Source organism: Pseudarthrobacter adonitolis (assembly GCF_055412845.1).
In genome coordinates this window covers 56483-169045 of sequence record NZ_JBVAYW010000007.1, presented here as the reverse complement: position 1 = coordinate 169045, position 112563 = coordinate 56483, and the positions used below count along the sequence as shown (strand labels likewise).

Here is a 112563-nt window from a genome sequence, read left to right as displayed (position 1 = left end):
CGCCAGGTTCTTCGTGGCCGCAGTGGACAGTGACCGGCTGTACTTCCCGTCCCAGTCCCGTGAGCTGGCTGACGCGCTCCCGGGCGACGTGGACGTCCACGTCATTGAGGCTCCGATCGGCCACGACGGCTTCCTGACCGAGATCGGCCAGCTCGGCGCCCAGCTCCGGAACACGTTCCTGGTCTAAGCGCGAGGGGACACTTGAGGCCCTGCCTTTAAGTGCGAGAGGACACTTGAGCCCTCGGAGTCGGGGCCACAAGTGTCCGTTCGCGCTGTTAGGAGATCAGCCGTTCATGATGTCGGAGCGGCGCTTCATGTAATCCTCCATGGCCAGCTCACCGTTGCTGTACTGCTGGTCAAGTTCGGCCAGTTTCCGGGCACGGTATCCCTGCGGGCCCGACGGCGGCAGGGGAATGGCGGGGGCGGCAGGCTGCTGCGGTGCTTCCGCGCGCTGATCCGGCACCGGCTGACCGTTGGGTTGCGGCTGACCGTACGGCGGGAACTGCTGGTCTGCAGAAGGAATCGGCTGCATGGGTGGCAGCGGCTGGCTCGGCGGCAGGGGCTGCGGGCTCATGATCTGGCGGAAGCCGCCACTCATGTAATCCTGCTGCGTGTAGCCGTCACGGGGCTGTTTGTTCTGCGGTCCGGGGTACTGTTCGCTCCCCGGGTACTGCGCGCCGCCTGGAAACTGCTCGGGGTAGCGTCCGGTAAAGCTCTGCTCCTGGTTCCGTTTGTTGACGGATTTCCGGTACATCCGCATCGCCATCGGTATCACGAACGACAGAATGATGATCCAGAAAAACAAGCTGTTCACGGTGTAGCGCCTCTCATATGTGTCCTTCCAGCTTAACCCCGGAGCCCACTCGCACGGCCGGGATCCCCAGGAAGGCCCCATGCCGGTCCACGGCGTCCTGCCGGGAACGCCGGAGCGCTGCCACCCAGATAGTGCCGTGTTGCTGAATAGCCCATCACGTATTCGTCGTAGCACTGGATCAAGTCGATCCGAGGCCCGGCGGCAGACGTGGCATTGCTGCCGTCCGTACCGGCGTCGAAATAATGCACGACGCCGTCAATCACCGACGTTGCCAGCGTTTCGGGAGCTGCCGCCAGGGACTGTTGAAGGCCGAGCCGCACGTCGGACATGGTGAGCCCGGACCAATCGGCGCAGTCCTTGACCATGGCCGGGCCACGGCTGGTGAAGTAGCGCCGGACCAGCTCGCTGAGGCTGTTCCCGGGTCAGGTGGTGCCCGCCCGGACGGCTTCGGCCAGGACCTGCCCGCTCCGGTCAGCGGCGGCCGCATCAATCCCCGTCCGCCGGTACATGCCCCCGTTGCCCTGGTGAAGCCGCGGCGCGGACAAGGCCGTCAGCCAGCGAAGATCCTCCCGGTGCACAAAATGCCAGGTGGGCCGCAGGATATGGGTGCGCAGGATGCGCCCATCTGACACCGCCTGCTCCACGTCCATGGCAGTGGGCACGTGAGCGGCGGCAGGTGCACGATCAGGCGGGGCCTCGGAGGCAGCTCCAAGACCGTCGGTCCGTTGCGCCGGGCTCCAGCGGGCGTAGGGGAACTCCTGCGCCTGGACAGCCAGCAGGTGCCGGACGGCGTCCGCCGGGGAGCCCAGGCCGGGACCGCGCAGCCGTTGGGCGTGAAGCCGCCGCCGCACCACCTCATCAGGATCCGTGCCTGTCCGCGTGAGCTGTCCTTGGGTCACGGCGGCCCGCCGCTAGCGCCGGGCGTTGGTGGTGCCCAGCGGCCCCTCACCGGAACCCAACGGAACACCCGGGCCGAACACAGGGCCCGGCGTCGGGCGTTTTGCGGTGATTCCGTCGCCTGAGGAGCGGTGGCGCAACCGCCGCACCGCCCAGGGGACAAAGTACTCGCGGGCCCACACCAGGTCTTCGGAGCGGGCCGCCCGCCACGTGCGGGCGGGCACCGGCTTGGGCAGGAGCGGCTCGAGAGTGTGGTTCACGTTAAGCGATTCCAGCACCATGGCGGCGATGGTGTGGTGTCCCAACGGCGAAAAATGCAAGCGGTCCTCGTCCCACATCTGCGGATCATTCAGCTGCTTGAGCGACCACATGTCGGCGATGATGGCATCGTGGCGGGCGGCCACGGTGCGCAGGTTCTCGTTGTAGATCGCCACCTTGCTACGGATCCGTCCCAGGACCGAAGATCCGGTGTCCGGACCGTTGAACAGCACCACGGTGGCGCCGCCCATGGCCAGGATCTGGACCACCGAATCAAGTTTTTCGGCGAGGGCATCGGGGTCTCCGCCGGGCCTGATGAGATCGTTGCCGCCGGCGGAAAGGGTTATGAGGTCCGGCTTGAGCGCCAGGCACGGAGCGAGCTGCTGGTCCACGATCTGCTGCAGGAGCCGGCCGCGGACGGCAAGGTTGGCATAAGCGAAGTCCGCCTGGCCCCGGCCCAGTTCCTCGGCCACGCGGTCCGCCCAGCCGCGGAAGCCGCCGGGACTCGTTGGTTCCGGGTCGCCGATGCCCTCGGTGAACGAATCTCCCATCGCTACATAGCGGCCCCAGGGGTGGGCTGCCGTGGCTGTGGGCGGGCTCTGCATAGCTCTTGCGTCATTCACGGTCCTATCCTGCCTCCTCCCTCTCAAGCTACGCCACCGTAGGTAGCTACCGCCGGGTAACTGTCAGAATGGAACCATGACTGACGCCCAAGTATTTCCCGCCCCTGTTGTTCTGTGGTCCCGGCCGGAGGACCAGCGCTCCGGAAAGCCGCTGCTGGTACTGCTGCACGGCTACGGCGCCAACGAACAGGACCTCCTGAGCCTGGCGGATATGCTTCCCGAAGACTTTGTTGTTGCCTCACTCCGGGCGCCACTGGCCACGGGCCCGGGCTTTATGTGGTTCCCCCTGACGGCCTCCATCGAATACACGCTCGACGCCGTCAAGGCTGCAGCCGGTTACGTGCAGGACTGGATCGACACCGTCAAAGCCGACCACCCGACGGTGACGCTGCTCGGCTTTTCCATGGGAATGGCGATGGCCACCACGCTGCTCCGGCAGCGCCCCGCTGACTATGCCGCCGTCGTCGGGCTTTCCGGCTTTGTGGTCAACGCGGACGGGGACCCCACCTTCAAGGACGGCGAACTGGACGGCACAGTGCCGCTCTTCTGGGGCCGGGACCAGCAGGACCCCGTGATCACCCCCGACAGGATCGACTACACCATGGGCTGGGTGCGTGGGCACGTCAAGCTCACCAAGGTGCTCTACACAGGCATGTGGCACGGCATCAACCAGCAGGAAATCGGGCACGTCTCCGAGTTCCTGACGCACGAGGTGCTGAACAAATAAACGTACGACGGCGACCGGCGGCACAGTGCCGCCGGCCGCCTATGTTGTACTCGCCGAGTGACGCCTGCCAAATCACGCTTCCGGGGCCACGACCTGCACGGTCTGCCCGTTGACGGTGACGGTGTCGCCGTTGTGCAGCTGGCGCCCGCGGCGGTCGTCGATCGCGCCGTTGACCTTGACGAGTCCGTTCTTGATCAGCTCAGCGGCTTCCACGCCGTCTTCTACCAGGCTGGCGAGCTTCAGGAGCTGGCCAAGACGGATCATGCTGTCGCGGATGGGGATCTCTTGAATGTCCTGGTTGCTCATACAAGTAATGATGCCTGACGTAAGGTGAATCCAATGACCCACACCCCACGCCTGCCGCGGTTCGCGGGGCTCCCGCTGGCCGTCGGCGCGGGACTGGCCATTCCCGTCCAGGGCCGGATCAACGGCGCCCTCGGCGTCCGGCTCAACGACGGCATTGCCGCGGCCGTGGTGGGCTTCAGCGCCGGCCTGGTGGTGATGATCCTGATCTCCCTGATCCTGCCCAGCGGCCGCGCCGGTCTCGCCAGGATCCTGCCGGCGGTCCGGACGCGGGCGTTCCCGCCCGCGTACGTGCTGGCCGGTGGAATCGGTGCCCTATTTGTCTTCGCGCAGTCCTTCACCGTGGGCATCCTGGGCGTGGCACTGTTTACCGTCGCCGCCGTGACCGGGCAGACGCTGAGCGGCCTGCTGGTGGACCGGCTGGGCATCGGGCCTGCCGGCAAGCGGGCTGTGACTCCCATGCGGGTCATCGGGTGCGTGCTGACGGTTGCCGCCGTCGCATGGGCGGTTTCGCCGCGACTGGCCGGCTCGCCGGGCTCCCCGGGCGCTCCTGCGGAGGGAGCAGGTGGGCTGGAGGCCGTGGCTCTTCCGTTGATCCTCCCTGTCCTGGCCGGCTTCCTGATGAGTTTCCAACAGGCCATGAACGGGACGGCAACGGTCCACTACGGTTCGCCGATTGCCGCCACGCTGGTGAACTTCGTCGCCGGCTCGGTGTTCCTGTGGATTGCCTTGGCCATCAAGGTGGCCGTTGTTGGGCCGGGCAATCCGTTGCCAGCCGAGTGGTGGTACTACCTGGGCGGGCCCATGGGCTGCGTGTTCATCGGCCTGGGTGCGCTGCTGGTCCGCAGCCTGGGAGTGCTGGTGACCGGGCTCGGCATGATCGCCGGACAGCTCCTTGGCTCCCTGGGACTGGACCTTCTGGTGCCGGCCCCGGGAAGCATCGTGGCCCCGGCCACCGTCCTGGGCACACTGCTGACGCTGGCCGCCATCATCCTGGCCACACTGCCGTGGCCGCGGGGCGCCTTCCGGAGGCAGCGGCCGGTAGGCTAGGACACGCAGTTCTCTGCATCCTGTTCCTTCGCCCGCCCCGCCCGCACCCAGCGGTGATGCACCCACGTGCAGCGGGGTCAGATACCCGCGGACCGCACCCAGCGGCCCTGTAGAAATTGGAGTCCACCATGGCAGCAAAATCCGTACTCGACCAGGTCATTTCCCTTTCCAAGCGAAGGGGTTTTGTGTTCCAGGCCGGTGAAATCTACGGAGGCTCCCGCTCTGCCTGGGACTACGGACCCCTCGGCGCCGAGCTGAAGGAAAACATCAAGCGCCAGTGGTGGCAGTCCATGGTCCGCGGCCGCGAGGACGTGGTGGGCCTGGATTCCTCCGTCATCCTGCCCCGCCAGGTATGGGAAGCCTCCGGCCACGTCGACGTCTTCTCCGACCCGCTCGTTGAATGCCTTTCCTGCCACAAGCGCTACCGTGCTGACCACCTCGAGGAAGAGTACGAGGAAAAGAAGGGCCGCCCCGCCGAGAACGGCCTGAAGGACATTGCCTGCGTCAACTGCGGTACCCGCGGCGAATGGACCGAACCCCAGGAATTCTCCGGCCTGCTCAAGACGTTCCTCGGCCCGGTGGCCAGCGAGGAAGGCATGCACTACCTGCGCCCGGAAACGGCCCAGGGCATTTTTGTGAACTTCAGCAACGTACTCACCACGTCCCGCAAGAAGCCGCCGTTCGGCATCGGCCAGATCGGCAAGTCCTTCCGCAACGAGATCACACCCGGCAACTTCATCTTCCGCACCCGTGAGTTCGAGCAGATGGAAATGGAGTTCTTCGTTGAGCCCGGCACGGACGAAGAGTGGCACCAGTACTGGATGAAAGAGCGCATGTCCTGGTACACCGGCCTGGGCATCCGGGAAGAGAACCTGCGCTTCTTCGAACACCCGCTGGAAAAGCTGAGCCACTACTCCAAGGGCACCACGGACATCGAATACCGTTTCGGCTTCCAGGGCTCCGAATGGGGCGAGCTCGAAGGCATCGCCAACCGCACCGACTTCGACCTTTCCACGCACTCCAAGGCTTCCGGCCAGGACCTGAGCTACTTCAACCAGGCCACCAACGAGCGCTACACCCCGTACGTGATCGAGCCGGCTGCCGGCCTGACCCGTTCCTTCATGGCGTTCCTGGTCGATGCGTACACCGAAGACGAGGCACCCAACGCCAAGGGCGGCGTCGACGTCCGTACCGTCCTGCGCCTTGACCCGCGCCTGGCTCCCGTCAAGGCTGCGGTGCTGCCGCTGAGCCGCAACGAGGACCTCTCGCCGAAGGCCAAGGACCTGGGCGCGCAGCTGCGCAAGAACTGGAACATCGACTTCGACGACGCCGGCGCGATCGGCCGCCGCTACCGCCGCCAGGATGAGATCGGCACTCCGTTCTGCATCACCGTGGACTTCGACACCCTCGAGGACCAGGCCGTGACCATCCGTGAACGCGACACCATGAGCCAGGAACGCGTCTCGCTGGACAAGGTGGAAGGCTACCTGGCCGCCCGCCTGATAGGCGCCTGAGATGGCCATCGAATACCGCGAATGGCGTGAGGGCGATGACCTGACGCTGCTGGAAATCTGGGGCGGCCCGGAGACCGAACAGGCCCGGCAGTTCCGCGGTGCCCTGACCGTCTCCTCGGCCGGCACGGACGGCACCCTGTGGCGGCGCTGCATCGTGGCCGAGGACGTCATTGACGGCGTCGGCATTCCGGTGGCAGCGGGCGTGGTCTACGAGGCCTCGCTGCATCCGGAGCGGCAGTGGACCTACATCGAGGTGGCGCGCGATCACCGCCGCGCCGGCATCGGTGCCACGCTCCTGACCATGCTGCGCCGCGAAGCCGAGCAGGCGCCGTCGGGCGTTACCAGGCTCCGCGCGAAGGTGCAGCCGGGCACTCCCGGCGCCGCGTTCGCCGAGGCGTTCGGGCTCGCGCCCATCCAGCGTTCCCGGCTGGTGGTGGTGGAGCCGGGCGCCCTGAAGCTGCCCGTGTTCCCCGCGAAGAACGACGGCGGCGGGCCGGCCAACGATGAAAACGCCGGTTCCGACATCGTGATGGACCTCGCCACCGGCTCCGTCGAGCTGACCGACGTCGTGGGGCGGTACTACACGTCCATCCACGGCTGGGATTCGCCGGGCGTGCTGTCGGTGGGGCAGGTGCAGAAGCTGTTCCTGGATGATCTCACCGGCGCCCACGGTGCGCTTGTGCTGCGTGCAGAGCCCGGATCCGCCTTTGGCGCCGGGGTTTCCCCCAGCAAGAAGGGCCGGATCCGCGCGTTTGCAGTGAGCTATGCGGAGGCAGCACAGGACCCGACGGCGGACGCGTCGGCCCAGGGCGCGAAGGCCACGGATGTTTTTGTGGGCCACGAACCCGCTCTGGAGGCCGACGACGCCGCGGCCGCGGTCCGTGACCTGCTCTCGCTCCTCGCGTACCAGCACCCGGTCATGCTGGAACTGGACGATTCGATGACAGCGCTGCGCGCCGCCGTCGAGCCTCTGCTGGAATCCGGCACAGCGCGCCAGGCCGGCGCCGACACGCTGGTTGTCTCGGACTGACACCTCATCCCCAATTAGGTGTAGCTAAGTGTCGTTTTGGACCCCCAATACGACACTTAGCGCCACCCAGTTTTGGGGGAGGTCACTGGCGTTTGGGCGGCCACGGGATGAAGCCGCTGGTTGCTTCAACATATTCGCGGTAGCCGGGCCGCCCGGACATCGCCTTTTCCGTCAGGGGCTTCCCGGTCTTCCCGGCCAGCGTCCACACCATCAGTGCCGGTGACAGGATGGTCAGGACGCCCGGCCAGGAGTCTGCGGCGATAAGGAATAGCCCCGTCCAGATAGCCGCGTCGCCGAAATAGTTGGGATGCCGGGTGTACCGCCACAAACCCGTATCGAGCACCGTGCCGCGGCGGGACGGATCCTTCTTGAACCGGGCCAGTTGCCAGTCGCCCACGGTCTCAAACACAAAGCCCGTGACCCACAGCAGGATGCCGAGCACGGCCACCCATCCCACAGCGCCGGTGGCGAACATCCCCACCTGCAGCGTCAGGGACACAAAGAACATGACCACGCCCTGCGGCAGGTAGACACGGCGGAGCGCATAGGCGTTCCTGGATCCGGGCGCCGGGTCCAGCAGGAGTTTGTAGCGCGGGTCTTCGTGTCCGTCGCGCGCCCGCCAGCCAATATGGACTCCGAGCCGCAATCCCCATATGGCCGTCAGGAGAAGCAACAAGACCCGGCGGGTGTCATCGCCCGATCCGGCTGACAGGAACCAGGCCACCGCGGCCACCGCGACGAAGCCTGGGCCCCAGGCGACGTCCATCACCGAGTGCCGGCCCTGCCGGACGGCCACACCAAACGTCAGCGCCAGGACCGCCACGACGGCCAGTGCTGTCCAGGGGAGCGACGCCGCGAACGCCGGCCAGGGAAACGGGCTCACAGGGTCATCTCAGCGGAAGACCCGGGCACCAGCTCAGCCAGCGTGCGCGAGGCCTGGTGCGTGAACCCGGATCGCTCGGCGAAAGCCTTCATAACGAATCCTGTGGCCAACGCGTGCCACAGCCGGCCGCGGCGGAACATAAAATGCCCGGCACCGCGCAGCGAAACATACTGCATGGACGCTGCCGCACCAGTGGCGCGGCGCGCGAACGTCACGGACTGGGACGGGCTGGTCATGTGGTCTCGCGTGCCGTGGACAATCAGGACCTTGCGTCCGGTGAGCGGTGTGGCGCGCGTCTCCGGGCTGAGCCAAGGGGCCAGTGCCACCACGGCGTCCACCTGCGGATCGTCCGCGGCACTCACTGCGGTGAGGCCGCCCATGGAGTGCCCCACCAGATACACGGGAACTCCAGGGTGCTGCGCACTGATTTGTTGGAGCGCCCAGCGGGCATCCTGAAGCGCGGACCTGTCCGGCCCATTCCAGCCACGCACGCTGTTCCGCAGGGACCACACCGCCAGCCCGTGGTCCTTCCCGGCGCGGTGTAGGTGGCGGGCGAACGTGACCATGCGCAGCGGGCTCAGATGGCGGGCCTCCACGGGCTCATAGCTGTGGGCCTTGCCCCCGTGCAGGACCAGTGCCACGCCCCGCGTTGTTCCGGAGGCCGCCAGCACAGTGAGCGCCGCCTCCCGCCTCGCTGCAGGTTCGTTGGTGTGGAATTCAGTCCTGCGGTCCGTCACGCGTGGTTCCTCCCGGTTGCTGCCATTTACCAACCCTAAGGCGCCGGACGTAGAGTTCAAGGTATGAGGTTCAACTGCTGATGGGCTCCGGCCACACCCACGTTTCAACAGATCATTCGGAGCCGACGGCCCAGGCGATTGCTGCCCGGCGGAAGGCGAACCGCATTTTGGCCGCCGTGCTGGTGCCGCTGACGCTCCTGACCCTGGCGGGCATGGCCATGCTGTGGCCGTCCGGGTCCAAGGACGGGATCTCCCTCGCCAGCCCCTATTCGGCCGCGCCCGGCGTCACGTTCGATACCGGCAAGATCCAGAGCGTCGTCGAAGAAAGCTGCGTGCAGGGCTCCACAGCCGCCGGCCAATCCCCAGACACCAGCGGCCAGCCCGCCCCCGCCGGCTCCGAGTGCATGTTTGCCTTTACGGAACCGGACCAGGGCGGCAGCCCCGTCAAAGTAGTGATCAATCCGGATGTGGCACAATCACACGGCGTCAAGCCGGGCGACCAAATCAGGTACCTGAACCTTTCCAACGCCCAGGGCGCCGCGGCGTCGCAGGGGTCCCCGGCGTACATCTTCGTTGACTTCGTCCGGACCCTGCCCATCGTGATGCTGGCGCTCCTCTACGCCCTGGTGGTCATCGCGGTGGCGCGCTGGCGTGGACTCCGGGCACTCCTGGGCCTGGTGGGCGCGTATTTCGTCCTTGCAAGCTTTATGCTGCCCGGGCTGGTGGAGGGAAAACCTCCGCTGCTGCTGGCGCTGGTGGGGTCAACGGTGATCATGATCGGCGTCCTGTATTTTGCGCACGGCTTCTCCGCGCGTACGTCCACGGCGCTGCTGGGCACCATGTTCGGCCTGGCCATCACGGCGCTGCTGGCGGCCTGGGCCACCGACGCCGCCAACCTGGCCGGGGTGGGCAGCCATGACGCCACCACCCTCATCAATACCTCGGCCAACATCTCCATTTCCGGGGTGATACTGTGCGGCCTGATCATCTCGGGGCTCGGTGTCCTGAACGACGTCACCATCACGCAGTCGTCCGCCGTCTGGGAACTCTACGAGTTGGCTCCCGGCACCAGCGCCCGCAAGCTCTTCACCTCCGCCATGCGGATCGGCCGAGACCACATCGCCTCCACGGTCTACACCATCGCGTTCGCCTACGCCGGCGCAGCCCTGCCCATCCTGATCATTGTGATGCTGTACAACCGGCCGCTGGGGGACACCCTGACCAGCGCGGAGCTTTCCGAGGAAGTCATCCGCACGCTCGTCGGCTCCATTGGCCTGGTCCTCGCCATCCCGGTGACCACCCTGATCGCCGTGCTGGTGGTCAAGGCCACCGGCGTCCGGGCGCCGGGGCAGCCGGTCATCGGCGTCCCGGACGAAGAAGATCGCCGCCGCCCCGACGGTACCTCGGGTGGCGCCTCCGTCAACGCGGACGACGTCGGCGATACCGGCGCGCTCGCAGCGGCCGCCTTTGAGCGGCGGTCGCGGCAGTCCACGGAACATTCCGCCGATCCCGCCACCACGCGGAGGGGGCGCCGGGCAGACCGCGGCTGAACGGCGGCTGGCCGCCCGGCGCTTCCAGACAGTTCCAAAAGGGCGTGGCCCGCCGATTTGCCCGTCTTTGCGACAATGGACAAGTGACTGTTACCGCAACGCCTCCCGCCCCCAAGCTGGAACTCCCGCCCCTGAAGCTGGGCTCCATCACGGTGGACACCCCCGTGATCCTGGCTCCGATGGCAGGCATCACCAACTCTGCCTTTCGTCGTTTGTGCCGTGAATACGGCGGCGGCCTATACGTGGCGGAGATGGTCACCTCGCGTGCCCTCGTTGAACGCACACCCGAATCACTGCGCATCATCTCGCACGATGACGACGAAAAAGTCCGCTCCGTCCAGCTGTACGGTGTGGACCCCGTTACGGTGGGCCAGGCAGTGCGCATGCTTGTCGAAGAGGACCGTGCGGACCACATTGACCTGAACTTCGGCTGCCCCGTTCCCAAAGTGACCCGGCGCGGCGGCGGCTCCGCCCTGCCCTGGAAGATCGACCTCTTCACCTCGATCGTCCAGACCGCTGTCAAGGAAGCGTCCAAGGGCAATGTCCCGCTCACCATCAAGATGCGCAAGGGCATCGACGATGACCACCTGACGTACCTCGACGCCGGCCGGATCGCCCGCGATGCCGGGGTGGCCGCCGTCGCGCTTCACGGCCGCACCGCGGCGCAGTTCTACTCCGGCCAGGCGGACTGGACCGCGATCGCCCGCCTGCGCGAAGCCCTGCCGGACATTCCCGTCCTGGGCAACGGCGATATCTGGTCCGCGGAGGACGCTGTCCGCATGGTCCGGGAAACCGGCGTGGACGGTGTGGTGGTGGGCCGCGGCTGCCAGGGACGCCCGTGGCTGTTCGGTGACCTCATGGCGGCCTTCGAAGGAAGCGACAAACGCTACACACCGGACGTGCGCAAAGTGGCCGACAGCGTCTACCGGCACGCCGAACTGATGGTCGAAACCTTCGACGATGAAGGCAAGGCCCTGCGCGAGATCCGCAAGCACATCGCCTGGTACTTCAAGGGCTACGTGGTGGGCGGCGAACTGCGGACCAGGCTGGCCCTGGTGACCAGCCTCGAAATCCTCCGCGAGACCCTGGACCAGCTGGACCTTGACTCGCCGTACCCCGGGGCGGATGCCGAAGGCCCGCGCGGGAGGGCAGGATCGCCCAAGAAGCCGGCCCTGCCCAAGGACTGGCTGGAATCCCGTGCCTTGAACGCCGCTCAGTCCCAGGACATTTCGGCCGCGGAGGTGGATGTTTCCGGTGGCTGAGACGCGCACTACGGCACAGGCCCTGCCCGGCTACGAGGCCCACGATTCCGCCCGCTGGGTGGAGGAACCGCCCAAAAACAACTACCGTTCCGACTTTGAGCGGGACCGCGCCCGGGTGCTGCACTCCTCGGCCCTGCGCCGCCTCGGCGCGAAAACGCAGGTGGTGGCACCGGATACAGATGACTTCGTCCGTACCCGACTGACCCACAGCCTCGAAGTTGCCCAGGTTGGCCGGGAACTGGGGCGCGCCCTGGGCTGTGACCCTGATGTGGTGGACACCGCCTGCCTGAGCCATGACCTGGGGCACCCGCCGTTCGGCCACAACGGCGAGTCCGCCCTGAACGAGGTGGCACATGCCATCGGCGGCTTCGAAGGCAATGCCCAGACCCTCCGGCTCCTCACCCGGCTGGAGCCCAAGGTCCTGGCGACCGACGGGCGCCCGGCCGGCCTGAACCTCACGAGGGCCAGCCTGGATGCGGCGGCGAAGTACCCCTGGTCCGCGCTGAACGCGCCGGTGATCCACGGCCAGCGCACCAGCAAGTTCGGCGCCTACGAGGACGATCTGCCCATCTTCAACTGGATCAGGGAGGGTGCGCCGGAACGCCGCTCGTGCCTGGAGGCGCAGGTCATGGACCTGGCCGACGACATTTCGTATTCCGTGCACGATGTCGAGGACGCGATCGTGGCCGGGCATTTCCAGCTGCGCTGGATGGACAACCCGGACCACCGAGCCCGTGTGGTGGGCTACGCCAAGCAGTGGTACCTCCCGCACAACGACCCCGCCGCGATCGACGCTGCCCTGGCCCGGTTGGAAGCCACCGACGTCTGGGTCCGCGAGGCCGATGGCAGCCGCAAATCCATGGCCGCCCTGAAGAACATGACCAGCCAGCTGATCGGCCGGTTCTGCCAGAGCGCCCTGGAGACCACCCGCACCGTCTACGGCCCGGAAAACCTCACCCGGTACAGCGCCGAGCTCATGGTCCCGGACGAGACCGTCATGGAGATCGCGGTGATGAAGGGCCTGGCCACCACGTTTGTAATGACCACCGAACACCGCCAGCCTATCTACGAGCGCCAACGCGAGGTGCTGCACGCGCTGGTCACCGCCCTGAACGCCACGGGGGACCGCCACCTGGAGCCGATGTTCGCGGCCGACTGGCGGGACGCGCCCGACGACGGCGCACGGCTCAGGGTAGTCATCGACCAGGTGGCGTCGCTGACAGACGGTTCGGCGCTGGCAATGTACGAGCGGCTCGTGGGGAGCCTGCCGTCGCTGTGGTGACAAACGCCGTACGACGCGAATGGCGACCGTGCCCCCGGGCTAGGATGGCTCTGTGGCTGGCCTGATCAAACGTGAAGACATAGACGAAGTACGCCAGCGCACGGACATCAAGGAAGTGGTTGACGGCTACGTCACGCTCAAGGGTGCCGGGCTGGGAACCTACAAGGGCTTGTGCCCCTTCCACGACGAGCGGTCACCGTCGTTCACCGTGCGCCCCCAGGTGGGCAGGTACCACTGCTTCGGGTGCGGCGAAGACGGGGACGTTATCGCCTTCGTGCAGAAACAGGACCACACCTCATTCCATGAGGCAGTGGAAAAGCTGGCCGCCCGCATCGGGTACGAACTGCGCTACGAAGACGGCGGCACCGGCCCCAGCCGTGAGGAAGTGGGCAAGCGCCAGCGCCTCCTGGACGCCCACAAAATCGCCGATGAGTTCTTCCGCGCCCAACTGCTGACGCCCGGCGCCGCCGAAGGCCGGAACTTCCTGTTCGGCCGCGGCTTTGACCGCGCCGCCTCGGAGCAGTTCGGGGTGGGCTACGCGCCGCAGGGCTGGGACGCGCTCCTGAAGCACCTCCGCGGCCGTGGCTTCACGGACCAGGAGCTCAAGCTGACCGGGATGTTCTCCGAAGGCAACCGGGGCATCTACGACCGGTTCCGTGGCAGGCTCATCTGGCCCATCCGCGACATCGCCGGCGACACCATCGGCTTCGGCGCTCGCAAGCTGTATGAGGACGACCAGGGCCCCAAATACCTCAACACGCCCGAAACCACGCTGTACAAGAAGTCCCAGGTGCTTTACGGGATCGACCTCGCCAAGCGCAGTATCGCCAAAGACCGCCAGCTCGTGGTGGTGGAGGGATACACGGACGTGATGGCCTGCCACCTCGCGGGAATCCCGACGGCGGTGGCCACCTGTGGCACGGCGTTCGGCACCGAGCACATTAAGATCGCCCGCCGCTTGCTGTCCGACGACGGCACCGGGGGAGAGGTCATCTTCACCTTTGACGGTGATGCCGCCGGGCAGAAGGCGGCACTGCGTGCCTTCGAGGAAGACCAGCGCTTTACCGCCCAGACCTATGTTGCCGTGGAGCCTACCGGCGCCGACCCCTGCGACCTGCGGCAAAGCAGGGGCGACGCCGCCGTGCACGCCCTAGTGCAGTCACGGCGGCCCTTGTTCGAATTTGCCATCCGCACCACACTGAAGCAGTTCAATCTGGACACCGTGGAAGGGCGTGTGCAGGGCCTGAAGGCCTCGGTGCCAGTAGTGGCCGCCATTCGCGACGCTTCCACGCGAATGGGCTACTGCCAAGCACTCACGGGCTGGTTGGGCATGCCGGACCCGAATGAAGTCCTGCGCATGGTCAGCGCCGCGGTAAAGCGGGGTGACCAGGGACGGCTGACTGCCACGGGCGGTGCCCACACGTCGGTGTTCACGCCGCAGGCGGGCGGACCCGGCGTGGCTGCCGGGCCGACGTCGGGCGCTGTTCCTTCCTACCAGCGGCCCGACCCCCGGGACCCCGTGGCCTCCATGGAGCGGCAGGCGCTGGAGGTGGCGCTGCAGGAGTCCGCCCTCCTGGGCGGCGGCATCTGGGAGCGCTTCGCGGCCGCACGCTTCGTCACCCCGGCGTTCCAGGCTGTCCACGACGCCATGCGCGCCTCAGGTCCCGGACTGATCGGCGAGCCCCTGCGCTGGGTGGAGCAGGTGATGCACGAAGTCCCGGAACCTCTGCGTCCGCTGGTGTCCGAACTTGCCGTGGTACCGCTGCCCGCGAGCACCGCCGAAGCCGTCCAAAAGTACTGCAAGGACATTCTGTCGCGGCTGTTCGAGCTCCAGATCACGCGGGTGAAGGCGGACAAGATGGGCCAGCTGCAGCGGCTGGATCCGGCAGCGGATCCTGAGGCGTTCCAGCGGCTCAACCGGGAACTGATGATGCTCGAAATGGAACGCCGGGCGCTGCGCTCGGACGCCTGAAACGCGCCGATTTCACTCCCTGCGGGGATTTTGCTAGGCTGGTAGCCGCTTCATTCCTCCTTAGCTCAATTGGCAGAGCATTCGACTGTTAATCGAAGGGTTGCTGGTTCAAGTCCAGCAGGAGGAGCGCACAATCCCCGTTCCGGGTCTCCGGAACGGGGATTTTTTTATACCCGGGGAGGGTATTTGGGGCTGCGCTGCTGCCGATTTCCCATTCCCGGGAAACCTTTGCTAAGGTCATACCTGCTTCATTCCTCCTTAGCTCAATTGGCAGAGCATTCGACTGTTAATCGAAGGGTTGCTGGTTCAAGTCCAGCAGGAGGAGCAAACAACAAAAGATCCCCGTCCTCTCTGTGAGGGCGGGGATCTTTTGCTTTCAGACAAAGTCCATTTCCACCTGCAGGAAGCGCTCAGCTTCGGCAATGGCCGCGTGGAAGGCGTCCTGCTCAGTGGGGTACTTGCGGGGCTCGCGCGGATGCCACTCATGGGGTGCTGAGTGCACCCGCGCGAAGCCGGAGCCCGGCGGTGCGTAGAAGATGCCGAAACGCTGCACGGGCCACTCAGGCGAGGTCTCCGGGGCCACCAGGAGGGCGGCGTTGAAGGCGGCGTTGAACCACTGCGCGATGGGCCGCCGTCGGTCGTCCGTGAAGAGTCCGGCAGCATAGAGGGCCGCGGACTGCTGGCCGGTTTGGGCACACAGACGGTCCCACCACATGGGCAATATGACTGAGTCGCAACGTTGCCATGTGGCCGGAAGCGGCGCGGAGAACTGCCAGCTGGGCACGGGTTTATTTTATCGTGGGAATGCTCCCGGGCGGCAGGGGTGGGCTCCCTCCTCAGCTAGGCCGGGAATTGGCGCCAGGTCCCTGCAGCTAGGGGCGGTTCCAGGGGCCCGGGTTGACCCGGTACAGCAGGGCAGCGCCTGCCAGCGCACCGAGGATGATGCCAATGGCGCCACTGCCGAACACGCGCCCAAGAAAGTAACCGGCGACGGCGCCCAGCACCGCCCCGAGGAACAGTCCCCGGGGGTTGCGGTGCGGCTTGCGCTTCATGCGTTTCATCAATGGATCGATTGCATTCAGTGGATCGACGGCACGGTACGCGGCCTGACGACCAGCCAGAGGCCCGCTATCGCCAGCAGTATGCACGCGGCCTGCACGGCGCCCATGGGGGTGGAGCTGGTGATGCCCAGCCACCCCACCACCGGTGAAACCAGGCCGGCCATCAGGAAGGTCGCGGCACCCAGGAGGGACGCGGCCGTCCCGGCCTGTGCGCCGTGGCTGCTCAAAGCAAGCACCTGCACGCAGGGAAACGTAAAGCCTGCGCCCATGATGTAGAACCACAGCGGAACCATCACGCCCCAGAGCCCCAGTCCAGCCTGGTCCAAGACCACGATCAGCAGGGCCATAAGGAACATCCAGGCTGTGGAACAGGCAAGGATCCACTGCGGCGGGACAGTGCGGATGAGCCTGGAGCTGATCTGGACGCCGGCCACAATGCCCAGGGAATTGATGCCGAACAGCAGGCCGTATTCCTGCGGCGAGAACCCGAAGATGTCCTGGAACAGGAACGGCGACGCGGACAGGTAGGTGAAGAGGCCGGCGAAGTTCATGCCGCCCACCACCAGCAGGCCCACGAAGATCCGGTCCGTGAAGAGAACCTTGTAGCGCTGGCCGGCGGTCATGCCGGTCAGGCCACGCTTCTCCGGTGGCAAAGTTTCGCGGACCAGGAAGAGGGCCGCGATGATGACCAGGGTGCCGTAGCCGGCCAGGAACACGAAGATACCCGGCCAGGGCATCACTAGGAGCAGCTGCGATCCGATCACCGGGGCCAGGATCGGCGCCAGTCCGTTCACCAGGGCCATGCGCGAGAACATCCGGACCATGGCATAGCCGGAGAACAAGTCCCGCACCATTGCCATGGCCACCACGCCGCCGCCTGCAGCCCCCACACCCATGAGGACGCGGAAGAGGCCCAGCGTGGAGATGTCGGTGGACAGGGCTGCTCCCACGGAGGAGGCGATGTGCAGGGCGGTGGCCAGGATCAGCGGGAGCCGCCGGCCGAACTTGTCGCTGAACGGGCCCACCACCAGCTGGCCGAGCGCAAAGCCCACGGTGGTGCCGGCCAGGGTCAGCTGGACCTGGGCTTCGGTGACCCCCAGGCTCGCTTCCAGCGCCGGGAAGGCAGGCAGGTACAGGTCGATCGTGAAGGGACCCAACGCCGTGAGGGCACCGAGGAGGAGGATGTACAACAGTTTCCGGCGGCGGGTCAGCGAATCGCCCGGATTCGAGTGAATGGTCACGGAGATCAATCCTAGGCCCGGAAGTTCCATCTTTCCGGGGGTTCCAGGCGCGCCGTGCGGCCAACCCGGAAGTTTGCCCTGAACCTGAATGATAGTTTTGGGGGGCGGGACCGTGCTGCCGCGGGCTCCCACAGCACACGGAAGCCAAATCGACCAGGCAGCAGACTACGCAACAAGTTAGGCGGGAACCGATGAGCGGACGTCACACCGGGCGCACCAGCCAGGGACTGCGGATCACCGCGCTGCCCAGGACGCTGAAACTACTTTTTCGCCTGGCCCCTCGCCAACTCAGCGACGAAATCGCCTTCGCGAAGATCGAGCTCAAGCGCAAGGGCATCCAGGTAGGCGTCGCCGCCGCCTTCTTCGCCGTTGCGCTTGTTTTTGTGGCATTCCTGGTGGTTGGCCTGATCGTGGCCGCCATTATGGGCCTGGCCACCATCATGCCGGCGTGGCTGGCCGCGCTGCTCGTCTGCGCCCTGTTCCTGGTCATCGCCCTCATCGGTGCCCTGATCGGCCTCCGCAAATTCAAGCAGGCCATGCCCCTGCTGCCTGCAGAGACCATCCGCGGGATCAAACACGATCTCGGCGTCGCCAAGGAAGGCTCTGACTTCAACTCCGCGCTGCTCGATCCGGCCAGCCCGGAGGCCAAGGCCGCCAAGACGGCCAAGGACGAAGCTGCCGCGAAGGCCAAGGCCGAGAAGGAAGCCAAAGCCGCGGCGCACAAGCAGGAATTCCCGCGCGCGTCCGAGCCTGAGCTTCACCGCCGTCTGGAACAGCGCCGTCGCCATCTGGCCCAGGTCCGCGACGAACTCGATACAGAGCTCGACATCAAGCCGCAGGCCATGTTCCTGCTGGGCGCTGCCAAGGAAAAACTAGGGGAGGGCAAAGCCGCCGTTGAACACGGCGCGGCCGCGGCCACCCAAAAGTTCGCTTCCTTCTCCGGATCCACGGACGGCGCCGGCCTCCGCTGGAAGCCGCTTGCCGCCCTGGCAGCCTCAGCAACGATCTTCGTGGTGCTCCTGCGCAGGCTGCTGCGGAAGCCCTAGCAACACAACACGTCACACTGGGCTCTAAGGAAAGGGGGGGACGGATTGAGGTTCATCGGCGCTGGCGCGCGACCCGGCCGCCCCCAGACTGACCACGACCGCGTGTTCACCATCCCCAACGCCCTGACAGTGCTGCGCTTTATGGGCGTGCCGCTTTTTGTCTGGCTAGTCCTGGCCCAGAAGGAGTATGGGATCGCCGTTGTGGTTCTGGTGGTCATGGCGGGAACCGACTGGATCGATGGCTACGTGGCCCGCCGCTTCGACCAGGCGTCCAAGCTGGGCCGGGTCATGGATCCGCTGGCTGACCGGCTGGCCCTGATCGCGGTGGCAATCACCCTGGTGATTGCCGGCGTCGTCCATTGGCTGTACCTGGCCGCACTCCTGGTGCCTGACGCTGTGCTCCTGGTGCTGACCCTCTCCTACTTCCGAGGCCATCCGGACCTGCCGGTGAGCCGTGTGGGCAAAGTCCGCACCGGACTCCTGCTTCTGGGCACACCCCTGCTGGTCCTGTCGCGACTGGACACCCCGTTTGCCGGGCCGCTGTACATCGCGGCATGGATCGTGCTGGGACTTGGGCTCGCCGGTCACTGGATTGCCGCGTACAACTATTTCTGGGCCATTCTGCGGAAGGGCCGTCAACAGTCCCATCACGACGGCGGCAGCGCCTGATGGTGTGGGTGGCGGTTCTGCTGGCGGTGCTCGGGGCATTCTTCCTTGCCTTGGGAGCGCAGAGGCAGGGGAGTGCCGTCAAAGCCGACACCGGTGGGCTGGCGCTGAGTTCAAACGGCTTCCTCCGCCTGCTCCGCAACCCGCGGTGGGTGCTGGGACTTCTTCTGCTGTGCGTCGGGATGGGAATGAACGCGGTGGCACTGGTCTCCGCGCCGCTGACAGTGGTGCAGCCGATCGGCGCCATTGCGCTGGTCATTACCACCGTGGTGAACGCCCGTGACCAGGACATCACCATCAACCGGGCCACCATGGTGTCCATCGCGGCCTGCGTGACCGGCTCCGCACTCTTTGTCCTCCTCGCCGTCAACGTGACGCAGGAGAACCACCATGTGAGCCAGGAGGACGAACTCACCATTGTGCTGCTGCTGGTATTGGCGGTCGGCGTGTTCGGTACCCTGGCGGTCATGTTCCGGCACCGGATGAGCGCGTTTGTCTACATCCTTGGCGCCGGCGTTCTGTTCGGCTTTGTCGCGGTATTGACACGCATCATCGGCAAGCACCTGCTGGATCCGAACGGGCTGGCACTGCTCAATGTCCAGTGGTATTCGGTGGTGGCCATCGCGGCGGCCGGCGGCCTGGGTTCCTGGTTTGTACAGAGCGCCTACTCGGGCGGCCCGCCGGACCTGGTCATCGCCGGGCTGACGGTCATCGACCCGATCGTGGGCATTGCCATCGGCATCGTGATCCTGGGCGAGCTGCGCCCTGACGTCCACGCCGTGATGGCGATTGCCATGGCTACGGCTGCTTCGCTTGCTATCGTGGGGGTGATCGCCCTTTCCAGGCACCATCCCGAGGTCACCAAGCGCAGGAAAGATGCGCGGAAGGCGGCGGGCAGGGCGTCCCACTAGCTTGTTTACCCAACTAGCGCACTTTCATTGCCAGCCGATTCTAAGAGGCCCCGGGCTACCGTGCCGGCGGCCAACCGGTGCTGCCAGCGACAGCTGCCCGTACCGTGACCTTCAGGAGCTCCTCACGTGACAACGCCCTCTGACCAGCCTCCCCTGACCATCCTGATTGCCGCGGATACGTATCCGCCCCACATCAATGGGGCCGCCCAGTTCAGCTACCGTCTAGCCAACGGTATGACCGGACGCGGCCACCACGTGCATGTGCTGGCCTGCCGTGCAGACAACGGCGCGAGCTTCACCGAGTTCCGCTCCGAGGCCACCGTGCACCGGCTCCGATCCCACGGGGTCTTCACCCACGAATACTTCCGCATCTGCTTCCCCTGGGAGATCAAGAAGGAGATCAGCCTCCTCTTCGACCGGGTGAAGCCTGACGTGGTGCACATCCAGAGCCATTACATGATTGGCGAGCACGTCCTGTACGAAGCTGTGAAGCGGGGCATCAGGATTGTGGCCACCAACCACTTCATGCCGGAAAACCTGAACCCGTTCCTGCCGTTCCCGCAGTGGTTCAAGGACATCATCGGCAAGATCTCCTGGAAGGACATGGGCAAGGTCATGGGCCAGGCTGACGTCGTCACCACGCCCACACCCCTGGCCGCCAAGGCCATGCACCAGCACGCCTTCCTGCGCAAGGTACTGCCGCTCTCCAACGGCATTGACGCCGCCGCCTATGAACTGGAGCCCGGCGAAGTGATTGAGCCGCACGCCCATCCAACAGTGGTGTTCGTGGGGCGCCTGGCCGAGGAAAAGCACGTGGATGTGCTGATAAATGCTGTGTCCAAGACGCCTGCGGAACTCAACGTCCACCTGGAAATTGTGGGCGGCGGCGAAGTCCGCTCCGCTCTTGAAGCGCAGGCGGAACGGCTCGGACTGGGGGAGCGGGTGAAATTCCTGGGACTGGCCAGCGACGAAGACCTCCGGGAGGCCTACATCAAGGCGGACCTGTTCTGCATGCCGGGGACCGCTGAGCTTCAGTCCCTGGTGACTCTTGAAGCCATGTCTGCCTCCACGCCCGTCCTGTTGGCGGATGCCATGGCCCTGCCGCACCTGGTGCGCGACGGCGAGAACGGCTACTTGTTCACGCCCAACGACAGCGATGACCTCGCAGCCAAGATCACGCGGATCCTCCAGTTGCCAGCCGAGGAACGGGCAGCAATGTGCCAGGCCAGCCGGCGGATGGTGGAGCCGCACAGCATCGAGGGCACGCTGCAGACCTTCGAGGACCTCTACCGGGGTGCAAGCTACGACGACAAAGCGGTCTGACGGCGGTATCACAGTGGCACGCTCCAGCCTGGCCCGGGCGTGGCGTCCTGACTGCGTGGTCTTGATGCCCGCCACTGTTTGCTAGAGTGTTTTTGCCCTGTTGAAGCCGAAGTCCTCCGCGGACCACGCCGGCAGGGGCAGGGGGCTATAGCTCAGCTGGTTAGAGCGCGGGACTCATAATCCTAAGGTCCTCGGTTCAAGTCCGAGTAGCCCTACCCAAGCAATAGACCACCGTGAAACCGCGGCTGACGAAAGATCGTCGGCCGCGGTTTCTTTCGTTTTCCCGCAATCTACGGTAAGTTACTGACCAGTAACTTACCGCTGCCGCTGAGTCCCGGCCTGTTCTGCCATGGCTGGCCCGTCCGCGCTGCTGATCTTTGCGAGGGAACCAATGTCCAAAGCCTCTGTTGACATCAACAACCTTCCGTACGCCGACGGCGACTTCTTCGCCTTCGAGCAGCTTCTCACCGGCAAGGAGCAGGACCGGCTGGCCGAGATCCGGGGTTTCCTTGCCCGCGAAGTCCGGCCGATTGCCGTCGATTGCTGGAACCGCGGCGAGTTCCCCATGGAGCTCATTCCCAAGCTGGCCGAAATCGACCTGGTGAGCCCCGTGCGGCGCCAGGGCTACTCGAACCTTTTTGCCGGCCTGGTCCATGCCGAGGCCACGCGCGCCGATACCTCCATATCCACATTCCTGGGCGTCCACGACGGACTCTTCACCGGCTCCATCGAGGCGCTTGCCTCGCAGGAGCAGCAGGAAGCCTGGCTCCCGGATATCTATTCTCTGAAGAAGATCGGCGCTTTCGGGCTAACCGAACCATTGGGCGGTTCGGACGTCGCCGGCGGCACGCGCACCACGGCACGGCGCGACGGCGATACCTGGATCCTCAACGGCGCCAAGCGCTGGATCGGCAACGCCACATTCTCGGATTGGGTGGTCATCTACGCCCGGGACCTCGCCGACAACCAGGTCAAGGGCTTCCTCGTGGATACGGCCCTGCCCGGCTTCAGCGCCACCAAGATTGAAAACAAGATCTCCCTCCGGACCGTCCAGAACGCAGACATCGTCCTGGAGAACGTGGTGGTTCCGGACTTCTTCAAGCTGGCGGGCGCCAACAGCTTCCGCGACACCAACAAGGTCTTGAAAGTTACGCGGCTGTCCGTCGGCTGGCAGGCAGTCGGCCAGCAGCTGGCAGCGTTTGACGTGGCCCGCCGCTACGCCGTGGAACGCCACCAGTTCGGCCGTCCGCTGGCGTCGTTCCAGCTCGTCCAAAGCCAGCTGGTGCAGATCCTGGGGAATGCCGTCAGCTCGATGGGCATGATGGTCCGGCTTTCCCAGCTCGAGGATGCCGGCCAGGCCAAGGACGAACAGTCCGCCCTGGCCAAGGCATTCACCACCGCCCGGATGCGCGAGAGCGTGGCGATCGGCCGCAGCCTCCTCGGCGGCAACGGCATCGTGACGGACTTCGAGATGGCCAAGATCTTTGCAGACGCCGAAGCCATCTACTCGTATGAGGGAACCCACGAGATCAACACCCTCGTGACCGGCCGCGCCATCACCGGGATCTCTGCCATCGTCTAGTGGCGTCGGCCTTAGGCGGCACTCGTCAGCCGTCAGTGGTCAGCGTCAACCTTCAGCGGTCGGCCATCGTCCAGCCTCAGGGGCAACAGGATGGATGGACGGAGGTCCGTGACGAATTCCAGCGGATTGACGTAGGCGTCCCCCCGCCTGACGCCCCAATGGACGCACGCAATGGCGCCGCAGTGCCCGGGTTGCAGCGTTCCGATCGTTTCGCCCTTCGCCACCACGGTTCCGGCCGTGAGTGGGCTTTCGACCGGCTCAAAACTGCTGCGGAGACCGCCCCCGTGATCGATGGTGACCACGGGGCGGTCCACCACCACTCCCACAAAACTGACGGTGCCGGACTCCGGTGAGGTGACCGTGACGCCGTCGTGCGTCGCTTCAAGGTCCACGCCGCGGTGCCCGCTCATCCACGGCTTGTCCGGCGGGTCGAAGGCGCGCAGCACCGCCGGACTGGGGGAGAGCGGCCACTCCCAGGAGGCGCGCGGCGCTGTGTCCGCCGGAGCCGCCGCCCCCGGGAGCAGAAGCACGGCGGCGAGGACAAGTATTGCTTTCATAAACCCAGCTTTACGCGCCGGATTCCTCATGGGGAGTGCCCACTTTGGCCATGTGGAAAACGCCCGCCGAAGGCCCCGGGTTTGTCCTGCGGATATTGGCTCCTGTAGTACACTTGATGGAGCAGTTTGCTGTGCCCTCAACGCTTGCGTCAGCACGCCTCATTCAGGAATGCGGGGGAGCAGCAGCTGACTACGCGTATCCAGCCCTCCAATTCTGAAGCCCCGGCTTTGTATGAGGAGGATTGTGTCTCTTGCGGTCAGGGCCTCGCGGTCCTGATGAGAGTCGCAATGGATGCCAGGAGCACGGCCCGTCTTGGGCCACGCTAAATAACCGTCAACTATTGGCAGGGTAAGAGAGCCTGAAAAGGTTCTCTCATGAATGACCTGCCGGAAGGAGCGCCGGCATGCCCGTCGTAACTATGCGCCAGCTGCTTGACAGCGGCGTCCACTTTGGACACCAGACCCGCCGTTGGAACCCGAAGATGAAGCGATTCATCTTCACGGAGCGCAACGGCATCTACATCATTGACCTTCAGCAGTCGCTGTCCTACATCGACCGCGCCTACGAGTTCGTAAAGGCCACCGTTGCACACGGCGGCACCGTACTCTTCGTCGGCACCAAGAAGCAGGCTCAGGAATCCATCGCTGAGCAGGCTACCCGCGTTGGACAGCCTTACGTGAACCAGCGCTGGCTCGGCGGTATGCTGACCAACTTCCAGACCGTTTCCAAGCGCATCCAGCGCATGAAGGAACTGGAAGAGATCGACTTCGACGACGTCGCCGGTTCCGCGTACACCAAGAAGGAACTGCTGCTCCTTCGCCGTGAACTCACCAAGCTGGAAACCAACCTCGGCGGTATCCGCAACCTGACCAAGGCGCCTTCCGTGCTCTGGATCGTGGACACCAAGAAGGAACACCTGGCCGTTGACGAAGCCAAGAAGCTGAACATCCCGGTGGTGGCCATCCTGGACACCAACTGCGATCCTGACGAAGTCGACTTCCCGATCCCGGGCAACGACGACGCCATCCGCTCCGTGAACCTGCTGACCCGCGTTGTCGCCGACGCAGTTGCTGAGGGCCTCATCGCCCGCCACAACCGCGCCACGGGCACCACGGAAGCTCCGGAAGAGCCGCTGGCTGAGTGGGAGCGCGAACTCCTCGAAGGCAGCAAGACTGAAGAAGCCCCTGCCGCTGAAGCTGCTCCGGCTGCTGAAGAAGCTGCCGCTCCGGCAGCCGAAGAAGCTGCTCCGGTTGCCGAGGAAGCTCCGGCTGCTGCCGAAGCTCCCGCCGCTGACGCTGACAAGTAAAACAAACAAATCCGGATTCTCCGGCGCTGCCCGCAGCGCCGGAGCACCTGACAGGATGGCGGCTCACCCGGTGAGCCGCTGTCCTGTCGGTCCGTACACCACATACATTTTCTAGACAGAGGGGTTCCCATGGCGAACTACACTGCCGCCGATATCAAGGCTCTGCGCGAGCGCACCGGCGCCGGCATGATGGATGTCAAGAAGGCTCTTGACGAAGCCAACGGTGACGCCGAAAAGGCCATCGAGATCATCCGCATCAAGGGCCTCAAGGGCGCTACCAAGCGCGAAGGCCGCTCCACCGCTGAAGGCCTGGTGGCCGCCAAGGTCAGCAACGGCGTCGGCGTCATGATCGAGGTCAACTGCGAGACCGACTTCGTCGCCAAGGCTGACAAGTTCATCCAGCTGGCCGACAAGGTCCTGGCCGTGGCTGTGGAGTCCGGCGCTGCCGACCTCGACACCCTCCTGGCCATCGAGGTTGACGGCAAGCCGCTGTCCGAGGTTGTCGTCGAAGAGGGCGCAATCCTCGGCGAAAAGGTTGTTGTCCGCAAGCTCTCCCGCATTGTGGGCGGCACTGTCGACGCCTACCTGCACAAGACGTCAAAGGATCTCCCGGCCCAGGTCGGCGTCCTGTTCGCTGTTGACGGTGAAGGCGAAGCCGCTGCCACCGCCGCACACGACATTGCAGTGCACATCGCAGCGATGTCCCCGAACTACCTGACCCGTGAAGACGTTCCGTCCGACCTGGTCGAGTCCGAGCGTCGCATCGCCGAAGAGACCGCCAAGGCTGAAGGCAAGCCCGAGGCTGCAATGACCAAGATTGTGGAAGGCCGCGTAACGGGCTTCTACAAGGGTGAGGTTCTGGTTGACCAGGCTTTTGCCAAGGACGCCAAGAAGTCTGTGGCGCAGGTCCTCGAAGAGGCTGGCGTCAAGGGCACGTCCTTCGCACGTTTCCGCGTCGGCTCCTAGCCGAATCCGCAAGGGGGTGGCCACTTCGGTGGCCGCCCCTTTTGCATGCACCGGCTAAACGTCCGATGAGACCTTTGGCCACCCGGCACGATAACCTTTTTCAGAGTTCACCAACGGGAAGGCACCCATGGAAGCCGTCAATTCTTCAAGCCAGCCAGAGAAAAGCAGGCGCCGCGTCCTCCTGAAGTTGTCCGGCGAGGTCTTCGGCGGCGGCAAGCTGGGCGTTGATCCCGACACCGTTCGAGACGTCGCCAAGCAGATCGCCGCCGCAGTTCCGGACGTCGAGGTCGCAATCGTCGTCGGCGGAGGCAACTTCTTCCGCGGCGCCGAACTGTCCCAGAGCGGCATGGACCGCTCGCGCGCCGACTACATGGGCATGCTCGGAACCGTCATGAACTGCCTGGCGCTGCAGGACTTCCTGGAGCAGGCCGGCGTGGAAACCCGCGTGCAGAGCGCCATCACCATGGGCCAGGTCGCCGAGGCGTACATTCCCCGCCGGGCCATCCGCCACATGGAAAAGGGCCGCGTGGTCATCTTCGGCGCCGGTGCCGGCCTGCCTTACTTCTCCACGGACACCGTGGCCGCCCAGCGCGCCCTGGAAGTCCACGCGGACGTCGTCCTGATGGCCAAGAGCGGCGTGGACGCCGTCTACACCGCGGATCCGAAGAAGGACCCCACTGCCGAGAAGCTGGACACCCTGAGCTACGACGACGCCCTGCGCCGCGACATCAGGGTCATGGACCAGACCGCCATGACAATGTGCAAGGACAACAACCTGTCCATGGTGGTTTTCGGGATGGAAGGCGAAGGGAACGTCACGCGCGCCATCCTGGGCGAAAAGCTCGGTACCCTGGTGACCCCGTAGCTGCAGCTAGGATGATCTGAGCACCGTTCCATGCCCGCGGCCGGGCAGGAATGGAACCAGGAACACTGAACCAAGATTGTGCAGGGAGCCGGTATCCGGACTGCACTGATTTCTGAGGAGAGACCGTGATCGAAGAAACCTTGCTCGAAGCCGAAGAGAAGATGGACAAGGCAGTAGAGGTAGCCAAGGAAGACTTCGCCTCGATCCGCACCGGACGGGCAAACCCGGGCCTTTACAACAAGGTCCTGGTGGACTACTACGGTTCGCCCACCCCGCTGCAGCAGCTCGCTTCCTTCGCCATTCCGGACGCGCGCACCATCCTCATCACGCCGTTCGACAAAACCGCACTGCGGGACATCGAGCGGGCCCTGAGCGACTCCGAGGTGGGCGCCAACCCTTCAAATGACGGCAACGTCATCAGGATCACCATTCCGGACCTGACCCAGGAACGCCGCAAGGAATACGTCAAGATCGTCAAGACTAAGGGCGAGGACGCGAAGATCTCCATCCGCAACATCCGGCGGAAGGCCAAGGAAACGCTGGACAAGCTCGTCAAGGACGGCGAAGCCGGCGAGGACGAAGGCAGCCGCGCCGAAAAGGAACTGGATGCCCTGACCAAATCGCATGTGGACGGCATCGACGAGCTGCTCAAGCGCAAGGAAACTGAGCTGCTCGAAGTCTGATGAGCCAGGCAGAGCAAGCCCCCGCACCAAGGGCGCGCACCAGGGGGAAGCAGTTGCGGAGCAATCCGACGCCCAAGGCCGGCCGGAATCTTCCGGCAGCCATTGTGGTGGGTCTGGCCATGCTGATCGGCGTGCTGGGCGGGCTGGTCCTCCTCCCGCTCGGATTCGTCGCTGTTACCACCGGGTTCGCGGTCTTTGGAGTCTGGGAAATCTTCCGCGCCCTGGAGGCGAACGGGACCAGGATGCCCATCGTCCCGATCATGGTGGGTACAGTCGCGATGCCGTTTGCCGCTTATTTTGGCGGTCTTGAGAGTCTTCTGTTCGCCATGCTCCTGAGTTGCGTGGCAGTTTTCCTCTGGCGTTCGGTGGAGAACCCCGCAGGATCAGCGAACAGCATCTTTGCCGGCGTGTTCACCCTGGGGTGGGTGCCGTTCTTCATCAGCTTCGCTGCCCTGCCGCTGCACGCCGTCGGAGTCGCCACTCCGATGGGTCTCTGGCCGGGCGGGACCGTACCGCCCGGGGCCTGGCAGGTGGCCGTTATGCTCCTGCTGGTGGTCTCGAACGACACCTTCGGCTACCTCGTGGGCGCGTCGCTGGGCAAACACCCCATGGCCCCGAAGATCAGCCCCAAGAAATCATGGGAAGGCTTCGCTGGCAGCATTGCTGGGGCCATGCTGATCGGAATCCTTGCCAGTATTTTCCTGCTGAACAAACCCTGGTGGGTGGGTGTGATCCTCGCCGTGGGCGTTGTCGCAGCGTCCACCGCAGGAGACCTGGCCGAGTCGATGGTTAAGCGTGAACTAGGGATCAAGGATATGAGCAGCATCCTGCCCGGACATGGGGGCGTCATGGACCGCCTGGACTCCATCGTCTTCGCCTGTCCCGTGGCATTTGTGCTGTTCGCACTGGTTGCGGGCGTCTGACACGACCTTAACGGCCCCCCTCCGCCGGAGCACCGGCAGCGCCAATAGACTGGTGCGTAACCTGACCCAGCTGAAGAGCAACAAAGGAACAACAGTGGCATTGGACTTTCAACGGAAAATTCCCGCGTCGTTTGAGCGCGTGCGGGGCAACGAATTCGGGTACAACGCCAAGCAGGTGGACCAGTTCCTCCAGCGGGCCAGGGTGGCACTCGAGACGCCGAAGGCCGCCATCCACGCCGTCACCAGCGCCGACGTCCGGAGCGTCTCCTTTGACCCGGTCAAGGGCGGCTACGCCGCCGCGGTCGTCGACGCAGCACTGGACCGGCTCGAAGACGCCTTCGCCCGCCGCGAACGGGACGAACTGATCGCTGCCAAGGGCGAGGATGCCTGGCTGCGGGAGATCGGCAGCCTCTCCGGGATCCTCCGGGGCCGCCTGCACCGGCCCGACGGTGAGCGCTTCCGGCGCCCGTCCAAAAAGAAGGCCCGCAGTTACAACATCCTGGACGTGGACAATCTTTGCTACGACCTGATCGGCTACCTCGAAGAGGACAAGCCGCTCAGCGTGGACAACGTCCGCCGTGTGGTCTTCCGCCCCGCCGTGGGCATGGACGGCTACGAGGAGGCCCAGGTTGATGCCTTCCTGGACCGCGTGGTTGAACTCATGGCGGCCATCGACTGACGCCATTGGCTGACTCGCGTCAGTCCCCGCCCGGTGGTGTGGGGGAGAGCGGAGCGAACGTCTGGTCCATGCCGGGCTCGTCGTCGTGCCGGCCGGCCAGCACGTACTTGGCAATGCCGGGATCCAGGTCCACGTACGCTGCCCTCAGCCGGTTCATGGCCAACACGTACATCTGGTCCTCCAGGGCCACGTTCCGGACGCGGACCTGTGTCAGGAGGCCGATCAGCAGGTTGGTGGACAGAACGATCATCGCCAGCATGGCAAAAAGGTGGCAGAGAACCTGGTGGCCTGGCCCACGAGCGCAAGGCTCACCAGGCTGGCGGAGGTGAACATCAGGAACATACTGATGCGGGTCAGCACTTCCCCTTGCGTGGTGCCGCGGGATGCAAGCAGACTCCAATGCTTGGTGGCGAGCAACTGCGCCCGGACCGCTCGTGCGGTGCAGGCTCAGCGTTCGGTGGCCAAGGGCCGTTCTGGTGTGTGCAGCCGGGTCATCACCCGCGCCATGGTCCGCGGAATCCGATGTTTTGTCGCCCGGGATACGATCACTGTCACGGCGAAGGCGGCGGGAACGGTCCACGCCGCCGGCTGGGCCAGCCAGAACGGCGTGCCGGTGGCGCCCAGGACGGTTCCCCACACCATGGCACCACCGCAGAGGACGCCGCCGGTCACCATGCCGGCGATGGCGCCGGCGTCGGTGAGCCCGCGCCACCAGATGCCCAGCAGGAGCACCGGGCACACGGTGGAGGCGGTAAACGCGAACACCAGTCCCACACTGCCGGCCAGCGCCAGGGAATCAGTCGTCACGGCAAATCCCAGCGGGACCACAGCGGAGATGACGGCGGCGAGCCGGAATCCCCGCACACCGCCGCCCAGCACGTCCTGGCTGATCACGCCGGCCAGCGAGACCACCAGGCCGGAGGTGGTGGACAGGAACGCGGCAAAGGCTCCGGCCACCACCAACGCTGAGAGCAGGTCGCCGGCAGTTCCACCGATCAGCTGCCCCGGCAGCAGGAGGACCACCGCGTCCGCCTGCCCTGACCGGGCGAGTTCGGGCGCGAACATCCGCCCCACCAGCCCGTAGGCGGTGGGAAACAGGTAAAACACCGAGAGTAGCCCGAGCACGATTAGGGTGGTCCGCCGTGCCGAGTGTCCGTCCGGGTTCGTGTAGAAGCGGACCAGGACGTGGGGGAGTCCCAGCGTGCCGAACAGCAGCGCCACGAGCAGCGAGATGTTCTGGTACGGCCCGGCCGGGGCCAGTCCGGTGGGATTCACGACGGCGGGGTCCACTGCGGCACTCCCGTCACCGGCGAGCGTGAACACGATGAACAGGACCGGCACGGCAAGGGCGGTGAGCTTCAGCCAGAACTGGAAGGCCTGGACAAAGGTAATGGAGCGCATGCCGCCGGCAACAACGGTGAGGGACACCACAACCACCACGGCCGCGGAACCCACCCAGGCCGGCAGCCCCGTGGTGATCCGGATGGTCAACGCCGCACCGTGGAGTTGCGGCACAATGTACAACCAGCCCACCACAACCACCATCACGCTGGTCACGCGGCGGACTGACCGCGAATCCAGCCTGGCCTCGGTGAAGTCCGGGATCGTGTAGGCACCGGACCGGCGCAGCGGTGCGGCCACAAACAGCAGCAGCATCAGGTAGCCGGCGGTGTAGCCCACGGGAAACCACAGCGCGTCGGTACCGGACAGCAGAATCAGCCCGGCGACGCCTAGGAAACTCGCTGCCGAGAGGTACTCTCCGCCGATGGCCGAGGCGTTCCACCACGGCCTGACGGTCCGGGAAGCCACATAGAAATCGCCGGTGGTCCGGGAAATCCGCAGACCGTAGAACCCAATGGCAGCTGTTGCCAGCGAAACAACTACAAGAGCCATCACACCCACTGCGGGATTCATCAGGTCATCACTTGTCCCCGGCCAGGTCCCGGTAGCGGGCCTCGTTCCGTGCGGCGGCCCGGATAAAAAGCCAGGCGCTGAGGCCGATCACGGGATAGATGCCGGCACCCAGCAGGATCCAGTCGCACGGGACACCCGCAATCCGGGTCTCGGCCAAGCCCGGCACGGCTGCCAGCAGCAACGGGAACGCACACAGGATCAGCATGAATCCGATGGCCACCACCAGGGCCAGCCGCAGCTGGGAACGGATCAGGGACCGGACGAAGACCTGTCCCACCTCTGATTCTTCCGCCGCCTCGCGCGACTCCCCGGCCGGCCGGGGTGCCGAGCGCGGAGCGGTGACGCGGACCCGGGTCATGCTTGCGGCCGGATGCGGGTGGCTTCCAGCTTTTCCCTGACCAGGGGAAGGTGGCGGCGGCTGATGGGAAGGCCCGCGCCGGCCACCGAAACGCTGGGCTTGTCCGCCGCCAGCTTCATGGACTGCACATGCTTTAGCGCCACGAGGTAGGACCGGTGCGTCCGGATAAACCCGGCCTCCGCCCACTGCTGCTCCAGATCCGCCAGCGGCACCCGGATGAGGTAGCTGGCATCCGCGGTGTGCAGCCGGGCGTAGTCTCCCTGCGCCTGGACGTATGTGACGTCGTCGCGCCTGATCATCCTGGTGGTGCCGCCCTGGTCAACGGTGATCATCTCAGGAGCGGCGCCGCCGCCCTCGCGCAACAGCTCGCTGATCCGGCCTACCGACCGGGCGAGCCGCTCGGCCCGGACGGGCTTCAGCAGGTAGTCCACGGCGGCCAGTTCGAAAGCTTCCAGGGCGCAGTCCTCGTCCGCGGTAACAAACACCACCGCCGGAGGTTTGCTGCTGAGCGTGATGGCGCGTGCCACCTCAAGGCCGGACACGGCGGGCATGTGAATATCCAGGAAGACGGCGTCAATCGTTTCGGTGTTCAAGGCCCGCAATGCCTCGGCGCCGGAAGTCGCCCGGTGGATGACCCCGATCCGGTCATCCTTGCCCAGCAGATAGGCCAGTTCCTCCACGGCGGGTAGCTCGTCGTCGGCGACGAGGACATTAATCATGGTCTTACATTAGCTGCCAGGGACTGCCGGGTTCAGGCGTCGTGGCCGGGCTGGGACTTGGGCACGCGCATGGTGATCAGCGTTCCTTCGCCCGGGGCCGTCTCGATCACCAGGCCGTGCTGGTCCCCGTAGACCTGCCGGAGCCTGGCGTCCACGTTGCGCAGCCCCACGTGGTCACCGTCGTGGTGCCCGGCCAGCATCGACTGGAGCTCGGCAGGGTCCATCCCCACGCCGTCGTCCTCAATGGTCACTTCCGCGTAGGCGCCCGAATCATTGGCCGTGATGGTGATATGGCCCGCCCCTTCCTTGGCCTCCAGACCGTGCCTGACGGCGTTCTCCACCAGCGGCTGGAGGCTCAGGAACGGGATGACCGTGCTCAGGACTTCCGGCGCGATCCGCAGGCTGACCTGGACGCGCTCACCGAAACGGGCACGCTCCAGCAGCAGGTAACGGTCAATGCACCGCAGTTCCTCCGCGAGCGTGGTGAAGTCACCGTGGCGCCGGAACGAGTACCTCGTGAAATCGGCGAATTCCACCACGAGTTCGCGCGCCCGCTCCGGATCCGTGTTGATGAACGACGCGATGGCGTTCAGCGAGTTGTAGATGAAGTGCGGACTGATCTGGGCCCGCAGCGCCCGCACTTCGGCTTCCATCAGCAGCGTCCGGGACGCGTCCAGCTCAGCCAACTCCACCTGGACGGCCACCCAGTCCGCCACTTCGCTGGTGGCTCGGACCAGGCCTGCGCCCGCCGATGGGGCAAACGCCGCCACGACGCCCACCACCCGCGACCCTGCACGGACCGGAGCGATAACGGCGGCGAGGCTTCCGGAGGCAAGGCCCGCACCCAGGTCCCGCGCCTGGAGCACCGCGGTCCGGCCGCCGATCAGGACGTCTGCAGCCAGGTCCATCAACCGGGGCTTCAGTTCCTCAGCGGTACCGTCCCAGGCGAGCACGCCGGCCGTGTCGGTGATGGCCAGCGCATCACACCCCAGCAGGTTCCTTAGCTGCCGGCTCGCCTTGGCGGCGCCTGCCGGATTGAGGCCCGTACGCAGGTGCTGCCCGGCACTCGATGCAGCGTGGAGAGTGTTGTACGTGGCGCGCTCGGCGTCAGTGCCCAGCTCACGGAAGGACCGGAGCAGCCTGATGCCAACGCCGACGACGACGGCGATCGCCAGGGTGATTACCGCAACCGCGGCGGCAGTCAGGAGGGGGGAGTCCGGCATGGTGCCCAGCGTAGCGCCGGGTGCCGTTAGTCGCAGCATCGTAACCGTTGAGCGACCGTTCCGGCCATGGCTCTGGAATGGACGCCTGCCACACCGCAGAGTGATTGCAGTCACATGGTCCGCATCCTGCCCGCAGGCCGCGGCCTGTGTGAACCAGTCAAGTCTCAATGAGGAGGAACGATGGGTAACGATGCCCACACTCCGGACGCAGCGGCGTCCGTGGACTTCGAACAGGTCCAGTCGACAGAGCGGTTCCAGGAACTGCGCAAACGTCACCGCAGCTTTGTGTTCCCCATGGCCGTGGCATTCTTGCTGTGGTACTTCGCGTATGTCCTGCTGGCTGACTACGCCGTCGAGTTTATGTCCACCAAAGTGTGGGGCAACATCAACGTCGGCCTAATCCTGGGCCTGTTGCAGTTCGTCTCGACGTTCGCCATTACCGGCTGGTATGTCAGCTACTCCAACCGGAAGCTGGACCCCATCGCGGCTGAGATCCGCCATGAAATTGAAGGCCATGAATTCGACAAGGACGGCAACCGAGTGGGCGGAGTGACCAAATGATCCAGATTGCCACGGCGGTAGATGTTGCCGACCTTAAGGAAACCACCCTGCTTAACATGGGCATCTTCGGCCTGTTTGTTGCCGTGACCATGGTGATCGTGCTGCGGGCCAGCCGGAACAACAAAACCGCGGCGGACTACTACGCGGCCGGCCGTTCCTTCACCGGCTCCCAAAACGGAACAGCCATTGCCGGGGATTACCTCTCCGCAGCATCCTTTCTCGGGATCACCGGCGCCATCGCCATCAACGGCTATGACGGCTTTATGTACTCCATCGGCTTCCTCGTGGCCTGGCTTGTTGCCCTGCTGCTGGTGGCAGAACTCCTCCGGAACACCGGCAAATTCACCATGGCGGATGTCCTTTCCTTCCGGCTCAAGCAGCGCCCGGTCCGCATTGCGGCGGCCATCTCCACCCTCGCCGTCTGCTTCTTCTACCTCCTCGCGCAGATGGCCGGAGCCGGCAGCCTCATTTCGCTGCTGCTGGGCATCAGCGACTGGGGCGGACAGGCGCTGGTGATCATCGTCGTCGGCGCCCTGATGATCATGTACGTCCTGATCGGCGGCATGAAGGGCACCACCTGGGTCCAGATCATCAAGGCGATATTGCTCATTGCCGGCGCGGCGGTGATGACTTTCTGGGTCCTCGCCATTTACGGCTTCAACCTCTCCAGCCTCCTCGGTGCGGCGGTTGATGCGGCCGGCAACCCTGCAGTGCTGAACCCCGGCCTGCAGTACGGCAAGACCGAGACGTCCAAACTGGACTTTATGTCCCTGGGCCTCGCCCTGGTCCTGGGTACCGCTGCCCTGCCCCACGTCCTGATGCGCTTCTACACCGTGCCCACGGCCAAGGAAGCCCGGAAGTCCGTGGTGTGGTCCATCTGGCTGATTGGCCTCTTCTACCTGTTCACCCTGGTCCTGGGTTACGGTGCCGCTGCACTGGTTGGCGCCGAAACCATCAAGTCAGCCCCCGGCGGCGTCAATTCCGCCGCACCCCTGCTGGCCTTCCACCTGGGCGGGCCGCTGCTGCTGGGCTTCATCTCCGCAGTGGCCTTCGCCACCATCCTGGCAGTGGTGGCCGGGCTGACCATCACCGCCGCCGCGTCCTTTGCCCACGACATCTACGCCAGCGTCATCTCCAAGGGCAAGGCCGACGCCGACACCGAGGTCAAGGTGGCGCGGCGCACCGTGGTGGTCATCGGAGTCATGGCCATCCTGGGCGGTATCTTCGCCAACGGCCAGAACGTGGCCTTCCTGGTGGCGCTCGCCTTCGCCGTCGCGGCGTCGGCGAACCTCCCGACGATCATCTACTCGCTGTTCTGGCGCCGGTTCACCACCCAGGGTGCGGTCTGGAGCATGTACGGCGGCCTGGGCTCGGCGATTATCCTGATCGCCTTCTCGCCGGTGGTTTCCGGCCTGAAGACCTCCATGATCCCGGGCGCCAACTTCGCCTTCTTCCCGTTGAGCAACCCCGGTATTGTGTCCATACCGCTGGCGTTCCTGCTCGGCTGGCTCGGAACAGTGCTGGACAAGAAGCGCGAGGACACCGCCAAGCAGGCCGAAATGGAAGTTCGCTCCCTGACCGGTGTGGGCGCGGAGAAGGCCGTGGACCACTGAAACGCCGAAACCGATCCTGCTGACTGATCATCACAGCTGATCGTGGCAACGAAAAGAGCCCCCCGCGCACCGCGGGGGCTCTTTTGGTCTTGATCCCCGGCGCTACGCCTGGGGCTTGAGCTTGATGTTGATCATTTTCAGCTCGTCGGTTCCTTCGAAGCGGTAGACGAGGTCGATCTTCTTGTCGCCGTCGCAGGTGATGAGGCCGGCCACGTCGGCCGCCTTGGTCCCGTTCTCGGTGCTGGCCTTTACCTCGTTGTAGGCCGGCTTGCAGGTGTTATCCATCTCCAGCGTTTTGATGCCGGCGATGAAGTCTTCCTTGGTCAGCTGTTCATGGAGGGCTGGGTCAAGATAGTCGTCGTAGGCTTTGGAACTGTCACCGGCAATCACCAGCTTCGTGAAGCTGTCAGCCAGGCCTCGGGCATGGTTGGTGGCTCCGTTGACAATGTTGACCAGGATGAGGACGCCGATGACGGCCAGCAGCAGGACACCGCCCACAATGCTGAGGATTGTCCACAGCTTCCGGCGGCCTCGCGCCGGGGGTTCCTGTCCGGGCAGGCCGAACGGCCCCTCTGACGAGTATTGACCGGGTCCGCCGTACTGCGCGGGTGGGCCGAACTGAGACGGCGCACCGTATTGCCCCGGCGCACCGGACTGTGGCGGGTTGCCCGGCAGCGGGGGCGCGCCGTGCTGCCCTGCTAGTTGTGCAGGCCAGGCCGCCGGCTGGCCCGGCTGGTACGGTTCCTGAGGATTGCTCACGATGGAGCCTTTCCGGCAACGCACTGGCACTGCCTTATTATTGGGACCCGCTGAACGGCACCCATGGATTCACCTTGGAACAGCCTATAACCCAGCCCGCCGGGGCTGGGTATTGGGCAGTTATAGGGGCAGCTGGCCCTAAGCGTCTCCGGATCCCCGCTCGAGCAGGGGCTGGATGCGGAAGGGGATGAGTTCGCCCATGGCCAGTGCGGTGTCCGTCCGGTCCACGCCATCGCACGCCAGGATCTTGCCGTTGATCCGGAAGAGGTCCTCGGCGTCCAGGGCCACTACCCGGAGAAGGAGGTCAGCGGAGCCGGTGAGGCCGTAGCCTTCCAGGATTTCCGGGATGCCGGCGAGGTCATGGGCCAGCTGTCCCAGTTTCTGCTGCTGGACGTGGACGGAAATGAACGCCATGAGCGGATAGCCCAGTGACACCGGGTTGATGCGCCGTTCAAAGGACAGGAAGACGTGCTTCTTCTCCAGTTGCGCCATGCGCGCCTGCACGGTGTTCCGGGACAGCCCCAGCTTCTGGGCTAACGCCACCACCGTCCGCCGGGGGTCGCGGGCCAGAGCCGAGAGCAGCCGCGTGTCTGTGCCATCCAAAGCTTGCATAATGCGCAACGTTAGCACGGTAAGGGCAGCGCAAACAGGGCATTATGCGCAGTATTCGCCGCGGTGGTTGTACCCATTGGGCATTGTGAGTAGGGTCACAAATATCCGGGGCAACGGCGCCCGGGCGGCCGGCAGCGGGAGGGACCACAAGTCCCCAGGCTCCGGTCAAACGACGTGAGAAGGTTGCGTGCCATCGTGTCTACAGACAGGAACCTGATCCAGCTGATTACCCCGGCAGGGGAGCGGATCAGCCACCCGGAGTTCGATCCCTGGGTGAAGGACATCGGGGATGAGCAGTTGTGTTCCCTGTACGAGGACCTGACGGTCATCCGGCGGATCGATGTCGAGGCCACCGCCCTCCAGCGCCAGGGCGAGCTTGGTCTCTGGCCCCCTTTGCTGGGGCAGGAAGCAGCACAAGTAGGTTCCGGCAGGGCCCTGCGCGCGGACGACTTCGTCTTCTCCAGCTACCGGGAAAACGGTGTGGCGTACTGCCGCGGCGTGGGCCTGACAGACATCACGCGGGTGTGGCGTGGCACTGCCTCCTCCGGGTGGGATCCGTACACCGTGAATATGGCCACCCCGCAGATTATCATCGGCGCGCAGACGCTGCATGCCACCGGTTATGCCATGGGCATCCAGAACGACGGCGCGGACTCGGTGGCGGTGACATATTTCGGCGACGGTGCCACCAGCGAAGGCGACGTCAACGAGGCCATGGTCTTTGCCGCCAGCTTCCAGGCGCCCGTGGTCTTCTTCTGCTCGAACAACCACTGGGCAATTTCGGAGCCCGTGCGGTTGCAGTCCCACATCCAGATCGCGGACCGGGCCGCTGGATTCGGTATTCCGAGCCTCAGGGTGGACGGCAATGATGTGCTGGCTGTTATGGCAGCGACGCGTGTGGCATTGGACCGTGCCCGGCATGGCGGTGGACCCACGTTCATCGAAGCGGTCACGTACCGCATGGGACCGCACACCACCGCTGACGATCCCACCCGCTACCGTGACGCCAACGAACTGGAGGACTGGGCCGCGAAGGACCCCATCCAGCGGGTTAGGGCCCTGCTGGAACGCAAGGGCCTCCTCACGGATCAGGTCCAGCAGCACGTTCACGACAAGGCAGAGACCGTCGCCCGAGAAATCCGTTCGGGCTGCATCGGCATGCCGGATCCGGAGCCGATGGACATCTTCAAGCATGTGTACAGCGCGCCCAACTCGTGGCTGGACCGGCAGCAGGACCACTACGCCCGTTACCTGGCTTCCTTCGGCGATCCCGCGGGAGCCACCTCAGAAGAAGGTGCACGCTGATGACCCAGATGACCTTTGCCCGCGCCATCAATTCCGGCCTGCGCAAATCCCTGGAAAACGATCCAAAAGTCATCCTCATGGGCGAGGATATCGGCACCCTCGGCGGTGTATTCCGGGTGACCGACGGACTCCAGAAAGACTTCGGCACCCACCGTGTGGTGGACACCCCGCTGGCCGAGTCGGCCATCATGGGCACCGCCGTCGGCCTCGCGTACCGCGGTTACCGCCCGGTGGTGGAGATCCAATTCGACGGCTTCATCTACCCTGCATTCGACCAGATCGTGAGCCAGGTGGCGAAGCTGCACTACCGCACGCAGGGGGCCGTGAAGATGCCCATCACCATCCGTGTCCCGTTCGGGGGCGGCATCGGCTCGCCTGAGCACCACTCCGAGTCGCCCGAGGCGTATTTTACGCATACCTCCGGGCTTCGTGTGGTCAGTGTCTCCAACCCGCAGGACGCCCACACCGTGATCCAGCAGGCCATCCTGTCCGATGACCCGGTGCTGTACTTCGAACCCAAGCGCCGCTACCACGACAAGGGTGAAGTGGATGAGGGCATCGATCCGCGCACCGCACTGCCGATGGACACTGCCCGCGTTGTTACGGACGGCACGGACGTGACGCTCGTGGCCTACGGGCCGTTGGTGAAGACGGCTAGGGACGCAGCAACCGCCGCCGCCGACGAAGGCATCTCCATCGAAGTCATCGACCTGCGCTCGCTGGCACCCGTGGACTACGCCACCGTGGAAGCCTCCGTCCGGAAAACAGGCAGGCTCGTGGTCACCCATGAAGCCGGCCAGTCCGGTGGTCTGGGTGCGGAAGTGGCAGCCAGCATCACGGAGCGGTGCTTCCACTACCTCGAAGCCGCCCCCGTCCGTATCACCGGGTTCGATATTCCCTACCCGTACTCCAAGCTCGAAATGCACCATCTTCCCGGCCTGGACCGGATCCTCGACGGCGTGGACCGCGCCCTCGGACGCCCGAACTCCCTCAGCGGGTTGGAAGGATGAGCGCCATCATGATCAAGGAATTCAGGCTCCCGGACCTCGGCGAAGGCCTCACGGAATCCGAAATCCTCAGCTGGAAGGTGGCCGTGGGGGACACGGTGACGCTGAACCAGGTCATCGCCGAGGTGGAAACCGCAAAGGCCGTAGTTGAGCTGCCGTCACCGTTCGCGGGCGTGATCACTGCGCTCCATGAAGAGCCCGGAACAATCGTGGAGGTCGGCAAGCCGATCGTCTCCTTCGAGGTAGCGGACGACGGCGGCGCCGCACCTTCCGGCGCCGCACCTTCCGGGGCTGCGCCCGCCGGGGCGGCCACTGCTGCGGCGGGGACCGCGAAACGCGAGCCGAACCTGGTTGGGTACGGCGCCGTCCTCGAAAGCTCCGGCCGTCCTGCCCGCCGGGCCCGCAACTTCTCAACCCCGGTGGTTGAGCCTGTTCGTGGCTCGGTGGTTGAGCCTCTTGAGACAGAAACCCCGGTGGTTGAGCCGGTGGAAACCGAGCCTGTCGAAGCACGGCCCGCCGGCAGCGCAGAGCGCCCACGCTCCACGCCGCCGGTCCGGAAACTGGCCAAAGACCTCGGCGTCGAGTTGGCCGCGGTCGCGGGCACCGGAGCCGGTGGACTGATCACGCGGGAGGATGTCCGGAATTTTGTTGGCGGCGGCGAATTGTCGGCGCCGGTGCGCCACCTTTCCGCCGTATCGGATACGCCGTCCCGCGCAGGGCTGGCGGCGCAGAGCGGTCGGGAAGTCCGCACTCCGATCAAGGGCGTCCGCAAGTTCACGGCGGCCGCGATGGTGGCGAGTGCGTTCACGGCTCCCCATGCGACGGAATTCCTCACGGTGGATGTCACGCCCACGATGGATCTGCTGGCCAAGCTGAAGACGAGCCGGGCCTTTTCCGGCTACAGGCTCACGCCGCTGACATTGGTGGCCAAGGCGGTGCTGATCGCGCTGCGGCGGAACCCGTCACTGAACTCGCGGTGGGAGGAGGCAAGCCAGGAGATCGTGCAGTTCAACTACGTGAACCTGGGCATTGCCGCGGCGACTCCCCGCGGGCTCACCGTGCCGAACGTCAAGGACGCGGATACCCTGTCCCTGCTGGAACTCTCCGAAGCCCTGACCGGGTTGACCGAGACGGCGCGGGCCGGCAAGACTGCCCCGGCAGACCTGTCCGGCGGCACCATCTCCATCACGAACATCGGGGTCTTCGGCATCGACGCGGGCACGCCCATCCTGAACCCCGGCGAGGCAGCCATCCTGGCCATGGGGGCCGTGCGGAAGATGCCCTGGGAATTCCAGGATGAGGTGGCCCTGCGCCAGGTCATGACGCTGAGCCTGTCCTTTGATCATCGCCTGGTGGACGGGGAGCAGGGCTCGCGGTTCCTCGCCGATGTAGGCGCCATCCTGGCTGAACCAGGCATGGTGCTCACGATGGTCTAGGCGGGCGGCAAACCTGCCGGCCCCCAGCCCGCTTGACCGGTCTGGGCCTGCGCAACGTCGTGGTTAGCTCGAGCTGCCCTGGCCCGCATAACATGTGCTGCCCAGCACCGGTTTTGCGGGCCAGACCCCGTTTACGTGGCCAGGACCCCGTGAGGGACCGCTCCTGTGGTCAGGAGGCCTGGGGCACGTCCACCAGGAGTGCCGCCAGCGCCATGCTCTCGAGAAGCGGCCGGGCCGTTTTGGGCGCGATTTTGCGTCCGTGGTTTCGCACCGAGTGCGGCGTGGAGTTGATCAGGCCGAACGTAGCGTGGGCCCGCATCCGCAGTTCGACGGCGTCGGTCGCCGGATGCAGCAGCGCGAGGACCTCCACCCAAGTCTCCACGTAGTTCCGCTGCAGGGCCCGTACCTCGGACTGGTCCTTCTGGCTGAGGTTGCTGAAATCCCGGTCCTGCACCCGGATCACGTCCGGCTTGCCCAGCGCAAACTCCACTTGGAACCCCACCAGCCTGCGGAGCGCTGCGAGGGGGTCGGTGGTCTCGGCGATGACGCGCCGGCCGCCGTCGAGCAGTTCGCGGCTGACGGTGACCAGCAGATCTCCCAACACCGCCTGCTTGCCCTGGAAGTGGCGATACACGGCCGGGCCGCTGACCCCTGCTGCGGCGCCCAAGTCTTCCAGCGACACCCGGTTGAACCCGTGCAGGGCGAAGAGCGCCGCGGCGGCGGCAAGCAGCGCCTGGCGGCGGTTCTCCTTCGCCTGGCTGCGGGGCGTTCCGGGAGCTGTTTGTGCTGCCTGACTCCGGGGTGTTCCGGGAACGGACTGCGTTGCCGATGCGGCCCGCGTTGCTGAATCGGGCTGTGTCGCTGAACCAGGCTGGGCTGCCAGGGCCGGTGTGGACGGCTTGACCGGTCGGGTGGTGGGCACGCTTTTCCTCCTAGGACCAGCAAATTCTAGCAACGTCCTGTTGTGTTGGACATCACAGTTAATAAAGACTAACCTGAATTCCAGTTATAAAGCATTAACCAAGCTGGCTTTTGCGACTCTCGCCGGAGCCCTGGTGGCTTTCAAAAAGATGATGAACGGACGCCGTCAATGGAGACCCTCGCCAGCCGGCTTGATGCCGCAAGTGAAGTGTTTGCTGCAAACAACGCTGCGCAGCTCGCCCTAGCCGCCGAACTCAGGGCCATGCTGGCTGACGCCGCGTTGGGCGGGCCGGAAAAGTCGCGGGAGCGCCATGTGGGCCGCGGCAAGCTTCTTCCCCGCGAACGTATCGACCGGCTGCTCGATGACGGCAGCCCGTTCCTGGAGATCGCGCCGCTCGCCGCCAACGGCATGTACAACAACGAGTCACCCGGCGCCGGGGTCATTGCCGGGATCGGCCTGGTCCACGGCCGCCAGGTCCTGGTCATTTCCAACGACGCCACCGTCAAGGGCGGCACCTACTATCCGATGACGGTCAAGAAGCACCTCCGCGCCCAGGAAATCGCCCTCGAGAACCGGCTACCGTGCATTTACCTCGTGGACTCCGGCGGGGCGTTCCTCCCGAAGCAGGACGAAGTCTTCCCGGACAAGGAACACTTCGGCCGGATCTTCTTCAACCAGGCGAAAATGTCCGCCGCCAAGATCCCGCAGATCGCTTCCGTGATGGGTTCCTGCACGGCCGGCGGCGCCTACGTTCCGGCGATGAGCGACGAGACGGTGATCGTCCGGAACCAGGGCACTATTTTCCTGGGTGGTCCGCCGCTGGTGAAAGCGGCCATCGGTGAAATCGTGACCGCGGAGGAGCTAGGCGGCGGCGACGTGCACTCCAGGATCTCCGGGGTCACGGACCATCTCGCCGAAAGCGACGAACACGCCCTGCAGATCATCCGCGACATCGTGGCTACCCTGCCGAAGCCGGCCGCCCCCGCGTGGGATGTGGACACCGCCGTCGAACCTGTTGCGGAGCCCGCCGAGCTGTATGGTGCCGTGCCCACGGACGTCAACGCGCAGTACGACGTGCACGAGGTTATCGCCCGGTTGGTGGACGGCAGCAGGTTCCACGAGTTCAAGAAGGAGTACGGCACAACCCTGGTCACGGGTTTCGCCAGGCTGCATGGGCACCCGGTGGGGATCGTGGCGAACAACGGCGTGCTGTTCAGCGAGTCCTCGCTCAAGGGCGCGCACTTCATCGAACTCTGCGACCAGCGCGGAATTCCTCTGGTCTTCCTGCAGAACATTTCCGGGTTCATGGTGGGCAGGGATTCCGAGCAGGGCGGCATTGCCAAGAATGGCGCCAAGATGGTCACCGCGGTGGCCACGGCACGGGTGCCGAAGCTGACAGTGGTGATCGGTGGGTCCTTCGGGGCGGGCAACTACTCCATGTGCGGGCGGGCGTACTCACCGCGCTTCCTGTGGATGTGGCCGGCGTCCCGCATCTCCGTGATGGGCGGGAATCAGGCGTCCGGCGTTCTCGCCACCGTCAAGCGTGACCAGTACGAAGCGGCCGGCGAGGAATGGTCCGCCGAGGAGGAGGAAGCCTTCAAGGCCCCGATCAAACAGCAGTACGAGGACCAGGGCAGCCCGTACTACTCCACCGCCCGCCTCTGGGACGACGGCGTGATCGACCCCGCTGACACCCGCACCGTCCTGGGACTGGCGCTCGACGTCGTCTCCCGCACCCCGCTGCCGGAGACCTCCTTCGGCCTTTTCCGGATGTGAGCCAGCCATGACCGTTTCCTTGCCTGCCGTTCCTTCAACAACCCGGCAGAAACCGCTGTTCAACACCGTGCTTGTCGCCAACCGCGGGGAGATCGCCTGCCGGGTCATCCGCACCCTGCGTGCCTTGGGCATCCGTTCCGTAGCCGTCTACAGCGACGCCGACGCGGAGGCCCGGCACGTACGCGAGGCTGACACTGCCGTGCGGATCGGCCCGGCCGCCGCAGCAGAAAGTTACCTGAAGATCGAGGCCATCATTCAGGCCTGCCGCGACACCGGCGCCGAGGCCGTCCACCCCGGCTACGGCTTCCTGAGCGAAAACGTGGACTTTGCCCGCGCCCTCGAAACGGCCGGCATCACCTTCATCGGCCCCGGCGTCGAGTCCCTGAACGTCATGGGAGACAAGATCCGGTCCAAGAACCACGTGGCCGGCTACGGCGTCCCGGTAGTGCCGGGCATTGCCGAGCCGGCCATGACGGACACGCAGCTGATCGGGGCCGCGGCGGCCGTCGGATTCCCCCTGCTCATCAAACCGTCAGCGGGGGGCGGGGGGAAGGGCATGCACATCGTGGAACGCCACGAGGACCTCGAAGCCACGCTGGCCACAGCCCGCCGCGTTGCCGCTAGTGCCTTCGGCGACGACACGCTGTTCCTGGAGCGGCTGGTCCGAACTCCGCGGCACATCGAAGTGCAGGTCCTGGCTGACAACCACGGCAACGTCATCCATCTGGGGGAGCGCGAGTGCTCGCTGCAGCGCCGCCACCAAAAGGTGATTGAGGAGGCGCCGTCGCCGTTGCTTGAGTCATTGCACGACGGCGGTGCCACCCGGGCGCGGATCGGCGACGCCGCCTGCCAGGCGGCACGGAGCGTCCACTACAGCGGCGCGGGAACTGTGGAGTTCCTGGTCTCCGACGAGGCCCCGGACGAGTTCTTTTTTATGGAGATGAACACCCGCCTCCAGGTGGAGCACCCGGTGACCGAAATGGTCACCGGCGTGGACCTGGTCGAATGGCAGGTGCGCATCGCGGCCGGCGAGGAACTGACCGTCCGGCAGGCCGACGTCGAACTCAACGGGCACGCCGTCGAAGCCCGCGTTTACGCGGAAATCCCGGAGCGGAACTTCATGCCGTCCACCGGAACCGTGCTCCTACTGGACGAAATGCCCGATCACGGAGCCGGCAGGATCCGGGTGGACTCGGCCCTGCTGGAGGGGCTGGAGATCTCGTCCAGCTACGATCCCATGATCTCCAAGGTCATCGCGTGGGGCCCGGACCGCACTGTTGCCCTGGACACGCTGGACGCGGCGCTCGCCGGCTACACAGCCCTTGGCATCGACACGAATGTTGAGTACCTGCGGCTGCTGATCAACGACGACGACGTCCGCGCAGGGCATCTCGACACCGGCCTGATCGAGCGCAGGATGCCGGACTTCGCGTTCCGGCGGATTGACGACGCCGAACTGGTCGCGGCAGCCCTGTACGCCGCTGTGAGCGGGCAACAGGGCGGCCCGGTGACGCCCGCCGGTCCGTGGCAGGCCAGCAACGGCTGGCGGATCGGAGCGCCGGCGCCCCGGCGGATCAGCCTGGGAACGCCCGACGGCGGCATCGCAACAGTGAGTGTCACAGGCCGCGTGGCCGCCGGTTCGGTCCGGGTCCGCGTCGGCGAGGGGCCGTGGCGTCAGGCCTCCCTGCGCTTTTCCCGGCGCGACCATGGGGAGGTGACCCTCGACGGCGAAGCCACGGAGTATTCGCTGGCCCCGGCGTCGTGGGGTCCCGGCAGCCCGGACCCCGGCAATCCGGCCTCCGGCGTTCCCGCGGAACTGTTCCTCGGCAATGCAGGCTGGTCCTGCCGGCTGGAAGTGCTGACACGGGAATCACGGCTGGAACGTGTGCTCGCCGCCATCGAGCGCGAGGAAGGCACCGCGGACCCGGAGGTGCGCTCGCCCATGCCCGGAACGGTGGTGTCGGTTGCCGTCAGCAACGGCGACACCGTGGAAGCCGGCCAGGTTCTCCTCTCCGTGGAAGCCATGAAGATGGAGCACCAGCTGGTGGCAGAGGTGGCCGGCACGGTCCACATCAGCGTCAAGGCCGGTCAGCCGGTCAAAGCGGACCAGGTGCTGGCTACCATCCACCCATCCATCACGGATTCAGACGCGGATTCACTGCAGGATTCCAACAACACAGGCAAGGGAGCCTAGCCATGGCAGATTTTGAACTCAACGAGGAATACCAGGACCTCAGCGACACCGTCCGGGACTTCGCGGACAACGTGGTGGCGCCGGTCTCGGCCAAGCACGACGAAGAACACAGCTTCCCCTATGAAGTGGTGTCCCAGATGGCAGATATGGGCCTCTTCGGGCTGCCCTTCCCGGAAGAGCACGGCGGAATGGGCGGGGACTACTTCGCCCTGGCGCTCGCCCTCGAACAGCTGGGCCGGGTGGACCAATCCGTGGCCATCACGCTGGAGGCCGGGGTCTCCCTCGGCGCGATGCCGGTGTACCGGTTCGGCAGCGAGGCGCAGAAGGAGGAGTGGCTCCCGCTGCTGGCCTCGGGCAAGGCGCTCGCCGGTTTCGGCCTGACGGAGCCGGAAGCCGGCTCGGACGCCGGCGGGACCAAGACCCACGCCCGGCGGGAGAACGGTGACTGGGTGATTAACGGCAACAAGGAATTCATCACGAACTCTGGGACGGACATCACGCGCCTGGTCACGGTCACCGCCGTGACGGGCCAGAAGGAACGCAAGGACGGGAGCCTTAAGAAGGAGATCTCCACCATCCTGGTGCCAACCGGCACACCGGGATTCAGGGCTGAGAAGGCTTACAACAAGGTGGGCTGGAACGCCTCCGACACGCATCCTCTTACGCTGAAGGACGTCCGCGTCCCGGAAGCGAACCTGCTCGGTGCGGAAGGCCGCGGCTATGCGAACTTCCTCTCCATCTTGGACGAAGGCCGCATTGCCATCGCCGCACTGGCCACGGGGGCGGCGCAGGGCTGCGTTGACCTGTCGGTGAAGTACGCCAAGGAACGCAGCGCGTTCGGCCACCACATCGGCAAGTACCAGGCCATCTCGTTCAAGATCGCCCGCATGCAGGCCCGGGCGCACACGGCCCGCCTCGCTTACTACGACGCCGCATCGAGAATGCTGGCTGGAAAGCCGTTCAAGACGCAGGCCGCCATCGCTAAGATGGTCGCAGGCGAGGCGGCCATGGACAACGCGCGGGATGCCACCCAGGTATTCGGCGGCTACGGCTTCATCAACGAATTCACCGTGGCACGCCACTACCGCGACTCCAAGATCCTTGAAGTCGGCGAGGGCACCACGGAGGTCCAGCTGATGCTGATCGCCCGCGAACTCGGACTGTAGCAGGCCTGAAAGGATCACTGATGATTAACAAGGTTGTTGCCAGCGCCGAGGAAGCCGTTGCGGACATTCCCGACGGCGCGTCCCTCGCGGTGGGAGGGTTCGGCCTCTGCGGAATCCCGGTAGCCCTGATCGATGCCCTGCACCGGCACGGCACCAAGGACCTCGAAACCGTGAGCAACAACTGCGGCGTGGACGACTGGGGGCTGGGCGTCCTTCTTCGCGACGGCAGGATCCGGCGGACCGTCAGTTCCTACGTCGGAGAGAACAAGGAGTTCGCGCGCCAGTACCTGTCCGGTGAGCTTGAGGTGGTGCTGACCCCGCAGGGAACTCTTGCGGAGAAGCTCCGGGCCGGCGGCGCCGGCATCCCCGCTTTCTACACCAAGGCGGGGGTTGGCACGCAGGTGTCCGACGGCGGCCTGCCGCAGAAGTACGACGCCGACGGCGGCATCGCCATCGCCTCTTCCCCGAAGGAAGTGCGGACTTTCAATGCAGTGGACTATGTCCTTGAGGAATCCCTGACACCAGATTTCGGACTGGTCCACGCCTGGAAAGGCGACCGCCACGGCAACCTGGTCTTCCACGCCACCGCCATGAACTTCAACCCGCTCTGCGCGATGGCGGGGAAAATCACCATCGCCGAGGTGGAGGAGCTGGTGGAACCCGGAGTACTCAACCCGGAGCACGTCCACACGCCCGGCATTTTTGTCCAGCGGGTGGTGGTTGTGCCGGCCGGTGAGAAGCGGATCGAAAAGCGGACAGTGGCCCTTGAACGGGCCGCGGCGACCGAACAGGCAGGAGCGTAGCTATGGAGTCCAACAGCACGCAGGGAGCGCCTCCCCGCCCTGAAGCCGTCCGGCCGGAATACCGGCGTGCCGCCGTCGGCCATCCGGAAGGCACCAATCCGGAGGCCAAAGGGTGGACCCGCAACCAACTGGCCGCCCGGGTGGCCCAGGAGCTCAGCAACGGGCAATACGTCAACCTTGGCATCGGCATGCCCACACTCATTCCCAACTACATCCCGGCAGGTGTCGAGGTGGTGCTCCACTCGGAGAACGGCATCCTGGGCGTGGGACCGTACCCCAGCGAGGACGAAGTAGATCCGGACCTCATCAACGCCGGCAAGGAAACCGTCACGGTCAACAAGGGGGCCGCGTTCTTCGACTCCGCCTCGTCGTTCGGCATGATCCGCGGCGGGCACGTGGATGTGGCCGTGCTCGGCGCCATGGAAGTGGCGCGGAACGGGGACCTGGCCAACTGGATGATCCCGGGCAAGATGGTCAAAGGCATGGGCGGGGCCATGGACCTGGTCTTCGGCGCCAAGAAGGTGATCGTGATGATGGAACACGTGGACCGCAACGGCAACCCCAAAATCGTGGAGCACTGCTCGCTGCCGCTGACCGGCAAGGGCTGCGTGGACCGGATCATCACCGACCTCGCCGTGATCGACGTCGTCACCGAAGGCGGGCGGTCCCGGCTGGTGCTCCGCGAGCTGGCCCCCAACGTCTCCGTGGAGGACGTGGCGGCGGCCACCGGCGCCGAATTGTTCGAAGAGGACCAGGAGCTCTCCGTATGACGGCGGACAATCCCCGGGTCATCGAACAGCGCGGCCTGTACTTTGACGAGCTCGAAGAAGGCGTTGTCTACGCGCACCGGCCCGGCCGCACCGTGACCGAGGCGGACAACGTCCTGTTCACCACGCTCACCATGAACACCCAGGCCCTGCACCTGGACGCCGCTTGGAGCGCCGGGCAGCCGTTCGGCCAGCGACTGGTCAACTCCATGTTCACGCTGTCCACCCTGGTGGGACAGTCCGTATCGCAGCTCACCCAGGGCACCATCATCGCGCAGCTGGGCCTGACGGACGTGTCCTTCCCGCACCCGCTGTACCACGGCGACACCCTCTACACCGAAACTGTGATCGTGCAGAAACGGCTCTCGGGATCGCGTCCCGGCCAGGGAATCGTGACCATGCAACACACGGGCAGGAACCAGGACGGCACCGTGGTGGCGCTGGCCACGCGGAGTTGCCTGATGTGGACCCGGGACGCCCACCTTGGGCAGGCTTCTGGACTTCAGGCGCAGTCTGCAGGAGTCGAAAAGGGGAGCGTGCAGGGCCCCGAAGAGGGGACAATGTCCGTATGACATTTGTGATGGGTCCTGCCCTCCTCTTCTGCCCTGCTGACCGTCCGGAGCGTTTCCCCAAGGCTGCCCAACGCGCGGACGCTGTCATCGTGGACCTCGAGGACGCCGTGGCCCCTGCGGACAAGCAGCGGGCGCGCGGCGCCATCCTGGCCCAGTTGGGCGCAGCCGGGGAGGGGCCGGAACTCGATCCCAGCCGGACCATCGTCAGGATCAACCCGGCCGGCACCGAAGAGTTCGAGAAGGATCTGCACTGCCTGGCCCACACCCCGTACCGCACGGTGATGCTGGCCAAGGCTGAGAGCGCGGCACAGCTCGAAGCCCTGGCGGACTACCACGTCATCGCCCTGTGCGAAACCGCCGCCGGGATCCTCAACGCGCCGGCCATCGCGGCAGCCCCCAACGTGGTGGCACTGATGTGGGGCGCCGAGGACCTCCTGGCATCCCTCAACGGCACGTCCAGCAGAACGGACGACGGCGGCTACCGTGCCGTGGCGCTGCACGCCCGGTCCGCGGTGCTGCTCGCCGCACGGGCTTTTGCGAAAGAAGCCGTGGACGCCGTGTACGTCAATATCCCGGACCTTGAAGGGCTGGCGCTGGAGGCTGCTGATGCCGCAGCGTCAGGATTCGGCTCCAAAGCCTGTATCCACCCCACGCAGGCGGCCGTTGTCAGGGGCGCCTACGCCCCGTCCGAGGCCGACGTCGCCGCCGCCACGGAACTGCTGCGGGCCGCCGCTGCCGCCGGATCCGGTGTGTTCCAGCATGGGGGCAAAATGATCGACGGCCCCATCCTCAAACACGCGGAGGCCACCATCCGCCGGGCCGGCATCCACTCCTAGGGCCACCAGGGCAGGAATCGCCCGGGCCAGAATCACCGGGCCAGAATCACTGGGCCCCGAATCACCAGGGGCGGAATCACCGCCGCCGCCCGCGGGAACCGCGGAGTGACAGCGGCGGGATGGCCTCATAGAGCGGCGTCCGGACCCAGCGCTCGCCCGTCTCCCGGAACTCAGCCCTGGTGGCGAAACGGTACAGGTAACTGTTGACACGCACCCAGCGCGGCGGATCGCCGTCGAACGGGTCCGCACGGAGAAGCCGCAGCGTCTGCTGGTCCGCCTCCAGCAGCTTCGTGAGAAACGCGTAAAACCACTCCTCGTGGACCGTGCGCAACGGCAGGAACCACATCAGCCAGTCCAGCCGCAGGTGGTACGGCGCCCACTGGTGGGGCAGCCGGCGCACGTCTCCGGGTTTGCCCTTAAACGCATACTCGCGCCACTCCGTCGAGTCCTCAGGTTCCTCGTCCAGGGTGCCCTCCACCACGATCTCGACGCGGTGCTTGGTCACGGTGCCAAACGCCCCGTACGTGTTGACCAGCTGCCAGCGGTTGAAGCTCGCATTCATCAGCTGCCCTTTGGAGAGCAGGTTGCGCAGCGGCCAGTAGCTGAGCACCACCAGCAGCAGCGTCGCCACGAGAGTGAGGGCTAGCCAGTACGGGGGATTGCCGCGGCTGTCTTCCGGGGGATTCCAATCCGGCGGCAGGAATGGCAATACGGCGTTGGCCACGGGGTCGCTGACCGCGGCGAAGGCCAGCACAATGGCCATCCAGTTAAGCCACGCAAAATTGCCGCTGGCCACCAGCCACAGCTGGGTGAAGATGATGATGCCGGCGGCGGCGCTAGCCAGGGGCTGGGGTGCGAAGAGGAAGAACGGCACCACCAGCTGGGCGAAATGGTTCCCCAGGACCTCCAGCCGGTGGAAAGGCTTGGGCAAGAGATGCGCCTGGCGGCTCAAAGGCCCCGGCATGGGCTGGGTCTCGTGGTGGTAGTAGAGGGCCGTCAGGTCACGCCACTCCCGGCCGCCGCGGATCTTGATCATCCCGGCGCCGAACTCCAGCCTGAACACGAGCCAGGCCAGCAGGATCAGGATGGTGCGCGGCGGCTCCGTCTGGTCGGAGCCAAGGAACGCCACCGTGAACCCGGCCTCCAGCAGCAGCATCTCCCAGCCGAAGCCGTAAAACGTCTGCCCCACGTTGACGATCGACATGTAAAGCAGCCACAGGGCCAGAAATGCGATGAGCGGAACCCACGGCGGCCCGAGTTGGGGGATGCCGGCCAGCAGGAGGGCGGAAATTGCCAGTCCGGTGGAGCAGACACCACGCAGCAGCCGGTCCGAATAACGCCAACGGAACAGCGTGGGCCGCCGGCGCGCGCTGAACCCTTCCAGATAGTCCGGAACCGGTATCAGGCCGCGTTCGCCCAGCAGCGCAGGGAACTGGTTCAGGGAGGACAGGAACGCAACAAAGAACAGTGCCGCCACACCTCGCTGCAGCACCTGCCGGGCGAATCCGTACTCCGGCGCATCGAACCAGGAAACCCAGTCCACGCAATCCACGTTACGCCCGGCGTCGCAGTCCGCCCACTAGGATCGGATGGTGTTTGCATTGGTGCTCATTGCCGTCGTTGCAGGGGCACTGGCCCAGCGGCTGGCCGGCCTCGGATTCGGCCTCCTCGTCTCTCCCATCCTGGTGGTGCTGCTCGGACCCTTCGACGGCGTGATGATCATTAACCTGTGCGGCGCGGCCTCATCCCTCCTGATCCTTTCCAGGGTTTGGCGGCATGTGGACTGGAAGCGCTACTTCGGACTGGCGCTCGCCGCCCTCGCGGGGGTGCTGCCGGGCGCCTGGCTGGCCAGCAACGTGCCCGAAGCGCCGCTGGAGATCTGCATCGGCATCCTCATCATCATCGCCCTACTGGCTTCACAGCGGCTGACCCGCAGCACATGGCGCGCCAAAGGTCCCGCTCCCATGGTGTCCCTCGGCTTCACGAGCGGACTGCTGAACGCGGCAGCCGGCGTCGGCGGACCGGCCATCACCGCCTACGCCATTGCCACCCGCTGGGAGCAGAAAAGTTTCAGCGCCACGCTCCAGCCCTATTTCGTGACCACCGGACTGTCGTCGCTGGTAAGCAAGTACGTACTGTCCGGTGGACATGTTCCCGGCCTGGATGGCTGGCAATGGCTCAGCATCCTGGCCGCCATGGTGGCGGGAATCATCGCGGGCGATCTGCTGTCCGGCAAGGTCAAGCCGGCCGCTGTCCGCCGGATCGTCGTGACCATCGCCTACATAGGAGCCGTGTCCACTCTGGCCAAAGGCTTCATCGAGCTGGCGGCGGGCTCCTGACCGGACCGCGGGCCGGGTGCGGGATACTTAACCAATGCAGCCTCGCAGAATCGTCCTCCTCGGATCCACCGGTTCCATCGGCACCCAGGCGATTGACGTCGTCGACGGCGCTCCCCACCTTTTTGAGGTGGTGGCGCTCAGCGCCGGCGGCGGAAACCTGGAGCTCCTGGCCCGCCAGGCCGTCCACACCGGTGCCGCCGCTGTGGGCATCGCCGCGGGGGATCCGCGGCAGCTGCGGGACCTGATCTCCGAGGCCGCACGCCTCGCCGGACGGCAGGACTATCGCCCCGAAATCATCGCCGGCCCGGACGCCTCGGCCCGCATCGCCGCAGTAGAGGCGGACGTGGTGCTCAACGGCATTACCGGGTCCATCGGGCTCGCCCCGACCCTCGCCGCCCTGAAGTCAGGTGCAACGCTGGCGCTGGCCAACAAGGAATCGCTGATCGTGGGCGGAGCGCTCGTCAAGGCGGCCGCCCGTGAGGGGCAGATCGTGCCGGTGGACTCCGAGCACTCAGCGATAGCGCAGTGCCTTCGCTCCGGCTCCGCGGCCGAAGTTGAGAAGCTCATCCTGACGGCGTCAGGAGGGCCGTTCCGCGGCCGGACGCGGGAGCAGCTCCGCGACGTGACCCCGAAAGAGGCCCTGGCGCACCCCACTTGGGACATGGGTCTGATGGTCACCACCAACTCGGCCACGCTGGTCAACAAGGGCCTGGAGCTCATCGAAGCCCATCTGCTGTTCGACGTGCCGCTGGACCGGATCGACGTCGTGGTCCACCCGCAGTCGGTGGTCCATTCCATGGTTCAGTTCATTGACGGGTCCGTCATCGCCCAGGCCTCCCCGCCGGACATGCGCCTCCCCATTGCCTTGGGGCTGGGCTGGCCGGACAGAGTCCCCAAAGCGGCCTCCCCTTGCGACTGGACCAAGGCCACCAGCTGGACGTTTGAACCGCTTGACACGGCCGCTTTCCCGGCCGTGGACCTGGCCAAGGACGCCGCCAAACAGGGGAGCACGTTTCCCGCCGTGTTTAACGCAGCAAACGAGGAAGCGGTCATGGCGTTCCACTCGGGGCGCATCCGTTTCACCGAAATCGTGGACACCATCGATGCTGTCCTCAGCGAACATTCAGGATCCTCCGGGCTGACGCTGGAGTCGGTACTGGATGCTGAAGACTGGGCACGTACGCGCGCCCACGAACGTTTAGCAGTCAGCAGTCTCTAGGAAGCAGCAGATCCACGCATGAGCCCCGTCCTCCTTTTTATCCTCGGCGTCGTCTTTGTGGCGATCGGCATTGCCGTGTCCATTGCGCTGCACGAAGTGGGGCACCTGGTGCCCGCCAAGCTGTTCAAGGTGCGCGTCACCAAGTACATGATCGGCTTCGGCCCCACCCTGTGGTCCAAGCGGAAGGGCGAAACTGAATACGGAGTGAAGGCGATTCCGCTGGGTGGCTACGTGTCCATGATCGGCATGTATCCACCCAACAAGGACGACGGAACCGTTCGCCCTTCCAGCACCGGCATGTTCCAGACCCTGGCCACGGAAGCCCGGTCCATGGCACACGAGGAAGTGGGTCCGGAGGACGCAAACCGTGTGTTCTACCGGCTGCCGGTGTGGAAGAAAATCATCGTGATGCTGGGCGGTCCGGCCATGAACCTGCTGATCGGCGTGGTCCTGACCGCCGTCCTGCTGATGGGCTTCGGCATGGCCACGGCCACCACCACCATCGCCGACGTCTCCAAATGCCAGGTGGCGGCCGGCCAAACGGTTGATCCCGATTCCCCGGACTGCCAGCTGACCCCGGCGGCCGCTGCCGGTCTCCTGCCCAACGACGTGGTCACCTCCTTTGACGGGAAAGATGTCACCGGCTGGGGCCAGATGACCGAATGGATCCGTGCCTCCGCCGGCAGGGAAGTCAGCATTACCGTGGAGCGCGACGGCGCGCCCGTCACCACCACGGTGACACCGGTGCTCTCCGCCCGCCCCGTCGTCGGCGTGGACGGACGCCAGGCCAAGGACGACGCCGGCAATCTCCTCTACCAGGACGTCGGCTTCCTGGGCATCGGCGCGCAGACCGAACTGGTTCCCCAGCCGGCGTCGTCCGTCCTGCCCATGGCGGGCGAGAACATCAAACAAGTGGCCGGCGTCGTCTTCAACCTGCCCGCGAGGGTGGTGGGCGTGGCCAAGGCGGCCTTCAGCGAGGAAGAGCGCGATCCCAACGGCCCCATCAGCGTGGTGGGCGTGGGGCGCGTGGCCGGTGAAGTGGCGGCCATGGAGGAAGTGCCGCTCCAGTCCAGGATTGGGGCCCTGGTAGGGCTGCTCGCCGGCCTGAATTTTGCGCTCGCGGTCTTCAACCTGATCCCGCTGCTTCCGCTGGACGGCGGCCATGTGGCCGGAGCGCTGTATGAGGGGGCGCGGCGACGGGTGGCCAAGCTTTTCGGCAAACCGGATCCAGGCGCTTTCGACATCGCCAAGCTGCTCCCCGTGACCTATGTGGTGGCCGCGTTGCTGATGGGCATGAGCGCGCTGCTGATCTACGCCGACATCGTGAAGCCGGTGAACCTGTTCGGCTGACTCCTGCACGAGGAGTTCGCGGTGCCCGGTTAGTGGGCGCTGCCTGTCTCGTGGCTCGTCACCGCCTGGTCCATGCTGCAGTCGCAGCCGGAACAGGAAAAGGACCCGGAGGCCGGGGCCCGCTTTGTCAGCTCCGACTCATACCAGTTCAGCCATTTGTTCGGCAGCACCGCCGGAACCATCCTGGCCCTCCTCGGTGTTTTCGCCCTGGGCTGGTCCATGGCCAACAGCAGGACGGGACGCCTGGCACTGGCCTCGATGGTCACCGCCGTGGCCGGTACGGCTTTGCTGCTCGTGCCGGCCGTGATTTCCACGTTTGCCACCCCCGCCATCGGAGAGCATACCTCGGCGGAAACCAGGACGTGATGAAGCAGCCTGCCGACCCAGGCCGACGGCGCCCTGGCTCATGGCAGTCGCCGGTGGATGGATCGCCTGGAGCGGATCCCGGTAGGCTACGGCAGTACCCGAGCGGACTGGGTGATTCTCATCAATCAGCCTTTATTGGCTGATATTTGATAATCAGCTATTTTTGATTGATTATGCGTGATTATCTGCGTACGGTTAAGGCATGTACGTACTGACCATCGACCAGCGAGGCAGCACTGCCGACGTGGACCGCGTTCCCGATCTGATCGCCGCGCTGCGCAGCCTCACCCCGGCGCCCTTTGAACGGTCGGTGGGTGATGAACTCCAGGGTGTTGTGGAACATGCCGAGGACGTGGTGGAGATCGCCTTGTACGCACTCCGGAGCGGGCACTGGTACGTCGGGATCGGGATAGGTGCCGTGCAGCTCACCCCGGGCTCAAGCCCCCGGGAAGGTTCCGGGAGCGGCTTTGTGGCAGCGCGAAAGGCCGTGGAACTCGCCAAGGGCTCGGCTGGTCAGGTTCCGTTGTCGGTGGTGTCCGGCAGCATTGGCCGTGGACGGGAGATTCCTCCCCACGCCAAGGAAGGAGCCATGACCAGTGCAAATGCCCAGGCGGTGCTTCGCCTGATCGGACGGGTGGTGCAGCAACGCACACCAGCCCAGTGGCGGGTGGTGGACCGGTTGCGCGCGCTCCAGGGCGGCGATGGAAAGCACGGCAGCCAGAAACACGTGGCCCAGGAATTGGGAATCACGGAGCAGTCGGTGAGCCGTGCTGTGCTCAGGTCCGGCTGGCAGGAGGAATGGGCCGCCAGGCCTGCCGCGGCCATGCTCCTCGACTACGCCCATTCCCAGATTGAAGGAGACCGGTGAACGCACTCTGGATCACAGTTGCCCTGTTGGTGGCCGGATTCGCAGGATGGCCTGTGACCGCACTGGTGTTCCGGCTCGCCAGGACCATTGACGACAAAGCGGACGCAGCCAGGAAATCGGACCACGACGCATCAGCCCAGGACCCTTCAGCCGATGTCACGGTAGACACCGTTTCGGAAGCCCCGCGGGCTGGTACGGGGCAAACCGTCGACGGTGAGCTGACGGCGGGTGGCGGCCAACCGTCGTCGGACGCTCCTCAGCTTGCGCCCTCGCTGCCGGCCCAGCGGATCCTGCGCGGCGGGGCAATCATCGGAGTCTTGGAACGCCTGGGCGTCTGCGTGGCCATCCTGACCGGACAGCCGGTGGCCATTGCCTACATTGTGGCCATCAAAGGCCTGGGCAGGTTCGCCGAATTGAAGGAGACCCCCGTGGCTGCGGAGCGGTTCATCATCGGAACGCTCACGTCCATGCTGTGGGCTGCGGGAACGGCGGCAGTGATCAAGGTGGTGTTCCTGCAGTGAGTCTTGCTGGCTGCCCGGATCGGCGCCAGCCCACCCCTGGGGATAGGGTGTCCTTATGACTGTTTTTGCCGTTGAGTATGTGTACGCTGCCGATTCCTCCGCCGTCCGTGATGATCACCGCCCCGCGCACCGCGCCTGGTTGGCGGGTCTGGCGGACGAGGGCGAGCTGCTGACCAGCGGACCCTACGGTGACGGGGCAGGCGCCCTGCTGATCTTCAAGGTCCAGGACGAAACCCAGCTGAACGAACTCCTCAAGCAGGACCCGTTCGCCGTCGCCGGCGCCATTGCCGGGATCCGGACTACCGAGTGGACTCCCGTGATCGGCCTCCTGGCCGCGCACGCATCCTGATTCCGGGACCTTTTTCACTACCGAAACACCTACCCAAGGAGTCCACGTGACCTCGGTCAGCCTGGGAATGCCGTCAGCACCGCCGCCCGTCCTCGCCCCCCGCCGCAAGACGCGCCAGATCAAGGTGGGTTCCGTTGGGGTCGGCTCGGACTCGCCCATTAGTGTGCAGTCCATGACCACCACGCCCACCACGGACATCAACGCCACCCTGCAGCAGATCGCGGAACTCACCGCCTCCGGTTGCGATATCGTGCGCGTCGCCTGCCCGTCGGCGGATGACGCAGAGGCCCTGCCCATCATCGCGCGCAAGTCCCAGATCCCCGTCATAGCGGACATCCACTTCCAGCCGAAGTACGTCTTCGCGGCGATTGAGGCTGGCTGCGCGGCAGTGCGCGTGAACCCGGGAAATATCCGCAAGTTCGATGACCAGGTCAAGGAAATCGCCCGCGCGGCGAAGGATCACGGGACCTCCATCCGGATCGGCATCAACGCCGGATCGCTGGAGCCCGGAATCCTGAAGAAGTATGGCAAGGCCACCCCCGAGGCCCTCGTGGAGTCCGCAGTCTGGGAAGCCTCGCTGTTCGAAGAGCACGGTTTCAACGACTTCAAGATCTCGGTCAAGCACAACGACCCGGTCATCATGGTTGCTGCTTACGAGATGCTGGCCGAGCAGGGCGACTGGCCCCTGCACCTGGGCGTGACCGAAGCCGGGCCGGCCTTCCAGGGAACCATCAAGTCCGCCACGGCCTTCGGGGCGCTCCTGGCTAGGGGCATCGGCGACACCATCCGGGTTTCCCTCTCGGCGCCTCCCGTCGAGGAAATCAAGGTGGGCAACCAGATCCTCCAGTCCCTGAACCTGCGTCCGCGCAAACTGGAGATCGTCTCCTGCCCGTCATGCGGCCGCGCCCAGGTGGACGTGTACACCCTTGCCGAGCAGGTCACTGCAGGGCTGGAAGGCATGGAAATTCCGCTCCGCGTGGCAGTGATGGGCTGTGTTGTCAACGGACCCGGCGAAGCCCGCGAAGCCGATCTGGGTGTGGCGTCCGGCAATGGCAAGGGCCAGATCTTTGTGAAGGGCCAAGTCATTAAGACTGTGCCTGAGAGCGAGATTGTTGAGACACTGATTGAAGAGGCCATGCGCATAGCTGAAGAGATGGGGGAGGCCGATGGCGAAGATGCTGTCAAGGGTAGCCCCGTGGTTAGCGTCTCATAAAGCGGACGCCGCGCCGGCGGGAATATCCGTCCGGACCCTCGCCAGCGCGGACACCGCTGCCCTGCGGCGCCTTGCGTCGCAGGACCCGGTGGCCAATGTCTTTATTCTGGCGCACCTCCGGGCGGCGGGCTCTGCCGCGCCAACCGCTGGCGGCGCCGGCGTCTTGGGAGTGTTCGACGACGGGATCCTGGCGGGCGCGTGCTGGGCAGGGGCCAACCTGGTCCCGGTCCAGCTTGACCCCGAATTTGCCGGGCTTGTCGCTGCCGCAGCAAGCACATCCGGCCGCCGCTTCGCCTCCGCCTTTGGCCCCGCAGATGCCGTCCTTGCCCTCCATGCTGAGCTTGCCGAACTGGGGCATGCGGCTCACGAGGTGCGGGATGAACAGCCGCTGATGACACTCTGCGGGCCGCCGGCGGTGGAGCCGAACGCGGATCTGGGTCTCGGCCGGCTGGCCGACTTTGACCGGATCCTTCCCGCCTGCGCCGCGATGTTCGAAGAGGAAGTGGGCTACTCGCCGTTCCTCGGGAGCAAGGAGTTCTACAGCCGCCGAGTGGAAGGCCTCATCCGGCAAGGCCATTCATTGGCGCACGTCAACGAATCCGGCGATGTTGTGTTCAAGGCCGAGCTGGGAGCTGTGACAGCCGACGTCACGCAGATCCAGGGTGTATGGATGAACCCCGGTTACCGCGGACAGGGTCTGAGCGCGGGCTACATGGCTGCCGTAGTGGAGAAGGCGCGCACGCTTGCCCCCGTCACCAGCCTCTACGTCAACGGCTTCAACCTGCGGGCACGGTCCACATACGAGCGCGTGGGCTTCCGCCAGGTTGGCACCTTCGCCACGGTTCTGTTCTAGCCTCCAGCTCCAGTTCACCGGTCAGCTTTCAGGTCACCCGTCAGGTAATGCTGGACGTTCGGAGCCACGAGCCGGACAACGTCGTCGGGGGAGGCGGACGCGAGCGGTTCCAGTCGAATCACATATCGGACCAGCATCACGCCCACCATCTGCGTGGCCACGAGATTTCCGCGCATGGCCACTTCCGCGGGCGGTCCCGGGACTCCTGCCATGATCCGGCTGAGGATGGCGCGCTGTACCAGTTCCCGCAGCAGCATCGTCTTGGCCCTGGAGCCGAGGGTTCCCCTGAGGAAGGCCACCAGGCTGTGCTGGGCCGGGCTCTCCCACAAGCGCAGCACGGCCCGCACGATCGCCTCGGCCCGGTCCTCCGGCGAGTAGCCGTCGACGCCCGCCAGGACCTTCTCCGGGTCGGCCGGCAGGGCCACGCTCAGCGCAAAAAGCTCGTCCTTGCCCTTGAAGAAGTGGTGAACCATGGCGGGGTCCACTCCGGTTTCCCGGGCGATTTGGCGCAGACTGGTTCCTTCGAAGCCGTGTTCGGCGAACAGCCTCCGGGCCGTGTCCAGGATCTGGTCCCTCGACTCGGTTGCCCCGCCGCGCCGACCTCGCCGGCCCGGCCCAGCCGCGCTGCCTGCGGGACCCGCGACGCCCGCCGGTTCACCAGCGTCTGCGGGACCCGCGCTGCCCGCGGCATCATGCTGTCCGTTCACGCGGTCCGCCGGCGCAGGGTCAGCGATGCGAGGACCAAGACCGCCAGGACAATGGCCACGATGACTCCGGCGTCCGTCCACAGCTGGTCTGTGGGCTCGGTGTTGGTGGCGATCTCCTGCAGCGCATCCACCGAAAAGGTCAGGGGAAGGACGTTCGACACAGCCTCGAGGGCCTCGTTCATCCTGTCGCGGGCCACAAAGAGGCCACAGAGCAGGATCTGTGGGACCACCACCACCGGCATAAACTGCACGGCCTGGAATTCCGTCCGGGCGAAGGCCGAACAGAGCAGCCCCAGCGCGACGCCAAGAACCGCGTTGATCACGGCAATCATGACAACCAGTCCCGGGCTGCCTTGGATGTCGAGCCCGAAAATCCAGTAGGCAACCGCGGTAGCCACCAGCGACTGCAGGGCGGCCATGATGGAAAATGCCAGTCCGTAGCCGAACAGCAGGTCCGCCTTGTGGATGGGAGTGGTCAGCAACCGTTCCAGGGTTCCGGAGGTGCGTTCGCGCAGCATCGTGATGGACGTAACCAGGAACATCACCACAAACGGGAAGATCGCCAGCATCATCAGGCCAACGCGGTCAAAGGTCCTGGGCACGCCTGGCGGCAGCGTTTCATTCTCATAAAGAAAGTACACGGCGGTGAGCAGCAGTGCAGGGACTACCAAGATCAGCGCGATGCTTCGGTGGTCGTGCCGGAGCTGGTCGAGGACGCGCCGGGTGGTGGCCAGCATCATCATCAGATTCATGACCGTACCGTCCTTTCAGTGGACTGCGTTTCGGCAGCGTCCTGGATGATGTGCAGGAAGGCCTTTTCCAGATCGGCACTGTGCCCGCGTCGGCTCAATTCCGCCGGCGTCAGCCGCGCCAGGAGCTTCCCTTCCCGCAGCAGGAGGAGTGATCCGCAATGGCTGGCTTCCTCCATCACATGGCTGGAAACCAGCAGGGTGGTGCCGGACTCGGCCATGGACCGGAACCGGTCCCACAGGTCAGCCCGGAGCGCCGGATCAAGGCCCACGGTCGGCTCATCCAGGACCAGCAGGCTGGGACGCGCCACTAGGGCGCAGGCCAGCGACACCCGGCTCAGCTGACCGCCGGAGAGGTCGCCGGTTTGCTGCCTGGCCTGCGGTTCAAGCCCGACGGCGGCGATCGCCTCTGCGGCTTCCGCCCGGCCCTTGCGGTGCATGGCGCCGAAGTAGCGGACGTTGGCTTCGACGGTGAGGTCCGGGTACACGCTGGGGGACTGGGTCACGTAGCCCACCCGGTGCCGCAGGTCAGGGTGCCCGGCGGGCAGCCCCAGAACCTGGACGGAGCCGGACGTGAGCATCTGGACGCCCATGATGGCCCGCATGAGCGTGGTCTTGCCGCTGCCGGACGGGCCCAGCAGTCCGGTGATCTGGCCTGCTTCGATGGAAAAGTCCAGACCGCGCAGGACGGGAATCTTTCCCCGGGCGATGCGCAGGGCGTCGGCAATAATGGCCACTTGATCACCGGTGCCGGCCGGGGCGGTTGCTGCTGAATGGGACATGTATTCCCTCCGAATGCTGGGAGTCCTCCGCTGAATTCACCATGCGATGAATTCAAACTAGACCCGCCTAAGGCGGCCGTCAACAACTTCGAATGGAAAAACCCTTGTGGATGTGTCGGCGATCACATAAGTTCGATCTAGCTGCGCTGGAGAGGGTGGGCGGTCTCACCAGTCCCTAGGCGTCAACGGCCATGGAGCCACGTCCGGATGCAATGACCAGCCGTTTACGGCCAGGGGCTTTGCATTGCCGGGCGTGGCTCTATTGCGTGCGGCACTGAGCCAGGCCCAGCGTCCGGCTGGGCGTCCGTCGCTGGCCCGACGCAGGTTCCGCCGCCGGGCGTGCTGTGGATTGCCGGTAGATTAGTACCCAGAAGAATTGCCCGGCTCTGCTTTCCAGCAGCTATTCCCCAGAAACGGATAACCCACCCGTGGTCACAAGAATGTCCAAGCTTTTCCTGCGCACTTTGCGTGAAGATCCCGTCGACGCTGAGGTGGCCAGCCACCGGCTCCTGGTTCGGGCCGGCTACATCCGCCGCGCGGCGCCCGGCATCTACACCTGGCTGCCGCTGGGCCTGAGTGTGCTGCGCAAGGTCGAGGCCGTCGTCCGCGAGGAAATGGACGCCATCGGTGCCCAGGAAGTCCACTTCCCGGCGCTGCTGCCGCGCGAGCCCTACGAGGCCACCAACCGCTGGACCGAATACGGCGAAGGCCTGTTCCGCCTCCAGGACCGCAAGGGTGCCGACTACCTGCTGGCCCCCACACACGAGGAAATGTTCACGCTTCTGGTCAAGGATCTGTACTCGTCCTACAAGGACCTGCCCCTGAGCCTGTACCAGATCCAGAACAAGTACCGCGACGAAGCACGCCCCCGCGCGGGCCTGCTGCGCGGCCGCGAATTCATCATGAAGGACTCCTACTCCTTCGACGTGGACGACGCAGGCCTGGACGCCAGCTACGCCGCCCACCGAGGCGCCTACCTGAAGATCTTCGCGCGTCTGGGCCTGGAAGTCATTCCCGTTGCGGCCACCGCCGGCGCCATGGGCGGGTCCAAGAGCGAGGAGTTCCTGCACCCCACCGAGATCGGCGAAGACACCTTCGTGCGCTCCGCCGGCGGCTATGCAGCCAACGTCGAAGCCGTCACCACCGTCGTCCCGGCCGAGATCGACTTCAGCAACGCCCCTGCCGCCGAGGTCCTCGACACCCCCAACACGCCCACCATCGACACGCTGGTGGCCGCATCCAACGAACTGGCTCCCCGGAGCGGGGCCGACGGCGGCGCCTGGACTGGGGCTGACACCCTCAAGAACGTGGTTCTTGCCGTCACCCTGCCCACCGGTGAGCGCCAGCTTGTGGTCATCGGCCTCCCGGGTGACCGCGGCGTGGACCTCAAGCGCGTGGAAGCCAACATCGGTTCCTTCCTGCCCATCGGCGGCGAGATCACCCTTGAGGCAGCCAACGACGACGACCTCAAAAAGCAGCCCCTTATCGTCAAGGGCTACCTGGGACCCGGCCTGACGCCGGACAAACCCCTGCTGGGCAGCGAAAGCTCAACCAAGCTCCTCTACCTGGTGGATCCCCGCGTTGTCAGCGGCACGGCCTGGATCACCGGGGCCAACGAAGCAGGAAAGCACGTGTTTGGCCTGGTCGCCGGCCGCGACTTCACCTGGGACGGCGTCATCGAGTGCACGGAAGTCCGCGAAGGCGACCCCGCCCCGGACGGTTCCGGTCCCCTGGAGACCGCCCGCGGCATCGAGATGGGCCACATCTTCCAGCTGGGCCGCAAGTACGCTGCAGCCCTGGACTTGAAGGTCCTGGACCAGAACGGCAAGCAGGTGGTGGTCACCATGGGTTCCTACGGTGTCGGCGTCACCCGCGCCGTCGCGGCCCTGGCCGAATCCAACCACGACGACAACGGCCTGGTCTGGCCCCGCGCCGTCGCCCCCGCCGATGTCCATGTGGTGGCCGTCGGCCGGGGCGAGGAAATCTTTGCCGCCGCCGAGCAGCTGGCCCTGGAACTCGAGGCCGCCGGCCTGGACGTCATCTACGACGACCGGCCCAAAGTCTCCCCGGGCGTAAAGTTCGGCGACGCGGAACTCGTCGGCGTCCCCACCATCCTGGCCGTCGGCCGCGGCCTGGTGGACGGTGTTGTGGAAATCAAGGACCGCCGAAGCGGCGAAGCGGAGAACGTGGCCGTGGACAAGGCCGTTGACTATGTGGTCACCGCCGTCCGCAGCTGACCTGCGGCGGTGATTTCCGGGTTCGAGTCGATCCAGCTCACCACAATCATCCTGATTGTGGTGGCTGGATTTGCTGCCGGCTGGGTGGACGCCGTGGTGGGCGGCGGAGGTCTGCTCCAGCTGCCGGCCATGCTGCTGGTACCCGGGATCACGCCGGTCCAGGCCTTGGCCACCAACAAGATGGGGTCTATTTTCGGCACCACCACGAGTGCGGTGACGTACTACGGGCGGGTAAAACCGGACCTTCGGACAGCCGTGCCCATGGCGGTGATCGCCCTTGCCGGCAGCTTCGCCGGTGCGGTGCTGGCCGCCACCCTGCCGGCGAGTGTCTTCAAGCCGATCATCGTGGTGGCGCTGGTCGTCGTCGCGCTTTTTACGGCACTGAAGCCCAACGTCGGCGACATCACCGTGCTGCGGCACGACGGCCGCACGCACTACGTGGTGGCATGCCTGATCGGGGCCGTGATCGGCTTCTATGACGGCCTGATTGGTCCGGGCACCGGTTCCTTCCTCATCATCGCGCTCGTCTCGGCGATGGGCTATGCCTTCCTGGAGGCAAGCGCCAAAGCCAAGATCGTGAACATGGCCACCAACGCAGGCGCCCTGCTGTTCTTCCTGCCCCATGGGTCAATCCTGTGGGGTCTCGGCCTGCTGCTGGGGCTGGCCAACATGGCCGGCGGCTATCTGGGCGCGCGGACCGCGGTGAAGCAGGGCAGCCGCTTCATCCGCGTTGTTTTCCTGCTGGTGGTGGGCGCCCTGATCATCAAACTCGGCGTCGATGTCTGGCAGGAAAACTTCGCCTGACAGGGTAGCCGAAACCCTCGCAGCCCCCGGCCGGCCGGGCGTACCATGCAGGTATGTCCGCGGGCGGGGAACCCTATTCGGAAGCGTTGTCAGCCGCGGCCCGTCGAGCCGCCGAGTGGCTGGCGAGCCTGCCGGACAGGCGCGTCGGGCCCGCCCAAAGTGCCCACGATCTCGCGGCTGACTTCGCTGGACCACTTCCCGCGCAGGGCATGTCCGCGGCAGCTGTAGTTGAGTACCTGGCGGACAAGGCCGAACCGGGGCTGATGGCGATGCCCTCCGGGCGCTTTTTTGGTTGGGTGATCGGCGGGACGTTGCCTGCCGCCCTGGCTGGTCGGCGCCTGGGACCAGAACTCCGGCCTGCGCTACGCCACCCCGGCCATAGCCGCCATCGAGGAGGGGGCCGGCCACTGGCTGCTGGACCTTCTCGGCCTTCCGGCGGAATCGGACGTCGGCTTCACCACAGGTGCCACGATGGCCAACTTCACCGGGCTGGCCGCTGCCCGGTGGCGGTTGCTGGCCGAGGCCGGCTGGGACCTCGACGGCGATGGCCTGGCAGGCGCCCCGCGCATCAGGTGCTTTGTGGGCCAGGAGCGCCACGAGACCGTTGACCTGGGCCTGCGGTACCTCGGCCTCGGCCGGCCCGTTGCGGTCCCCGCAGAGGCCCAGGGCAGACTGGTCGCCGCAGAGCTGGACCGGCTGCTGTCGGAAGGGTCCGGGCCCGCGCTGGTCTGCCTCCAGGCCGGCAACCTCCACTCCGGAGCCTTCGACCCCTTCGACGCCGCCATCGAGGTTGCCCGGCGGCATGGTGCCTGGGTCCACGTCGACGGCGCGTTTGGGCTGTGGGCCGCGGCCGTGCCCGAGTTCGCGGACCTCACCCGCGGCATGGGCCCTGGCCGATTCGTGGGGGACCGACGCCCAAGACCCTCCACGTCCCTTACGACTGCGGCATCGCGGTGGTCAAGGACAGCGCCGCGCTGGGCAACGCCATGGGCCTGCACACCAGTTACCTCGTCCACGATGCCGAAGGTCCAGGCGACCCCTTCCAGAAGGTGCCGGAGCTGTCCCGGCGCGGCCGCGGGGTACCGGTGTGGGCCGCCCTCCGCTCCCTGGGCAGGAACGGGGTGGCAGCCCAGGTCCGCGGGCTCGCCGACGCCGCTTCGAAGATCGGGAGCCGCCTGGCTGAGGTGGACGGCGTCGAGGTGCTTAACAAGGTGGACTACACGCAGGTTTCGCTCGCCTTCGGGGACGACGCCACCACGCGCGCCGTGACAGCCCGGGTGATCGAGGACGGCAAGGTCTGGATGTCCGGTTCACACTGGCAAGGCAGGGATGTCCTGCGCGTCTCGGTCAGCAACTGGAGCACTGACGCGGACGACGTCGGCACCGCCGTCGAGGCGGTCAGCTCCGCTTTGGCAGCGGTACGGGCTGCCGGCTGATCACCCGCCCGTCGCTCAGCCGTCGCCCTGGCCCGGCTCAGGCAGGGCGTGCGCCGAGGGGAGACCGTCGAGGGTCCGCCCGGCAAGGGTGCTCGCGACCCAGAGGGACCGGGCCAGATCGCCTTGGTGGCGCGGTATGGCCGCGTAGCAGAGGGCGTTCTCCACTTCGCGCGCCACGGCCCACTGGCGCGCAGCTTCGGCGTCGAGGCCGGCCGCGGCGCTGAAGTCCTGGCAGCGCCGCCTTAATCCTCCGGCCGGATCGCTCCGGGGCAAGTCGCCGAGACGGTTCCACAGCAGCGGTGCCACCGCGAATTCCGGTTCGCCGATCATGGGCTGGGGGTCGATGGCGACGAAGGCCTGCCCGGGCAGCGCTCCGCTGTTGGCCTGGGGCCGGGCCAGGATGTTCAGGAAATGCAGGTCCGTATGGACCAGGACATCGCGGCCGGAGCGGCGGCCCACGGCGCCGCGGGTCTGGCAGACCTCCAAAGCAGCTTCGAGCAGCCAGCGCGGGAACGGGCGGCCTTGCTGTTCCCAGTCGGCGGGCAGGTCATCGCTCCATTGTTCGGCCCGCCCGGCGATGTGGTCGAATTCCTGCCACTGCTGCCGTCCATCCGGCACCAGGCTCAACTGCCGCATGGTGCTGCCCCAGGTAACCGCCGCCTCATCCAGCGGAAGGCTCTGGAGCGAGCAGCCCGCATTCAGCCGCTCAAGCAGCATCGCGCACGTTCCGGCGTCGGATTCCAATAGCCGGACGGCGCCGGATCCGCCCCACAGGGCAAGCGCATGGCGTTCCACCCGTGCCTCATCGTGGGGAAAGGCGATCTTGAGCGCCGCCGGCGTCCCGTCCATCCGGCGGACAGGGACCACCACGCCGCCGTGGCCATGCCACGGGAGGGCGCCGGCTGACAGGTCAACAGCCAGTTCCCAATGTTCCAGCCGCCCCTGGACCAGTCCCGGAAGTGAGGCGAGCCAGGCCCGTCCTGCGCTGCTGTGGCTGTAGCGCAGGCTGAGTGCGGGCGGGATGGGCACGCCAATCTGGACGCTCACAGGACACCGCTTGCGCCGAGCAGGTTGCCGATGGAGTACGTGGCAGCCAAGGCCAAAGCGCCGCCCACCACCACCCTGACGGCGGCCCGCACCCTCGAACCCCCGCCGATCCAGGCGCCCAAGGCCCCAGTGGCAGCCAGGGCCACCAGCACAGCAGCGAAAGTCAGCGGGACACGGATGTCCTCTGGTGGCAGCAGGATGGCGGCCATCGGCAGGATGGCGCCGGCGACGAACGCAACGGCTGAAGCCAGGGCTGCATTCCAGGGGCTGACGATGTCTGTTTCATCGATGTTCAGTTCGGCGGAGAGATGTGCGCCCAGGGCGTCGTGGGCTGTCAGCTCCCTGGCCACCGCCCGGGCTGTGTCCAGGCTCAGGCCCTTGCCCTGGTAGATGGCCGCGAGTTCCTCCAGCTCTTCCTCCGGTTCTTCCTGCAGTTCCAGGCGTTCCTTTTCGATCAAGGCCTCCTGGCTGTCCTTCTGGCTGCTGACGGAGACATATTCGCCCAAGGCCATGGAGACTGCTCCGCCCACCAGGCCGGCCGTGCCGGCGACGAGGATCGGGCCGGACTGTGTGGTGACACCGGCGACGCCCACCACGATTGCGGCGACCGAGACGATGCCGTCATTTGCACCCAGCACGCCGGCGCGCAGCCAGTTCAGGCGCTGCGCGCTGTCGTTTTGGTGTGGCTCATTCTCATGAAGGGCGGGGGCGCCGGCACTGTCCATGCCTCCAGCAAAGCATTAGTGCCCGCGGCTGGCCAGTGTGCCGGGCCTTGGCTACGAATTGCCGGGAGGACTGGCACTGGTTGTGGAAGGCCCCGGGGTTGATACAGGCTCCGGCAGTGGCGGCAGGAGTGCCTCGTCCAGGACCATGCCGGGAACCGGGCCCGGCGAGGAACCCCAATAGACGCTCCGCCAGGCCGCCGACTGAAGTGCCGAGAGTGCCCATTCGCGTTCGCGCCCCTCGCTGAGGGCCACCACGTCGCCGAGCACCGGAAGTGTCCCTGCCTCCAGTGTTCCCAGCCCCGCTGCAGGGTCTGCCAGGAACGCCTGGCTCAGGGCATAGCCGGGTTGCCTCAGGGGTACCGCGGCGCAGCGGGACCTGCCCATGGTCTCCGCCTCGCCCCGGAGGACGCGGTGCCGGGCCAGGAAATCCGACGCAGGGGCAGCGGACCCGGAGTCAAGCCTGGTCAGTGCAGCCTGGTACGCGTAGACCAGTTCCAGCTCGCCCGCCACGGCTGAGGCAAAGGCTGAGCCGAGGTCCGCGCCAGTTCTGGCGTCGGCGACGGCCGCTTCGCTGGCACAGCTGGTGGCAGCCGAAGCCGTAAAAGGCGTGGTGGGCGCCGGCGATGCGGGGGAGGAGGAGCCAGCGCCTGGAAGCGGTGCCAACGCGACCCCGGTCGCCGAGGCTAGGTCCTCTGCAGCCAGAAGCTGGGCAGTACCGGCGCCGGCGAGAAGGCGGGCCATGCCGCCGTCGGCCGTTACAGAGTCCTGGAGCCGCTGCGCCCCGCTTGCTTGGAGGGCAGCGGCGAAGTCCGCGGTGGTCGATGGCAGCGGGACGGTGGCCAGTGCGGTGGCCGCGTCAGTAGCCGCGCCGTCCGGTGCAGGATCGCCGGCCGCAGCGGCCGGCAGCATCAGCGCCCGGGCCTGGACAGTCAGCAAAGTCACAACCCGGGCCAGGGCTGCAGCTTGTGGGGCCGGCGCAGTGGCGCCGGCAGCGCCTTCCAAGTCCAGGCCCGCGGCCCTAAGGGTCAGGGAATCCGCGTACGCGGATGCCCTTGCCTGCTGGGAAAACGGCGTCCCCGCGGGCGGGGACGGTTCACGGGGGATCAGCACCAATCCCAGGCTCACCACCAGAAGGGCGGCCAGCGCAAAAACGGCGTACTGGAAATAGCGCCTACGGCGGCCGGTCTCCTGCGTGTCGTCTTTCACAACAGACCATGTTGTCACGCCTGATGCGAATCTTCGTGCACCATTGCGGCCGGAAAATCGTTACGCTAGTAGTCACAACATCATCTATTGGAAGGCGGCCGGCATCGTGAGTAATGCAGAAGCCACGACTTCATCAGACGCTACCGGAACGGGTACGGCTGAAGCTGCGCCCGCCAACAATCCCGAAGCCGTCAGGCTCCGGGCGCTGCTGGAACCGGCGGTGCAGGCCAACCGCCTGTACCTCGAGGACGTGTCCATCATGGCCGGTTCGCACCGTGTGGTCCACGTGGTCGTTGACCTGCCGCAGGAGGAAACCGGCGGCGTGAACCTTGATGTCATTGCGGACATCTCCAGGGTCCTCTCCGACGTCCTGGACAATGATCCAGCTGACGACGGGCGCCCCTACGACCTCGAGGTTTCCTCCCCGGGTGTCGCGCGTCCCCTTACCGAAGTCCGGCACTGGCACCGTGCCCGGGGCCGGATGGTCAAGGTCAACGTCATCCAGGGCGAAAATGTCACCGGCAGGGTCCAGTCCGTGGATGATTCCGGCGTCACCATCATCCCGGAGATCGCCGTCAAGAAGGGCATGAAGCCCAAGCAGGGCGAGCCGCAGATTCTTCCTTTCGACAGGATCCGCAACGGAAAAGTCGAGATCGAATTCAGCCACCTCGAAGAAGCTGGTCTGGAACCTGAGCACAATGGACCTTCTGAGGAGGCCTGATGGATATTGACATGAGCGCGCTGAGACTTCTGGAGCGTGAGCGCGAGATCCCGCTGGACCTCCTGATCCCCACCATCGAGCAGGCGCTCCTGGTGGCGTACCACAAATCGCCCGGCGCCTTCGAAAAGGCCCGGGCCGAGCTGGACCGCAAGAGCGGCCACGTGACCATCTGGGCCGTTGAGATCGACGACGACGGCGCCCCCATCGGCGAGTTCGAGGACACACCTGCCGGCTTCGGGCGTATCGCCGCGAGCACCGCACGCCAGATCATCCTGCAGCGCCTGCGCGACGTCGAGGACGACAACGTCCTGGGTGAGTTCAAGGGCCGCGAGGGTGAACTTGTGGCCGGCCTGATCCAACAGGGCAACAACCCGCACATGATCCAGGTCAACCTGGGTTCGGTGGAGGCCCTGCTGCCGCCGCCCGAACAGGTGCCGGGAGAGAAGTACATCCACGGCAACCGGCTCCGCGCCATCGTTATTGATGTCCACCGCGGTACCAAGGGCCCGTCCGTCACCCTGTCCCGTTCACACCCGGGCCTCGTCCGGAAGCTCTTCGAACTGGAGGTCCCGGAGATCGCGGACCGCTCAGTGGAGATCGTGGCACTGGCCCGCGAGGCCGGTCACCGTACCAAGATTGCGGTTAAGGCCAACACCCAGGGCATCAACGCCAAGGGCGCCTGCATCGGCGAGATGGGTTCCCGCGTCCGCGCTGTCATGACGGAACTGAACGACGAAAAAATCGACATCGTCGACTTCAGCGAGGATCCGGCAACGTTTATTGCCAGCGCACTTTCCCCCTCGCGTGTGAATTCCGTCACCATCGTGGATGAGGCCACCCGCTCCGCGCGTGTGGTGGTTCCGGACTACCAGCTCTCGCTGGCCATCGGCAAAGAGGGCCAGAACGCCCGGCTGGCGGCCAAGCTGACGGGCTGGCGGATCGATATCGTCTCTGACGCTGCCCCGCCGCGCGAAAGCTAAAACCGGCTCCGGGGCGGCTGCCGACTGCGGATACCTTCGGTCGAAGCCCCGGTTTCGGGCAGAACTGCCCCGAGGGGCTAGAATAGACATGACCGCGCCTAACGGCCGGTATTCGTGTGCCCTGAGTGTTCCCGTTCCGCCGATGTGCGGTTGGGACCTTGGGGCCGGCAGTTATGAACGTCAGGAAGATACTCACCGTGGCAGAAGTGCTTCACACCGAGGATCAACCGCAGCGTACCTGCATCGGATGCCGGAAAAAGGCTTCGCGGTCTGAGTTACTCCGGCTCGTCGCCGAAGGCAGCGGTTCCACCGCAGTGCTGGTAGACGAACGACGCCGGATGGCTGGCAGGGGCGCATGGTTGCACCCCAGCGAAGCGTGCCTGGCCCTGGCGGTCAAGCGGCGAGCATTCGGAAGGGCCCTCAATGGCGCAACCGGGTCCACCGCCGTCGAACGCCGGATCATGGCAGGCAAGCAGGACGCCGGCCCGTTGCAGATACCCTTGGTAGCTGCAGCAAAAACCGTCCAACCTGAAAGCGGGTCAGAAAACTGATGGAAACCCGATGAGTTCCCAGCGATGAGTGCGCAACGATGACAACTTTGTTGCGCTCTGCAATGGGCCCTGTAGTTGCAACCGCGGCTGGGGCCCGCAGTAAGAAGTAGACGGTTCGTGCCTGGCTCGGTGCGGACCGAGACAGGAGAAATGTGGCCAAGGTCCGCGTACATGAGCTTGCTAAAGAGCTCGGTATTACTTCCAAAGATGCAGTAACCAAACTGCAGGAACTGGGCGAATTCGTTCGCTCCGCCTCTTCAACCATTGAGGCCCCGGTGGTGCGGAAACTCCGCAACGCCTACCCCGACGCAGCTGCCAAGACCGCAGCTCCGGCAGCCGCGCCCAAGGCGCCTGCCCCGTCGGCCGATACACGACCCGCAGCACCTACTCCGGGCCCCGCAGCTCCCTCAGCCCCGGCGGCACCAGCTGCTGCGGCTCCGGCTGCACCCGTTGCCGTTTCCGCAGCTCCGGCTGCACCTGCCGCAGCACCCGTTGCGTCAGCCCCGGCCGCAAGTGCACCGTCCACCGGCGCCAAGCCCGGTGCCCGTCCGGCACCGAAGGCTGAAGCCCCGGCCGCACCGACCCGCTCCGGCGGATCAACACAGGGTGGTTCGCAGGGCGGCTCCGCACCGCGTCCCGGCGGTCCCCGTCCGGGCAACAACCCGTTCGCCACGTCGCAGGGCATGCCCCGCGGTCGCGGTGGCGACGGAGAACGTGCTCCCCGTCCGGGTAACAACCCGTTCGCTCCCTCGCAGGGCATGCCCCGCGCGGGTGGAAGCCGTCCCGACGGCGACCGTCCGGGTGGTCCGCGTCCCGCGGCCGGTGCCGGTGGTCCCCGTCCGGGTGGTCCGCGTCCCGCAGCAGGCGCCGGTGGTCCCCGTCCCGGTGGTCCGCGTCCCGCAGCAGGCGCCGGCGGCGCTGGTGGTCCGCGTGCCGCGGGGGCCGGTGGAAACCGACCTACTCCGGGCATGATGCCTAACCGCACTGAGCGTCCCGCACCCGCTGGTGCAGGACGTCCCGGCGGCGGCGCACGTGGTCCCGGACGTCCGGGTGGCGCTCCAGGTACCAGTGCTCCCGGTGCCGGTGGCGGTGCTCCGGCCGGCGGCGGCTTCGGCAAGGGTGGCCGCGGTCGCGGTGGCACCCAGGGTGCCTTCGGTAAGGGCGGCGCAGGCCGTGGCAAGCAGCGCAAGTCGAAGCGTGCCAAGCGCCAGGAACTCGAGCAGATGAGTGCTCCGTCGCTGGGTGGCGTGAGCGTACCCCGCGGCGACGGCAACACCGTAGTCCGGCTTCGCCGTGGCTCGTCCATTACGGACTTCGCCGACAAAATCGAGGCAAACCCCGCAGCACTCGTGACGGTCCTCTTCCACCTCGGCGAAATGGCCACGGCCACGCAGTCGCTGGATGAGGAAACCTTCGCACTGCTCGGCGAGGAGCTTGGCTACAAGCTCCAGGTTGTGTCGCCGGAGGACGAGGAGCGCGAGCTGCTCTCCACCTTCGACATCGACTTCGAAGCAGAGCTCGAAGCTGAAGGCGACGAAGACCTCGAGGCACGTCCTCCGGTTGTCACCGTCATGGGTCACGTTGACCACGGTAAAACCCGCCTGCTCGATGCCATCCGCAAGTCCGACGTTATGGCGGGCGAACACGGCGGCATCACGCAGCACATCGGTGCCTACCAGGTCACGCACACCCACGAAGGCGAAGACCGCAAGATCACCTTCATCGATACTCCGGGCCACGAGGCGTTCACCGCTATGCGTGCCCGTGGTGCGAAGGTCACCGACATCGCCATCCTGGTGGTCGCAGCGGACGACGGCGTTATGCCGCAGACCGTTGAGGCCCTCAACCACGCACAGGCAGCAAATGTGCCGATCGTGGTGGCCGTGAACAAGATTGACAAGGAAGGCGCCAACCCGGAGAAGGTCCGCGGCCAGCTGACCGAGTACGGCCTGGTTCCCGAAGAATACGGTGGCGACACCATGTTCGTGGAGGTCTCTGCCCGCCAGAACCTCAACATCGACGAGCTGCTCGAGGCTGTCCTGCTCACCGCAGACGCTGCCCTGGACATGCGCGCCAACCCGAACAAGGATGCCCGCGGTATCGCGATCGAAGCCAACCTGGACAAGGGCCGCGGTTCCGTGGCCACCGTCCTGGTGCAGTCCGGTTCACTGCGTGTCGGTGACACGATCGTGGCCGGTACGGCCCACGGCCGCGTCCGCGCCATGTTCGACGACGACGGCAGCGCACTGACCGAGGCTGGCCCGTCCCGCCCCGTGCAGGTTCTGGGTCTGTCCAACGTGCCGCGCGCCGGCGACACCTTCTTTGTGACCGCTGACGAGCGCACTGCCCGCCAGATCGCCGAGAAGCGTGAAGCAGCCGACCGCAACGCCGCCCTCGCCAAGCGCCGCAAGCGCATCAGCCTGGAAGACTTCGACCAGGCCGTGGCCGACGGCAAGATCGACACCCTCAACCTCATCCTCAAGGGTGACGTGTCCGGTGCCGTGGAAGCCCTCGAAGACGCACTGCTCAAGATCGACGTCGGCGAAGGCGTGCAGCTGCGCGTCATCCACCGCGGCGTTGGTGCTATCACGCAGAACGACGTCAACCTGGCAACGGTCGACAGCGCCGTTATCATCGGCTTCAACGTCAAGCCTGCCGAGCGTGTTGCCGAACTGGCAGACCGCGAAGGCGTGGACATGCGCTTCTACTCCGTCATCTACGCAGCAATTGATGACATCGAGATGGCCCTCAAGGGCATGCTCAAGCCGGAGTACGAAGAGGTCCAGCTGGGCACCGCCGAGGTCCGCGAAGTCTTCCGCTCTTCCAAGTTCGGAAACATCGCCGGTTCCATCGTTCGCTCGGGCATCATCCGACGCAACACGAAGGCCCGCATCAGCCGAGACGGCAAGACCATCGGTGACAACCTCACCGTTGAGACGCTCAAGCGCTTCAAGGACGACGCCACCGAGGTCCGCACGGACTTCGAGTGTGGTATCGGTCTTGGTTCGTTCAACGACATCACCGAGGGCGACATCATCGAGACCTTCGAGATGCGCGAAAAGCCGCGCGTCTAGGTTGTCTTAGCGTTACAGGTGCGGGGCCGTTGGGTTTTTCCCGGCGGCCCCGCCCCTTCGCCGGACGGTTTTCGATCTGCGATCGCAAACCGTCCGGCTCCGATAGGCCCGATGCCACTCCCAGGCCGCCGGAAAAAACCCAACGCGGGTCCGTCGTAGACTCGCCTTTAGTGCGTGGCAATGAATCCAAGATGAGTGCGACAGCCGCCATGGCGCCGCCGTCGTACATCCAAATTTTTAGGAGTGGAAATGGCTGATCCCGCACGGGCTGCCAAGTTGGCGCAGCGGATTAAGGTTGTTGTTGCGGAGGCTTTGGGCCGGAAGGTTAAGGATCCTCGGCTGGAGGGCATTACTGTTACCGATGCCCGGGTGACCAATGACCTGCAGCATGCCACGATCTATTACACCGTTTTCGGCGACCAGGCTGTGCAGGCTGATGCTGCCAAGGGCCTGGAGAAGGCCAAGGGTGTGCTCCGCCAGGAGGTGGGGCGCAACGTGACTGTTCGCCTGACGCCGACGCTGGAATTTGTCGCAGACCAGATCCCCGTCGTTGCCTCGAACCTGGAGGAACTGCTCCGGGCCGCTAAGAAGCGCGACGCCGAGGTGGCTGCCCTGGCCGAAAACGCCAAGCACGCCGGCGACGCCGATCCGTACAAGAGCGACATTCCCGCCGATGTGGAGATCGACGAGGACGACTTCGACGAAGAGGAAATTGACCTCACCGACGACGAAGACCTCGACGAAGACGCCAACAAGTAAGACAGTGCACTCGGGCCGACCCAACTGCGTAACGTATGGGCCGGTTCGGCAGTAGCAGGCCCCGGAAACCCGAGGAAGTCCTCGGGACCGGGGCCTATTACTTTCGCATTTCCGCGATGCAGGACGTTTCCTACCGGATACTGGCCTTCAGGACCGTTCCCGCGGTGAGGTCAGCGAAGCTGAAACCGGCTGTGGCATAGAGGGTTTTCCCTCTCAGCTCCACCGCGGCAGGACCATCGACGGCCAAGAACTGTGACTGTTCACGGGTCCCGCCGTCGATCTTGACGATCTCATTGCCGAACATCGAAGCGGCGTAGCCGTCCCCGGTGCCCGATACGGCGATGCCGGTGGGGCTCAGGATGTCATCGGCCCACAGGTGCGCAGCTCCGGTCCATGGGTTGACGCGGAAGATGGCACCGCGGTCGCCCAAAGACGGATCCTCCGGACCGCCCGGCAGCGATGAGACGTACAGCCAGCCGTCGGGGCCGATCTCCACATCGGTGGGCACCGGTTCGAACCCATAGTCGTGTCCGACAACGCAGGACGGGAACCCAACAGCCGCGGCGGCTTCTGCAGTCGCTTCCGCCGGACGCGGGGGCAAGACAGCGAGGGTGGAGGTTTCCCCGGTGGCGGCGTTGACCCTGAGGATGGCATTCATCCCGGCGTCAGCCACGAAGACGGTATTGCCCTGAACCGCTGTGGCATAAGGGTGTGAGTCGACCGCCCCGGAGTATTGTGCCGGCGGGAACGGCGCCGTAATTTGGGCCAGGCACTCGTCGGCCACGTCGGATCCGAAGCCGTAGTCTTGGAATCCGTCCGGGTTGTTCTGACGTTCGTAGGTCGCGAGGTCCACAATCGTTCTGACCTCCCCGCGCCTGTTGATTGACTTCAAATAGCCGGCCAACTCGTCCGGCTTCCCTTGGCCTGCCCCGACGCTTTCGACGAAAAAGGTGGTGGTGCCGCGGGTCTCAACGCCGCCAACGCCCCAGCCCGCATTCGTGTAAACGTTGGTTGTTTGCCCGTCATCCTCGACGCGGTCCAGCGTGCCCGCAAAGTTCTGCGTGACGAGGAGGCTCTTGCCGGGACCCAAGGCCAGGCTCAACGGCGTCATCAGGTGCTCGGCCAGGGTTTCGGGACCGGACGGTTTCTGCGTAGCTGTGGCGGGTGCGACGGGGATGATCATCGCCGCTGCTGCCAGGCACGCGACGATCGGAAACTTCTTGTTCATTGGATTCTCCGGAGTTGACGTGCACCCCGTCGCCGGGGCCTGGCCCTGAGACCAAGTCAATGCGATCCGAACTACCCCCGGCGCTAGGCTAGTCCCGCGAAAGGGATGACGTCGACGGCATTTCCCCCTAATGTGCCCCCCTATCTGAGTCCGCTACCGGCATACCATGGCTAGGATCGAGCTATGACCCACGCGAGTGACTCACTGGTTGCCCCACGTTTCCTGAAGCAGGCCGTTGAGCTGGCTGTCCGGAACGTCGCCGACGGCGGCGGCCCGTTTGGTGCTCTGGTGGTGACCCCGGACGGCCGGGTCCACGAAGGTGTCAACCGGGTCACGCGCGACAACGACCCCACGGCACATGCCGAAGTGGTGGCAATCCGCGCGGCGGCAGCCGCCGGCGCCACGTTCGACCTGAGCGGGGCTGTGCTGTACACGAGCTGCGAGCCGTGCCCGCTTTGCCTGTCAGCCGCGCTGTGGGCGCGGATTGACCGTGTCTATTTTGCGGCCGACCGCCACGGTGCAGCCGCGGCCGGCTTTGACGACGCGGTTTTTTATGACTACTTCAACGGCACCCGTCCGGAACTGCTGCCGGTCGCCCAAGCGGTCATTCCGACGTCGGACGCTCCGTTTGACGCGTGGCGCCGCAACGCGGAACGTACGGACTACTGACCAGGTGCCGGGTCAGGAATCTTTGCGTCCAGGCACCCTGCCGACGCCGTCGACCAAATCGTCGCGGGTACCGCACAGCGCGATCCGCACCCAGCCCTCGCCGATCGAGCCAAAGGCGGTCCCCGGCGCGAGCGCTACGCCGGAATCGGCGAGGAACCGGCGGGTCCAGCTACGGACGTCTCCGTCGCTGACATGGGAGACGTCGGCCCAAAGGTAGAAGGCTCCCTGCGCACCCAAGTACGGGATGCCCTTGGCTTCGAGCACGGCCGAGGCTGCGTCGCGGTTCGCCCGGTAGTGGGCATGGGCGTCCCGGACGTACTTCTGCGGGCCGGTCAGTGCCGCGAGCGCGGCATACTGCGACGGGGAGGCTACGCAAGAGACAATCGCTTCCATCACGTTGTTCATCTTCCGCTCCAGCCCCGGCGGACAGATCAGGGCGCCGATCCTCAGGCCGGTCAGGCCGTAGGTCTTGGAGAGAGTCAGCGAAGTGAAGACCCGCGCCTCGCCGGGGACGTCGCTGTCGAACCGTGCCGGGCTGATGTGGGGGACGTCGTAGGTGAAGGCCTCGTAGCATTCGTCGGAAATGATCCAGAGATCGTGCTTGCGGGCCAGGTCCACAAGTTGCCGGGTCAGATCCTCGCCGAGGACGGCGCCCAACGGGTTGGACGGGGAGTTCAGGATGAGCACCCGGGTCCGGTCCGTGATGAGCGCCTCAATGTCCTGGACCCGAGGCTGGAAGTCATGCTCGGGATACAGCGGATAGCCCACCGGCACGGCATTCAGGAGCCGGCCGGTCATGGCGAATGTGGGGTAGCCGGGGTTGGGGATCAGGATCTCGTCACCGGGGGAGAGCAGGAGGCTCATGGTGAAGTGCAGGCCCTGCTGCGCGCCGTCCACCACGTACACCCGCTCGGCACCAAGGCTGTTGCTAAGTCCGGCGCTTTCACGGAACCTGGCGGCGAAGGCTTCACGGAGTGCCGGGATGCCGGCGTTGGGCGTGTAGTTCGTCTCGTCCCGGTCAAGGCACGCCATACCGGCTTCCAGGATATGGCGGGGGAGCGCGAAGCCCGGCTCGCCGATGCTCAGGATAATTGCCCCGGGAGTATGCCAGGCGGCCTCGGTGATTTCGCGGATCTGGTTGACGGGGACGTCGCGCGCATGCGCCGCAAGCTCAGGCATGCATGCCATCCTAGCCGCCATCGGAATCCAGGCCCGGAGCGGCCACACCGGGGCTGGGGCTGGGGGGCAGGGCTTGTGGGCAAGGGCCGCGGCCAGCGCCGATATACTGGGAAGCGTGCTTTCTGGACTGGTGATAGTGGACAAACCGCAGGGATGGACCAGCCATGATGTGGTTGGTCGGATGCGGCGTCTCGCCGGGACCAGGAAAGTGGGGCACGCCGGCACCCTCGATCCCATGGCTACCGGCGTCCTGGTGGTCGGCATCAACAAGGCCACCCGGCTCCTGACCTACATCGTGGGCACGTCCAAGACGTATAAGGCAACCATCCGGCTTGGCCAGTCCACCATCACGGACGACGCCGAAGGTGACGTGATTGCCGCCGTCAGCGCCGCCGCCGTCGCCGACGAAGCAATTCACGACGGCGTCGCCGCCCTCACGGGTGAAATCCAGCAGGTGCCCAGCAGCGTCAGCGCCATTAAGGTCAACGGTGAACGCGCGTACGCCCGGGTCCGCTCCGGTGAAGAGGTAAAGCTCGCGGCGCGCCCGGTCACCATCCACCGTTTCGAAGTTCACGCCATCAACCGGGAAGCGGGCGGCGACGTCGTGGACATTGATGTCACGGTGGAGTGCTCCTCCGGCACATACATCCGGGCCCTCGCCCGCGACCTCGGCGACGGGCTGGGAGTGGGCGGCCACCTGACCGCCCTCCGCCGGACCCACGTTGGCCCGTACTCGCTGGACCAGGCCCGGACGCTGGAACAGCTGGCCGACGAGCTCAATGTCCTGGAAATGTCCCAGGCTGCCCGGGCGCTGATGCCCAACCGCGAACTCACGGCGGAGGAGACCACCGAGATTTCCTTTGGACGCCGGATCGCAGCGGGATCGGAAGCAGGCGATCCCGCGGCTGCCACCACTGAACACCCCGCGGCTGCGTTCGCGCCGGACGGCAGCCTCGTGGCGCTCCTGGCGGACTCGGGCAGCTTTGCCAAGCCCGTTCTGGTGTTCGCGCCGGGCAATGGCGCGTCCGGAAATAGCGCGTCCCGGAAAGCCGCGCCCGAAGATGCTGCGGGCGGAGACGCCTAGGCATGGACGCCTATTTCTACATCATCCTGATGGTCGGCCTGGTCTCCAGCGGAATCTGCCTCGGTGCCGGCATCCTCAAAAAAGCCCCCAACGATCTCACCATCCTGTCCGTTGCCGCCGTCGAGCTCGCACTGCTGGTTTACCTGGTGGGTTCGATCGTGAGGGTGATCGCGGGCGAACCGATTGCCGGCGAAGCCTGGGAATTCTGGGGATACCTGGCCACTGCGATGCTCCTGCCGCCGGCAGCCGTGTACTGGTCCATCCTGGAACGGACCCGCTGGAGCAACTTTGTCCTCGCCGCCGTCGGTGTCACGGCCTTGGTGATGGCCGCCCGCATGAACCAGATCTGGTACTGAAATGGAAGAAGTACGCAACGTGAAAGAACCGCGCTCCGGAGCAGCCACTGCCAAGGCCGGCGTCAAGGACACCCGGAACACCGGCCCCGGACGTCTGCTCATCGCCGTCTACGCAGTGTTTGCCATTTCGGCCACCGCACGCGCCGGCTACCAGATCCTGACCAAGTTCTCCGAGGCTCCGTTCGCGTACCTGCTTTCCGCATTCGCGGCGCTGGTCTATGTGGCGGCTACGGTGTCGCTGGCCAAACCCGGCAGCACGTGGTTCAGGATCTCGCTGGCCGCCGTCCTGGTGGAGCTTGTGGGTGTGTTGGTGGTGGGGGCGTTGAGTGTCTTCGATCCGGTGGCGTTCCCGCATGAGACCGTCTGGTCCCTTTTTGGCCGGGGGTACGCGTTCATACCGCTGCTGCTGCCGGTCCTGGGACTGGTGTGGTTGTACCGGCGGCGGCCGAACCAGCAGTAAGCCTAATCAGCGACCGGCCGGGGCAGAGGCTTAGCCTTACTTCTCCCGCGGACCGGCGAGTACCAGGAAGACTCCGTGGCATGTCCGCGCGTGCCGTTCAGTTGGCCCGGCGCCGTCCGGCAGCCATCCTGAATGCGGGTAATCTTAGATAGTTCCGGCGCCGGTGCGTTCGGAGAGATGTCAGTTTTAGGCAGTAAAAGGCGAGGGTGATGGTCTACATCTGGAACGATCCGTCCGAGGTCCCGGCGGACTTTGGTCCCTCCGTTGTCACTTTTGGCAACTTCGACGGCGTCCATCGCGGGCACCAGCAAGTGCTCTCCGAGCTCATCCGTTCGGCCCGCTTCAACGGGACCAAGGCCGTTGCCGTCACCTTTGACCCGCACCCGGCCCTGATCCACCGCCCGGAGTCCGCGCCCGAAATGATTATGGGCCTGGAGGACAAACTGGTGGCGCTGGGGGAGCTGGGCCTGGATGCCATCTTGGTGATGAAGTACTCGCTGAACCTGGCCAGCCTCACCCCTGAGGAATTTGTGGGCCAGGTCCTGGTGGACAGCCTGCACGCCAGCCACGTGGTGATCGGTCACGATTCCCGGTTCGGCCGCGGCAACTCCGGTGACCTTGACACCATGAAGCAGTTGGGCGAAAAGTTCGCCTTCGACGTCCAGGTCATCAGCGAGTTCGGCTCGGAAGGCTACCCGCTGCATAACGACGGCGGCACGGACCGCCGCTGTTCCTCCACCTGGGTGCGCGAAGCATTGCAGGAGGGCGACGTCGCCACCGCCGCCGCGGTGCTGGGACGCCCGCATCGTATGCGCGGCGAGGTTGTACACGGTGCTGCCCGCGGCCGCGTGCTCGGGTTCCCTACCGCCAACCTTGCCCACCAGGCCAGCGGGTTCATCCCCGCGGACGGAATCTACGCCGGCTGGCTGGTGGACCAGGCCGGCACGCGCTGGCCGGCCGCCATCTCGGTGGGGTCCAATCCCACGTTCGACGGCGTCAGCCGCCAGGTGGAAGCCCATGTGATCGACCGTCCGCACGAGGCCGTGGAGGATTTCGATCTGTACGGCCAGACAGTAGTCGTCGAATTTGTGGTGCGGCTCCGCGGCATGGTGGCATACCGTGGGCCGGAGGCGCTTGTTGACCAGATGCGTCTGGACGTTGTTCAGGCCCACGATCTCCTGGTGCGGCGCTGACCGGGTCCCACCCGCAACGAACAGCCAGAGAGGCAGCACAGTGGCCGTCGAGAAGAACACCCGCAAACTGGACAAAGGCATAGTCCGCGATTTCAGTTCCCGGATGAGCTACGCGTCCTACCTGCAGCTGCCCACCCTGCTCAGTGCACAGCAACCTGTCAGCATGCCCGAACACCACGACGAGCTGCTGTTCATCATCCAGCACCAGACCACCGAGCTGTGGCTGAAGCTCGTGCTGCACGAGCTCCGCAGCGCCGCGGCCTGGCTGCGCGCAGACGATCTCGGCTCCGCCCTCAAGGGCATCGCACGGGTCAAGCACATCCAGAAAACCCTGACGGAGCAGTGGTCGGTCCTGGCCACCCTGACGCCCACGGAGTACTCCCAGTTTCGCGGGTTCCTTGGCAACTCCTCCGGCTTCCAGTCCAGTCAATACCGGGCCGTGGAGTTTGTCCTCGGCAACAAGAACCGCAAAATGCTGCCGGTGTTCGAATCGGACCCGGAAGCGCACGCCATGCTGCAGGACCTGCTGAACGCGCCCAGCATCTATGACGAGTTCCTGGCCTACCTGGCGCGGCAGGGCTTCGACGTGCCACAGTCCGTCCTGGAGCGGGACGTCACCCGCGCCCACGAGTTCTGCCCTGAACTGGTTCCGCTGTTCAAGCACATCTACGAAAACGCCGCCGCTAACTGGGGCGCGTACGAGGCGTGCGAGGAACTGGTGGACCTTGAGGATAATTTCCAGCTCTGGCGGTTCCGGCACCTGCGCACGGTCCAGCGGACCATCGGGATGAAAGCGGGAACCGGGGGATCCAGCGGAGCAGCCTTTCTGCAAAAGGCCCTTGAGCTCACCTTCTTCCCGGAACTGTTCGCCGTACGGACGGAGATCGGTCAGTGAGCAGCGCAATGGACGCGAAGATAGAAAATCACGACGGCGCCGCCCTCCCTGAGCAGGCAGCGCAACTGGATGCAGGCGACCCGTTGGCGCGCTACCGCGGCCTCTTCATCGGGACGGACACGGACCTGTCCTACCTCGACGGCAATTCCCTGGGCCGCCCGCTGAAGCGGACGCAACGGGACATCAGCACCTTTATCGAGGACGGTTGGGGCGGCCGGCTCATCCGTGGCTGGGATGAAGAATGGCTGGACCTGCCCCAGACAATCGGCGATCAGCTGGGCCGCGCGGTCCTTGGCGCAGCCCCGGGACAGACCGTCATTGCCGACTCCACCACGGTGGTGCTCTACAAGCTGATCCGCGCTGCCCTGGCCACGGTGGCTGACCCCGCCCGCACCGAGATCGTCCTGGACACGGACAACTTCCCCACGGACCGCTACCTGGTCGAGGGCATCGCCCGCGAGGAAGGCCTGACCCTGCGGTGGATCGAAACCGATCCGGCGTCCGGTGTCAGCGTTGAACAGGTGCGGGACGCAACCGGCCCGGCTACCGCCGTCGTACTTTTGAGCCACGTGGCCTACCGCTCAGGCTTCCTGGCGGACCTTCCGGGCATCACGGAAGTTGCGCACAGCGCGGGGGCCCTGGTGGTCTGGGACCTGTGCCACTCCGCCGGATCCGTGGAGCTGGACCTCGACGGGGCAGGCGTGGATTTTGCCGCTGGCTGCACCTACAAGTACCTCAACGGAGGACCGGGCTCGCCGGCGTTCGCCTACGTCAACCGCCGGCACCTGCCCGGACTGAAGCAGCCGATCTGGGGCTGGATGGGACGCAAGGACGCGTTCGAGATGGCCGCAGGCTACGAGCCAGCACCCGGCATCCGGAGCTTCCTCAGCGGCACTCCGGCCATCTTCGGGATGCTGGCCATGCGCGGTACCCTGGACCTCATCGAAGACGCCAGCATGGCTGCCATCCGGGAGAAGTCCCTGAAACTCACCGCCTACGCCGTGCAGCTCTATGAGGCATGGCTGGAGCCGGAGGGCGTGGAGCTGGCATCGCCGCGTGATCCGGAGCTTCGCGGGAGCCACATCACTCTGGACCATCCGGCGTTCCGGAACGTGACGGCGGCGCTGTGGGAACAGGACGTCATCCCGGACTTCCGCGCGCCACACGGGATCCGCGTGGGGTTATCGCCGCTGAGCACCAGCTTCGCTGAGCTGTTCCGGGGGATGGCCGCCATTCGGGATCAGCTGCGTCGCTGAGCCGCTGCCTTTTGCTGACGGTGGTGTGGTGACAGCGGCGGCTGTTTCGACAAGATTGCGGCGGGGCCGGTAAACTAACAGATGGATCCGGCTGCAGTCCGTGGCGGCTGGTTCCTGCCATGTGTGTAAAGTCCCTGGTTTCCGGGGGATTCCCGCGCGGGCAGACCCGGCAGTGCGTTACTGATTCGGGCCTCACGGCACATCTTTAGGAGTTATTGTGGCACTTGAAGCCGCTGTAAAGCAGTCCATCATCCAGGATTTCGCAACGTCCGAGGGCGACACCGGTTCGCCGGAGGTCCAGGTTGCAGTCCTGACTCAGCGGATCAAGGATCTGACTGAGCACATGAAGGTGCACAAGCACGATTACCACACCCAGCGCGGTCTGCTGGCCATGGTTGGTCGTCGCAAGCGTATGCTCACCTACCTCAAGAACACTGACATCACCCGCTACCGTGCGCTCATCGAGCGTCTCGGCCTGCGCCGCTAGTCAGCTTTAAGGGGCGGCCCCTTCCGTGACGGAAAGGGCCGCCTTCTTCAGAAGAAAATTAAACAGGAGGATCAACCGCATCACGCATTCGCGGTCCTCGGTAGTGATCCCCGGGAACGGCTTCGAAGGATGAAGCCCTCGGCCCGTGGGTCTCGATCGATGACCGGGTGCAGTGCAGTCCAGTAGACAGATGCTGGACTGGGTTGATGCGGCTGGACTCCGTGAAACAAGATACGGAGGTGACTCTCTTGGAGGGTCCCGAAATCCAGTTCTCAGAAGCAGTCATTGATAATGGCCGCTTTGGCAAGCGTGTAATCCGCTTTGAAACCGGCCGTCTTGCCAAGCAGGCAGCCGGCGCAGCCATGGTGTACATCGACGAAGACACCGCGCTGCTGTCCGCCACCACCGCAGGCAAGCACCCGCGCGAAGGCTTCGACTTCTTCCCGCTGACGGTTGACGTAGAAGAGCGCATGTACGCCGCCGGTCGTATCCCGGGCTCGTTCTTCCGCCGCGAAGGCCGCCCGTCCACCGAGGCCATCCTGGCCTGCCGCCTCATGGACCGCCCGCTGCGTCCGGCCTTCGTCAAGGGCCTGCGCAACGAGGTCCAGATCGTGGTGACCGTCCTGGCCATCAACCCTGACGAGCTCTACGACGTGGTGGCCATCAACGCCTCCTCCATGTCCACCCAGCTCTCCGGCCTGCCGTTCTCCGGCCCGATCGGCGGCGTCCGCGTTGCCCTCGTCGCTGACGAGCACGGTTCACAGTGGGTTGCTTTCCCCAAGCACTCCCAGCTCGAGAACTCCGTGTTCAACATGGTTGTAGCCGGCCGTGTTGCCGGTGACGACGTCGCCATCATGATGGTCGAAGCCGAAGCAACCGACAACTCCTGGAACCTCATCAAGGAACAGGGCGCAACTGCTCCCACCGAAGAGGTTGTCTCCGAGGGTCTCGAGGCTGCCAAGCCGTTCATCAAGGCACTCTGCGACGCCCAGGCCGACCTGGCTGCACGCGCTGCCAAGCCCACCGTTGAGTTCCCGGTCTTCCTGGACTACCAGGATGACGTCTACGCCGCTGTTGAGTCCGCTGCCGCTGAAAAGCTGGCCGCTGTCTTCCAGATCGCCGACAAGCAGGAACGCGATGTTGCAACGGATTCGCTCAAGGACGAAGTCACTTCTTCCCTGGCCGGCCAGTTCGAAGGCCGCGACAAGGAGCTGTCCGCAGCATTCCGCTCGGTCACCAAGCAGGTTGTGCGCCAGCGCATCCTCAAGGACCAGATCCGCATCGACGGCCGTGGCCTGACGGACATCCGCCAGCTCACCGCCGAGGTTGAGGTTCTGCCCCGCGTGCACGGCTCGGCAATCTTCGAGCGCGGCGAAACCCAGATCATGGGTGTCACCACGCTGAACATGCTCAAGATGGAACAGCAGATCGATTCGCTGTCGCCCGTCACGCGCAAGCGCTACATGCACAACTACAACTTCCCGCCGTACTCCACCGGCGAGACCGGCCGCGTGGGTTCGCCCAAGCGCCGCGAAATCGGCCACGGCGCCCTCGCAGAGCGCGCCATTATGCCGGTGCTGCCGTCCCGCGAGGAATTCCCCTACGCGATCCGCCAGGTGTCTGAGGCTCTCAGCTCCAACGGTTCGACGTCGATGGGTTCCGTCTGCGCCTCGACGCTGTCCCTGCTCAATGCAGGTGTGCCGCTGAAGGCAGCTGTTGCAGGTATCGCCATGGGCCTGGTCTCTGACCAGGTTGACGGTCAGACCCGCTACGCAGCCCTGACCGATATCCTCGGCGCCGAAGATGCCTTCGGCGACATGGACTTCAAGGTTGCCGGCACCGCCGAATTCGTTACGGCCATCCAGCTGGACACGAAGCTCGACGGCATCCCTGCTTCAGTGCTGGCAGCAGCACTGAAGCAGGCCCGCGAAGCCCGTTTGCACATCCTGGACGTCCTGAACTCCGCGATCGACACCCCGGATGAGCTCTCTGAGTTCGCGCCGCGTGTCATCGCGGTCAAGATCCCGGTTGACAAGATCGGCGAGGTCATTGGGCCCAAGGGCAAGATGATCAACCAGATCCAGGAAGACACCGGCGCCGACATCTCCATCGAGGACGACGGCACGGTATACATTGGCGCCACCAACGGTCCGTCTGCTGACGCAGCACGTTCCGCCATCAACGCCATTGCCAACCCGCAGATCCCGGAAATCGGCGAGCGCTACCTGGGTACGGTCGTCAAGACCACCGCCTTCGGTGCCTTCATTTCCCTGACCCCGGGAAAGGACGGCCTGCTGCACATCTCCGAGCTGCGCAAGCTGGCCAACGGGCAGCGCGTGGACAACGTTGATGACGTGGTTTCCGTCGGCCAGAAGATCCAGGTGGAAATCACCAAGATCGATGACCGTGGAAAGCTGTCGCTGTCCCCCGTAGTGGCTGAAGAGGANCGAGCGCGTTGACGCTTCCGCCGCAGTGGGCGCTGCCGACTCCGAGTAGTCGCAGCCTCCTGCACACAGCATGAATCGGCGGGGCCGGTGGATGATCCACCGGCCCCGCCGCTGTTACGATGGCAGCCAGATCCGGCTGCCGCTCCTGAAAGGCTTCAATGACTGTTGTTCCCCTGCCGCTTGAGCAGAACCAGCCCGGCGACACCCTGGTCCACGGCTCCGACGGCGGCTCCGTTGTCCGGCGTTCAGTGCTGCCGGGCGGCGTGCGGGTACTCACCGAAGCGATGCCGGGCCAGCGTTCGGCGACCATCGGCTTCTGGGTGGGCGTCGGGTCACGCGATGAAGCCCCGGGCCAGCACGGCTCCACGCACTTCCTGGAGCACCTCCTGTTCAAGGGAACCAAGCGCCGCACTGCCCTGGAAATCGCCTCGGCCTTTGATGAGGTGGGCGGGGAGTCCAACGCAGCCACTGCCAAAGAGAGCACGTGCTACTTCGCACGGGTGCTGGACACGGACCTGCCCATGGCCATCGACGTCATTGCCGACATGATCACCGGTGCCGTCCTGGATCCGGCCGAAATGGAGCAGGAGCGCGACGTCATCCTGGAGGAAATCGCCATGGACAGCGATGACCCCACGGACGTTGCGCATGAAAACTTTGTGGCTGCCGTCCTGGGCACCCACCCGCTGGGCCGCCCCATCGGCGGCACTCCCGCCGCGATCCGCGCCGTCGCCCGCGACTCCGTCTGGGAGCACTACCGCCGCTACTACCGCCCGGATGAGCTGGTCATCACCGCAGCCGGGGGCTTGGAGCACGACGTCGTCTGCCGCCTTGTGGTGGATGCCCTCCACACTGCCGGGTGGTCACTTGGGCCGGACGCCGCCCCTGCGGATCGCCGCTCCACCTCGCGGGCCGACATCACCGGCACCGCCGGGCTGCATGTGGTCAAGCGTGCGGTAGAGCAGGCGAACATCATTATGGGCTGTCCCACGATTGTGGCCACCGATGATCGACGTTACGTCATGAGCGTCCTCAACGCCGTCCTGGGCGGCGGGATGTCCTCGCGGCTGTTCCAGGAGATCCGTGAAAAGCGTGGCCTGGTATATTCCACGTACTCCTTTGCCTCCTCTTACGCGGACGCCGGCTACTTCGGGATGTACGCAGGGTGTACTCCGTCCAAGGTCCGCCAGGTGTTGGACCTGCTGGGGCTCGAGCTGGACAAGCTTGCCGAAGGCGGGATCTCCGACGACGAACTGCGCAAGGCCGTGGGCCAGCTCTGCGGCGGAATTGTCCTGGCACTGGAGGACACCGGTTCCCGTATGTCCCGCCTGGGCCGCGCTGAACTGGTCTCCGGTGAATACCAGGACATCGACGAGACACTGCGGCAGATCAAGGCTGTCACCGCGCAGGAGGTCCAGGACCTTGCCAAGGAGTTGGCTGCCGCGCCACGGACCGTCACCGTGGTGGGCCCGTTCGAGGAGACCGAAACCTTCGGTCTCTGACCGGGATGATTGAGCCCGCCATAATTAACATATGAACCTTCCGCAGCCGGGCACGGTGCACGCCGTACTGGAGAACTTCCTGGGGCATTGGCGCGGCACCACCCGGCTGGACGCGTCGGCCTGGGGGCCCAAGCGCACGGCCTTGGCGGAGGTGAGTTACACCAGGGCCGCCGGGGGCTACGCTGTCGCGCAAAGTTACAGGCATACCGAGGCTGATGGCACGCACTTTGAAGGCCACGGCGTCTTTACTGTCGACCGTGACCACGATGACATCCTCTGGTACCACGTGGACAGCATGGGCCTGCCGCCGGGAGCCCCGGCCCGGTGCACGTGGGTGGACGGTGTGCTGCGCGTCGAGCGCCACAGTGACCGGGGGAGTGCCCGCCATACTTTCCGTGTGGATAACGACGTGCTGATCCACACCGCCGAGTTGCGCCTCGGCGACGGCCAGGACTTTGTCCCGTTCATGACCTCCGAGTGCCGCCGCGTCTGACCCCAGCCCGCCCCCGCGCGAACGGACAATTGCGGCCCTGCAGAGATCCGACCGTCAGCCGGCTGATTCCAGAATCTTGTCCGCGGCGGGCCGTTCAAGGCTGGCGCTGCGGAGGAGGAATTCCACACCTTACTTTTAAGGTTCGGCAGCAATCGCTCAGCCTGGCCGCGTTCGTTGAAATCGAGTTCCACCACCACGTAGTGGGAATCATCCACCGGCTGGGAAATCCGGTGGCCGACGACTCCGGACGCCGCGCGGTCCACCGGATCCCGGTTGTCATTTTCCGACAAATTAACGCGGAGTCGGGAGGCTTGCGTCGTCCGGCTTGACCCGTGCACGCAAACGACCGATTCCGTGCCCTTAGACGACCGTTGTCATTTTCCGAAGGCGAGTGCACGAATGTCCGAAGTCCTGCTCAAAGGGTGTTTTTGTCAACAGTGGTCAGCACGAAAGACGCCCAGGCACGCCGCCGACGTTGGAACGCCGTTGACAGGACCGTGAGTGGCCCTACTTGCAGTGGGTGGTCATCCGTTGTGCCAGTGCGAGGGCATTTCCAGATCCGAGGGTAGACGAGTTGCGCGGTTGCCTTTAGCGGCGTTGAGCTGCGGCTGAGTCAGGTATAGGGCTTTCGATAGATCAGCACCTTCGAGCCGGGCGTCCCTGAAGTCTGCGCCGAGCAGATCCACACCCGACAAATCACTGTCGCGCAGATCCGCGGCAATGAGGTATGCCCCTCTGAGATCTGCCCCGCACAGCTGGCGGGATCTGAGATTCTTGCCCATCAGATCTGCTCCGGCCTTCAGTGCGGAATCCAGATGGTCATCACCGGTGGCAAAGTAGGAGGCCCGCACTTCTTCGCTGACATCCATCAGAGTTGACCTCACCTGGGAGTGAAGATCCTGAACATCCAGTGAAAGCAGCTCCGGCAGTTCACCGCAGGCTGCCTTCCCGATCGTTTTTCTGAGCTGTGCCGCACGATTTGAGGCGTCTGGATCGAACGTTCGGGTCTGGGCCTCGGCCAGGTACCAGAGCATTTCATGTAGCTGTCGCGCGGCTTTGAACGCGGAAAACATCTCGTCTTTGGTGTCGGGTTTTTCGATCCAGCTCTTTCCAGCGAAGAACCCTTGAGATATGTTTTGGCCGGCGCCGAAGCAGTCAAAGACCGTGCAGCCGCGAAAGCCCCTCGGGCGCAGGCTGTCGTGGATTGTGCAGGAGAAGTCAGGTGCAAGGTTTTGGCATGGGGAGCCTGCGGGTTTGTCGAGGGCAAAATCTGCCGAACGCGAGAATCCGAAGGCTGTACAGCAGAGGGCAAAGCAATTGCCGCAGTCAGGGCGCAGGGACTGCCGGTCGAGGGCAGGTGATGAGGGCGCGGGGGAGTTCGCTGATGTTGTTTGCATGTGATCTTCCAGTGGTGAGTTCGGTGTTGGGCCGGTGAGCAGGGGAACTCCAAATGGGGTTCCCTTTGCGGGCGCACGGAATCACCGCTCCTCTAGGGAGCGAACTGGAATCGCTGAAAGGACTCTGGGTCACAGAGAAGAATTAAGTATCACTGCCATCAGAATACCTGACCACCGCCCGCTCGGTCTTTCCGACGAAAGTAGCCCGCCGCATTATTAGGGCTTCGGTCGATGCGGTGGTTGGCTGGTCGAGAAGCCCTAGCGGAGCGGCCCAGTCGTTTTCTTTTTGGCGAACCATGTGAAGGCTCGCCTGACTCTGACCCCGAGCCGCGCTGGCAGTGCCAGTGTGTTGGGCTCGTAGAGCGTACGGGGCAGTCGTTCGAATCCACTGCCCTTTAGCTTTTCGATAGTGGTTGCCTTGCCATTCGCAGCACGCACCCAATGCGTGCCTTGGTAGTCAATGAAATCCAACCGTACAGCGGCCTCGACTCCGGGAATCATGCGAAGAGACTCTGGCAGGCTGTGTCGCAGGTAAGACTCACCCGCTGTCTTCCCGGGCTCGATGTAGTCCGCTGTGAACTGGGGCGCGCCGCCCCCAACTATCCGCTTGTCGTTCTCTCCAGTTACAAAAGCAACCGCAGTGATGTGCGCCTGTCGTATCGGGTACGGCGAAGCGTTTGAAATGCTCCACCGCATTTCCTCTGCACCCGCTTCAACCCGAGCGAACACCCTTGCCAGCTCCATTCGCTCTGACTCGCGTTTAGCTCTGCGGTCGTTGTAGGCCAGAACAATGGACGTGAAACCCAGCAACAGTGACACGGCCAGGGCACCCACGGTGCCCCATGCGCTCATCCAATCCGTGACTGTTGGTTGGTTTTCAGGCAACATCATGCGCCCACTTTCTCAGGTGGTTGGGTACGACCGCGCCGTCCAAATCGGAGTGGCCTCTGATGGCGAGCTATCCCTCGCCCAGCCACAGGGCAAGGTCAGGGGATCTCCTATGCCCTTCTGTACGACTATCGCGTGGGCAATCGCTATGCCCACAGCGGAGAGGTTCGCACTTCCGAGATTCGGCCACGCTTGCTCAAGATGAACTACATCCGGATTTGAAGCCTTGACCAATTCGACAACTTGGTTATCAGGCAAATGTCTTCCTCGGAGAACCTTGAAGGCCTCAACATGAGGCTCAGGTAAGTTGAGGCTGGAGAGGTAGTTGTCGCTTGCACCTCCGCCTGCAATCTGCTTAAGGCTCTCGTCGTGCGTGCATGGCTCAAATATGCGGGGGTCATCCCAATAGGCCTTTATCTCTTCTGCTATATGATCGAGGGCCAAGCCCGACTGAAATAATCCGGGATAAGTCTGATGCCACAAAGTGGCAAATGCCGCTCCACCGAGCGAGCTTCTTGAAATGCAGCCAATTGACTGCAAATGCAGGTATGACCCTTCGCGTTTCGGTAAGTCCGGACCAAATTCACGCAGAATAGGTTGATGATAAAATCGCAGCTGTTCCAAGGACGCAGCTGAGGGCTCGACCGAATGAAGGAAAAGCCAACCGACAACGAGCAGGGCTTGCTCTGCTCGCGTTATACGAGGGGTAATCTCAATGGCGGCATTCAAGACAGATGCCATGAGGCTATCGCTTGGGGATGCGATGCGCTCTGACACCAATTCCAGAAGAACATTTGACAGCTCTTCCGTGCCGCGCCTAGCGTAAGCGATCCCGGCGTTCGAGATGGCGTACTGAACGTCGGGGTCTGTAAGGGCGACCCGCAACCGCGTCGGGGTCCAGGAAATGCGCTTCCAACGCCGCAGCGGCCGGCCGGTCAAGGTTGGTGGTTTCGTCGACCATAACCCTCGCGTGCTGCCACGAAATCTGCCCTGCCTGCAGCGCGGATAAGGTCAGGGGCAGCCTGGTGGTAAGTTGGTGGGCCTCGGCCAACAGCGCCCCAGCGGACCGTTCGCTCACCGTGAGCACGCATGCCACCTCCGCGACCACGGCCATCTCTTGCCCGGTGTTGTCCTCAGGTGACGTGGCCGGACCCGCCAGGGCTTGGGCAGCCTCGTCATAGTCGACGGCCTGGACTTTGAGGCCCGCCATCTTTGCCTCCGCGCAAGCGACTTCAGCCACGGTCATCAGGGCATTATTCGCCCTCCGGCGTAGCGGATCAGAGTCCCGGGAACCCGAGGATTCGGCAGCTTCACGGATTACAACAGTAAGCCGAGCGACGGGAGCCTCGATGGCCTCTAACGCCTCCACTGCTGCTCTGCGATCCATACCTCAAGCATCACAGGTGGGTCTGACAAAACCGCGTAGACGAATGCCTATGTGGATAACTCAGAAGCCACGCGAGCCTCTGTGACGGTGATCAGCCTCTACTGTCCGTCGCGCCAAGATCCGGGGCCCCAACTGTCCATTCGCGCTATCTGAAGGGTTTCCTACCCGCCGGCGAACGGGGGCAGCACGTCAACCACATCGCCCGGATTTAACACTGTAGTGCGGTCCCGGACGGCCACCTCGTTGAGCAGGAAACTGCTCCGGGACAGGATGCGTTGCAGGGGAGGAGTGCCGGCAGGGGGCTCGGCTCGGTCCACAGCCAGGACTGCCTGCAGCAAGCCGGCCACTGTAGTCCCGGACGCGAGATCAAAGGACTCCTCTTCTACACCGGCAGCGGCGCGTGCGGCAGCGAAGTAACGTACGTTCAAGAATTCAGCCTCCGATGGCGCTCATGCTGCGGTCCGGCTGGACAAAGTCCGCTGCGCCGAGACCTGTGTGGTCCATTCCGTGGGCCTTTGGCTTGACCCACATGGCATCCTGCCAGCGTTCGGCCAAGGCGTCGTCACTGGCGCCATCGCGCAGGAGACCCAAAAGGTCAAACTCCTCACGGGAGAACAGGCAGCTCATGATCTTGCCCTCAGCGGTGATCCGTGTGCGACGGCAGTCGGAGCAGAACGGCTCCGTGACGGACGCGATGATCCCCACGGTGCCGAGCAGCGGCCCGTGGGCTTCCGGCGCCGCCTCCACGCCTTCCGGCGCCGCCTCCACGCCTTCCGGCCGATGCCCGTCAGCGGCAGGCACAAGTCCCTCAGCCCCCAGCACAGGACCATCCGGCCCCGCGGGCCCGGCCACCCGGCGTCGTACTTCAAAGCGTTCTGCCGGGGCTCCATCGCGGGCGCGGGGATCGGAACTCAACACAAAGTCGCGCGACAACAAGGAGCGGATCTCCGCCGCCGTGATCATGTTCCGCCGCGTCCAGCCGTGGTCCGCGTCAAGGGGCATCTGTTCGATGAAGCGGAGTTCGTAGCCGCGGTCCAGCGCCCAGGCGAGCAGGGACGGTGACTCGGTGTCGTTGATGCCCCGCATCAGCACGGCGTTGAGTTTGACGGGGCCCAGCCCGGCCGCCCACGCGGCGTCGACGCCGGCCAGAACCCGGTCCAGGAACGGGCGCCGGGTCAGCTTGGTGAAGGTCTCCTCGTGCAGCGAATCCAGCGAGACATTGATGCGGGTCAGGCCCGCGGCCTTGAGCGCGGCAGCCTTTTTGTCCAGGCCCACGCCGTTGGTGGTCATGGAGATCGGCAGCTCCGGATGATTGCTTCGTAGGGCTCCAATGATGTCAATCAGGTCTGCCCTGACCAGAGGTTCCCCTCCCGTCAGGCGAAGTTCGCGGACGCCGAGCAGGTCCACACCAATCCGGACAATCCGCACGATCTCCTCGGCGGACATCACGGCCTGCTTGGCCAGCCATTCAAGCCCTTCGGCCGGCATGCAGTATGTACAGCGCAGGTTGCACTTGTCCGTCAGCGACAGCCTCATGTCCGTGGCCCGGCGGCCGTACTGGTCCAGCAGCCCCGGCGGCGTGCCAGCCGGCCGGGCAGGCGGCAGGCCCGGCCCTGCACCTTCCCGGGGTTGCGGCATGCCTAGCTGAACAGTCATGAATTCAGGCTACGCCACCTTTACCCCGTGGATCACATCCATGACGCCCGGGATCCGGTACGTCGCCGGAAGTCCCTCCGAACGGTGGTGAAGTCCGGCGCTGCCGGGGCCCGGCGAACCTATGCTGGAGAGGTGAACAGCTCCCAGCCTCTGCAGGAAACGGCCGACGACGGCGCCACCTCTCCAGGGCGCTCGGGAACCGACGGTGCCGCTCAAGGCCGCCGCCGCTGGGCCGCTGCTTCGGGAACCGTGGCCGCCGGCGCCGCCGTCGTAGTAGGGGAGCTGCTGGCAGGGCTGCTCAGCCCGTCCCTCTCGCCCCTGACGGCAGTAGGCGGGGCTGTGATCGACGCTGTTCCGCCGGGTGTGAAGGACTGGGCCATCTCCCTGTTCGGCACTGCCGACAAAGCGGTCTTCGTGGCCGGGATGCTGCTGGTTATCGCAGCTGTCGGGGCGTTGGCCGGAATTCTGGAACAGCGCAGGCGGTTTGCCGGTGCAGCGGTGATTGCTGTTTTTGGGCTCGTCGGGCTGACCGCGGTGCTTACCCGCGCCCAGATGACCCCGGCCGCGGCCGTAGTGCCCGTGATCTCAGCCCTGGCCGGCGCGCTTCTGCTGCGATGGCTGATCCGCCGGCTCCACGAAGGGCTGCCGGCCGACGCAGCGGGGACAGAAGGTCCCCCGAGGACAGCAGCAACCGCCGGGCGGCGCACGTTTCTGCAAGTCTTGGCTGCGAGTGCCGGGGCCACCGCCGTGGGCGGGGTTCTCGCCGCGGTCTGGCGAGGTGCCGCTGCCGGCATCAGTACAGCCCGTGAAAAACTGCAACTGCCTGCCGCAGTCTCTGAAGCGCCCGCCATCCCGGCCGGCGCAGAGGTGGGACTGGACGGAATGCAGCCGCTGGTCACACCGAACCGTGACTTCTATCGGATCGACACCGCCCTGATCGTCCCTTCCCTCGACCCCGAATCCTGGGTACTCCGCGTCACCGGGATGGTGGAACAGGAGATTGAGCTGAACCTAGCTGATCTGCTGGCCAGGCCCCTGATTGAACGTCATGTGACCATCGCCTGTGTCTCCAACGAGGTGGGCGGGGACCTGATCGGCAATGCACGCTGGCTTGGCTGGCCGGCGCGGGAACTGCTGGCCCTCGCCCGGCCGCAATCCGGTGCCGACATGGTGTTGTCCCGAAGCTCCGACGGCTGGACGGCGGGCACCCCGCTGGAGGTCCTCACCGACGAGCGGGACGCCCTGCTCGCGGTGGGGATGAACGGCGAACCGCTGCCGTTGGAACACGGCTTCCCGGTCCGGATGATCGTGCCCGGCCTCTACGGCTACGTTTCCGCAACCAAATGGCTCACCGAACTCCGCGTCACCAGGTTCGCGGACGACGTCGGCTATTGGACGCCGCGCGGCTGGTCCGACCGCGGCCCCATCAAAACGTCCTCGCGGATCGACGTGCCCCGCACCGGCCGGCGTGTGGGTGCTGGAACGGTCATGTTCGGCGGTGTGGCCTGGGCCCAGCACACCGGGATCGGCAAGGTGGAACTCCGCGTCAACCGCGGTCCGTGGCAGGAAGCCCGCCTCGCGCCCGGGATTTCGCTGGACACCTGGTACCAGTGGCGGCTTGGCATCGAGCTGACTCCGGGCCAGTACGAGGTCCAGGTCCGCGCCACGGACCTCAACGGCGAGCCGCAGGTGGAGGAACGCCGGCCGGTTGCTCCCGACGGGGCCACCGGCTTCCACACGATTAGAGTTGATGTGAATCCATGACGGCCCGGACCGAAGGCAGGACCATGCACAGCTCTCAACACCAGCACGGCCACACCCCGAACAGCAGCGAGCACGTCCACGCCGGGCACAGCCACACGCCAGGCCAGGCACCACACCAGGCACGGTCCGTTGCCCTGCACTGTGCCGCCGTCACCGAACTGCTGACGCCCCTGCTGGCCCAGGGACGGACGGAAACGCTGGCACTTCGCGACGCGCTGGGCAAGGGCCTCGCCCAGGACGTTCTGGCCCCCCTGAGCCTCCCGCCGTTCGCCAACTCCCAGATGGACGGCTTTGCCGTCAACAGCTTGGACGTGCCCGACGGCGGTGCGGAGCTGCCTGTGGTTGTCCCCGTTCCGGCAGGTGCCGTGCCGGCGGCCCTGGACCGTGGCACTGCCGCCCCCATCATGACGGGAGCCATGATTCCCGCCGGTGCTGACGCCGTCGTGCCCGTGGAACGTGCCGTTCCGGACCGGTTCCCCGCCTCGGGGGAAACAACCACTGTGTGGTTGCCGGCGACGGCGGCTGGCACCTTCGTGCGGTCGGCCGGCAGTGATATTGCGATGGGGGAGCGGGCGCTGGCCGCGGGTACCTTCCTTGGCCCGGCACAGCTGGGACTGCTGGCGGCCCTGGGGATCGCCGAAGTCACTGTGCGCAGGCCGGTGACCGTCCTTCTGGCCACGACGGGCGACGAAGTGGTGGAACCCGGCCAGCCCCTGCCGGCCGGCAAGATCTACGATTCCAACGGAACCCTCCTCGAAAGTGCCATGCGGCAGGCGGGCCTGGCCGTGGTGCGCACGGCCATCGCCTCGGACCATCCGCACGAATTCCGGGCACTGCTGCGCAGCCACGCCGGCACGGTGGACCTGATCGTCACCACGGGCGGCGTCAGCAAGGGAGCCTACGAAGTTGTCCGCCAGGCCATGGAGGGCCAGGCCGCCGAGTTCCTGCATGTGGCGATGCAGCCCGGCGGCCCGCAGGGCATCGGGACGTTCGACGGTGTGCCCTTCCTGGGATTCCCGGGAAATCCGGTCAGCTGCCTCGTTTCCTTCGAAATGTTCCTGCGGCCCGTGCTGGCCGAACTGTTTGGATCGCCCGCACCGCGGATCCCTGTCCGCGCACGGCTGGGCCACAGCCTTTCGTCGCCTGAACTCAAGCATCAGGTCCGGCGCGGAACCCTCCAGGGGGACGGAACTGTGCGCCTGGAGGGGGGCGAAAGCTCCCACCTCATGCACGCCCTCGCCGGCTCCAACGCGCTGGTGCACGTGCCCGTTGGGGTCTCTGCGCTCGCCGAGGGCGAGGAGGTGGAAGTATGGATGCTGTGAATCCAGAACATAGCCCGTCCGCGCTGACCCATCTGCGCCAGGACGGAAGCGCCCAGATGGTGGACGTGTCCGGCAAAACAGAAACCACCCGAGAAGCCACCGCCACTGCCACGGTCCGCACCACTGACGAAGTGCTGGGCCTGCTCGGATCCGGTGGCCTGCCCAAGGGTGATGCCCTGGCCGTTGCGCGGGTTGCCGGCATCATGGCGGCAAAAAAGACTCCCGAACTCATCCCGCTCTGCCACCCCTTGCCGCTCTCGAAAGTCACCGTGGACTTCGAGCTCGGAACCGATTCCGTGGCGATCCTGGCCACGGTCAAAACCCGCGGGGTCACCGGGGTTGAGATGGAAGCTCTGACGGCGGTCTCCGTGGCTGCCCTCAGCGTGTACGACATGATCAAGGCCGTCGACAAGCACGCCGTGCTGACCGACATCAAAGTGCTGGCGAAAAGCGGCGGCAAGAGCGGGGACTGGACACTATGAGCACTGAGAGCACTATCCTGCCGGAGCCGCACACGCACGGCGAGGTGCAGGGCCGGAAGGCCGGGGTTGTCATTGCCTCCACCCGGGCCGCCGCAGGCATCTATGAGGATGAAACCGGTCCGGTCATCATTGACTGGCTCACCGAGCACGGCTTCGAGGCTTACCCTGCCATGGTGGTGCCGGACGGCGCGCCCGTCGGTGCGGCGATCCGGGCCCTCCTCACCCAGCATCCCGCCGTCGTGATCACCAGCGGCGGTACCGGGCTCAGCCCGGACGACCGCACACCCGACGTGACCCTGCCACTTCTGGACCGGGAAATCCCGGGCATCATGGAGGCCATCCGGCGCGAAGGCGCAGCCAAAACGCCGCTTGCGGCGCTCAGCCGCGGCCATGCCGGAGCTGCGGGGCAGACGTTCGTTGTCAACCTGCCCGGGTCACCCAAGGGAGTCATGGACGGCCTGTCGGTGCTGGACCCGTTGATCGGGCACCTGTGCGACCAGCTGGAGGGCGGCCATGGGCACTGAATCGGTTTTCGAAGTGGTCCACGCGGTGCTGAGCGCAGAACCGATCTCCGTGGACCAGGCCATCGCTGCGGTGGAGTCTGACACCGCGGGGGCCGTGGTCAGCTTCAGCGGCGTCGTGAGGAATCACGACGGCGGCAAGGCAGTGGAGCGGCTCAGTTACAGCGCGCACCCCACCGCTCACCAGGTGATGACCGACGTCGTCGCCCGCCTGGCCGCCGAACATGCTGCCGAGGGATCCTCCACCCAGCCCGTGCGAATTTGGGCTGCCCACCGCATCGGCATGCTCAACATCGGTGACCCGGCGCTGGTCTGCGCGGTCTCCGCTGCGCACCGCGGACAGGCTTTTGCCGTGTGTTCCGAACTGGTGGACCGCATCAAGGAGCAGGTTCCCATCTGGAAGGAACAGTTCTTCGCCGACGGCACGGTGGAGTGGGTCGGCGCGGGCAGCTAAGCAGCACCGGCTTCCCGACTTCCGGCGGCTGCGAGGTAACGAACAGCCTTCGGTTCAATCCCGCACGCGGCCCGACGGTAGGGTTAACGGCATGACCGAACAACTCTCCGTGCCCACCCGCGTGGCTGTCCTGGGCGCCAACGGGCGCATGGGCGCCGAAGCCGTTAAGGCCGTTGAAGCCGCCTCCGACCTGCTGCTCGTGGCCGCCCTGGGACGCGGCGACTCGCTGGACCAGCTGGCCACGTCGGGTGCCCACATTGTGGTGGACCTCACCGTCCCCGAAAGCACCGAAGCGAACGTCCGCTACGCCGTCGAGCATGGTATGCACGCAGTGGTGGGGACCACCGGCTGGGATGCCACCAGGCTCGCCGGACTGGAAGCACTGCTCGCGGAGAACCCGGAAACCGGAGTGCTGATCGCCCCCAACTTTGCCCTCGGTTCCGTGCTGGCCTCGGCCTTTGCCGCTAAGGCTTCCAAATATTTCGAGTCCGTGGAAATCATCGAACTGCACCACCCTCAAAAGGTTGATGCGCCGTCCGGGACCGCTGTCCGCACGGCCCAGCTGATTGCAGCCGAGCGCAAGGCTGCGGACGTTCCGCCCAGTCCTGACGCGACCAGCAGCGAACTCGCCGGCGCGCGGGGTTGCGACGTTGAGGGAGTCCGCATTCACAGCGTCCGGCTGCGCGGGCTGGTGGCCCACCAGGAGGTGCTGCTTGGCGGCCCGGGGGAGCAGTTGACCTTCCGCCACGATTCCTTTGACCGCGCCTCCTTTATGCCCGGAGTGCTGCTGGGCGTGCGCAACGTCGCCGCGCATCCGGGACTGACGGTGGGTCTGGACGGCTACCTGGACCTGGGGCTCTAGGCCGTGGGCGAGTTTTTTGCCGCGTTCCGGAAGAACCGCACCAAGATCTGGGTGGGTGCCGTAACGCTCCTGCTGGTCTTTTACCTGGTGGTGTCGTTCCAGCGTTCCGTGCTCTTGTTGCTGGACAGCAACCCCGCCGCCAAGGCCATTGGGGCCGCCTACCTGGTCCTCCCGGCCATCGGCGCCTGGGCCATGATCCGTGAACTGCTGTTCGGCGCACGCACGGAACAGATGGCGAAGGTCCTGGAGGCCGAAGGCGGTCTCCCGGTCGACGAACTCCCGCGCACACCCGCCGGCCGGATCGTCCGCTCGGCGGCGGATCTGGAATTCGAAAAGTACAAGGCCGAGGCTGAAGCGGCGCCCGGTGACTGGCGTTCGTGGTTCCGGCTCAGCTGCGCCTATGACGCTGCCGGCGACCGTAAACGCGCCCGCGCGTCCATGCGCGACGCCGTGAAGCTGTTCCGCGGCCAGGTTCCGGCGTAACAGCCTGCTTGTAACAGCCCGCTCTCTGCGGCGGGCGAATCCGCTGCGGCGAGCTAGCGCAGACCGGCTCGTTCGCCGCGCCCCAGCCGGTTGGCGGCATGGCCCACCAGCTCCAATGGGCCCCGCCATTTCACGAGCACAAACACGATACCCACGGCTATGGCCGTCGCGGCATGCGCCCAGTACATCCCCTCCTCAGTCCAGCCGGCGGGGAGCGGCTTCAGGTTGAACGCCGAAACCACCCAGACATGGGCTGAGTAGAGCGTGAGCGTCATGGCTCCCGCACCGCGCAGCGGCAGCAACAGGTCCAGGTCCAGCCAGTCAGCCAGCCTGCCGAGCAGGAGGCACACTCCGACGACAGCGGCTGCCACGCCGCAGGTGTGCACAAGATCCAGGGTGGTGGCCGAATGCGGCGCCGCGGCCGCCAGCCACCACCAGGATCCTTCCTGCCGGATTCCGGTGAGGTTGACCTGGAGGACACTGTCCAGCGGGTATCCGGGGGCGTTCAGGACCGCCTCCAGCGCGGCCTGGCCGCCCCAGCTCTCCATTGCGGCGGTGCCCCAAGCCTTGGCCAGTGCGGCCACCGCAGCGCCGCCGCAGAGCAGCAGGACAGGAACCATCGCCTTGGTGAGGGCCAGCCGGCCGATCACCAGGCCCACCAGCAGGTATGACAGCCACTGGAACACCGGGTAGTAGCCGGTCAGGAACAGGTCTCCCAGCAGGGGGAACGGCGTCGAAAGGTCTTCCCAGGACGGGTTGTGCCCCAGGTTCAGGGGCGGATTGGCCGCCATCAGCCAGGGGCGGAGCAGATAGGCGAGCACGGGGGAAACCACGATCCAGCCGACGGCCCACGCGCACAGCGCCCTCAGCTTCAGGCCAAGGAACGGCAGGACGCACAGGAACAGCAGCGCGTAATGGACCAGGATGATCGCAAGGTTCACTTCCAGCCCGCCCAGTGAGAGCCCGACGGCGGCAATCACCAGGGCGCGCAGTGCGATGCCGCGGCGGGCTGCTTTCAAGGAAGTACCTTCCGGAGGCACCTGCTTGCCGGTGGACAGCGCCAGGCCCACGCCCGCCAACACGGCAAACAGGGCTGCCGCCCGGCCGGAGAAAGTGAGGCCGATCCATGTGGGCGTGAGGTCGGCGTTTGCCTCGAAGGTGGGGAGCAAATGCGTGGCCATCATGCCAAGGAGCGCCAGCCCCCTGGCGGCGTCAATACCGCGGAGGCGGCCCGCAGCCTGTGAGGTTCGAGGCGCCCGTGAGGGTCTTGCCGGGGCACGGGACGTCATGAGGCGATGTTCTCACACCAACCTTTGTGGCGGCAGTCAAGAGCCGGCCGGAAACACGGTCTTATAGACCCTTGTGTTCGAATATATGTTCGAATAATATGGACACCATGCAAACCCCATCCCAGCCGCGACCGATTCCGGAATCCCCAACCGCCAGCGGATCGGTGCGCCCCACGCAGGATGCCCAGGACTCCGCCTCGGCACATCCTGCAGGTCTGATGAAAGCGATGAGCCCAGGAGTGGTGGACTTCCTCTTCCGGCAGCTCGTGGCAGGTCGACCCCCTGTGGACATCCAGTGGCAGGACGAAGGCGTCACACTCACCGCCCAGCCGGCGGGGGCGGAGCTGGCCCGCAGGTTGGCCGACACCGACCTCGACGCCCTGACCCCCACTGAGCTGTTCCACTACGTCCGGGCGGCACAGCGGCTCGCGGCCTGGGCTGAGGGGCTGCGGGAGGCTGCGGTGGACCGGTACTGCCAGCCGGGGAAGCCGCAGGATGGCGTGAGGCGGGCTGACGAGCCACCCGCTCAGTTGCGGAGCCCGGCTGAACTGCAGCACCCTCGTCAGCTGCAGCCCCCTGCTGAGTTGCCGCGTCTGGCTGAACTGCAGCGCCCTGCCAATCGGCGGCGCGGTTCCCTCGGCTAGGCGGACATCCCTAGGATAAGGAGGTGACTGATGCCCTGACCGTCTCTGCCGTGCAGTACCAGGCGCTGGAAGGCGGGATTGTCCCGAATGTGCAAGAACACGTCCGGCTGATCGAGGATGCCGAATCCCATGGTGCCCGGCTGGTGGTGTTCCCTGAGCTGTCATTGACGGGGTACAACCTGGCGCTACTGGCCGCTGACGACTCTTGGGTTCAACACATTGACCCACGACTGGGCGACCTCCACGAAATCTGCCGCCGGACCGGGATCACTGCCGTGGCAGGTGCTGCCTATCGGGAACCTGATGGGACGCCGCGACTCGCCAGCTTCGTGATCCACCCCGCTGGCACCATCGAACTTGGCTTCAAAACCCACCTCCACGGCCAAGAGCGGGAGGTCTTTGCCGCGGGTGACGGTGCCCTCCTGATCGAACTGGATGGCTGGAAGATTGCGCTGGCCATCTGCGCTGACGCCGCGGTTCCTGCCCACTCCACTGGGGCAGCCCAAGCCGGCGCGGATATCTATGCCGTATCGGCGCTGTACACGCTGGCGGAAGAACGGCGGCTTGCGCTGCATCTCGGAGCCAGGGCCATGGACAACCGGATGTTCGCCGTCCTGGCGAACCTTGGCGGATCCACCGTGCTGGGCCCCTCCTGCGGCCTCAGCGGGTTCTGGGGACCGGACGGCTTCGAACTGAAAAAGGCCGCCGGAACCGGAACTGAAGTGGTTACCGCCGTCCTGCAGCGGAGTGCATTGCGGAAATTCCGCTGACGCTGCGGGTGTCGGACTCCCACTGCGTGCTGACCGCAGTTCCTGGGGCATGGCAGCCCGCTATTTGACGCGTATCACGCCGCTCCCATTGTCCTAACCAGCCGCCGACAGGGTAACGTTTTTTCCATGCCTCACAAATCCGCCACCGCTCCTGCCCTTGGTACGCTCCTGACCGCCATGGTCACGCCCTTCACCAAGGATGGCGCCGTGGACTACAAGCAGGCAGCCGAGCTGGCCACCAAGCTTGTGGACGATGGCTGCGACGGCCTGGTCGTCACCGGGACTACCGGCGAAACGTCCACCCTCTCGGATGAAGAAAACCTTGGCATGTTCCGCGCTGTCAAGGAGGCCGTGGGAGACCGCGCCGCCATCGTCGCCGGCACCGGGACGAACGACACCGCACATTCAGTGCACCTCTCCCAGCAGGCGGCAGCGCTCGGCGTCGACGGCCTGCTGCTCGTCACGCCGTACTACAACAAGCCCAGCCAGGCCGGGGTCCGCGCGCACTTCGAGACCGTTGCGTCCGCAACGGACGTGCCCGTTATGCTCTATGACATTCCGGGCCGCTCCTCCATCGCGATCGAGCCCGAAACCATGATCCGCCTGGCGCAGCACCCGAACATCGTCGCTGTCAAGGATGCCAAAGCCGATTTTATGGCAGCCAGCCGCGTGATGGCAGAGACTAACCTGTACTTCTACTCGGGCGACGACGGACTGACCCTTCCGTGGATGTCCTTGGGCGCCGTCGGACTCGTGGGTGTCACAACCCACGTCGCAACGCGCCGCTTCCGCGAACTGATCGACGCCATCAACGCGAACGACCTCGAAACGGCGCGTAAGATCAACTTCGAGCTGCTGCCCGTCGTGCGGGCAACGATGACCCGCGTCCAGGGAGCCGTTGCAGCCAAACAAATTCTTAAATGGCAGGGAGTCCTGCCCAACTCGATTGTCCGTTTGCCCCTCGTGGAGCCGGACGAAGCCGAGATCGCAACCATCCGCGAGGATTTGGCGGAAGCGGGGCTGGTCTTTCCCTGAGGGCTAAGACCAGAACCCTTCCGCCTGGAAAGTAGTGCACTATGACCCAAACCGCCCTTCCCGGCCTTGTCACGCCTCCACGCCTGCCGCAAGGCACCCTTCGGATCGTTCCGCTGGGCGGACTGGGGGAGATCGGCCGGAACATGGCCGTGTTCGAAATCGACGGCAAACTGCTCATCGTGGACTGTGGTGTCCTCTTCCCGGAGGAAACACAGCCCGGCGTTGACCTGATCCTGCCCGATTTCTCCTACATTGAGAACCGTCTCGACGACATCGTGGCCGTTGTCCTTACCCACGGCCACGAGGACCACATCGGGGCCGTTCCCTACCTCCTGCGGCTCCGCGCCGACATCCCCCTGGTGGGCTCACAGCTGACGCTGGCCCTCATCGAGGCCAAGCTGCAGGAACACCGGATCCGTCCGTACACGATGACCGTTGAAGAGGGCCAGGTCGAAAAGTTTGGCCCCTTCGAATGCGAGTTTGTCGCGGTCAACCACTCCATCCCCGACGCACTGGCAGTGTTCATCCGCACGGCCGGCGGCACCGTCCTGCACACGGGCGACTTCAAGATGGACCAGCTGCCCTTGGATGGCCGGATCACCGACCTCCGTCACTTCGCCAAGCTGGGTGAAGAGGGCGTTGACCTCTTTATGTCCGACTCCACCAACGCCGACGTGCCAGGCTTCACCACCGCCGAGAAGGAAATCGGCCCCACGCTGGAACGGCTGTTCGGCCAGGCCACCAAGCGCATCATCGTGGCGTCCTTCTCCTCGCACGTCCACCGCGTCCAGCAGGTGCTTGACGCCGCCGCCAAGCACAACCGCAAGGTGGCCTTCGTGGGCCGCTCCATGGTCCGCAACATGGCCATCGCCGCCAAGCTGGGGTACCTCGACGTTCCCGAGGGTCTCCTCGTGGACATCAAGAACATCGACAGCCTGCCGGACAACCGCGTGGTCCTGATGTCCACTGGTTCCCAGGGCGAACCGATGGCCGCGCTTTCCCGCATGGCCAACGGCGACCACCGCGTAGTGGTGGGCGACGGCGACACCGTGATTCTGGCCTCCAGCCTCATCCCGGGCAACGAAAACGCCGTCTTCCGTATCATCAACGGCCTGCTCAAGCTCGGCGCGGACGTCATCCACAAGGGCAACGCCAAGGTGCACGTCTCCGGACACGCAGCCGCCGGCGAGCTGCTCTACTGCTACAACATCCTTGAGCCGCTCAACGCCATGCCCGTGCACGGCGAGACCCGCCACCTGATCGCCAACGGCAAGATCGCCATCGAGTCCGGCGTCCCCACCGCCAGCGTCATCCTTGCCGACAACGGCACCGTGATCGACCTCAAGGACCACCGCGCAGACGTGGTGGGCCAGGTTGAAGTGGGCTTTGTCTATGTGGACGGCTCCAGCGTCGGCGAAGTCACGGAAGCGGACCTCAAGGACCGCCAGACGCTCGGCGATGAAGGCTTCATCTCCATCATCACCGTCATCAACCGCACCACCGGCAAAGTGGTCTCCGGACCTGAGATCCACGCCCGCGGCGTGGCCGAGGACGATACGGTCTTCGACGAGATCATCCCGAAGATCAACGCCGCCCTGGAAGAAGCCGTGCTCAACCGCACGGATCACACCACCCACCAGCTCCAGCAGGTTGTCCGCCGCGTTGTCGGCACCTGGGTCAACCGCAAGCTGCGCCGCAAGCCCATGATCATCCCGGTGGTCCTCGAGGCGTAGCAGCCCCGAAGGCAAGCGGAATGGCAAAGGCCCGGTTCTTGTAGAACCGGGCCTTTCCCATCCGCAACATGAGGCCGGGAACAGCCGGAAATCCGCGGAAAACCGCGCCAGATCCGGTACCGTGGCTCGTATGGCCACTCGTACTACTCCCGCGCCCCGAGGCACCACTGGCGGCAAATCCAGCGCCAAATCAGGCGGCTCGGCGGGCCGCGGTGCAGGCGCCACAGCGTCCAGCCGCACCGGCAGCCGGGCGGGTTCCTCGGCGGGCACCGCACGCACCCGCCAGCTTCCCGCCGTCGAACAGCGGCAGCCCTGGCTCCTGCGCGTTGTAGGCGGCGCCTGGCTGGGCGTGGGACATCTGGTCGGCGGCGGAGTTCGCAGGATCGGCTCCGATGTCAGTGACCTGCCGGCAGAGGAACGCCGCGACGGCGCGGCCCTGTTTAACCTTGCCCTGGGCGTCTTCATCGCCACCTTCGCCTGGTGGGGAATGACCGGCTGGTTCCCCGACGCCGTTTACAGCGTGGTCAACGGCACCTTCGGCTGGATGTCACTGCTTTTGCCGCTGATGCTATTTGTGTGTGCCTTCCGGCTCTTCCGGCAGCCCGACGACGGCCGCGGAAACAACCGGGTGGGGATCGGTTTCCTCATCATGACCTTTGCCGGCTGCGGCCTTGCCCACGTCGTCGGCGGGCAGCCCACAGTTGCCGACGGCTTCGACGGCCTCCGCCAGGCCGGCGGTATGCTCGGCTTCCTGGCCGCCTCACCACTCGCGGCCATCCATGCGGCGGTGCCCGTTGTGGTCTACGGCCTGCTGGCCCTCGTCTCACTGCTCATCATCACCGCAACCCCCTTCGGAGCCATTCCGCGCCGGCTCCGGGCGGCGTATGAGCACCTGATGGGCCTGGACCTGCAGGAACCCGGCGACGCCGGGGACAGCCATGACCGCAGCTACCTCGAGGAAACGCAGGCGGCCGCTGCACCGCGGAAGAAGAAGCGCCGCTTCTTCGGTAAGGACGACGAGTCCGACGCCGGGCTGGAAGGCTACGTGGGCGACGAAGCCTTCGAGCACGCCGTCATTGACGACGACGAGGCCGACGCAAAATCAGGCCGCGGACCGCGCCCCGCTCCCGGCGTGCGCCGCCCCACCCAGGCGGAAATCGCTGTCGAGAAAATCAAAGCCGCACAGGGCCTCGGCGCTGTCGGAAGGGGTCCGGCAGAGGACAACGCCACCGAGGCCATCCCGTTGGTCACTCCCGGGATGGTGGCCGCGGGCTCACTCAACCCTGTCCCCGCCGCGGTTGCGCAGGTGCCGGCCAGGCCCGTCTCACCCGTGCCCCTGCCCGCGCCCATTCCGCAGCGGACCGAGCAACTCTCACTGGCGGGCGACGTCACCTACACGCTGCCGCCGTCGGATGTTCTGACCCCGGGCTCCATCCCCAAGGAGCGCACCGAAGCCAACGACGCGATTGTCGCTTCGCTGACCGAGACCCTCAACCAGTTCAACGTGGAGGCACAGGTCACCGGCTTCAGCCGCGGACCTACCGTCACGCGGTACGAGATCGAACTGTCGCCGGGCACCAAGGTGGAGCGCGTCACCGCCCTGTCCAAGAACATCTCCTACGCCGTGGCTTCCAGCGACGTCCGGATCCTCAGCCCCATCCCGGGCAAGTCCGCCATTGGAATCGAGATCCCCAACACGGACCGCGAGACCGTCTCCCTCGGTGACGTCCTCCGCAGCCAGAACGCCCGCCGGACCGACCACCCCATGGTGATGGGCGTCGGCAAGGACGTCGAAGGCGGCTACGTCGTGGCGAACCTCGCCAAAATGCCCCACCTGCTCGTCGCAGGGGCCACGGGCGCCGGTAAGTCCTCGTTCGTGAACTCCATGATCACCTCGATCCTCATGCGGGCAACCCCCGATGAGGTCCGCATGGTCATGGTGGACCCCAAGCGTGTGGAACTGACCGCCTACGAAGGCGTCCCGCACCTGATCACTCCCATCATCACCAACCCGAAGAAGGCTGCCGAGGCCCTGCAATGGGTGGTCCGCGAGATGGACGCCCGCTACGACGACCTCGCCAACTACGGGTTCAAGCACATCGATGACTTCAACAAGGCAGTCCGCGCCGGCAAGGTCCATCCGCCCGTGGACTCCAAGCGCGTCATCCGGCCGTACCCGTACCTGCTGGTGATCGTTGACGAGCTCGCCGACCTGATGATGGTGGCCCCGCGCGACGTCGAAGACTCCATCGTCCGCATCACCCAGCTGGCCCGTGCCGCCGGCATCCACCTGGTCCTGGCCACCCAGCGACCCTCCGTGGACGTCGTCACCGGCCTGATCAAGGCCAACGTGCCGTCCCGGATGGCCTTCGCCACGTCCTCCGTCACGGACTCCCGCGTGGTCCTTGACCAGCCCGGTGCCGAGAAGCTCATCGGCCAGGGCGATGCCCTGTTCCTGCCGATGGGTGCCTCCAAGGCCATGCGTGTCCAGGGCGCGTGGGTTACGGAGTCTGAAATCCACAAGGTCGTGGAACACGTCAAGGGCCAGCTGAAGGCCGTCTACCGTGACGACGTCGCCCCCGAAGCGCAGAAGAAGCAGATCGACGACGACATCGGGGACGACCTGGAGGTGCTGCTGCAGGCCACCGAACTGGTGGTCACCACCCAGTTCGGTTCGACGTCGATGCTCCAGCGCAAGCTCCGGGTGGGCTTCGCCAAGGCCGGACGGCTTATGGACCTGCTCGAGTCCAGGGGAGTGGTTGGCCCCTCCGAAGGGTCCAAGGCACGCGACGTCCTGGTGAAGCCGGACGACCTCGCTTCGGTGCTCGCAGCCATGAAGGGCCAGGACGCGCCGGCGGTTCCTGACTCGCAAACGGCGGCGCTCAGCGACAACGCCAACGCGAACATCGCCCAGGGCGGTTACGCGGAGGACCTCGTGCAGGCGGATCTGGACCAGCGTAGCCAGAAGGTTGAGTACTTCGACGGCGCCGATGGCACCTCGGGCGACGACGAGGACGGTTCTGAAGACGCGTGGTCACTCACCGGACGGTAGCCTAGGAGTGTGACTAGCACCGAAGCAACAGCCGCCGGCTCCAGCAGCCCCGGAATCTGGAATCTTCCCAACATCCTGACCATGCTGCGCATCGCCCTGGTGCCGTTCTTTGTCTGGTTCCTCCTCGTCGATGCTCCCGGGCTGAACAGCGAGTCAGGGCCCTGGCGCTGGGCCGCGGTGGTGGCGTTCGCCGTCGCCATCTACACTGACAAGCTCGACGGCGACATCGCCAGGAGTCGCGGCCTCGTCACCAATTTCGGCAAAATAGCTGACCCCATCGCCGACAAGCTCCTCATCGGCTCAGCGCTGGTGATGCTCTCCATCCTGAATGAACTGCCGTGGTGGGTCACCATCGTCATCCTCGTCAGGGAATGGGGCATCACCGCCCTTCGCTTCTTTGTCATCCGGTACGGTGTCATCCCGGCCTCGCGTGGAGGCAAGCTCAAGACCGTCGTTCAGACGGCCGCGATCTTCCTGTACCTCCTGCCACTCGGCGCGCTGGCACCGTGGCTTGTGTGGGTGGCTTTCGCAGTCATGATGGTGGCAGTACTGATCACGGTATGGACCGGCGTCGAATACGTCATTGAAGCCCTGCGAATTCGGTCACAGGGCAAACGGGCCGGAAAAACTACAGCTGAAAACTAGGGAGCCGACGTGACCAACCTTCACCACTTGGCGGAACAGACAGTCAAAAAGGCCCTCGAAATGGGCCGCACGGTAGCGACCGCGGAGTCGCTCACGGCGGGAATGGTCACCGCCGTTCTCGCCGATACAGCCGGAGCCTCAGGCATGCTCCAAGGCGGCGTGGTGGCCTACCAGAACTCCGTCAAAGTGGACGTCCTGGGCGTTCCGGCAGAGCTGCTGGCCACCGCCGGATCAGTTGACGGCGCCGTCGCAGCGGCCATGGCGGCCGGGGCCAGGAGTGCGCTGGCCGCTGACATCGGCGTCGCCACCACAGGGGTGGCCGGCCCGGAGGAACATGACGGCAAAGCGGTGGGGACCGTGTTCATTGGGGTTGCCACAGCAGACGGTGCGTCCTACGTCGAGTACGGCTTTACGGGTAACCGGGCAGAGATCCGCGGACAGGCTTGTGGTGCCGCGCTGGAAAGTCTGATCGCGTCCCTACCTTCCTGAAGCTACCGGGCGTAAAGTTGCCGGGAACAAATCCCGGTGCCCATTAGTTATTACATTGTGTCGCTTCCTGAGAGCGGAGGCGCCTAGGATGAATAAACCACGGTTCGCTCCACGGCGGACCGAACTTATGAGGGAGCAAGGCGATACAGATGGTAAAGCAGCCCGTATCCATAAACGGCGTTGTCCGCTGGAAGGATGTGGGCCTCGCCGATCAGGCCAAGAGCGAACAGAAGGAGCGCAAGATGGTTGTACTTCGTCACGAAATCGGTGATGTCCTGCGCGATGTACGCCAGCGCCAGGGACGCACGCTCCGCGAAGTTTCGCACAGTGCCCGTGTTTCCTTAGGCTATCTCAGCGAAGTAGAGCGCGGCCAGAAGGAAGCTTCATCAGAGCTCCTCTCGTCAATCTGCTCAGCCCTGGACGTGCCGCTGTCCAGTATGCTCAGGGAAGTCAGCGACCGTGTCGCCGTCGCCGAGGGCGTAGCCGTTCCGGACACCGTTCCCCAGGAATTCTCACAGCGCTACGGCCGCGACCTTGATCGCGATTTGAGCGCTGAACTCAACAACGAACTGTCCAAGGGCCTGCTTTCCGGCGCACGGTAAGCCGTCCGCAGCAGCCAGACAGGAAGTACAACAAAGCCTCCGGCCATGGGCCGGAGGCTTTGTTGTGTGTGCTGGCTATATTGCAGTGTCGCCGGTGGACGGGTCCTTCGCGAAGCCGTCGAGTTCAAAGATGGAGTTGAGCTTTGCCATGTATTCGGCGAGGGTCTGCAGTTCCCCAACCGGCCACTCACCCAGTCGCTCACGGAAGTCCTGGCGGCGCGCATCCTGGACCTGATGCATCTTTTCCTCGCCCTTTTCGGTGAGGCGGATCGACTGCGCCCTTCCGTCCAGGGGATCAGCTTCCTTGAACACCAACCCGATGCTTTCCAGGAACGCGATCTGGCGGCTGACGGAAGGCTTTCCCACGCCGATGTTCAGGGCGAGGTCTGTCAACCGGATGGGTCCCTCGCGCCGGATGACCGCAAGCAGCCCGTAGGCCGCCGGCTCCATGTCCGGGTGCACCTGCCGCGAGAGCTGATGGGACACCGAACGGGCACGCCGCCAAAAGAGACTGATTTGGTGTTCCACGGTGTTCAAAGCCTCGTCGACGGTGTCCTTGTCGGTATCTTTCTCCACAGGGGACGTCGAGGGAAGGCCTGTCTCAGGAAGGCCTGTCGCAGGAGGGCCGTCGGCAGGGTTGCTCATGGCAACAATTCTAGGGTCCGGGACCGTGAGAGACTCTATTGGTGCGGATCAGTGACTATTGGCGGCTTATGGACGACGAATTCGGGGCTGGCTACTCCCGGGTCTTGAGCAGCACCCTCGTCCTGGCCGGGGCCGGCGGGCGCACCGCCGACCAGGCCCTCGCAGCCGGACTGAGCCCCCGACAGGTGTGGCTGGCCATCTGCGACGTCCAGGATGTGCCGCCGGAGCGGCGCCTGGGACGCGACGTCAAACCCCTGCGCGACTGACGCCGCCACCAACGCGGCCGCGTTCTCCAGGCTCATGTGCGCCCCTTCTGCGCTGACACGCCGCCGGATCTGTTCGAATATCTGTTCGGGTAAAGCTATGCTTTTCGTAGTGGGTTATCCACATAGGCGATGTCATCCGGCCAGAATGTCAGTGGGTGCCATTAGCGTCAGAGATGACCAAGAAATGGCCGCTGAGGCCACTCCAAAGCGAGAAAGCATTAGAGGTGTGAACCATGGCGGCAGCCCCGGATCGTCAAAAGGCGCTCGACGCAGCGCTGGCACAGATTGACAAGCAGTTCGGCAAGGGCTCGGTCATGCGGCTGGGCGATGAAGTCCGTGCCCCCATCGAGGTCATCCCCACCGGATCCATCGCGTTGGACGTGGCTTTGGGAATTGGCGGCCTGCCCCGCGGCCGCGTCGTGGAGATCTACGGTCCGGAATCTTCGGGTAAGACCACCGTGGCCTTGCACGCCGTTGCCAACGCGCAGCGCCTGGGCGGCATTGCCGCCTTCATCGATGCCGAGCACGCCCTGGACCCTGAATACGCCGCCAGGCTGGGCGTGGATACGGACGCCCTCCTGGTCTCGCAGCCGGATACAGGCGAGCAGGCCCTGGAAATTATGGACATGCTGATCGGCTCAGGCTCGCTGGACGTCATCGTCATCGACTCCGTTGCTGCCCTTGTGCCGCGTGCGGAAATCGAGGGCGACATGGGCGACAGCCACGTGGGTCTGCAGGCCCGCCTCATGAGCCAGGCGCTGCGTAAGATCACCGGCCGCCTGAGCCAGACCAAAACCACCGCCATCTTCATCAACCAGCTCCGTGAAAAGATCGGCGTGTTCTTCGGCTCCCCGGAGACCACCACCGGCGGTAAGGCCTTGAAGTTCTACGCGTCCATCCGCATCGATGTCCGTCGGATCCAGACGCTCAAGGAAGGTGCCGACTCCGTCGGTAACCGCACCAAGGCCAAGATCGTCAAGAACAAGATGGCCCCGCCCTTCAAGATCGCCGAATTCGACATCATCTATGGCCAGGGCATCTCCCGCGAGGGCGGCATTATCGACATGGGCGTTGAGCACGGCATTATCAAAAAGTCGGGTTCGTGGTTCACTTACGACGGCGACCAGCTGGGCCAGGGCATGGAGAACTCCCGCAGGTTCCTGCGCGACAACCCCGAGCTGGCGACCGAACTGGAGCGCCTGATCAAGGAGAAGCTTGGCGTCGGGGTAGTCAAGCCCGTCGAAGATGATGCCAAAGAGACACCGAAGCTGAAGGCTGTTGACGGCTTCTAGGGACGCCCCTGACCTGACGGCCGGGCAGGGCGCCGGATGGCGTGCGGCCGGGCAGGACGCCGGATCGGGGCGACGGCAGCGGAGACGGGGCGGCGGACGCCCCGGCTTCGGGCCGGACGGACCCGATCCGGATGCTGCCATCGCCGCAGACGCAGACGCAGACGCAGACGCCGAACCGGATCCCGCGTCCGTGGCGCGGGCCATCGTGCTCCGGCAGTTGACCAATTCGGCCAAGAGCCGGCTGCAGCTGGCGCGGAAACTGGCCGAGCGGAACATTCCGGAGGATGTGGCGGAAGCCGTCCTGGACCGCTTCCAGGAGGTCCGCCTCATTGACGACGCCGAGTTCGCCGACATGTGGGTGCGCAGCCGGTCGCAGTCTCGGAAGCTCGCCAAGGGGGCCCTCCGGCGCGAACTGGCGGACAAGGGGATTGACGCGGACACCGCTGCCGCCGCGCTGGAACAGCTTTCCGACGCGGACGAGGAAGTGGCTGCCCGGCTCCTGGTGGAGCGGAAGCTCCGGGCAGGCACGGATTTGTCGGACCGTGCTGAGCGGGACAAGATCACCCGTCGGTTGGCGTCAATGCTGGCCCGCAAGGGCTATCAGCCGTCGCAGGCGTTCCGGATCGTCGGAGAGGTGCTCGACGCACGTGCGGACAGCCAGGCAGAGCCAGCGGACTGCCTGCTGGATCCGTAGGCCCGCCGAAGCGGCGTCTGCACCGACCCGGCAACCTGAGCGACCCGGTACCCTTAATAGGTGAGTTTGACCATTCCTTCCCCCGCATCCGGTACCGCCCCGTCAGCAGACCCTGCCCTCCAGCAGCCCCGTACCTATCAGGTGCGCACCTTCGGCTGCCAGATGAACGTGCATGATTCGGAGCGGATGGCCGGCATGCTTGAGGCCGCGGGATACGTCCCGGCGAGTGGTGAGCAGGCCGACGTCGTGGTGTTCAACACCTGCGCGGTCCGGGAAAACGCGGACAACAAGCTCTACGGCAACCTGGGCATGTTGGCGCCCGTCAAGGCCGCCAACCCCGGGATGCAGATCGCCGTCGGAGGCTGCCTGGCCCAGAAGGACCGCGAGGCCATCCTCAAGAAGGCTCCCTGGGTGGACGCTGTCTTCGGCACCCACAACGTCGGGGCGCTCCCGGCCCTGTTGGACCGGGCCCGGCACAACAGCGAAGCCCAGCTGGAGATCCTCGAATCCCTGGACGTCTTTCCCTCCACCCTGCCCACCAAGCGTGATTCGGTTTATTCCGGCTGGGTGTCCATCTCGGTCGGCTGCAATAACACCTGCACGTTCTGCATCGTCCCGGCCCTGCGCGGGAAGGAAAAGGACCGCCGCCCGGGCGACATCCTGGCGGAAATCCAGGCCCTGGTGGATGACGGCGCCATCGAAGTCACCCTGCTGGGCCAGAACGTGAACTCCTACGGCGTGGAGTTCGGTGACCGGCAGGCGTTCTCCAAACTCCTGCGCGCGTGCGGGGAAATCAAGGGCCTGGAACGGGTCCGCTTCACCAGCCCCCAC

Annotated in this window: 114 protein-coding genes, 3 tRNA genes and 1 pseudogene (2 of these 118 only partly in view); 82 read left to right on the top strand and 36 right to left on the bottom strand. The window is 65.5% G+C overall.

Annotation, left to right across the window (positions count from 1 at the left end; all coding sequences use genetic code 11):
- Window positions 1-187, top strand: partial view of a homoserine O-acetyltransferase MetX gene (metX, locus tag ACZYZ4_RS10340; protein ID WP_463860536.1) — the 3' portion only. Its footprint begins 929 nt before the window's first position; only the last 187 of its 1116 coding nucleotides appear in the window; its start codon lies off the left edge, out of view; its stop codon occupies window positions 185-187.
- A 96-nt stretch (window positions 188-283) separates the two neighbouring features.
- Here the strand turns inward: metX and ACZYZ4_RS10335 are convergent, their stop codons facing one another.
- From ACZYZ4_RS10335 to ACZYZ4_RS10320, 4 genes are read right to left on the bottom strand one after another with little or no spacing between them, the layout of a single operon-like run.
- Entirely contained in the window at window positions 284-814 is a 531-nt protein-coding gene (locus tag ACZYZ4_RS10335; protein WP_463860534.1) for a hypothetical protein, read from the bottom strand.
- Between the two features lie 32 nt (window positions 815-846).
- Window positions 847-1179: a DNA glycosylase AlkZ-like family protein gene (locus tag ACZYZ4_RS10330; protein ID WP_463860532.1), complete on the bottom strand. Its 333-nt coding sequence runs from the start codon at window positions 1177-1179 to the stop codon at window positions 847-849.
- A gap of 57 nt (window positions 1180-1236) precedes the next feature.
- A complete protein-coding gene (locus ACZYZ4_RS10325) occupies window positions 1237-1713 on the bottom strand; it encodes a DNA glycosylase AlkZ-like family protein (RefSeq protein WP_463860530.1) in 477 nt (158 codons plus the stop codon).
- Between the two features lie 12 nt (window positions 1714-1725).
- Window positions 1726-2574 carry an SGNH/GDSL hydrolase family protein gene (locus ACZYZ4_RS10320; RefSeq protein ID WP_463860588.1) on the bottom strand — a complete coding sequence of 283 codons (849 nt, stop codon included), beginning with the start codon at window positions 2572-2574 and terminating at the stop codon, window positions 1726-1728.
- A 94-nt stretch (window positions 2575-2668) separates the two neighbouring features.
- Between ACZYZ4_RS10320 and ACZYZ4_RS10315 the strand changes: the two genes are divergently transcribed.
- Window positions 2669-3319, top strand: a complete 651-nt coding sequence (locus ACZYZ4_RS10315; protein WP_463860528.1) for an alpha/beta hydrolase — start codon at window positions 2669-2671, stop codon at window positions 3317-3319.
- A 72-nt stretch (window positions 3320-3391) separates the two neighbouring features.
- On the opposite strand, the gene ACZYZ4_RS10310 is transcribed toward ACZYZ4_RS10315, so the two are convergent.
- The gene (locus ACZYZ4_RS10310; protein ID WP_463860526.1) at window positions 3392-3625 is read right to left on the bottom strand and encodes an RNA-binding S4 domain-containing protein; all 234 of its coding nucleotides are present in this window, start codon (window positions 3623-3625) and stop codon (window positions 3392-3394) included.
- A gap of 33 nt (window positions 3626-3658) precedes the next feature.
- Here ACZYZ4_RS10310 and ACZYZ4_RS10305 point away from each other — a divergent pair, with 33 nt between their 5' ends.
- The 3 genes from ACZYZ4_RS10305 to ACZYZ4_RS10295 all read left to right on the top strand — a co-directional run bounded on the left by ACZYZ4_RS10305 (window position 3659) and on the right by ACZYZ4_RS10295 (window position 7216).
- Entirely contained in the window at window positions 3659-4672 is a 1014-nt protein-coding gene (locus ACZYZ4_RS10305; protein WP_463860524.1) for a DMT family transporter, read from the top strand.
- A gap of 128 nt (window positions 4673-4800) precedes the next feature.
- On the top strand, window positions 4801-6186 hold the full coding sequence (locus ACZYZ4_RS10300) for a glycine--tRNA ligase (protein WP_160678738.1): 1386 nt from the start codon (window positions 4801-4803) through the stop codon (window positions 6184-6186).
- A gap of 1 nt (window position 6187) precedes the next feature.
- Window positions 6188-7216, top strand: a complete 1029-nt coding sequence (locus tag ACZYZ4_RS10295; RefSeq protein ID WP_463860522.1) for a GNAT family N-acetyltransferase — start codon at window positions 6188-6190, stop codon at window positions 7214-7216.
- An 82-nt stretch (window positions 7217-7298) separates the two neighbouring features.
- Here ACZYZ4_RS10295 and ACZYZ4_RS10290 read toward each other — a convergent pair whose 3' ends face one another.
- Window positions 7299-8099 (bottom strand): DUF1295 domain-containing protein, encoded by an 801-nt coding sequence (locus tag ACZYZ4_RS10290; RefSeq protein WP_463860521.1) that lies wholly within the window; start codon window positions 8097-8099, stop codon window positions 7299-7301.
- Complete coding sequence (locus ACZYZ4_RS10285; RefSeq protein ID WP_463860520.1) at window positions 8096-8836, bottom strand: alpha/beta hydrolase; 741 nt, start codon at window positions 8834-8836, stop codon at window positions 8096-8098. The genes ACZYZ4_RS10290 and ACZYZ4_RS10285 overlap by 4 nt, the downstream gene beginning before the upstream one ends.
- 80 nt (window positions 8837-8916) lie before the next feature.
- Between ACZYZ4_RS10285 and ACZYZ4_RS10280 the strand changes: the two genes are divergently transcribed.
- From ACZYZ4_RS10280 to ACZYZ4_RS10255, 6 genes are all read left to right on the top strand, one after another.
- A complete protein-coding gene (locus tag ACZYZ4_RS10280) occupies window positions 8917-10386 on the top strand; it encodes a YibE/F family protein (RefSeq protein WP_463860518.1) in 1470 nt (489 codons plus the stop codon).
- An 83-nt stretch (window positions 10387-10469) separates the two neighbouring features.
- Window positions 10470-11648 carry a tRNA dihydrouridine synthase DusB gene (gene dusB, locus ACZYZ4_RS10275; protein WP_463860516.1) on the top strand — a complete coding sequence of 393 codons (1179 nt, stop codon included), beginning with the start codon at window positions 10470-10472 and terminating at the stop codon, window positions 11646-11648.
- A complete protein-coding gene (locus ACZYZ4_RS10270; protein WP_463860514.1) occupies window positions 11632-12930 on the top strand; it encodes a deoxyguanosinetriphosphate triphosphohydrolase in 1299 nt (432 codons plus the stop codon). The genes dusB and ACZYZ4_RS10270 overlap by 17 nt, the downstream gene beginning before the upstream one ends.
- 52 nt (window positions 12931-12982) lie before the next feature.
- Window positions 12983-14902, top strand: coding sequence for a DNA primase (gene dnaG / locus ACZYZ4_RS10265; protein ID WP_463860512.1), 1920 nt, complete (start codon window positions 12983-12985; stop codon window positions 14900-14902).
- Between the two features lie 54 nt (window positions 14903-14956).
- Window positions 14957-15029, top strand: a tRNA-Asn gene (locus ACZYZ4_RS10260).
- Between the two features lie 125 nt (window positions 15030-15154).
- Window positions 15155-15227: transfer RNA gene (locus ACZYZ4_RS10255), tRNA-Asn, on the top strand.
- 51 nt (window positions 15228-15278) lie between these two features.
- On the opposite strand, the gene ACZYZ4_RS10250 is transcribed toward ACZYZ4_RS10255, so the two are convergent.
- The 3 genes from ACZYZ4_RS10250 to ACZYZ4_RS10240 all read right to left on the bottom strand — a co-directional run bounded on the left by ACZYZ4_RS10250 (window position 15279) and on the right by ACZYZ4_RS10240 (window position 17234).
- A complete protein-coding gene (locus ACZYZ4_RS10250; RefSeq protein ID WP_463860510.1) occupies window positions 15279-15686 on the bottom strand; it encodes a hypothetical protein in 408 nt (135 codons plus the stop codon).
- Window positions 15687-15774: 88 nt separating this feature from the next.
- Window positions 15775-15954, bottom strand: coding sequence for a hypothetical protein (locus ACZYZ4_RS10245; RefSeq protein WP_099093422.1), 180 nt, complete (start codon window positions 15952-15954; stop codon window positions 15775-15777).
- A 26-nt stretch (window positions 15955-15980) separates the two neighbouring features.
- Complete coding sequence (locus ACZYZ4_RS10240; protein ID WP_463860508.1) at window positions 15981-17234, bottom strand: multidrug effflux MFS transporter; 1254 nt, start codon at window positions 17232-17234, stop codon at window positions 15981-15983.
- Window positions 17235-17395: 161 nt separating this feature from the next.
- Here ACZYZ4_RS10240 and ACZYZ4_RS10235 point away from each other — a divergent pair, with 161 nt between their 5' ends.
- The 6 genes from ACZYZ4_RS10235 (at window position 17396) to ACZYZ4_RS10210 (ending at window position 22732) form a co-directional block, all read left to right on the top strand.
- Window positions 17396-18250, top strand: a complete 855-nt coding sequence (locus ACZYZ4_RS10235; RefSeq protein ID WP_463860506.1) for a phage holin family protein — start codon at window positions 17396-17398, stop codon at window positions 18248-18250.
- A 45-nt stretch (window positions 18251-18295) separates the two neighbouring features.
- Complete coding sequence (locus ACZYZ4_RS10230; protein ID WP_463860504.1) at window positions 18296-18919, top strand: CDP-alcohol phosphatidyltransferase family protein; 624 nt, start codon at window positions 18296-18298, stop codon at window positions 18917-18919.
- Window positions 18919-19827 carry a DMT family transporter gene (locus ACZYZ4_RS10225; RefSeq protein ID WP_463860502.1) on the top strand — a complete coding sequence of 303 codons (909 nt, stop codon included), beginning with the start codon at window positions 18919-18921 and terminating at the stop codon, window positions 19825-19827. The genes ACZYZ4_RS10230 and ACZYZ4_RS10225 overlap by 1 nt, the downstream gene beginning before the upstream one ends.
- 126 nt (window positions 19828-19953) lie before the next feature.
- Window positions 19954-21150, top strand: a complete 1197-nt coding sequence (locus ACZYZ4_RS10220; protein ID WP_463860500.1) for a glycosyltransferase — start codon at window positions 19954-19956, stop codon at window positions 21148-21150.
- Window positions 21151-21291: 141 nt separating this feature from the next.
- Window positions 21292-21365 (top strand) — tRNA-Ile (locus ACZYZ4_RS10215).
- Window positions 21366-21541: 176 nt separating this feature from the next.
- On the top strand, window positions 21542-22732 hold the full coding sequence (locus ACZYZ4_RS10210; RefSeq protein ID WP_463860498.1) for an acyl-CoA dehydrogenase family protein: 1191 nt from the start codon (window positions 21542-21544) through the stop codon (window positions 22730-22732).
- A 32-nt stretch (window positions 22733-22764) separates the two neighbouring features.
- Here ACZYZ4_RS10210 and ACZYZ4_RS10205 read toward each other — a convergent pair whose 3' ends face one another.
- Window positions 22765-23289, bottom strand: a complete 525-nt coding sequence (locus ACZYZ4_RS10205) for a M23 family metallopeptidase (RefSeq protein WP_463860496.1) — start codon at window positions 23287-23289, stop codon at window positions 22765-22767.
- 404 nt (window positions 23290-23693) lie between these two features.
- On the opposite strand from ACZYZ4_RS10205, the gene rpsB reads away from it, so the two are divergent.
- The 6 genes from rpsB (at window position 23694) to ACZYZ4_RS10175 (ending at window position 28712) form a co-directional block, all read left to right on the top strand.
- Window positions 23694-24596 (top strand): 30S ribosomal protein S2, encoded by a 903-nt coding sequence (gene rpsB / locus ACZYZ4_RS10200; protein WP_056348267.1) that lies wholly within the window; start codon window positions 23694-23696, stop codon window positions 24594-24596.
- Between the two features lie 129 nt (window positions 24597-24725).
- Window positions 24726-25562 (top strand): translation elongation factor Ts, encoded by an 837-nt coding sequence (gene tsf / locus ACZYZ4_RS10195; protein WP_185263065.1) that lies wholly within the window; start codon window positions 24726-24728, stop codon window positions 25560-25562.
- A gap of 127 nt (window positions 25563-25689) precedes the next feature.
- Window positions 25690-26427, top strand: coding sequence for a UMP kinase (gene pyrH, locus ACZYZ4_RS10190; protein ID WP_193340142.1), 738 nt, complete (start codon window positions 25690-25692; stop codon window positions 26425-26427).
- A 125-nt stretch (window positions 26428-26552) separates the two neighbouring features.
- On the top strand, window positions 26553-27110 hold the full coding sequence (frr, locus tag ACZYZ4_RS10185) for a ribosome recycling factor (RefSeq protein WP_160669523.1): 558 nt from the start codon (window positions 26553-26555) through the stop codon (window positions 27108-27110).
- Window positions 27110-28033 (top strand): phosphatidate cytidylyltransferase, encoded by a 924-nt coding sequence (locus tag ACZYZ4_RS10180; protein ID WP_463860493.1) that lies wholly within the window; start codon window positions 27110-27112, stop codon window positions 28031-28033. Before frr ends, ACZYZ4_RS10180 begins: the two co-directional genes overlap by 1 nt.
- Before the next feature lie 94 nt (window positions 28034-28127).
- Complete coding sequence (locus tag ACZYZ4_RS10175) at window positions 28128-28712, top strand: DivIVA domain-containing protein (protein ID WP_463860491.1); 585 nt, start codon at window positions 28128-28130, stop codon at window positions 28710-28712.
- A gap of 19 nt (window positions 28713-28731) precedes the next feature.
- On the opposite strand, the gene ACZYZ4_RS10170 is transcribed toward ACZYZ4_RS10175, so the two are convergent.
- The 5 genes from ACZYZ4_RS10170 to ACZYZ4_RS10150 form a co-directional block, all read right to left on the bottom strand.
- Window positions 28732-28971, bottom strand: coding sequence for a hypothetical protein (locus ACZYZ4_RS10170; protein ID WP_463860489.1), 240 nt, complete (start codon window positions 28969-28971; stop codon window positions 28732-28734).
- 188 nt (window positions 28972-29159) lie between these two features.
- Entirely contained in the window at window positions 29160-30626 is a 1467-nt protein-coding gene (locus tag ACZYZ4_RS10165) for a sodium/solute symporter (protein ID WP_463860487.1), read from the bottom strand.
- A gap of 7 nt (window positions 30627-30633) precedes the next feature.
- Entirely contained in the window at window positions 30634-30984 is a 351-nt protein-coding gene (locus tag ACZYZ4_RS10160; protein ID WP_463860486.1) for a DUF485 domain-containing protein, read from the bottom strand.
- A complete protein-coding gene (locus ACZYZ4_RS10155; protein WP_463860484.1) occupies window positions 30981-31703 on the bottom strand; it encodes a LytR/AlgR family response regulator transcription factor in 723 nt (240 codons plus the stop codon). Before ACZYZ4_RS10155 ends, ACZYZ4_RS10160 begins: the two co-directional genes overlap by 4 nt.
- A 32-nt stretch (window positions 31704-31735) precedes the next feature.
- Window positions 31736-32926, bottom strand: coding sequence for a sensor histidine kinase (locus tag ACZYZ4_RS10150; protein WP_463860482.1), 1191 nt, complete (start codon window positions 32924-32926; stop codon window positions 31736-31738).
- A gap of 180 nt (window positions 32927-33106) precedes the next feature.
- On the opposite strand from ACZYZ4_RS10150, the gene ACZYZ4_RS10145 reads away from it, so the two are divergent.
- Window positions 33107-33487: a DUF485 domain-containing protein gene (locus ACZYZ4_RS10145; protein ID WP_463860480.1), complete on the top strand. Its 381-nt coding sequence runs from the start codon at window positions 33107-33109 to the stop codon at window positions 33485-33487.
- Entirely contained in the window at window positions 33484-35100 is a 1617-nt protein-coding gene (locus tag ACZYZ4_RS10140; protein ID WP_463860478.1) for a monocarboxylic acid transporter, read from the top strand. Before ACZYZ4_RS10145 ends, ACZYZ4_RS10140 begins: the two co-directional genes overlap by 4 nt.
- 102 nt (window positions 35101-35202) lie before the next feature.
- On the opposite strand, the gene ACZYZ4_RS10135 is transcribed toward ACZYZ4_RS10140, so the two are convergent.
- Both ACZYZ4_RS10135 and ACZYZ4_RS10130 read right to left on the bottom strand, forming a co-directional pair.
- Window positions 35203-35859 (bottom strand): hypothetical protein, encoded by a 657-nt coding sequence (locus ACZYZ4_RS10135; protein ID WP_463860476.1) that lies wholly within the window; start codon window positions 35857-35859, stop codon window positions 35203-35205.
- A gap of 138 nt (window positions 35860-35997) precedes the next feature.
- Window positions 35998-36471 carry an Lrp/AsnC family transcriptional regulator gene (locus tag ACZYZ4_RS10130; RefSeq protein WP_463860475.1) on the bottom strand — a complete coding sequence of 158 codons (474 nt, stop codon included), beginning with the start codon at window positions 36469-36471 and terminating at the stop codon, window positions 35998-36000.
- Between the two features lie 195 nt (window positions 36472-36666).
- Here ACZYZ4_RS10130 and pdhA point away from each other — a divergent pair, with 195 nt between their 5' ends.
- Genes pdhA through ACZYZ4_RS10115 form a run of 3 tightly spaced genes read left to right on the top strand, consistent with a single transcriptional unit; the run spans window position 36667 to window position 40219 of the window.
- The gene (gene pdhA, locus ACZYZ4_RS10125; RefSeq protein ID WP_463860473.1) at window positions 36667-37776 is read left to right on the top strand and encodes a pyruvate dehydrogenase (acetyl-transferring) E1 component subunit alpha; all 1110 of its coding nucleotides are present in this window, start codon (window positions 36667-36669) and stop codon (window positions 37774-37776) included.
- Window positions 37776-38786, top strand: a complete 1011-nt coding sequence (locus ACZYZ4_RS10120; protein ID WP_463860471.1) for an alpha-ketoacid dehydrogenase subunit beta — start codon at window positions 37776-37778, stop codon at window positions 38784-38786. Before pdhA ends, ACZYZ4_RS10120 begins: the two co-directional genes overlap by 1 nt.
- Window positions 38783-40219 carry a dihydrolipoamide acetyltransferase family protein gene (locus ACZYZ4_RS10115; RefSeq protein ID WP_463860470.1) on the top strand — a complete coding sequence of 479 codons (1437 nt, stop codon included), beginning with the start codon at window positions 38783-38785 and terminating at the stop codon, window positions 40217-40219. The genes ACZYZ4_RS10120 and ACZYZ4_RS10115 overlap by 4 nt, the downstream gene beginning before the upstream one ends.
- 169 nt (window positions 40220-40388) lie before the next feature.
- Here the strand turns inward: ACZYZ4_RS10115 and ACZYZ4_RS10110 are convergent, their stop codons facing one another.
- Window positions 40389-41141, bottom strand: coding sequence for an SACE_7040 family transcriptional regulator (locus ACZYZ4_RS10110; protein WP_463860468.1), 753 nt, complete (start codon window positions 41139-41141; stop codon window positions 40389-40391).
- Window positions 41142-41309: 168 nt separating this feature from the next.
- Between ACZYZ4_RS10110 and ACZYZ4_RS10105 the strand changes: the two genes are divergently transcribed.
- The 7 genes from ACZYZ4_RS10105 to ACZYZ4_RS10075 are packed head-to-tail and all read left to right on the top strand — an operon-like array spanning window position 41310 to window position 49255.
- Window positions 41310-42917: a carboxyl transferase domain-containing protein gene (locus tag ACZYZ4_RS10105; RefSeq protein WP_463860466.1), complete on the top strand. Its 1608-nt coding sequence runs from the start codon at window positions 41310-41312 to the stop codon at window positions 42915-42917.
- Window positions 42918-42924: 7 nt separating this feature from the next.
- Window positions 42925-45111, top strand: a complete 2187-nt coding sequence (locus ACZYZ4_RS10100) for an acetyl/propionyl/methylcrotonyl-CoA carboxylase subunit alpha (protein ID WP_463860464.1) — start codon at window positions 42925-42927, stop codon at window positions 45109-45111.
- A 2-nt stretch (window positions 45112-45113) separates the two neighbouring features.
- On the top strand, window positions 45114-46277 hold the full coding sequence (locus ACZYZ4_RS10095; protein ID WP_463860462.1) for an acyl-CoA dehydrogenase family protein: 1164 nt from the start codon (window positions 45114-45116) through the stop codon (window positions 46275-46277).
- Between the two features lie 20 nt (window positions 46278-46297).
- Entirely contained in the window at window positions 46298-47080 is a 783-nt protein-coding gene (locus ACZYZ4_RS10090; protein WP_463860460.1) for a CoA transferase subunit A, read from the top strand.
- Between the two features lie 2 nt (window positions 47081-47082).
- Window positions 47083-47850 (top strand): CoA transferase subunit B, encoded by a 768-nt coding sequence (locus ACZYZ4_RS10085; protein WP_463860458.1) that lies wholly within the window; start codon window positions 47083-47085, stop codon window positions 47848-47850.
- Entirely contained in the window at window positions 47847-48419 is a 573-nt protein-coding gene (locus ACZYZ4_RS10080) for a MaoC family dehydratase (RefSeq protein WP_463860456.1), read from the top strand. The genes ACZYZ4_RS10085 and ACZYZ4_RS10080 overlap by 4 nt, the downstream gene beginning before the upstream one ends.
- Window positions 48416-49255, top strand: a complete 840-nt coding sequence (locus ACZYZ4_RS10075; protein ID WP_463860454.1) for an HpcH/HpaI aldolase/citrate lyase family protein — start codon at window positions 48416-48418, stop codon at window positions 49253-49255. Before ACZYZ4_RS10080 ends, ACZYZ4_RS10075 begins: the two co-directional genes overlap by 4 nt.
- A 76-nt stretch (window positions 49256-49331) precedes the next feature.
- On the opposite strand, the gene ACZYZ4_RS10070 is transcribed toward ACZYZ4_RS10075, so the two are convergent.
- Window positions 49332-50798, bottom strand: a complete 1467-nt coding sequence (locus ACZYZ4_RS10070; RefSeq protein ID WP_463860452.1) for a lipase maturation factor family protein — start codon at window positions 50796-50798, stop codon at window positions 49332-49334.
- Between the two features lie 46 nt (window positions 50799-50844).
- Between ACZYZ4_RS10070 and ACZYZ4_RS10065 the strand changes: the two genes are divergently transcribed.
- From ACZYZ4_RS10065 to ACZYZ4_RS10025, 9 genes are all read left to right on the top strand, one after another.
- Window positions 50845-51594: a TSUP family transporter gene (locus ACZYZ4_RS10065; protein ID WP_463860450.1), complete on the top strand. Its 750-nt coding sequence runs from the start codon at window positions 50845-50847 to the stop codon at window positions 51592-51594.
- A 34-nt stretch (window positions 51595-51628) separates the two neighbouring features.
- Window positions 51629-52813, top strand: coding sequence for a 1-deoxy-D-xylulose-5-phosphate reductoisomerase (gene dxr, locus ACZYZ4_RS10060; protein WP_463860448.1), 1185 nt, complete (start codon window positions 51629-51631; stop codon window positions 52811-52813).
- Window positions 52814-52831: 18 nt separating this feature from the next.
- Window positions 52832-54163, top strand: a complete 1332-nt coding sequence (locus tag ACZYZ4_RS10055; protein WP_463860446.1) for a M50 family metallopeptidase — start codon at window positions 52832-52834, stop codon at window positions 54161-54163.
- Between the two features lie 72 nt (window positions 54164-54235).
- Complete coding sequence (locus tag ACZYZ4_RS10050; RefSeq protein WP_463860444.1) at window positions 54236-54529, top strand: hypothetical protein; 294 nt, start codon at window positions 54236-54238, stop codon at window positions 54527-54529.
- A 202-nt stretch (window positions 54530-54731) separates the two neighbouring features.
- Complete coding sequence (locus tag ACZYZ4_RS10045; RefSeq protein WP_463860442.1) at window positions 54732-55397, top strand: MarR family transcriptional regulator; 666 nt, start codon at window positions 54732-54734, stop codon at window positions 55395-55397.
- A complete protein-coding gene (locus ACZYZ4_RS10040; protein WP_463860441.1) occupies window positions 55394-55918 on the top strand; it encodes a hypothetical protein in 525 nt (174 codons plus the stop codon). Before ACZYZ4_RS10045 ends, ACZYZ4_RS10040 begins: the two co-directional genes overlap by 4 nt.
- A 55-nt stretch (window positions 55919-55973) precedes the next feature.
- The gene (locus ACZYZ4_RS10035; RefSeq protein ID WP_463860440.1) at window positions 55974-56267 is read left to right on the top strand and encodes a YciI family protein; all 294 of its coding nucleotides are present in this window, start codon (window positions 55974-55976) and stop codon (window positions 56265-56267) included.
- 46 nt (window positions 56268-56313) lie between these two features.
- Window positions 56314-57480: a flavodoxin-dependent (E)-4-hydroxy-3-methylbut-2-enyl-diphosphate synthase gene (ispG, locus tag ACZYZ4_RS10030; protein ID WP_056348354.1), complete on the top strand. Its 1167-nt coding sequence runs from the start codon at window positions 56314-56316 to the stop codon at window positions 57478-57480.
- Window positions 57443-58333, top strand: a complete 891-nt coding sequence (locus tag ACZYZ4_RS10025) for a GNAT family N-acetyltransferase (protein ID WP_463860437.1) — start codon at window positions 57443-57445, stop codon at window positions 58331-58333. The genes ispG and ACZYZ4_RS10025 overlap by 38 nt, the downstream gene beginning before the upstream one ends.
- A gap of 14 nt (window positions 58334-58347) precedes the next feature.
- Here the strand turns inward: ACZYZ4_RS10025 and ACZYZ4_RS10020 are convergent, their stop codons facing one another.
- The 3 genes from ACZYZ4_RS10020 to ACZYZ4_RS10010 form a co-directional block, all read right to left on the bottom strand.
- Window positions 58348-58899: a TetR/AcrR family transcriptional regulator gene (locus ACZYZ4_RS10020; protein ID WP_463860586.1), complete on the bottom strand. Its 552-nt coding sequence runs from the start codon at window positions 58897-58899 to the stop codon at window positions 58348-58350.
- Window positions 58900-59036: 137 nt separating this feature from the next.
- Complete coding sequence (locus ACZYZ4_RS10015; protein ID WP_463860585.1) at window positions 59037-59780, bottom strand: ABC transporter permease; 744 nt, start codon at window positions 59778-59780, stop codon at window positions 59037-59039.
- 8 nt (window positions 59781-59788) lie between these two features.
- Window positions 59789-60571 carry an ABC transporter ATP-binding protein gene (locus tag ACZYZ4_RS10010; protein WP_463860435.1) on the bottom strand — a complete coding sequence of 261 codons (783 nt, stop codon included), beginning with the start codon at window positions 60569-60571 and terminating at the stop codon, window positions 59789-59791.
- A gap of 428 nt (window positions 60572-60999) precedes the next feature.
- Between ACZYZ4_RS10010 and ACZYZ4_RS10005 the strand changes: the two genes are divergently transcribed.
- The 3 genes and pseudogenes from ACZYZ4_RS10005 (at window position 61000) to ACZYZ4_RS09995 (ending at window position 65048) form a co-directional block, all read left to right on the top strand.
- Window positions 61000-62808, top strand: a complete 1809-nt coding sequence (locus tag ACZYZ4_RS10005) for a proline--tRNA ligase (protein WP_463860433.1) — start codon at window positions 61000-61002, stop codon at window positions 62806-62808.
- Between the two features lie 9 nt (window positions 62809-62817).
- Window positions 62818-63612 carry a sulfite exporter TauE/SafE family protein gene (locus ACZYZ4_RS10000; protein WP_463860431.1) on the top strand — a complete coding sequence of 265 codons (795 nt, stop codon included), beginning with the start codon at window positions 62818-62820 and terminating at the stop codon, window positions 63610-63612.
- 53 nt (window positions 63613-63665) lie between these two features.
- Window positions 63666-65048, top strand: a pseudogene (locus ACZYZ4_RS09995) (pyridoxal phosphate-dependent decarboxylase family protein).
- Between the two features lie 15 nt (window positions 65049-65063).
- Here ACZYZ4_RS09995 and ACZYZ4_RS09990 read toward each other — a convergent pair.
- The 3 genes from ACZYZ4_RS09990 to ACZYZ4_RS09980 are packed head-to-tail and all read right to left on the bottom strand — an operon-like array spanning window position 65064 to window position 68026.
- A complete protein-coding gene (locus ACZYZ4_RS09990) occupies window positions 65064-66095 on the bottom strand; it encodes an aminoglycoside phosphotransferase family protein (protein WP_463860429.1) in 1032 nt (343 codons plus the stop codon).
- Window positions 66092-66820, bottom strand: a complete 729-nt coding sequence (locus ACZYZ4_RS09985) for a VIT1/CCC1 transporter family protein (RefSeq protein WP_463860427.1) — start codon at window positions 66818-66820, stop codon at window positions 66092-66094. The genes ACZYZ4_RS09990 and ACZYZ4_RS09985 overlap by 4 nt, the downstream gene beginning before the upstream one ends.
- Window positions 66821-66871: 51 nt before the next feature.
- Entirely contained in the window at window positions 66872-68026 is a 1155-nt protein-coding gene (locus ACZYZ4_RS09980; RefSeq protein WP_463860425.1) for a DUF4439 domain-containing protein, read from the bottom strand.
- Window positions 68027-68132: 106 nt separating this feature from the next.
- On the opposite strand from ACZYZ4_RS09980, the gene rimP reads away from it, so the two are divergent.
- The 5 genes from rimP to rbfA all read left to right on the top strand — a co-directional run bounded on the left by rimP (window position 68133) and on the right by rbfA (window position 74111).
- A complete protein-coding gene (gene rimP, locus ACZYZ4_RS09975; RefSeq protein WP_463860423.1) occupies window positions 68133-68747 on the top strand; it encodes a ribosome maturation factor RimP in 615 nt (204 codons plus the stop codon).
- Window positions 68747-69727, top strand: a complete 981-nt coding sequence (gene nusA / locus ACZYZ4_RS09970; protein WP_463860421.1) for a transcription termination factor NusA — start codon at window positions 68747-68749, stop codon at window positions 69725-69727. The genes rimP and nusA overlap by 1 nt, the downstream gene beginning before the upstream one ends.
- Window positions 69728-69900: 173 nt before the next feature.
- The gene (locus ACZYZ4_RS09965) at window positions 69901-70278 is read left to right on the top strand and encodes a YlxR family protein (protein ID WP_463860419.1); all 378 of its coding nucleotides are present in this window, start codon (window positions 69901-69903) and stop codon (window positions 70276-70278) included.
- A 152-nt stretch (window positions 70279-70430) separates the two neighbouring features.
- Window positions 70431-73352, top strand: a complete 2922-nt coding sequence (infB, locus tag ACZYZ4_RS09960) for a translation initiation factor IF-2 (RefSeq protein WP_463860417.1) — start codon at window positions 70431-70433, stop codon at window positions 73350-73352.
- A gap of 249 nt (window positions 73353-73601) precedes the next feature.
- A complete protein-coding gene (gene rbfA, locus ACZYZ4_RS09955) occupies window positions 73602-74111 on the top strand; it encodes a 30S ribosome-binding factor RbfA (protein WP_463860416.1) in 510 nt (169 codons plus the stop codon).
- Window positions 74112-74241: 130 nt separating this feature from the next.
- Here rbfA and ACZYZ4_RS09950 read toward each other — a convergent pair whose 3' ends face one another.
- Complete coding sequence (locus ACZYZ4_RS09950; protein ID WP_463860414.1) at window positions 74242-75339, bottom strand: ScyD/ScyE family protein; 1098 nt, start codon at window positions 75337-75339, stop codon at window positions 74242-74244.
- Window positions 75340-75522: 183 nt separating this feature from the next.
- On the opposite strand from ACZYZ4_RS09950, the gene ACZYZ4_RS09945 reads away from it, so the two are divergent.
- The gene (locus ACZYZ4_RS09945; protein ID WP_463860412.1) at window positions 75523-76008 is read left to right on the top strand and encodes a nucleoside deaminase; all 486 of its coding nucleotides are present in this window, start codon (window positions 75523-75525) and stop codon (window positions 76006-76008) included.
- A 12-nt stretch (window positions 76009-76020) separates the two neighbouring features.
- Here ACZYZ4_RS09945 and ACZYZ4_RS09940 read toward each other — a convergent pair whose 3' ends face one another.
- Entirely contained in the window at window positions 76021-77187 is a 1167-nt protein-coding gene (locus ACZYZ4_RS09940) for a pyridoxal phosphate-dependent aminotransferase (protein WP_463860410.1), read from the bottom strand.
- A gap of 115 nt (window positions 77188-77302) precedes the next feature.
- On the opposite strand from ACZYZ4_RS09940, the gene truB reads away from it, so the two are divergent.
- From truB to ACZYZ4_RS09890, 10 genes are all read left to right on the top strand, one after another.
- The gene (gene truB / locus ACZYZ4_RS09935; RefSeq protein ID WP_463860408.1) at window positions 77303-78271 is read left to right on the top strand and encodes a tRNA pseudouridine(55) synthase TruB; all 969 of its coding nucleotides are present in this window, start codon (window positions 77303-77305) and stop codon (window positions 78269-78271) included.
- Window positions 78272-78273: 2 nt separating this feature from the next.
- Window positions 78274-78627 carry a hypothetical protein gene (locus tag ACZYZ4_RS09930; protein ID WP_463860406.1) on the top strand — a complete coding sequence of 118 codons (354 nt, stop codon included), beginning with the start codon at window positions 78274-78276 and terminating at the stop codon, window positions 78625-78627.
- Window position 78628: 1 nt separating this feature from the next.
- The gene (locus tag ACZYZ4_RS09925; RefSeq protein ID WP_463860405.1) at window positions 78629-79087 is read left to right on the top strand and encodes a hypothetical protein; all 459 of its coding nucleotides are present in this window, start codon (window positions 78629-78631) and stop codon (window positions 79085-79087) included.
- Between the two features lie 209 nt (window positions 79088-79296).
- The gene (locus ACZYZ4_RS09920) at window positions 79297-80280 is read left to right on the top strand and encodes a bifunctional riboflavin kinase/FAD synthetase (protein ID WP_463860403.1); all 984 of its coding nucleotides are present in this window, start codon (window positions 79297-79299) and stop codon (window positions 80278-80280) included.
- A gap of 40 nt (window positions 80281-80320) precedes the next feature.
- Window positions 80321-81175, top strand: a complete 855-nt coding sequence (gene kynA, locus ACZYZ4_RS09915) for a tryptophan 2,3-dioxygenase (protein ID WP_463860401.1) — start codon at window positions 80321-80323, stop codon at window positions 81173-81175.
- 8 nt (window positions 81176-81183) lie between these two features.
- Window positions 81184-82431, top strand: a complete 1248-nt coding sequence (gene kynU / locus ACZYZ4_RS09910; protein ID WP_463860583.1) for a kynureninase — start codon at window positions 81184-81186, stop codon at window positions 82429-82431.
- 217 nt (window positions 82432-82648) lie between these two features.
- A complete protein-coding gene (rpsO, locus tag ACZYZ4_RS09905) occupies window positions 82649-82918 on the top strand; it encodes a 30S ribosomal protein S15 (RefSeq protein WP_104063120.1) in 270 nt (89 codons plus the stop codon).
- A gap of 248 nt (window positions 82919-83166) precedes the next feature.
- Window positions 83167-85377: a polyribonucleotide nucleotidyltransferase gene (locus ACZYZ4_RS09900; protein WP_463860581.1), complete on the top strand. Its 2211-nt coding sequence runs from the start codon at window positions 83167-83169 to the stop codon at window positions 85375-85377.
- Between the two features lie 146 nt (window positions 85378-85523).
- Window positions 85524-86867, top strand: a complete 1344-nt coding sequence (locus tag ACZYZ4_RS09895; RefSeq protein WP_463860398.1) for a M16 family metallopeptidase — start codon at window positions 85524-85526, stop codon at window positions 86865-86867.
- A 31-nt stretch (window positions 86868-86898) separates the two neighbouring features.
- Complete coding sequence (locus tag ACZYZ4_RS09890) at window positions 86899-87360, top strand: DUF1579 family protein (RefSeq protein WP_463860396.1); 462 nt, start codon at window positions 86899-86901, stop codon at window positions 87358-87360.
- Between the two features lie 524 nt (window positions 87361-87884).
- Here ACZYZ4_RS09890 and ACZYZ4_RS09885 read toward each other — a convergent pair.
- The 6 genes from ACZYZ4_RS09885 to moaA form a co-directional block, all read right to left on the bottom strand.
- A complete protein-coding gene (locus ACZYZ4_RS09885) occupies window positions 87885-88757 on the bottom strand; it encodes a pentapeptide repeat-containing protein (RefSeq protein ID WP_463860394.1) in 873 nt (290 codons plus the stop codon).
- Window positions 88758-89015: 258 nt separating this feature from the next.
- Window positions 89016-89648 (bottom strand): hypothetical protein, encoded by a 633-nt coding sequence (locus ACZYZ4_RS09880; RefSeq protein WP_463860392.1) that lies wholly within the window; start codon window positions 89646-89648, stop codon window positions 89016-89018.
- Between the two features lie 12 nt (window positions 89649-89660).
- A complete protein-coding gene (locus ACZYZ4_RS09875; RefSeq protein WP_463860390.1) occupies window positions 89661-90530 on the bottom strand; it encodes an LPO_1073/Vpar_1526 family protein in 870 nt (289 codons plus the stop codon).
- Entirely contained in the window at window positions 90463-90891 is a 429-nt protein-coding gene (locus ACZYZ4_RS09870; RefSeq protein WP_463860388.1) for a DUF222 domain-containing protein, read from the bottom strand. The genes ACZYZ4_RS09875 and ACZYZ4_RS09870 overlap by 68 nt, the downstream gene beginning before the upstream one ends.
- A 302-nt stretch (window positions 90892-91193) precedes the next feature.
- Entirely contained in the window at window positions 91194-91460 is a 267-nt protein-coding gene (locus ACZYZ4_RS09865) for a MoaD/ThiS family protein (protein ID WP_463860386.1), read from the bottom strand.
- Between the two features lie 4 nt (window positions 91461-91464).
- A complete protein-coding gene (moaA, locus tag ACZYZ4_RS09860; protein ID WP_463860384.1) occupies window positions 91465-92688 on the bottom strand; it encodes a GTP 3',8-cyclase MoaA in 1224 nt (407 codons plus the stop codon).
- Window positions 92689-92937: 249 nt separating this feature from the next.
- On the opposite strand from moaA, the gene ACZYZ4_RS09855 reads away from it, so the two are divergent.
- The 7 genes from ACZYZ4_RS09855 to ACZYZ4_RS09825 all read left to right on the top strand — a co-directional run bounded on the left by ACZYZ4_RS09855 (window position 92938) and on the right by ACZYZ4_RS09825 (window position 98576).
- On the top strand, window positions 92938-94452 hold the full coding sequence (locus ACZYZ4_RS09855) for a molybdopterin-dependent oxidoreductase (protein ID WP_463860579.1): 1515 nt from the start codon (window positions 92938-92940) through the stop codon (window positions 94450-94452).
- Between the two features lie 23 nt (window positions 94453-94475).
- Window positions 94476-95774, top strand: a complete 1299-nt coding sequence (locus ACZYZ4_RS09850; RefSeq protein ID WP_463860382.1) for a molybdopterin molybdotransferase MoeA — start codon at window positions 94476-94478, stop codon at window positions 95772-95774.
- Window positions 95762-96256: a cyclic pyranopterin monophosphate synthase MoaC gene (gene moaC / locus ACZYZ4_RS09845; protein ID WP_463860380.1), complete on the top strand. Its 495-nt coding sequence runs from the start codon at window positions 95762-95764 to the stop codon at window positions 96254-96256. Before ACZYZ4_RS09850 ends, moaC begins: the two co-directional genes overlap by 13 nt.
- Complete coding sequence (locus ACZYZ4_RS09840; RefSeq protein WP_463860378.1) at window positions 96253-96780, top strand: MogA/MoaB family molybdenum cofactor biosynthesis protein; 528 nt, start codon at window positions 96253-96255, stop codon at window positions 96778-96780. Before moaC ends, ACZYZ4_RS09840 begins: the two co-directional genes overlap by 4 nt.
- A complete protein-coding gene (locus ACZYZ4_RS09835) occupies window positions 96770-97231 on the top strand; it encodes a molybdenum cofactor biosynthesis protein MoaE (protein ID WP_463860377.1) in 462 nt (153 codons plus the stop codon). The genes ACZYZ4_RS09840 and ACZYZ4_RS09835 overlap by 11 nt, the downstream gene beginning before the upstream one ends.
- Window positions 97232-97322: 91 nt before the next feature.
- Window positions 97323-98093: a 4-hydroxy-tetrahydrodipicolinate reductase gene (gene dapB, locus ACZYZ4_RS09830; RefSeq protein WP_463860375.1), complete on the top strand. Its 771-nt coding sequence runs from the start codon at window positions 97323-97325 to the stop codon at window positions 98091-98093.
- Between the two features lie 3 nt (window positions 98094-98096).
- The gene (locus ACZYZ4_RS09825) at window positions 98097-98576 is read left to right on the top strand and encodes a hypothetical protein (RefSeq protein ID WP_463860374.1); all 480 of its coding nucleotides are present in this window, start codon (window positions 98097-98099) and stop codon (window positions 98574-98576) included.
- Between the two features lie 53 nt (window positions 98577-98629).
- On the opposite strand, the gene ACZYZ4_RS09820 is transcribed toward ACZYZ4_RS09825, so the two are convergent.
- Window positions 98630-99865, bottom strand: coding sequence for a heparan-alpha-glucosaminide N-acetyltransferase domain-containing protein (locus ACZYZ4_RS09820; RefSeq protein ID WP_463860372.1), 1236 nt, complete (start codon window positions 99863-99865; stop codon window positions 98630-98632).
- Window positions 99866-99972: 107 nt separating this feature from the next.
- Between ACZYZ4_RS09820 and ACZYZ4_RS09815 the strand changes: the two genes are divergently transcribed.
- The 8 genes from ACZYZ4_RS09815 (at window position 99973) to ACZYZ4_RS09780 (ending at window position 108835) form a co-directional block, all read left to right on the top strand.
- The gene (locus ACZYZ4_RS09815; protein WP_463860370.1) at window positions 99973-100509 is read left to right on the top strand and encodes a hypothetical protein; all 537 of its coding nucleotides are present in this window, start codon (window positions 99973-99975) and stop codon (window positions 100507-100509) included.
- A 23-nt stretch (window positions 100510-100532) separates the two neighbouring features.
- Window positions 100533-101279, top strand: coding sequence for a carbon-nitrogen hydrolase family protein (locus ACZYZ4_RS09810; RefSeq protein ID WP_463860368.1), 747 nt, complete (start codon window positions 100533-100535; stop codon window positions 101277-101279).
- A 126-nt stretch (window positions 101280-101405) separates the two neighbouring features.
- Window positions 101406-102314 (top strand): 4-hydroxy-tetrahydrodipicolinate synthase, encoded by a 909-nt coding sequence (gene dapA / locus ACZYZ4_RS09805; protein ID WP_463860366.1) that lies wholly within the window; start codon window positions 101406-101408, stop codon window positions 102312-102314.
- Between the two features lie 41 nt (window positions 102315-102355).
- Window positions 102356-104047 (top strand): ribonuclease J, encoded by a 1692-nt coding sequence (locus ACZYZ4_RS09800; protein WP_463860365.1) that lies wholly within the window; start codon window positions 102356-102358, stop codon window positions 104045-104047.
- Between the two features lie 130 nt (window positions 104048-104177).
- Window positions 104178-107099, top strand: a complete 2922-nt coding sequence (locus tag ACZYZ4_RS09795) for an FtsK/SpoIIIE family DNA translocase (RefSeq protein WP_463860363.1) — start codon at window positions 104178-104180, stop codon at window positions 107097-107099.
- A gap of 9 nt (window positions 107100-107108) precedes the next feature.
- Window positions 107109-107744, top strand: coding sequence for a CDP-diacylglycerol--glycerol-3-phosphate 3-phosphatidyltransferase (pgsA, locus tag ACZYZ4_RS09790; RefSeq protein ID WP_463860361.1), 636 nt, complete (start codon window positions 107109-107111; stop codon window positions 107742-107744).
- 9 nt (window positions 107745-107753) lie between these two features.
- Complete coding sequence (locus ACZYZ4_RS09785) at window positions 107754-108233, top strand: CinA family protein (protein WP_463860360.1); 480 nt, start codon at window positions 107754-107756, stop codon at window positions 108231-108233.
- A gap of 149 nt (window positions 108234-108382) precedes the next feature.
- Entirely contained in the window at window positions 108383-108835 is a 453-nt protein-coding gene (locus ACZYZ4_RS09780) for a helix-turn-helix domain-containing protein (protein WP_111906474.1), read from the top strand.
- A gap of 75 nt (window positions 108836-108910) precedes the next feature.
- On the opposite strand, the gene ACZYZ4_RS09775 is transcribed toward ACZYZ4_RS09780, so the two are convergent.
- Window positions 108911-109480: a MarR family winged helix-turn-helix transcriptional regulator gene (locus tag ACZYZ4_RS09775; RefSeq protein WP_463860357.1), complete on the bottom strand. Its 570-nt coding sequence runs from the start codon at window positions 109478-109480 to the stop codon at window positions 108911-108913.
- A gap of 41 nt (window positions 109481-109521) precedes the next feature.
- On the opposite strand from ACZYZ4_RS09775, the gene ACZYZ4_RS09770 reads away from it, so the two are divergent.
- The 4 genes from ACZYZ4_RS09770 to miaB all read left to right on the top strand — a co-directional run.
- Window positions 109522-109746, top strand: coding sequence for a DUF3046 domain-containing protein (locus ACZYZ4_RS09770; protein WP_463860356.1), 225 nt, complete (start codon window positions 109522-109524; stop codon window positions 109744-109746).
- A 233-nt stretch (window positions 109747-109979) separates the two neighbouring features.
- Window positions 109980-111038 (top strand): recombinase RecA, encoded by a 1059-nt coding sequence (gene recA, locus ACZYZ4_RS09765; RefSeq protein WP_463860354.1) that lies wholly within the window; start codon window positions 109980-109982, stop codon window positions 111036-111038.
- A gap of 139 nt (window positions 111039-111177) precedes the next feature.
- The gene (locus ACZYZ4_RS09760) at window positions 111178-111732 is read left to right on the top strand and encodes a regulatory protein RecX (protein WP_463860577.1); all 555 of its coding nucleotides are present in this window, start codon (window positions 111178-111180) and stop codon (window positions 111730-111732) included.
- Between the two features lie 60 nt (window positions 111733-111792).
- Window positions 111793-112563, top strand: the 5' portion of a protein-coding gene (gene miaB / locus ACZYZ4_RS09755) for a tRNA (N6-isopentenyl adenosine(37)-C2)-methylthiotransferase MiaB (RefSeq protein ID WP_463860352.1). The gene runs 780 nt beyond the window's last position; the window shows 771 of its 1551 coding nt (coding positions 1-771); the start codon lies at window positions 111793-111795; its stop codon lies off the right edge, out of view.

What these genes read in the sequence shown, in the direction of transcription:
- ACZYZ4_RS09965 (WP_463860419.1), top strand. Translation starts at nt 69,901, where the DNA reads ATGAACGTCAGGAAGATACTCACCGTGGCAGAAGTGCTTCACACCGAG.
- ACZYZ4_RS10045 (WP_463860442.1), top strand. Translation starts at nt 54,732, where the DNA reads ATGTACGTACTGACCATCGACCAGCGAGGCAGCACTGCCGACGTGGAC.
- ACZYZ4_RS10320 (WP_463860588.1), bottom strand. Translation starts at nt 2,574, where the DNA reads ATGCAGAGCCCGCCCACAGCCACGGCAGCCCACCCCTGGGGCCGCTAT.
- ACZYZ4_RS10170 (WP_463860489.1), bottom strand. Translation starts at nt 28,971, where the DNA reads ATGCTGGCGATGATCGTTCTGTCCACCAACCTGCTGATCGGCCTCCTG.
- ACZYZ4_RS09775 (WP_463860357.1), bottom strand. Translation starts at nt 109,480, where the DNA reads ATGAGCAACCCTGCCGACGGCCCTCCTGCGACAGGCCTTCCTGAGACA.
- ACZYZ4_RS10245 (WP_099093422.1), bottom strand. Translation starts at nt 15,954, where the DNA reads ATGAAGCGCAAGCCGCACCGCAACCCCCGGGGACTGTTCCTCGGGGCG.
- ACZYZ4_RS10075 (WP_463860454.1), top strand. Translation starts at nt 48,416, where the DNA reads ATGACATTTGTGATGGGTCCTGCCCTCCTCTTCTGCCCTGCTGACCGT.
- ACZYZ4_RS09895 (WP_463860398.1), top strand. Translation starts at nt 85,524, where the DNA reads ATGACTGTTGTTCCCCTGCCGCTTGAGCAGAACCAGCCCGGCGACACC.
- ACZYZ4_RS10085 (WP_463860458.1), top strand. Translation starts at nt 47,083, where the DNA reads ATGGAGTCCAACAGCACGCAGGGAGCGCCTCCCCGCCCTGAAGCCGTC.
- ACZYZ4_RS10035 (WP_463860440.1), top strand. Translation starts at nt 55,974, where the DNA reads ATGACTGTTTTTGCCGTTGAGTATGTGTACGCTGCCGATTCCTCCGCC.
- ACZYZ4_RS10225 (WP_463860502.1), top strand. Translation starts at nt 18,919, where the DNA reads ATGGTGTGGGTGGCGGTTCTGCTGGCGGTGCTCGGGGCATTCTTCCTT.
- recA (WP_463860354.1), top strand. Translation starts at nt 109,980, where the DNA reads ATGGCGGCAGCCCCGGATCGTCAAAAGGCGCTCGACGCAGCGCTGGCA.
- dxr (WP_463860448.1), top strand. Translation starts at nt 51,629, where the DNA reads ATGCAGCCTCGCAGAATCGTCCTCCTCGGATCCACCGGTTCCATCGGC.
- ACZYZ4_RS10130 (WP_463860475.1), bottom strand. Translation starts at nt 36,471, where the DNA reads ATGCAAGCTTTGGATGGCACAGACACGCGGCTGCTCTCGGCTCTGGCC.
- ACZYZ4_RS10090 (WP_463860460.1), top strand. Translation starts at nt 46,298, where the DNA reads ATGATTAACAAGGTTGTTGCCAGCGCCGAGGAAGCCGTTGCGGACATT.
- ACZYZ4_RS10240 (WP_463860508.1), bottom strand. Translation starts at nt 17,234, where the DNA reads ATGGAACTTCCGGGCCTAGGATTGATCTCCGTGACCATTCACTCGAAT.
- ACZYZ4_RS09920 (WP_463860403.1), top strand. Translation starts at nt 79,297, where the DNA reads ATGGTCTACATCTGGAACGATCCGTCCGAGGTCCCGGCGGACTTTGGT.
- ACZYZ4_RS10055 (WP_463860446.1), top strand. Translation starts at nt 52,832, where the DNA reads ATGAGCCCCGTCCTCCTTTTTATCCTCGGCGTCGTCTTTGTGGCGATC.
- ACZYZ4_RS10105 (WP_463860466.1), top strand. Translation starts at nt 41,310, where the DNA reads ATGGAGACCCTCGCCAGCCGGCTTGATGCCGCAAGTGAAGTGTTTGCT.
- ACZYZ4_RS09885 (WP_463860394.1), bottom strand. Translation starts at nt 88,757, where the DNA reads ATGCAAACAACATCAGCGAACTCCCCCGCGCCCTCATCACCTGCCCTC.
- moaA (WP_463860384.1), bottom strand. Translation starts at nt 92,688, where the DNA reads ATGACTGTTCAGCTAGGCATGCCGCAACCCCGGGAAGGTGCAGGGCCG.
- ACZYZ4_RS09840 (WP_463860378.1), top strand. Translation starts at nt 96,253, where the DNA reads ATGAGCACTGAGAGCACTATCCTGCCGGAGCCGCACACGCACGGCGAG.
- ACZYZ4_RS10015 (WP_463860585.1), bottom strand. Translation starts at nt 59,780, where the DNA reads ATGATGCTGGCCACCACCCGGCGCGTCCTCGACCAGCTCCGGCACGAC.
- ACZYZ4_RS10295 (WP_463860522.1), top strand. Translation starts at nt 6,188, where the DNA reads ATGGCCATCGAATACCGCGAATGGCGTGAGGGCGATGACCTGACGCTG.
- ACZYZ4_RS10100 (WP_463860464.1), top strand. Translation starts at nt 42,925, where the DNA reads ATGACCGTTTCCTTGCCTGCCGTTCCTTCAACAACCCGGCAGAAACCG.
- ACZYZ4_RS10180 (WP_463860493.1), top strand. Translation starts at nt 27,110, where the DNA reads ATGAGCCAGGCAGAGCAAGCCCCCGCACCAAGGGCGCGCACCAGGGGG.
- ACZYZ4_RS09880 (WP_463860392.1), bottom strand. Translation starts at nt 89,648, where the DNA reads ATGATGTTGCCTGAAAACCAACCAACAGTCACGGATTGGATGAGCGCA.
- ACZYZ4_RS10080 (WP_463860456.1), top strand. Translation starts at nt 47,847, where the DNA reads ATGACGGCGGACAATCCCCGGGTCATCGAACAGCGCGGCCTGTACTTT.
- ACZYZ4_RS10330 (WP_463860532.1), bottom strand. Translation starts at nt 1,179, where the DNA reads ATGGTCAAGGACTGCGCCGATTGGTCCGGGCTCACCATGTCCGACGTG.
- ACZYZ4_RS10120 (WP_463860471.1), top strand. Translation starts at nt 37,776, where the DNA reads ATGACCCAGATGACCTTTGCCCGCGCCATCAATTCCGGCCTGCGCAAA.
- ACZYZ4_RS10205 (WP_463860496.1), bottom strand. Translation starts at nt 23,289, where the DNA reads ATGAAAGCAATACTTGTCCTCGCCGCCGTGCTTCTGCTCCCGGGGGCG.
- ACZYZ4_RS10140 (WP_463860478.1), top strand. Translation starts at nt 33,484, where the DNA reads ATGATCCAGATTGCCACGGCGGTAGATGTTGCCGACCTTAAGGAAACC.
- ACZYZ4_RS10280 (WP_463860518.1), top strand. Translation starts at nt 8,917, where the DNA reads ATGGGCTCCGGCCACACCCACGTTTCAACAGATCATTCGGAGCCGACG.
- ACZYZ4_RS09800 (WP_463860365.1), top strand. Translation starts at nt 102,356, where the DNA reads ATGACCCAAACCGCCCTTCCCGGCCTTGTCACGCCTCCACGCCTGCCG.
- ACZYZ4_RS10025 (WP_463860437.1), top strand. Translation starts at nt 57,443, where the DNA reads ATGCTGTCAAGGGTAGCCCCGTGGTTAGCGTCTCATAAAGCGGACGCC.
- ACZYZ4_RS09850 (WP_463860382.1), top strand. Translation starts at nt 94,476, where the DNA reads ATGCACAGCTCTCAACACCAGCACGGCCACACCCCGAACAGCAGCGAG.
- rbfA (WP_463860416.1), top strand. Translation starts at nt 73,602, where the DNA reads ATGGCTGATCCCGCACGGGCTGCCAAGTTGGCGCAGCGGATTAAGGTT.
- ACZYZ4_RS09835 (WP_463860377.1), top strand. Translation starts at nt 96,770, where the DNA reads ATGGGCACTGAATCGGTTTTCGAAGTGGTCCACGCGGTGCTGAGCGCA.
- ACZYZ4_RS09815 (WP_463860370.1), top strand. Translation starts at nt 99,973, where the DNA reads ATGCAAACCCCATCCCAGCCGCGACCGATTCCGGAATCCCCAACCGCC.
- ACZYZ4_RS10095 (WP_463860462.1), top strand. Translation starts at nt 45,114, where the DNA reads ATGGCAGATTTTGAACTCAACGAGGAATACCAGGACCTCAGCGACACC.
- ACZYZ4_RS09890 (WP_463860396.1), top strand. Translation starts at nt 86,899, where the DNA reads ATGAACCTTCCGCAGCCGGGCACGGTGCACGCCGTACTGGAGAACTTC.
- ACZYZ4_RS10210 (WP_463860498.1), top strand. Translation starts at nt 21,542, where the DNA reads ATGTCCAAAGCCTCTGTTGACATCAACAACCTTCCGTACGCCGACGGC.
- moaC (WP_463860380.1), top strand. Translation starts at nt 95,762, where the DNA reads ATGGATGCTGTGAATCCAGAACATAGCCCGTCCGCGCTGACCCATCTG.
- nusA (WP_463860421.1), top strand. Translation starts at nt 68,747, where the DNA reads ATGGATATTGACATGAGCGCGCTGAGACTTCTGGAGCGTGAGCGCGAG.
- ACZYZ4_RS10115 (WP_463860470.1), top strand. Translation starts at nt 38,783, where the DNA reads ATGAGCGCCATCATGATCAAGGAATTCAGGCTCCCGGACCTCGGCGAA.
- ACZYZ4_RS10300 (WP_160678738.1), top strand. Translation starts at nt 4,801, where the DNA reads ATGGCAGCAAAATCCGTACTCGACCAGGTCATTTCCCTTTCCAAGCGA.
- dapB (WP_463860375.1), top strand. Translation starts at nt 97,323, where the DNA reads ATGACCGAACAACTCTCCGTGCCCACCCGCGTGGCTGTCCTGGGCGCC.
- ACZYZ4_RS09795 (WP_463860363.1), top strand. Translation starts at nt 104,178, where the DNA reads ATGGCCACTCGTACTACTCCCGCGCCCCGAGGCACCACTGGCGGCAAA.
- pyrH (WP_193340142.1), top strand. Translation starts at nt 25,690, where the DNA reads ATGGAAGCCGTCAATTCTTCAAGCCAGCCAGAGAAAAGCAGGCGCCGC.
- ACZYZ4_RS10010 (WP_463860435.1), bottom strand. Translation starts at nt 60,571, where the DNA reads ATGTCCCATTCAGCAGCAACCGCCCCGGCCGGCACCGGTGATCAAGTG.
- ACZYZ4_RS09780 (WP_111906474.1), top strand. Translation starts at nt 108,383, where the DNA reads ATGGTAAAGCAGCCCGTATCCATAAACGGCGTTGTCCGCTGGAAGGAT.
- ACZYZ4_RS10150 (WP_463860482.1), bottom strand. Translation starts at nt 32,926, where the DNA reads ATGCCGGACTCCCCCCTCCTGACTGCCGCCGCGGTTGCGGTAATCACC.
- ACZYZ4_RS09820 (WP_463860372.1), bottom strand. Translation starts at nt 99,865, where the DNA reads ATGACGTCCCGTGCCCCGGCAAGACCCTCACGGGCGCCTCGAACCTCA.
- kynU (WP_463860583.1), top strand. Translation starts at nt 81,184, where the DNA reads ATGGACGCGAAGATAGAAAATCACGACGGCGCCGCCCTCCCTGAGCAG.
- ACZYZ4_RS09940 (WP_463860410.1), bottom strand. Translation starts at nt 77,187, where the DNA reads ATGCCTGAGCTTGCGGCGCATGCGCGCGACGTCCCCGTCAACCAGATC.
- ACZYZ4_RS09985 (WP_463860427.1), bottom strand. Translation starts at nt 66,820, where the DNA reads ATGGACAGTGCCGGCGCCCCCGCCCTTCATGAGAATGAGCCACACCAA.
- ACZYZ4_RS10145 (WP_463860480.1), top strand. Translation starts at nt 33,107, where the DNA reads ATGGGTAACGATGCCCACACTCCGGACGCAGCGGCGTCCGTGGACTTC.
- ACZYZ4_RS09950 (WP_463860414.1), bottom strand. Translation starts at nt 75,339, where the DNA reads ATGAACAAGAAGTTTCCGATCGTCGCGTGCCTGGCAGCAGCGGCGATG.
- dapA (WP_463860366.1), top strand. Translation starts at nt 101,406, where the DNA reads ATGCCTCACAAATCCGCCACCGCTCCTGCCCTTGGTACGCTCCTGACC.
- ACZYZ4_RS10065 (WP_463860450.1), top strand. Translation starts at nt 50,845, where the DNA reads ATGGTGTTTGCATTGGTGCTCATTGCCGTCGTTGCAGGGGCACTGGCC.
- ACZYZ4_RS10310 (WP_463860526.1), bottom strand. Translation starts at nt 3,625, where the DNA reads ATGAGCAACCAGGACATTCAAGAGATCCCCATCCGCGACAGCATGATC.
- ACZYZ4_RS09930 (WP_463860406.1), top strand. Translation starts at nt 78,274, where the DNA reads ATGGACGCCTATTTCTACATCATCCTGATGGTCGGCCTGGTCTCCAGC.
- ACZYZ4_RS09870 (WP_463860388.1), bottom strand. Translation starts at nt 90,891, where the DNA reads ATGACCGTGGCTGAAGTCGCTTGCGCGGAGGCAAAGATGGCGGGCCTC.
- rpsB (WP_056348267.1), top strand. Translation starts at nt 23,694, where the DNA reads ATGCCCGTCGTAACTATGCGCCAGCTGCTTGACAGCGGCGTCCACTTT.
- ACZYZ4_RS10155 (WP_463860484.1), bottom strand. Translation starts at nt 31,703, where the DNA reads ATGATTAATGTCCTCGTCGCCGACGACGAGCTACCCGCCGTGGAGGAA.
- ACZYZ4_RS10050 (WP_463860444.1), top strand. Translation starts at nt 54,236, where the DNA reads ATGCTGCAGTCGCAGCCGGAACAGGAAAAGGACCCGGAGGCCGGGGCC.
- ACZYZ4_RS10235 (WP_463860506.1), top strand. Translation starts at nt 17,396, where the DNA reads ATGAGCGGACGTCACACCGGGCGCACCAGCCAGGGACTGCGGATCACC.
- ACZYZ4_RS10305 (WP_463860524.1), top strand. Translation starts at nt 3,659, where the DNA reads ATGACCCACACCCCACGCCTGCCGCGGTTCGCGGGGCTCCCGCTGGCC.
- ACZYZ4_RS09945 (WP_463860412.1), top strand. Translation starts at nt 75,523, where the DNA reads ATGACCCACGCGAGTGACTCACTGGTTGCCCCACGTTTCCTGAAGCAG.
- ACZYZ4_RS10315 (WP_463860528.1), top strand. Translation starts at nt 2,669, where the DNA reads ATGACTGACGCCCAAGTATTTCCCGCCCCTGTTGTTCTGTGGTCCCGG.
- ACZYZ4_RS10160 (WP_463860486.1), bottom strand. Translation starts at nt 30,984, where the DNA reads ATGACCCGGGTCCGCGTCACCGCTCCGCGCTCGGCACCCCGGCCGGCC.
- ACZYZ4_RS09925 (WP_463860405.1), top strand. Translation starts at nt 78,629, where the DNA reads ATGGAAGAAGTACGCAACGTGAAAGAACCGCGCTCCGGAGCAGCCACT.
- ACZYZ4_RS10270 (WP_463860514.1), top strand. Translation starts at nt 11,632, where the DNA reads ATGTTTCCGGTGGCTGAGACGCGCACTACGGCACAGGCCCTGCCCGGC.
- ACZYZ4_RS10165 (WP_463860487.1), bottom strand. Translation starts at nt 30,626, where the DNA reads ATGAATCCCGCAGTGGGTGTGATGGCTCTTGTAGTTGTTTCGCTGGCA.
- tsf (WP_185263065.1), top strand. Translation starts at nt 24,726, where the DNA reads ATGGCGAACTACACTGCCGCCGATATCAAGGCTCTGCGCGAGCGCACC.